The organism is Pseudomonas viridiflava, from assembly GCF_001642795.1.
GTDB classification, from domain to species: Bacteria; Pseudomonadota; Gammaproteobacteria; order Pseudomonadales; family Pseudomonadaceae; genus Aquipseudomonas; species Aquipseudomonas viridiflava.
Genome location: NZ_LKEH01000043.1, coordinates 269,608 through 367,245, shown reverse-complemented (window position 1 = coordinate 367,245; position 97,638 = coordinate 269,608). Strand labels below are relative to the sequence as shown.

General features: G+C 60.2%; 67 protein-coding genes and 3 pseudogenes (1 of these 70 only partly in view). 33 read left to right on the top strand and 37 right to left on the bottom strand.

The genetic code is table 11. The annotated features are described in order from the left end of the window. Nucleotides 1-203: 203 nt before the first annotated feature. Nucleotides 204-1,820, bottom strand: a complete 1,617-nt coding sequence (locus tag AO065_RS21875) for an inorganic phosphate transporter (RefSeq protein ID WP_004882925.1) — start codon at nucleotides 1,818-1,820, stop codon at nucleotides 204-206. Between the two features lie 132 nt (nucleotides 1,821-1,952). Next, entirely contained in the window at nucleotides 1,953-2,972 is a 1,020-nt protein-coding gene (locus AO065_RS21870) for a transporter (RefSeq protein WP_004882924.1), read from the bottom strand. A 179-nt stretch (nucleotides 2,973-3,151) separates the two neighbouring features. Here AO065_RS21870 and AO065_RS21865 point away from each other — a divergent pair, with 179 nt between their 5' ends. Then, a complete protein-coding gene (locus tag AO065_RS21865) occupies nucleotides 3,152-4,885 on the top strand; it encodes a type III effector HrpK domain-containing protein (RefSeq protein ID WP_004882923.1) in 1,734 nt (577 codons plus the stop codon). Here the strand turns inward: AO065_RS21865 and AO065_RS21860 are convergent, their stop codons facing one another. The 3 genes from AO065_RS21860 to AO065_RS21850 all read right to left on the bottom strand — a co-directional run bounded on the left by AO065_RS21860 (nucleotide 4,886) and on the right by AO065_RS21850 (nucleotide 8,410). Beyond that, the gene (locus AO065_RS21860; protein WP_004882922.1) at nucleotides 4,886-5,707 is read right to left on the bottom strand and encodes an aldo/keto reductase; all 822 of its coding nucleotides are present in this window, start codon (nucleotides 5,705-5,707) and stop codon (nucleotides 4,886-4,888) included. Between the two features lie 80 nt (nucleotides 5,708-5,787). Then, entirely contained in the window at nucleotides 5,788-7,419 is a 1,632-nt protein-coding gene (locus AO065_RS21855; RefSeq protein WP_004882921.1) for a methyl-accepting chemotaxis protein, read from the bottom strand. Between the two features lie 382 nt (nucleotides 7,420-7,801). Continuing rightward, complete coding sequence (locus AO065_RS21850; RefSeq protein WP_004882920.1) at nucleotides 7,802-8,410, bottom strand: TetR/AcrR family transcriptional regulator; 609 nt, start codon at nucleotides 8,408-8,410, stop codon at nucleotides 7,802-7,804. 314 nt (nucleotides 8,411-8,724) lie between these two features. Between AO065_RS21850 and AO065_RS21845 the strand changes: the two genes are divergently transcribed. Beyond that, a complete protein-coding gene (locus AO065_RS21845; RefSeq protein ID WP_004882919.1) occupies nucleotides 8,725-9,093 on the top strand; it encodes an SMI1/KNR4 family protein in 369 nt (122 codons plus the stop codon). Nucleotides 9,094-9,134: 41 nt separating this feature from the next. On the opposite strand, the gene AO065_RS27125 is transcribed toward AO065_RS21845, so the two are convergent. The 5 genes and pseudogenes from AO065_RS27125 to AO065_RS21830 all read right to left on the bottom strand — a co-directional run bounded on the left by AO065_RS27125 (nucleotide 9,135) and on the right by AO065_RS21830 (nucleotide 12,369). Beyond that, a complete protein-coding gene (locus AO065_RS27125) occupies nucleotides 9,135-9,338 on the bottom strand; it encodes a hypothetical protein (protein WP_155500404.1) in 204 nt (67 codons plus the stop codon). A gap of 64 nt (nucleotides 9,339-9,402) precedes the next feature. Next, nucleotides 9,403-10,335: an NADP-dependent oxidoreductase gene (locus AO065_RS21840; RefSeq protein WP_004882918.1), complete on the bottom strand. Its 933-nt coding sequence runs from the start codon at nucleotides 10,333-10,335 to the stop codon at nucleotides 9,403-9,405. Nucleotides 10,336-10,502: 167 nt separating this feature from the next. Next, nucleotides 10,503-10,937 (bottom strand): annotated as a pseudogene (locus tag AO065_RS27940) (methyl-accepting chemotaxis protein); the annotation flags it as partial. 117 nt (nucleotides 10,938-11,054) lie between these two features. Next, a pseudogene (locus tag AO065_RS27935) lies at nucleotides 11,055-11,720 on the bottom strand (PAS domain-containing protein); the annotation flags it as partial. 211 nt (nucleotides 11,721-11,931) lie between these two features. Continuing rightward, nucleotides 11,932-12,369, bottom strand: coding sequence for a hypothetical protein (locus tag AO065_RS21830; protein ID WP_004882916.1), 438 nt, complete (start codon nucleotides 12,367-12,369; stop codon nucleotides 11,932-11,934). A gap of 223 nt (nucleotides 12,370-12,592) precedes the next feature. Here AO065_RS21830 and AO065_RS21825 point away from each other — a divergent pair, with 223 nt between their 5' ends. From AO065_RS21825 to AO065_RS21815, 3 genes are read left to right on the top strand one after another with little or no spacing between them, the layout of a single operon-like run. Further along, nucleotides 12,593-13,600 carry a helix-turn-helix transcriptional regulator gene (locus AO065_RS21825; protein WP_004882915.1) on the top strand — a complete coding sequence of 336 codons (1,008 nt, stop codon included), beginning with the start codon at nucleotides 12,593-12,595 and terminating at the stop codon, nucleotides 13,598-13,600. 59 nt (nucleotides 13,601-13,659) lie between these two features. Then, on the top strand, nucleotides 13,660-14,151 hold the full coding sequence (locus AO065_RS21820; RefSeq protein ID WP_004882914.1) for a (R)-mandelonitrile lyase: 492 nt from the start codon (nucleotides 13,660-13,662) through the stop codon (nucleotides 14,149-14,151). Beyond that, a complete protein-coding gene (locus AO065_RS21815; protein WP_004882913.1) occupies nucleotides 14,148-14,939 on the top strand; it encodes a carboxymuconolactone decarboxylase family protein in 792 nt (263 codons plus the stop codon). The genes AO065_RS21820 and AO065_RS21815 overlap by 4 nt, the downstream gene beginning before the upstream one ends. 8 nt (nucleotides 14,940-14,947) lie before the next feature. Here AO065_RS21815 and AO065_RS21810 read toward each other — a convergent pair whose 3' ends face one another. The 5 genes from AO065_RS21810 to AO065_RS21790 form a co-directional block, all read right to left on the bottom strand. Continuing rightward, on the bottom strand, nucleotides 14,948-15,862 hold the full coding sequence (locus AO065_RS21810) for a LysR family transcriptional regulator (protein ID WP_004882912.1): 915 nt from the start codon (nucleotides 15,860-15,862) through the stop codon (nucleotides 14,948-14,950). Nucleotides 15,863-15,889: 27 nt separating this feature from the next. After that, nucleotides 15,890-18,100, bottom strand: coding sequence for an aldehyde oxidoreductase molybdenum-binding subunit PaoC (gene paoC, locus AO065_RS21805; RefSeq protein ID WP_004882911.1), 2,211 nt, complete (start codon nucleotides 18,098-18,100; stop codon nucleotides 15,890-15,892). A gap of 78 nt (nucleotides 18,101-18,178) precedes the next feature. Then, a complete protein-coding gene (locus AO065_RS21800) occupies nucleotides 18,179-19,129 on the bottom strand; it encodes an FAD binding domain-containing protein (RefSeq protein ID WP_004882910.1) in 951 nt (316 codons plus the stop codon). Then, nucleotides 19,126-19,791, bottom strand: a complete 666-nt coding sequence (gene paoA / locus AO065_RS21795; protein ID WP_004882907.1) for an aldehyde dehydrogenase iron-sulfur subunit PaoA — start codon at nucleotides 19,789-19,791, stop codon at nucleotides 19,126-19,128. The genes AO065_RS21800 and paoA overlap by 4 nt, the downstream gene beginning before the upstream one ends. A 153-nt stretch (nucleotides 19,792-19,944) precedes the next feature. Next, nucleotides 19,945-20,547, bottom strand: a complete 603-nt coding sequence (locus AO065_RS21790; protein ID WP_004882905.1) for a TetR/AcrR family transcriptional regulator — start codon at nucleotides 20,545-20,547, stop codon at nucleotides 19,945-19,947. A 94-nt stretch (nucleotides 20,548-20,641) separates the two neighbouring features. On the opposite strand from AO065_RS21790, the gene AO065_RS21785 reads away from it, so the two are divergent. Next, complete coding sequence (locus tag AO065_RS21785; RefSeq protein WP_004882904.1) at nucleotides 20,642-21,394, top strand: SDR family oxidoreductase; 753 nt, start codon at nucleotides 20,642-20,644, stop codon at nucleotides 21,392-21,394. Between the two features lie 84 nt (nucleotides 21,395-21,478). On the opposite strand, the gene AO065_RS21780 is transcribed toward AO065_RS21785, so the two are convergent. After that, on the bottom strand, nucleotides 21,479-22,771 hold the full coding sequence (locus tag AO065_RS21780; RefSeq protein WP_004882903.1) for a PQQ-dependent sugar dehydrogenase: 1,293 nt from the start codon (nucleotides 22,769-22,771) through the stop codon (nucleotides 21,479-21,481). After that, nucleotides 22,768-23,196, bottom strand: coding sequence for a DUF2231 domain-containing protein (locus AO065_RS21775; RefSeq protein WP_004882902.1), 429 nt, complete (start codon nucleotides 23,194-23,196; stop codon nucleotides 22,768-22,770). Before AO065_RS21775 ends, AO065_RS21780 begins: the two co-directional genes overlap by 4 nt. A gap of 577 nt (nucleotides 23,197-23,773) precedes the next feature. On the opposite strand from AO065_RS21775, the gene AO065_RS21770 reads away from it, so the two are divergent. Continuing rightward, nucleotides 23,774-24,352, top strand: coding sequence for a CGNR zinc finger domain-containing protein (locus tag AO065_RS21770; RefSeq protein WP_004882901.1), 579 nt, complete (start codon nucleotides 23,774-23,776; stop codon nucleotides 24,350-24,352). Nucleotides 24,353-24,359: 7 nt separating this feature from the next. On the opposite strand, the gene AO065_RS21765 is transcribed toward AO065_RS21770, so the two are convergent. From AO065_RS21765 to AO065_RS21740, 7 genes are all read right to left on the bottom strand, one after another. Next, nucleotides 24,360-24,731, bottom strand: coding sequence for a hypothetical protein (locus AO065_RS21765; RefSeq protein ID WP_032651239.1), 372 nt, complete (start codon nucleotides 24,729-24,731; stop codon nucleotides 24,360-24,362). Nucleotides 24,732-24,798: 67 nt separating this feature from the next. Continuing rightward, nucleotides 24,799-25,860, bottom strand: coding sequence for an SDR family oxidoreductase (locus tag AO065_RS21760; protein ID WP_004882898.1), 1,062 nt, complete (start codon nucleotides 25,858-25,860; stop codon nucleotides 24,799-24,801). 78 nt (nucleotides 25,861-25,938) lie between these two features. Further along, on the bottom strand, nucleotides 25,939-26,088 hold the full coding sequence (locus AO065_RS26790; RefSeq protein WP_004882896.1) for a DUF2256 domain-containing protein: 150 nt from the start codon (nucleotides 26,086-26,088) through the stop codon (nucleotides 25,939-25,941). Then, nucleotides 26,085-27,623, bottom strand: a complete 1,539-nt coding sequence (locus AO065_RS21755) for a cryptochrome/photolyase family protein (protein ID WP_004882893.1) — start codon at nucleotides 27,621-27,623, stop codon at nucleotides 26,085-26,087. Before AO065_RS21755 ends, AO065_RS26790 begins: the two co-directional genes overlap by 4 nt. A gap of 37 nt (nucleotides 27,624-27,660) precedes the next feature. Continuing rightward, on the bottom strand, nucleotides 27,661-28,200 hold the full coding sequence (locus AO065_RS21750) for an NUDIX hydrolase (protein ID WP_004882892.1): 540 nt from the start codon (nucleotides 28,198-28,200) through the stop codon (nucleotides 27,661-27,663). A 32-nt stretch (nucleotides 28,201-28,232) separates the two neighbouring features. Beyond that, nucleotides 28,233-28,946: an NUDIX hydrolase gene (locus tag AO065_RS21745; RefSeq protein WP_004882891.1), complete on the bottom strand. Its 714-nt coding sequence runs from the start codon at nucleotides 28,944-28,946 to the stop codon at nucleotides 28,233-28,235. A 1-nt stretch (nucleotide 28,947) separates the two neighbouring features. Further along, nucleotides 28,948-29,493, bottom strand: coding sequence for an adenylyltransferase/cytidyltransferase family protein (locus tag AO065_RS21740; RefSeq protein WP_004882889.1), 546 nt, complete (start codon nucleotides 29,491-29,493; stop codon nucleotides 28,948-28,950). Between the two features lie 186 nt (nucleotides 29,494-29,679). Here AO065_RS21740 and AO065_RS21735 point away from each other — a divergent pair, with 186 nt between their 5' ends. From AO065_RS21735 to AO065_RS21720, 4 genes are all read left to right on the top strand, one after another. Then, complete coding sequence (locus AO065_RS21735; protein ID WP_004882888.1) at nucleotides 29,680-30,321, top strand: nicotinamidase; 642 nt, start codon at nucleotides 29,680-29,682, stop codon at nucleotides 30,319-30,321. A 16-nt stretch (nucleotides 30,322-30,337) separates the two neighbouring features. Beyond that, complete coding sequence (pncB, locus tag AO065_RS21730; protein ID WP_004882887.1) at nucleotides 30,338-31,543, top strand: nicotinate phosphoribosyltransferase; 1,206 nt, start codon at nucleotides 30,338-30,340, stop codon at nucleotides 31,541-31,543. Between the two features lie 4 nt (nucleotides 31,544-31,547). Next, nucleotides 31,548-32,384, top strand: a complete 837-nt coding sequence (nadE, locus tag AO065_RS21725; protein ID WP_004882886.1) for an ammonia-dependent NAD(+) synthetase — start codon at nucleotides 31,548-31,550, stop codon at nucleotides 32,382-32,384. Between the two features lie 256 nt (nucleotides 32,385-32,640). Further along, nucleotides 32,641-33,912 (top strand): aspartate carbamoyltransferase, encoded by a 1,272-nt coding sequence (locus tag AO065_RS21720; protein WP_032651237.1) that lies wholly within the window; start codon nucleotides 32,641-32,643, stop codon nucleotides 33,910-33,912. Between the two features lie 33 nt (nucleotides 33,913-33,945). Here AO065_RS21720 and AO065_RS21715 read toward each other — a convergent pair whose 3' ends face one another. The 3 genes from AO065_RS21715 to eprS all read right to left on the bottom strand — a co-directional run bounded on the left by AO065_RS21715 (nucleotide 33,946) and on the right by eprS (nucleotide 42,754). Continuing rightward, nucleotides 33,946-36,108, bottom strand: a complete 2,163-nt coding sequence (locus AO065_RS21715) for a TonB-dependent siderophore receptor (RefSeq protein ID WP_004882883.1) — start codon at nucleotides 36,106-36,108, stop codon at nucleotides 33,946-33,948. Nucleotides 36,109-36,545: 437 nt separating this feature from the next. Next, a complete protein-coding gene (locus AO065_RS21710) occupies nucleotides 36,546-39,659 on the bottom strand; it encodes an autotransporter domain-containing protein (protein ID WP_054540854.1) in 3,114 nt (1,037 codons plus the stop codon). 92 nt (nucleotides 39,660-39,751) lie between these two features. After that, nucleotides 39,752-42,754, bottom strand: coding sequence for an autotransporter serine peptidase EprS (gene eprS, locus AO065_RS21705; protein WP_004882872.1), 3,003 nt, complete (start codon nucleotides 42,752-42,754; stop codon nucleotides 39,752-39,754). Nucleotides 42,755-43,791: 1,037 nt separating this feature from the next. Here eprS and AO065_RS21700 point away from each other — a divergent pair. The 5 genes from AO065_RS21700 to AO065_RS21680 are packed head-to-tail and all read left to right on the top strand — an operon-like array spanning nucleotide 43,792 to nucleotide 67,932. Beyond that, nucleotides 43,792-53,502 (top strand): non-ribosomal peptide synthetase, encoded by a 9,711-nt coding sequence (locus AO065_RS21700; protein ID WP_004882871.1) that lies wholly within the window; start codon nucleotides 43,792-43,794, stop codon nucleotides 53,500-53,502. Next, entirely contained in the window at nucleotides 53,499-57,611 is a 4,113-nt protein-coding gene (locus tag AO065_RS21695) for a non-ribosomal peptide synthetase (protein WP_004882870.1), read from the top strand. Before AO065_RS21700 ends, AO065_RS21695 begins: the two co-directional genes overlap by 4 nt. Next, complete coding sequence (locus AO065_RS21690; RefSeq protein WP_004882869.1) at nucleotides 57,611-66,832, top strand: non-ribosomal peptide synthetase; 9,222 nt, start codon at nucleotides 57,611-57,613, stop codon at nucleotides 66,830-66,832. The genes AO065_RS21695 and AO065_RS21690 overlap by 1 nt, the downstream gene beginning before the upstream one ends. Beyond that, nucleotides 66,819-67,007, top strand: coding sequence for an MbtH family protein (locus AO065_RS21685; RefSeq protein WP_004882868.1), 189 nt, complete (start codon nucleotides 66,819-66,821; stop codon nucleotides 67,005-67,007). The genes AO065_RS21690 and AO065_RS21685 overlap by 14 nt, the downstream gene beginning before the upstream one ends. A 55-nt stretch (nucleotides 67,008-67,062) precedes the next feature. Beyond that, nucleotides 67,063-67,932: a TauD/TfdA dioxygenase family protein gene (locus tag AO065_RS21680; RefSeq protein ID WP_004882867.1), complete on the top strand. Its 870-nt coding sequence runs from the start codon at nucleotides 67,063-67,065 to the stop codon at nucleotides 67,930-67,932. Between the two features lie 142 nt (nucleotides 67,933-68,074). On the opposite strand, the gene AO065_RS21675 is transcribed toward AO065_RS21680, so the two are convergent. Then, nucleotides 68,075-68,617 carry a GNAT family N-acetyltransferase gene (locus AO065_RS21675; RefSeq protein WP_004882866.1) on the bottom strand — a complete coding sequence of 181 codons (543 nt, stop codon included), beginning with the start codon at nucleotides 68,615-68,617 and terminating at the stop codon, nucleotides 68,075-68,077. 216 nt (nucleotides 68,618-68,833) lie between these two features. Here AO065_RS21675 and AO065_RS21670 point away from each other — a divergent pair, with 216 nt between their 5' ends. Next, nucleotides 68,834-69,805, top strand: a complete 972-nt coding sequence (locus tag AO065_RS21670) for an alpha/beta hydrolase (protein WP_004882865.1) — start codon at nucleotides 68,834-68,836, stop codon at nucleotides 69,803-69,805. A gap of 67 nt (nucleotides 69,806-69,872) precedes the next feature. On the opposite strand, the gene AO065_RS21665 is transcribed toward AO065_RS21670, so the two are convergent. After that, on the bottom strand, nucleotides 69,873-72,872 hold the full coding sequence (locus AO065_RS21665) for a type III effector HrpK domain-containing protein (protein WP_004882864.1): 3,000 nt from the start codon (nucleotides 72,870-72,872) through the stop codon (nucleotides 69,873-69,875). 799 nt (nucleotides 72,873-73,671) lie between these two features. On the opposite strand from AO065_RS21665, the gene AO065_RS21660 reads away from it, so the two are divergent. Both AO065_RS21660 and AO065_RS21655 read left to right on the top strand, forming a co-directional pair. Then, the gene (locus tag AO065_RS21660; protein ID WP_004882863.1) at nucleotides 73,672-74,373 is read left to right on the top strand and encodes a glutathione S-transferase family protein; all 702 of its coding nucleotides are present in this window, start codon (nucleotides 73,672-73,674) and stop codon (nucleotides 74,371-74,373) included. A 250-nt stretch (nucleotides 74,374-74,623) separates the two neighbouring features. Beyond that, nucleotides 74,624-75,187, top strand: a complete 564-nt coding sequence (locus tag AO065_RS21655; RefSeq protein ID WP_004882862.1) for a TetR/AcrR family transcriptional regulator — start codon at nucleotides 74,624-74,626, stop codon at nucleotides 75,185-75,187. 322 nt (nucleotides 75,188-75,509) lie between these two features. Here the strand turns inward: AO065_RS21655 and AO065_RS21650 are convergent, their stop codons facing one another. Then, nucleotides 75,510-76,481 (bottom strand): LysR family transcriptional regulator, encoded by a 972-nt coding sequence (locus tag AO065_RS21650; protein ID WP_004882861.1) that lies wholly within the window; start codon nucleotides 76,479-76,481, stop codon nucleotides 75,510-75,512. A gap of 102 nt (nucleotides 76,482-76,583) precedes the next feature. On the opposite strand from AO065_RS21650, the gene AO065_RS21645 reads away from it, so the two are divergent. The 4 genes from AO065_RS21645 to AO065_RS21630 all read left to right on the top strand — a co-directional run bounded on the left by AO065_RS21645 (nucleotide 76,584) and on the right by AO065_RS21630 (nucleotide 80,593). Continuing rightward, nucleotides 76,584-77,687 (top strand): alkene reductase, encoded by a 1,104-nt coding sequence (locus AO065_RS21645; RefSeq protein WP_032651205.1) that lies wholly within the window; start codon nucleotides 76,584-76,586, stop codon nucleotides 77,685-77,687. Nucleotides 77,688-77,829: 142 nt separating this feature from the next. Further along, nucleotides 77,830-78,213 carry a nuclear transport factor 2 family protein gene (locus tag AO065_RS21640; RefSeq protein WP_004882859.1) on the top strand — a complete coding sequence of 128 codons (384 nt, stop codon included), beginning with the start codon at nucleotides 77,830-77,832 and terminating at the stop codon, nucleotides 78,211-78,213. Between the two features lie 205 nt (nucleotides 78,214-78,418). Beyond that, nucleotides 78,419-79,438 (top strand): alpha/beta hydrolase, encoded by a 1,020-nt coding sequence (locus AO065_RS21635; protein WP_004882858.1) that lies wholly within the window; start codon nucleotides 78,419-78,421, stop codon nucleotides 79,436-79,438. Nucleotides 79,439-79,786: 348 nt separating this feature from the next. Then, nucleotides 79,787-80,593, top strand: coding sequence for a hypothetical protein (locus AO065_RS21630; RefSeq protein WP_004882857.1), 807 nt, complete (start codon nucleotides 79,787-79,789; stop codon nucleotides 80,591-80,593). 149 nt (nucleotides 80,594-80,742) lie between these two features. Here the strand turns inward: AO065_RS21630 and AO065_RS21625 are convergent, their stop codons facing one another. Beyond that, on the bottom strand, nucleotides 80,743-81,399 hold the full coding sequence (locus AO065_RS21625; protein WP_032651210.1) for a glutathione S-transferase: 657 nt from the start codon (nucleotides 81,397-81,399) through the stop codon (nucleotides 80,743-80,745). A gap of 192 nt (nucleotides 81,400-81,591) precedes the next feature. On the opposite strand from AO065_RS21625, the gene AO065_RS21620 reads away from it, so the two are divergent. Further along, nucleotides 81,592-82,167, top strand: coding sequence for a TetR/AcrR family transcriptional regulator (locus AO065_RS21620; RefSeq protein WP_004882855.1), 576 nt, complete (start codon nucleotides 81,592-81,594; stop codon nucleotides 82,165-82,167). Here the strand turns inward: AO065_RS21620 and chrA are convergent. Further along, on the bottom strand, nucleotides 82,164-83,522 hold the full coding sequence (gene chrA, locus AO065_RS21615; RefSeq protein ID WP_004882854.1) for a chromate efflux transporter: 1,359 nt from the start codon (nucleotides 83,520-83,522) through the stop codon (nucleotides 82,164-82,166). The genes AO065_RS21620 and chrA overlap by 4 nt on opposite strands. Nucleotides 83,523-83,568: 46 nt before the next feature. Further along, the gene (locus AO065_RS21610; RefSeq protein ID WP_074454585.1) at nucleotides 83,569-84,237 is read right to left on the bottom strand and encodes a GntR family transcriptional regulator; all 669 of its coding nucleotides are present in this window, start codon (nucleotides 84,235-84,237) and stop codon (nucleotides 83,569-83,571) included. Nucleotides 84,238-84,490: 253 nt separating this feature from the next. Between AO065_RS21610 and AO065_RS21605 the strand changes: the two genes are divergently transcribed. The 9 genes and pseudogenes from AO065_RS21605 (at nucleotide 84,491) to AO065_RS21565 (ending at nucleotide 94,579) form a co-directional block, all read left to right on the top strand. Then, nucleotides 84,491-85,723, top strand: coding sequence for an NRAMP family divalent metal transporter (locus AO065_RS21605; RefSeq protein WP_004882852.1), 1,233 nt, complete (start codon nucleotides 84,491-84,493; stop codon nucleotides 85,721-85,723). Between the two features lie 18 nt (nucleotides 85,724-85,741). Then, nucleotides 85,742-86,512, top strand: coding sequence for a LamB/YcsF family protein (locus AO065_RS21600; RefSeq protein ID WP_004882851.1), 771 nt, complete (start codon nucleotides 85,742-85,744; stop codon nucleotides 86,510-86,512). Further along, nucleotides 86,509-87,303 (top strand): putative hydro-lyase, encoded by a 795-nt coding sequence (locus tag AO065_RS21595; protein WP_004882850.1) that lies wholly within the window; start codon nucleotides 86,509-86,511, stop codon nucleotides 87,301-87,303. Before AO065_RS21600 ends, AO065_RS21595 begins: the two co-directional genes overlap by 4 nt. 9 nt (nucleotides 87,304-87,312) lie before the next feature. Then, nucleotides 87,313-88,914 (top strand): 5-oxoprolinase subunit B/C family protein, encoded by a 1,602-nt coding sequence (locus tag AO065_RS21590; protein WP_004882849.1) that lies wholly within the window; start codon nucleotides 87,313-87,315, stop codon nucleotides 88,912-88,914. Beyond that, a complete protein-coding gene (locus AO065_RS21585) occupies nucleotides 88,911-90,647 on the top strand; it encodes an ATP-binding protein (protein WP_004882848.1) in 1,737 nt (578 codons plus the stop codon). The genes AO065_RS21590 and AO065_RS21585 overlap by 4 nt, the downstream gene beginning before the upstream one ends. A gap of 152 nt (nucleotides 90,648-90,799) precedes the next feature. Continuing rightward, on the top strand, nucleotides 90,800-92,041 hold the full coding sequence (locus tag AO065_RS21580; protein ID WP_032651200.1) for an OprD family porin: 1,242 nt from the start codon (nucleotides 90,800-90,802) through the stop codon (nucleotides 92,039-92,041). A 336-nt stretch (nucleotides 92,042-92,377) separates the two neighbouring features. After that, nucleotides 92,378-92,746 (top strand): antibiotic biosynthesis monooxygenase family protein, encoded by a 369-nt coding sequence (locus AO065_RS21575; RefSeq protein ID WP_004882846.1) that lies wholly within the window; start codon nucleotides 92,378-92,380, stop codon nucleotides 92,744-92,746. A gap of 81 nt (nucleotides 92,747-92,827) precedes the next feature. Beyond that, nucleotides 92,828-93,691 (top strand): annotated as a pseudogene (locus AO065_RS21570) (NADP-dependent oxidoreductase); the annotation flags it as partial. A gap of 177 nt (nucleotides 93,692-93,868) precedes the next feature. Beyond that, entirely contained in the window at nucleotides 93,869-94,579 is a 711-nt protein-coding gene (locus AO065_RS21565) for a tRNA (adenine(22)-N(1))-methyltransferase (protein ID WP_004882844.1), read from the top strand. A 115-nt stretch (nucleotides 94,580-94,694) separates the two neighbouring features. Here AO065_RS21565 and AO065_RS21560 read toward each other — a convergent pair whose 3' ends face one another. From AO065_RS21560 to AO065_RS21545, 4 genes are all read right to left on the bottom strand, one after another. Further along, on the bottom strand, nucleotides 94,695-95,210 hold the full coding sequence (locus tag AO065_RS21560) for a hypothetical protein (RefSeq protein WP_004882843.1): 516 nt from the start codon (nucleotides 95,208-95,210) through the stop codon (nucleotides 94,695-94,697). Next, a complete protein-coding gene (locus tag AO065_RS21555) occupies nucleotides 95,207-95,941 on the bottom strand; it encodes an alpha/beta hydrolase family protein (RefSeq protein WP_004882842.1) in 735 nt (244 codons plus the stop codon). Before AO065_RS21555 ends, AO065_RS21560 begins: the two co-directional genes overlap by 4 nt. A gap of 3 nt (nucleotides 95,942-95,944) precedes the next feature. After that, nucleotides 95,945-96,442 carry a PAAR domain-containing protein gene (locus AO065_RS21550; RefSeq protein ID WP_032651196.1) on the bottom strand — a complete coding sequence of 166 codons (498 nt, stop codon included), beginning with the start codon at nucleotides 96,440-96,442 and terminating at the stop codon, nucleotides 95,945-95,947. Nucleotides 96,443-96,953: 511 nt separating this feature from the next. Beyond that, nucleotides 96,954-97,638, bottom strand: partial view of an EamA family transporter gene (locus AO065_RS21545; RefSeq protein ID WP_004882840.1) — the 3' portion only. Its footprint extends 158 nt past the window's final position; only the last 685 of its 843 coding nucleotides appear in the window; its start codon lies off the right edge, out of view — the gene reads right to left on this strand; the stop codon is at nucleotides 96,954-96,956.

Genomic DNA, 97,638 nt, shown 5'->3' with positions numbered 1-97,638 from the left:
AGCGGGCTTTGCCTACTTTGGCCCCTCAAAGTAGGTCGCCGAGGGGCGAAAAGGTGACTGGAGCCATGCGCCCGGCTCACTGAATCCTCAGTCTGCGCCATTTGTGACGCGGAGCGTCACGGGATGCATGCCCACGCAGAGCAATGGGCACCATCAGTGGTGAGGCGGATTTATGTATATCAATGAGCGCGCCAGATGCTCATTCAAAATAAATGACTGAACACCCAGTACAATGACCCTGACAACAGAATCGCTGCAGGCAGTGTCAGCACCCAGGCCGTTGCCAGGTTACGCAAGGTGCGCATCTGCAATCCCGAGCCATTGGCGACCATCGAGCCCGCCACGCCGGAAGACAGTACATGGGTCGTTGAAACCGGCAGACCGTACATGTCCGCCGCACCGATGGTGAACATCGCCACCACTTCGGCCGAGGCGCCCTGGGCGTAGGTCAGGTGGGTCTTGCCGATCCGCTCGCCCACCGTCACCACGATCCGTTTCCAGCCAACCATGGTGCCCAGACCCAGCGCAATCGCGACCACGATCTTGACCCAGGTCGGAATGAAGCGCGTGGCGTCATCGATCTGTTTCTTGAAGGCTTCCAGCTTGGTCTGAGTGTCTGCGTCGAAGTTTCCGACCTTGTTCTTCTCCATCACACGGATGGTTTCCGAGGTCAGGTACATGTCGTTTCGCACGTTGGTGACCGCCTCGGCAGGTACTTTGGACAGCGAACCGTAGCTGCGCACTTCATTACCGATCTTGCCCGCCATTACCGCCAGCGCCGGGATGAGGTCAGGCGTCGCCTCCTTGCTGACCAGATAATCCGAGAGTGTCTGGCGCGAATCCGCCGGGGCAGGCAGCGGGGCGCTGCGTATCAGCGCCTGTTGCGTGACCTCGGCCACTGCCGCGAATTGCGTTGCCTGATCGGCAGGCATGGTGCGGTTCAGCGCATAGGCCATCGGCAGGGTGCCGACCAGAATCAGCATGATCAGGCCCATGCCTTTTTGCCCATCGTTGGAACCGTGGGCGAACGACACGCCGGTGCAGGTCACGATCAGCAGGCTGCGGATCCACCACGGAGGCGGGGCGTTGCCTTCCGGTGCCTTGTACAGCGCGCGGTTCTTGATGAACATGCGCATGGCCAGCAACAGCAGTGCGGCGCAGCCGAACCCCACCAGTGGCGAAAGCAGCAGTGAATAACCGATCTTGGTTGCCTGCGACCAGTCCACACCGCTGGTGCCGTCACGCCCGTGCATCAGCGCGTTGGCAATGCCGACGCCGATGATCGAGCCGATCAGCGTGTGCGAAGACGACGCGGGCAGCCCCAGCCACCAGGTGCCCAGGTTCCAGATGATCGCAGCAATCAGCAGGGCGAAGATCATCGCGAAACCGGCTGACGAGCCGGTTTGCAGAATAAGCTCTACAGGGAGCAGGGCAATGATGCCGAAGGCGACCGCGCCGCTGGACAGCATTACACCCAGAAAATTGAAGAACCCTGACCAGACCACGGCAAAGCCGGGCGGCAGTGAATGGGTGTAGATCACGGTGGCCACTGCGTTGGCCGTGTCGTGGAAGCCGTTGACGAACTCGAAGCCCAGCGCGATCAACAGTGCCACGCCCAGCAGAATGAAGGGCGTCCAGGTGGTAACCACCGTGCCCATGTCATCCACGTCCTGCTTGAGGCTGTAACCGGTGAACGCCAGCCCGGCGATGAGGATGGCGAAGAAAATCGTCATGGTCAGGCGACCGGGTTTGCGCCCGAACTGGGTTGCCGACAGGCTCGCCCCGCCAGGGGCGTCGGGGGAAAGTGCGCTGATAGCCATGTGTGCAGTACCTGATTGAAAGATTACTGCCATGGTCATTGCAAAATGTGACAGAGATGCGACACAGGTCAATTCATCGGCTATTCAGACAGGTTTCCTGATCACCGGCATCGTCATCTCACTGAAGAAGCGTCAGTAATCGCCACGCTTGCGAAAGGCCCAACGCCCCGCCACCAACGTGAAGGTCGCGACAAGAGCCACCAGAATCCAGAAGCCTTCCGGGTCAGTGGCAAGTGGTACGCCACCCACGTTCATGCCGAAGAAACCGGCGACGATGTTGATCGGCAGGGCCAGCACCGTCACGACGGTCAGGGTGAAGAGGGTGCGGCTGCTCTGCTCGTTGAGGTTGGCGGCGATCTCTTCCTGCAGCAGCTTGATGCGTTCGCCCAGTGCCGTCAGGTCGTTGATGACCAAGGACGATTCCTCGATGGACTGGCGCAGCGCCTGCACATCCTGCTCGCGCAGCCACTGTGGCGGGCGGTGCAACAGGCGCATCAGCGAGCCCGGCTCCAGCGCCAGAAGTCGTTGCAGGCGAACCAGTACCCTGCGCATGGCACCCAGCTCCGAGCGGTTGTTGCTCAGGCGCTGGGACAGCAATTGGTCTTCGATACGGTCGACATTGACGCTGGTCTTGCGCAGAAACTGGGTCAGCACTTCGCCCTGATCGCTGAGCAGGTGAGCCAGCAGCTCAAGCGGCGAGTCGAACTGCTCGCCGCGTTTGACGGACGAGCGCAGCTTGTCCACCGAACGTAATGGTTGCAGCCGGGCTGTGATCAGCAGGCGCTGGCGGGCGCAGACCCACAGCGTGGAAATGTCGGTCGAGAGCCGGTTGAAGTCGAACACCACATCGTTGACCACCGCCAGCAGCGTGGCGTCCACGTGCTCGATTCGGGTCGAGCGCGAGCCTTCGTGCAGGGCTTCGAAAAACTCTTCGGGCAGTTCCAGGTGGGTTTTCATCCAGCGTTCGCAGGCTGCATGGGAGAGATTGAGGTGCAGCCAGATGAAGTCATTGCTGCCGGTCGGATTCTGCAGGTAATCGAGCGCCGCGACCGAGCCGATTTCCTGACCGCTTTCACCGGGGCGAAAGCGGAAGCCGTACAGCAGACCGAACAGATCGGAGTCCTGATGATGGTGCGCGATGCTGTTGTTCATGGCAGTCCAGGTGCGGCCAAGCCCGGAAGGGCAGGCGAAGTGCGCATGATGACAAGCGGTTATTTCATATTTGTGACGACATGTTACTGCATCTTTCTTTTCTTGCGTCGCTGGAACCAGGCGCTTTTCGAGGCCACTCAGTGCCGATGCTGCTGTCTCTCCAACCTGCAGGTGCCCCCATGAGTGACCCGATCGCCCGCGCCCCCCGCGAAATGAGTATGCCCGATTTTCGTCCGCCAGCCGGGCCATTCAGCCCTGGCGGTGGAGTGCCAGAGGCGAACCAGAAGTCAGGATCGGCTGCATCGGGCGTCGAGTACGGCAACCCCGGCTCGCTCACTCAGTTGCTGAGCAGCAACGTCGCCCAAACCGACGGGGAGTCGTTGTTGAAACGTCTGCTGAGCGCCTTGAGCAGCCAGTTGGTAGGACAGAACACGCCGACGGTTCAGAGCGGCTACAAGGACATCGACCAGTCGGGCTTCAACTCGCCCAAGGCCCTGGGCAAGTGGGATGCATTGCTCGACGGTACGCCGCCTGCAGAAAGGGATCAGGCTGCGCGAGAGCTGAACCGGCCGATTGCCGTGGCCCGCATGATCGCCGAGGGCGGCCCTCAGGCGGACAAGGCCTGGGCATTTCTTGAGGCCAACCCCGACCTGAAAACCGCGATGGACACCGCTCAGGGCGGCAAGGCGGATGGCAAGATCACAAAAAAGGATGCCCGAACCTTTGCCCGCAACATGGAAAAACAAGTCGAGCGCGGCACTGACAGCCTGAATGATTACCGCAAGGACAATCCCGACGCCGGCCCGCAGTCCACCGAACTGGTCCGCTCCGCTGCCATGATGATGGCCTATGAACCGATCACCGCGGCCTCTGACCCGTCCAACGCTCAGGGTGCGCAATACCAGAAGAAGGTGAATGGACGGACCACGAGTGTCGGGCTGCAGGCCATGAGCGAGGAAAACCCTGGTCTTTCCGGTCTCGCCAGGAATGCCGCCACGACTTGGGCGCAGCCGGGCATGTTCGAGATGATGGATCAGGGCAATCGGCGCGGCAAAAAGCTGGCGACCCATGCGCCGGACGGGCTGATGGTCAAGAAAGACATTAGCGCCTGGATCAAGAACAAGGCGCCCACGGATGACGAAGGCTTTTCCCGGGTGATCTCGGATGCGGCAACGGTGGGTGCCGTGGCCAAGACCGACATCCGCAGCCTGGGCAAGGACGTGTTCGCCAATCCGCAGAATTACAGTGGCGAGCAAAAGTCGGCGGTTCTGGTGGAATTGCAGCAGGTGAGTGAATACGTGGTCGCCGGGCGATCGATTCGCGGCACCGAGGCCACTGAAACTGCGCTGGGCGAGAAGATCACCCAGTTGCAGAATGACCCGGATGTACAGGCGTTTCTGGCCGATAATGTCGAAAAACAGGCGCAGATGATTGTGGGCAGCGACCCGGCGCTGGCCAGCGTGGTTAACCAGACGGCAACTGCGAAATCTGCGTCCGGCGCAACCGGCATGTCCGCCGCGTTCGTGCCGGGCGGCAACAACAGAAATACCAACGACAAGAAAGAAGACGTGAAACTCGCCACCAGTGCCTTTCAGGAAGTGGCCGACATCGGCGACAAGATTGGCGTCAAGCGCGCCGGTTCACAGGCCGCAGTGGGTATTGGAGGACGGGTCGCAGCAGCGGTGGGCGGCCGGATTGTGGGCGCAATTGCCGGTCAGGCCGCCGGTGCTGCCGCCGCGTCAGCGATTGGCGCGGCGGCAGGCCCGGTGGGCTGGGTGGTCAGCGGTGCCATCGGGCTGGGGATGGGCATCTCGGAGATCGTCAGCTCGATCAAAGAGCGCAAGGAACGCAAGGCTTTCAGTCGGACCGTGAACCCGGTACTGGATCAGTTCGACATTCCCCGTCCCAAGTGATCAGACCATCGCCAGCGGCATCTTGCGGGTTGGCGTCGGCCAGGCCCGGTCGATATCGGCCAGGTCCTGCTCAGTCAACCTGATCTGCTCGGCTGCGACGTTCAAGCGAATGTGCTCGGGATTGGTCGCTTTCGGAATGGCGATCATGTTGTCCTGGCGCAGCACCCAGGCCAGCGATATCTGCGCAGGCGTGGCGCTGTGGCGACTGGCGATTTCATGCAGGGCAGGGTGGTACAGCAGATCACCCGCCTGACCGATCGGGCAGTACGCCATCAGCGGCAAGTGACGATTGGCGCTCCACAGCATCAGGTCGAACTCGATGCCACGCTGCTCCGGGTTGTACAGCACCTGATTGGTGGCGCAACGCGGGTTGTCCAGCTCGATCATGTCCGGCACATCGAAATTGGAAACACCCCAGGCACCGATCTTGCCTTCCTCGCGCAGACGTTCGAACGCTTCGACGGTCTCGGTCAGCGGGTACTGGCCCGGCCAGTGCAGCAGATAAAGATCGATGTAATCGGTATTCATCCGGCGCAGGCTGGCTTCGCAGGCCTTTGGAATTCCGGTACGGCTGGCGTTGTGTGGATAGACCTTGCTGACGACGAACACCTTGTCGCGTTGCCCGGCAATGGCTTGCCCGACGATTTCCTCGGCGCCGCCGTCGGCATACATTTCAGCGGTGTCGATCAGGGTCAGGCCCTGTTCGATGCCGCGACACAGCCCGGCAATCTCGGCCGAGCGTAAATGACCTTTTTCACCCATGTGCCAGGTGCCTTGACCCAGCACTGGCACGGTTCTGCCTGCCAATTCCAGTGTGCGCATGTGACCCCCTGCAGTTAGTGAACAGGTCTCAGGCAACGGGGTCTGCTGGAGGTTCCCACGCAGACCTTCCAACCGATCAATTACACGCGGAATTGCTTCAGCAGGTCGTTCAACTGCTCACTCAACCTTCTCAGGTGCTGGCTGGCCGTGGTGGACTGTTCGGCGGCCAGCGCGGTGCTCTGCGACAGTTGCGCAGCCTGGGTGACGTTCTGGTTGATGTCATCGACCACGTGGGATTGTTGCAGCGTGGCGCTGGCGATGGAGGCGTTCAGGCCGTTGAGGTTGCGCAACGCCTGGCTGATCGAGCTCAGGCTCTGGCCCGCCTGATTGGCCTGTTCGATGGTCAGCTGCGAGGAGCGACTGCTGTCGCCGATGACCTTGACTGCCGCGTCCGAGTGCCGCTGCAGACGTTCGATCATCGCCTGGATTTCGGCTGTGGATTTCTGGGTCCGTTGCGCCAGCAGGCGTACTTCATCCGCTACCACCGCAAACCCGCGACCCTGTTCCCCGGCACGTGCCGCTTCGATCGCCGCGTTGAGGGCCAGCAGGTTGGTCTGTTCGGCAATCGAGCTGATCACTTCCAGCACACCGCCAATCTGGGTGCTCTCGCTGGACAGCGTGTGCATGACTTCCACCGCCTGGCCGATCGTGCCCGAGAGGTGTTCGATCTGGCGCAGGCTGTTATCGATGTTGACCTGACCCTGTTGCGCCTGGGATTCGGCATTGCGCATTTCACTGGCAGCGTGTTCGGCATTCTTGGCCACGTTCTGCACGCCGTAGGTCACTTCGTTGACAGCGGTGGCCACCAGATCCATCTGCTCCGATTGCTGCTGGCTGCGGTTCTGCGCCTGTTCGGCGTTGCTGCCCAGATCGGTGGATGCCTGGCCAAGTGCCACGGCAGAGTTCTGCAACTGGCCTACCACGTTGCGCAGTTTGGCGATGAAGGCGTTGAAATGAGTACCCAGTTCAGTGATCTCGTCGCTGCCATGGGTTTCCAGGGTGCGGGTCAGATCGCTTTCGCCGCTGGCAATGTTGCCCATCGCGCTGACGGCCGCTCTGAGAGGGCGAACGATGCTGCGCACGATCAGTGTCAGCATCAGAACCATGACCACTACGATGCCTGCGATGAAGATCCCGGCGTTCCACATCTGCGCCTTGAACTCTGCGGCCACATCGTCCACGTATACGCCGGAGCCGAGGATCCAGCCCCAGGGCTGAAACAGTTGGACGTAAGAAGTCTTTTTTACCGGATCGGTGGCGCCGGGCTTGGGCCAGCGATAGTTGACCAGACCGGCGCCCTTGCTTTTGACGACGGTGACCATTTCGTTGAACACCGCGAAACCGTCCGGGTCCCGGATGGCCGATAGGTTCTGGCCTTCGAGCTTGGGATTGGTCGGGTGCATGATCATCACGGGCTGCAGGTCGTTGATCCAGAAATAGTCATTCTGGCTGTAGCGCAACCCTTTGATTTCCTTCAAGGCCTGCTGCTGGGCGGCCTCGCGAGGCATGGTGCCAGCCGCTTCCAGACCCTGATAGTAGGCAAGAATGCCACTGGCGGTCTGGACCACATGCATGGTCTTCTCGGCCTTGGCCTGATACAGATCGTCGTGAATCTGCTTGAGCAGGGTGGCTGCGAGGATAAAGAGCATCAGCACAGAAACGATAAGAATCAGCCACAACCGACGGCTGATGGAAAGACTGCGCATATTCATGATCTCGACCCCATACGTTATTTTTTCTTTTTCTTCTTTGCAGCTGACAGACCGACCGGCGCTAACGCCTGATATCAGGGCCTCTCCAGCTTCTCGGCGCATCATGACCAAACATGAGATGAGCGTCACATTTATTTGCAGGGTTACGGAACTATTTGAGCACCATAGCGAAAGGCTTACACCAACAGGCGTCATTGGCTCTATCGGATGCCCCTGAGTGAATGTAGGATCCAATTCAACAACTGCAGCGAAGGAACGGTGCAGCGATCACGGAGGATCGGCCATTGCCAGGAGGCTACTGACAGGATGTCGGGATGGACATGTGCAGGAACGACCCGCTTCGGCGGGTTTTTTGCGTTTTGGGGAAAGCGTTTTCGCAGCGCTACCTGTCTGGCTCACAGCCCTTGAGCACCAGACGCAGGATGGTCCGGGTCGCCGCCTCGTAATCGCTGTCTTCCAGCACGGCCTTGCCGGTCACGGTTGCGATCTGCCAGTCGAAATCGGCGTACGTCTGGGTCGCTGCCCAGATCGTGAACATCAGATGGTGCGGGTCGAGCGGGGCAATCTGTCCGCTGTCGATCCACGCCTGAATGCATTCGATGTTGTGGCGGGCCTGTCCGTTGAGCTGTTCGATCTGCTCCGGCGTCAGGTGCGGCGCGCCGTGCATGATCTCGCTGGCAAACACCTTCGACGCAAACGGCAGGTCCCGGGAAATCTGGATCTTGGCGCGAATGTAGCGGCTAAGTACTTCGGCCGGCACACCTTCGGGATTGAAGGGCGTGGAGGCACGCAAGATCGGCTCGATGATGCTTTCCAGCACCTCGCGGTAAAGATTTTCCTTGGACTTGAAGTAGTAATAGACGTTGGGCTTGGGGACACCGGCCTTGGCGGCAATATCGCTGGTCTTGCTGGCAGCGAAGCCCTTGTCGGCAAATTCCTCGCTGGCGGCGCGCAGGATGAGTTCTTTATTGCGCTCGCGAATGCTGCTCATGAACCGGATATTCCCTTGCCTGCATGGCGGTCGCGCATGGTAGCACCGGGTTTGTGAGAGGCTCAATATTGGTGGGAGGCGCCACCACGTCTTCGACGTAGCGGCGTCGCGCAGCAAAAACCGAGCTGTGGGAGGCGGCTTGCCGGCGATTTGTCGGGAATCGGGAGCAAGGCCTGCGCATGCAGTGTGTCAGATAGAACCTTGGGGCCGCCACGCAGCCCATCGCTGCCGTCGTAACCTCCGATAGCTCCCACGCCCTCCATGCAGTTCTTGCTAAGCTGGTGGAGTGTAATTTTCAGGAAGGTACTTTCAATTTGATCACTGACCCGTTTCGTGTACCCACCGATGCTGAAATCGCCAAGGCCGAGCGCAGCTTGAATTTTCCTTTTCCTGCCGCTTACATAGATTTTCTCAAGAGCGGCAGCGACGTTGCGAATGCCAGTTTCGAACCGGCCGTTATCCTTCCCGGTTCCAGTCATGTCGACCTGTTCGAGATTGCCCACGCGGCATGGAATCAATTCAAGCTTCCGAAAAAATGGCTGCCCTTTATTGAAGACAATGGCGACTATTTCTGTGTTTCACAGAAAGGTGAAGTCAAATACTGGTCTCACAACGGGCCTACCAATGAGAAATGGCCGGATTTCTCGTCCTGGTTCGAGCAGGTCTGCGTGCGGTGTGAGTGAGCATTTGCAGCCCTATAGCGAAAGACTTACACGCGCAGACGTCATTGGCTCTTTGCACTGACCTCAAGCATAGGTAGGATCCAATTCAACAGCTGCAGCGAAGGAACGGTGCAGCGATCAGGGAGGATCGACCATTGCCAGGAGGCTACTGACAGGATGTCGGGATGGTCATGTTTCGCAAAACGACCCGCTTCGGCGGGTTTTTTGCGTTTTGAGGCATCTGTTCTGGCGACGCTGCCTGTCATGATCATCTCCCTCGAAAGACGCGTTGGGCAGCGACGAGGCGATGCTCGCCGCCGCCTCCGACCGTCAGGTGCCTTCGTGAACCCGTAACAGGACCTTGCCATGTACATGCTCATTGGCAAGGTAATCCAGCGCTTCCCTGGCGTGCTCCAACGCAAACGTCTGCGCGATCACGACCGAGACCTCGCCAGCGTCAACATAACCGGCCATCTCGGCAAGCTCCTGGCCGCGAGGATCGGCGATGAAACGTGTTCCGGTTTTACCGGCCGCCTGCGGATGATTGGCGTCGGGCATTTCCAGTGTCGAGACCAGCCGTCCGCCTTCGCCTAGTACCTGCCATGAACGCGACTGGGTCTCGCCACCGATCAGGTCTATCACCAGATCAAAATCTTTGCAGATGTCTTCGAAGCGTTCGGCCTTGTAATCAATGGCGCGATCCACCCCCAGCGACTCGAGAAACTGCAGGCCCTCGGCCGAAGCGGTTGCGTACACCTCGGCGCCTTTGACCTTGGCAAACTGAACCGCCAGATGCCCGACGCCGCCGCTGCCGCCGTGTATCAGCACCTTGTGGCCCTGTTCGATGTGCCCGTGCTCGACCAGTGCCTGCCAGGCTGTGTGGCCCGCCAAGGGCAGGCCCGCCGCGGTCTGCCAGTCCAGTGCGTCGGGAATGCGCGCCAGATGCTCGGCGGGTACGCGGGCGTATTCAGCGTAGCCACCGTCTGCCCCGATCATGCCGAATACACGGTCACCCTCATTGAGCTCCAGCACACCGTCGCCTGTCTGCACGACCACCCCGGCCACTTCACGGCCAAGGGTCAGCGGCAGGCGATCTTCTTTGACTTCGGGGTACTCACCTTCACGTATCTTGTAATCGACCGGGTTGATGCCGGCCATGATGACTTTCACCAGCACTTCGCCCGGTTGCGCCTGGGGTCTTTCCACCTCCTGCACCGACATCTCATCAGGGCCGCCAAACGCTGCAATTCTGATGGCTTTCATTATTAATCACCTCGTTGATTCAATGATCAGATGAGGGTGTAGAAAAGACACGTGCCTGGTGGTTTAGTCGGATCCGGGCATCATCGACGAACGGTGGTGAATGGCTGCGTCCCAGTGCGATGCCTCAGGCCCGGTATCGTCGATGCACGACTGCCTGACGTCTGCTCTCAGGGCGTAATGGCGCCAGCTTTGTTGGCAACTGCACTGACTGCCATCACCGCACTCTGTGTGCCTTCTCGCACGCCTGCCATTGCATCGCCTGCCGCATTGGCCAGCTGGACCCCGCGTTCTGCCGCGCCCTTGGACAGGTTGATGCTGTCCACTGCCGTGCGCGTCTCCTGAAGGATCACGGCAATCATCTTGGCGATTTCCGTGGTGGATTGGCTCGTACGACTCGCCAGTTGCCGTACTTCGTCGGCCACCACCGCAAACCCCCGTCCTTGCTCACCCGCACGCGCGGCTTCGATGGCGGCATTGAGTGCCAGCAGGTTGGTTTGGTCAGCAATGTTCTTTATCGTGTTGACGATCTTGGTGATATGTTCGGAGCGGTTTCCCAACTGGGCGACGAGTTGTGCGGAATGTTCGATGCTCTGCGAGATTTTCTGCATCTCGCTGACGGTGTCGTTGATGATCGTCGACCCCGATTCCACCAGCGTCTCGGTCCTTCTGCTGATCAGATAGGCCTGGGATGCGCCTTGGGACTCTTTCTCCGCTTTCTGCACACGGATGGTGACGTCGCTGGCGAATTTGACCACTTTGTAAAGTTCGCCGTCGGCGTTGAAGACTGGGGTGTAAGAAGCTTCCAGCCAGACGGTGTTGCCTTTTTTGTCGAGCCGCTTGTAAAGACCACTTGAAAAACGACCCGTCCGCAGTCTGTCCCAAAAATCTGTGTATTGAGGGCTGTCGACAAAGTCCCGGTCGCAGAACAGCCGATGATGCTTGCCGTTCAGGTCGCTGGCCGAATATCCCATAACTTTGAGGAAGTTTTCATTGGCTTCGAGAATGTTTCCCTGTGGATCGAATTCAATCATTGCCGTCGCCAGACTCAGCGCATTCATGATACTGCGAGCCTTCAGTGCCTGCGAAACGGTGCTGGAGATATCAATGCCGTAGAAGATGACACCGTCGATCAATCCCTTTTCGTCGCGCAGCGGCGTATAGCTGCCCTCGAACCAGACAGAAACTCCTGTTTTTGCCACTCTTCTGAATGTGCCGAAAATACACTTACCAAGTGCGAACGCCTCTCGAAATCCAGTGCAAGGTTGGTTTCGAACATGAAAGTCAGCTTCGCTCATGCTCACGACCTGTTCGACCGTGCAGGCCAGTGCACCTGCGAACTTTTCATTGGCGTGAGTGATAAAACCGTTGATGTCGATCCTTGCCATCGCCATGGTCTGGTTAATGGCCTGTGCAATGATTTCCCGGCCGGCTGCATCTTCAGGCGAGGGGGTGACCTTATTCTTGTTTTTCTTCATTAAAAACATGGTGCTCTCCGGCATAAATAGACTGAGTGATAAAACGATCGCTATTAAAAGACATGGCCACTGGTAGACCGCGTCAAGTGCATGTCCTGCAATCGTGCAACAGAAAAAAGTGTCAGGTGATAGCCGCGTTCACGAGTTCATGATCCAGCCGATTGAGCACGGCGATGCACTCCTGCAGCCTGGCTTGACGCTGTGTGTCCACCGCGATGTTTTCCGATCCCGACAGTTCGTCGAGTTGCTGTAGGGTCAATCGGATCGAGGCCCTTGCACTTTGAATCACCAGCGTCAGGTTGAGCCTCACCTTGTCTTTCAGAGCTTCCAGTGAAGTCAGGAATCGCCTCAGATCACGCCTTGCAATCAGTGCGGGCAGGTCTTGATCGTGCCTGCTCAGGGTTTCGATGGTTTGGGCTACGGACTGGCTGATCAACGAAAACCGGTTTTCCAGGGTGCGAACTGAAAAGAGGATAGCGCTGACTTCATTGATGATCTGGTCAGTAAACTGTCGGTATCGAATAGCAGCCTCATCGTCATAACAAGTGGACTTCATCATGAACGGCTCCAGTCATCAGTTAGTGGCCTTCTGATATTTACGCTATCCCGACGCCCTGTAAGACGCTATCCCTGGGAACAATTAAACCCGCGCTTTTCTTGAAAGCGTGCGCTTTTTTTGATGTCGGACTTTCGTTACAGCGGTCACATGATCGGGATGGTTTTCTGTCAGAGTTTCCGGCGTACACTGACGCGGGTCGAGAACGCAGGGGTCATGTGGGTAAGTGGATACGTATTATTTAACCGGGCTTGAAATTCGGGACGTCGAAAGAGCCTCCGAGCACTTCCAGCTTTATGACAATTTTATGTCAATCAGTCCCGGCGAACAGGGCCGCTTCGATTACTGCAAACGTGTCTGCCTGCTGGGCAACTCCTTTGTTGCCAACTCGCTGAGTCAGTCTGGCTGGGGTTACCAAACGACCAATGTCATGGATGGTTTTCTGATGACCATTCCTCACGCAGGTTCGCTCAACTGGCAGACACGGACAGGCCGTTATAAAGTTGCACCCGGCTCGATAGCGTTAGTGGATCAGCGGGAGGTGTTCCAGGCCGCGTATGCGCCTGGCGTGCGCTACACCACCCTTTATTTTGCCCATTCAGACATGCTCAAGTACCTGACGTTACTCATCGGTGCCCCTCCTAAAACACGGATCTATTTCAGTCGGGGCGCCGCCAGTGCCGCACAGATCACTATCATTCTGAGGTTGGTGGATACGCTGTTCGAGGTAATGACCCACTCGCGAACGCCATTGATCAATGTGGCAAACAGTTTGAAGGAAAGTCTGATCGGTTTCGTGTTGTCCAATTTCGACAATAATTACAGCCGGGCGATGACAGGCACGTCGGCCAACACCACACCCACGCCGCATTCGATAAAGCTGGCAATGGATTTCATGGAGCACAACACCGATCCTCATCTGACGGTCGGAGAAGTGGCGGTGCACGCCGGTCTCAGCGTGCGTTCATTACAGTCCGGGTTCAAACGCTACAGGAACACCACGCCTATCGCTTTTCTCAGGTCGGTACGGATAAACAAGGCGCGGCGTCTATTATCCGTTTCAAGTAACAATCAAAGCCCCAGACAGGTCGCCGAACTGTGCGGGTTCACCAACTATCACGTCTTCTGCAAGTACTACCTTGAAGCCTTCTTTGAGCACCCCAGCGTGACGTGCGGCAGAAACCGGCTGATTGATGAGTGCGGCTCATCGGTTCATGAGACAGGGGGCCGGTAGTCGCATGGTGGGCTGTCCACTAACGTAGGTATCGATTACCCGTTAGCAGGAGCTTACCGATGAGAACACTCGCAGCGTTATCGACCCTGGCCTCGATCCTGATGTCACCGTTGAGCGCAAACGCCGCCGATGCGTCCAGCGGGTCGGCCATGAATATTGTCCGCAACGGCGAGCAGGCGTCCGTCGCGGGCGCACCGGCAACGTTTGTCGGTGCAGCCCGTATCGATCCGTTGTTTCCCGCAAGCGCACCTTCACGCGTATCCGCCGCCTACGTGACGTTCCAGCCAGGCGCTCGATCCATGTGGCACACCCATCCGCTGGGACAGAATCTGGTCGTGACCGCGGGTACGGGCTGGATACAGCAGGAGGGTGGCGAGAAGCAGGTGATCCGGCCGGGCGATGTGATCTGGACACCGCCGGGTGTCAAGCACTGGCATGGGGCGACGTCCACCACCGGCATGACGCACATGGCCATTCAGGAAGCGCAGGACGGTAAGAACGTCGAATGGCTGGAGCCGGTCACGGATGCGCAGTACGAGGCGAAACGATGACGGTCGGCAAACTGATGCTCTCGACCTTTACCGTTCTGCTCACCGCCTGTGCCGCCACTGACAAAGGACTTTCCAACATGAATTTACCTGCAGTTCCCACGCCCGACGACGCACGCGCCGTGTCTCCGGCGCTGGCCCATAATACCGACGTATTGCTGCTGGGCGAGGTCTGGAAACGCCCTGGTCTGTCCCCGCGTGACAGAAGCCTGGTGACCGTGGCCGTGCTGATCTCGCGAGGTCAGACGGTCGAGATGGCGTACCACTTCAATAGGGCGCTGGACAATGGCGTAACGCCGTTGGAGCTTTCGGAAACCATCAATCATCTGGCGTATTACTCGGGCTGGGGTAATGCCAAGGCGACACTTCTGATCGCGAAGGATGTGTTTGCTGCTCGCAACATCGGTGCCGATCAACTGGCTCCGGTCTCGCCGACCCGGTTGCCGCTCGACGAGGCCACCGAACAGGCGCGTGTCGCGCAGGTGGACAAGAACGTCGGTTCAGTGGCCCTTGGACTTGTCGAATACACCACCAGGGCGCTGTTTCGCGACCTATGGCTGCGGCCGGGTCTGGCGCCCAGGGACCGCAGCCTGATTACCGTCAGCTCGCTGGTCGCCAACGGGCAGGTTGCACAGGTGACCTTTCACCTCAATCGCGCCATGGACAACGGCCTGAAGCAGAGCGAAGCCTCTGAAATGCTCACGCAACTGGCGTTTTATGCCGGCTGGCCGAACACGTTCTCGGCGGTGCCGGTGTTCAAGGACGTATTCAGCAAGCGTCAGGAAGGTTAGGGGCAGCGTCAGGGCAGGGCGCCCATGGGCTGCAGCTCGCGGATCAGTTCGATCAGCAGACGCAGTCCGACGGGCACCTGCCTGAAGCTGGAGTAATAAGCGTGAAAACCCGGATCCACATGCGTCCAGTCTTCCAGTACGCGCTGCAATGAACCGGCCGCGATGTAGGGCTCGACGATGGCAGCCGGCACGTACATCAGCCCCGCGCCACGGGTGACCAACGCAACGCCGATACGTGTCTCATCGATCGTGACAGTGCCCGGCACCTCAACCTCCAGTGCCTGGCCATCCTTCATGAACTGCCAGTCGTAAAGCCGGGCATTGCCCAGACGAATGCGCAGGCAGCGGTGTTGCTTCAAGTCTTCGGGATGCGTCGGTGTGCCGAAACGCTGCAGGTAATCGGGCGTGCCGACCACCGCCCAGGCAATGTCGGGCGACAACCGCTGGGCAATCATGTCTTCCGGGACGGTGCCGCCAAACCGGATGCCCGCGTCATGCCCATCGCCGATCACATCGACCATCTTGTTGGTCACGGTCAGGTCGATTTCGATGTCCGGGTAGCGTTCGATGAACACCGGCAGGACCGGCCCCAGCAGCAATTCGGCCCCATCGCTCAGGACATTCAGGCGGATACGTCCGGCAGGTTCGTCACGTAGCCGATTCAGGGCTTCCAGCGCCTGCCCGATATCATGCACCGGGGTACTGATCAGTCCCTGCAGTTCTTCGCCTGCCACCGTCAGCGTCACGCTGCGGGTGGTGCGGTTGAGCAGACGCACACCCAGTCGTGCCTCAAGCCCCTTCATTGCATGACTGAGGGCCGAGGCACTGATGCCGACTTCAAGGCCCGCCCGGCTGAAGCTCTGATGTCGCGCAATGGCGAGGAAATAGACGATGTCTGCCAGATTTGCGCGGCTCAGTTGCATTCAGCACTCCATGGGCGAGGTAAGGGATCAGACGATTTCGGGCAAATGATCGATGAGTTTGTCCAGGGTGATCGGGTAGTCCCGAACCCTCACGCCGGTCGCGTTGTAGATGGCATTGGCAATCGCTGCGGCAGCGCCGGAAATGCCCAGCTCGCCCACACCCTTGGCTTTCAGCGGCGTTGCGTACACGTCGACTTCATCGAGAAAGATCACCTCCTGATGCGGGATATCGGCATGCACCGGTACTTCGTAGCCCGCCAGGTCGTGGTTGACGAAGAATCCCAGTCGGTGGTCCACAACCATATCTTCCATCAATGCAGCACCTGCGCCCATGGTCATCCCGCCGATGATCTGGCTGCGGGCCGTCTTGGGGTTCAGAATTCTGCCCGCTGCACACACCGCCAGCTGGCGGCGAATCCGTACCTCGCCTGTCGCCGCGTTGACGCCGACTTCGACGAAGTGCGCGCCGAAGGTCTGCTGAGCGTAGTCCTTGGCCAAGGTGCCGTATTCCATGAAGTCCTCGGCTTGAATTTCGCCCTGCGCCGCAGCCTGAGCCAGAGGCAGGCGCGTGTCGCCTTCGCGCACTTCACCCTCGGCAAATTCGGCTTTCTGCGGATCGAGTCCCAGTGTGCGGGCCACAGCTTCGCGAAGCTTGACGCAGGCGGCATAGACGCCCGCCGTCGATGAGGCAGCGCCCCATTGGCCGCCCGAGCCGGACGATTCCGGAAACCGTGAATCGCCCAGCTGCACGACCACGCGGTCCAGGTCCACGCCCATCATCTCCGCTGCCGTCTGGGCGATGATGGTGTAGGTGCCTGTTCCGATGTCGGTCATGTCGGTCTCGACCTTCACGATACCCTGACGATCGAGCCGGACGCGGGCGGCTGATTTGGTGGTCGGCGCGCCCCTGATCGCCGACGCCACGCCGATGCCGATCAGCCAGCCGTCGTGCACTTCCTTGCCCGGCACAGGGTTGCGCTTGTTCCAGCCGAAGTGCTCGGCACCGGTGTTCAGGCACTCGACAAGCTGGCGTTTGGAGAAGGGCCGCGTGGGCTGTTCGGGATCGACCTGAGTGTCGTTCATGACCCGAAACTTCACCGGATCGATGCCGAGCTTATCCGCCAGCTCGTCCATGGCGATTTCCAGCGCCATCATCCCCGGCGCTTCGCCCGGCGCACGCATGGCGCTGCCTTCAGCCAGATCCAGCACGGACAGATTCAGGCGAGTCATCCGGTTGGCGCCCGCATACAGCCCGCGGGTCGATGCGGTAGCCGCTTCGGGCCTGCCGCCTGGCAGGTTGCCGGACCAGCTTTCATGGCCTATTGCAGTGAGGGTGCCGTCCTTGTCCGCCCCGATGCGGATTCGCTGAATGGTCGCCGGTCGGTGGGTCAGGTTGTTGAACATCAGCGGGCGGGGCAGGGTGACCTTGACAGGGCGTCTGGCCTCGCGTGCGGCCAGCGACGCCAGCACCGCGTCACACAGAATGGTGCCCTTGCCACCAAAACCGCCGCCGATGTAGGGCGAAATCATGTGGATGTCTTCCTTGCGAATACCCAGCGTTTTCGCCAGGTCCCGCACACCCCAGTTCATTTGCTGGATGGAGGTCCAGAGCGTCAGTTTGCTGCCGTTCCATTGGGCGATGGTGGCGTGGGGCTCCATCATGGCGTGGGCATGGTCGGGCGTGGAATAACGCTCATCGACCGTAAATGCGGCTGCGCTGAATGCCGCCTCGAAATCGCCGATGCGGGTCTGTGCTGGCGGCCCGAAACCAGAGGGCGGTGGCGGCTTGGCTGAGTCCAGCGTCGCCGCCAATTCGAACGAGCCGGGTTCGCGAACGTAGTACACCCGAAGCAGTGCGGACGCGGCACGCGCCTGCTCAAAGGTCTCTGCGACCACGACGGCAACGGCCTGATGGTAGTGATCCACCTGAGGGCCAGCCAGTGCGCGGTCGACGTAAAACTCACCCCGGTCGAGCTTGCCGGCGTTTTCGTGAGTGACGATGGCGATCACGCCGGATGCCTTGCGCGCCTCGCTCGAATCAATCGAGGAAATCCGCCCTTTGCCGATGGCTGCTCCGACCACGTAGCCGTAAGCCGGATTGCTCACGGCCGCATTCTGCTCGTAAGCGTAGGTCGCGGTTCCGGTGGTCTTCAGCTTGCCGTCGATGCGGTCCGCAGGCTTGCCGATGACCTTGAGCTGATCGATGGGATTGGTGCTGGCAGGCGTATCGAATTTCATGGTCAGGTTTCCTGATCAAACGGACTGACGTCCAGCCGCTTATGCGGGCTGACGCTGCTGGCTTAAGAACGGGTTGGCTTACGCAGAAGCTTGCGTCAGTGCCAGGCCGATCGTGCGTTCCGCGAGTTTCACCTTGAAGGCGTTTTGCGGCGTCGGCTGTGCGTTGGCCAGCAACCGGGCTGACACGGCGCGTGCGCCCTGCGGCAGGAGTACATCGGCCTCTTCACTGCGCCAAGGCGTGTAGGCCACGCCACCCAGCGCGATCTGACCGGTCTTGTCCGGCTGGACAATCGCCGCCACCGAGATCAGGGCAAACGCGTAGGACGCCCTGTCACGTACCTTGTAGTAAATGTGCCTGCCACCCACCGGTTTTGGCAGCGTGACGGCGGTGATCAGCTCTCCCGGCATCAGTGTGTTTTCCAGATGAGGCGTGTCGCCCGGTGCCTTGTACAGTGCCTCGACCGGAAAGCGGCGAACCTGGCCGTCAGCGCCGAGGGTTTCCACGTGGGCACCCAGTACACGCATGCCCACCGCCATGTCGCTCGGATGGCTGGCGATGCAGGACGTGCTGACGCCAATGATTGCCTGCTGGCGACTGACCCCGCCCAGTGCCGCACAACCGGCACCGGGGCGACGTTTGTTGCAAGGCTGGTTCGTGTCGTAAAAGTAGGCGCAGCGTGTGCGTTGCAGCAGGTTGCCTGCAGTGGTCGCCTTGTTGCGCAATTGCCCGGAAGCGCCTGCCAGCAGTGATCGTGAGAGCACGCCATAGTCACGGCGGACCTCGGGCGCTGCGGCCAGATCCGTATTGCGCACCAGCGCGCCGATCCTCAGTCCGCCGTCAGCGGTTTTGGTGATAGTGTCAAAGCCCAACCCATTGACGTCGATCAGGTGCTGCGGTGTTTCGATCTCCAGTTTCATCAAGTCCAGCAGGTTGGTGCCGCCTGCGATGAATTTCGCGCCGGGCTGTCTGGCCGCCGCTGCGACCGCCTGTTCCGCCGAGGTCACGCGCTCGTAGGTGAATGACTTCATGCCGACGCTCCCGCGACTTCCTCAATCGCCTCAATGATGTTGGAGTAGGCGCCGCAACGGCAGATATTGCCGCTCATGCGCTCGCGCATCTCCGCAGTGGAAGCGATCAGCGGGGCGCTCAGGTCCTGGGTGACATGGCTCGGGATGCCAGCCTTGATTTCATCGAGCATGGCGACAGCGGAACAGATCTGGCCGGGCGTGCAATAGCCGCACTGGTAGCCGTCATGCTTCACGAACGCCGATTGCATCGGATGCAGACGTTCAGGGGTGCCAAGGCCTTCGATGGTGGTAATGGTGTCGCCTTCATGCATGACGGCCAGCGTCAGGCAGGCGTTGATCCTGCGCCCCTCGACGATCACCGTGCAGGCCCCGCATTGACCATGGTCACAGCCTTTCTTCGTGCCGGTCAGGTGCAGGCGCTCGCGCAAAACATCCAGAAGCGTGGCGCGATTGTCGACGTCCAGGCAGTAGCGTCTGCCGTTGAGCGTGAACGCTACGTGGCTGCTGGCGGGCGCGTCTGCTGACCTTGCAGAGGTGTCTTGAGCCGCTTGCGCGAACTCGGTCGATGCCAACGCTGCTGTCACGGCCGATCCTGCCGTACCGATCAGAACCTGTCGCCGCGACAGTCTGAGCCCGTCGCCGGATGGAGTTCGAGGATTCATCAACATCTCCTTTTTGCGCGTGTATTGGCTGCAGCCACCTTCTTGGTTGGGTTGGAAAAGCCGCCCATGCTGTGAACATGAGGCTATGGGATAGAGCGGCGGTTGATAATGCCCATATCCAGAATGCACTTGTGAACAGTGCTCATGAATGCCTCAGGCGTCTTTCTCGCCGAGGCTGCGGGGGCTTCCCGCGCACAGTCCGATCATCACGAAGTCCATCAGGCGGGCGAGACGCGGGCGCCAGTCGCACTGCGAGTCTCGCTGTGAGTCGATCTGCCAGATGCCGGCAATCGCCAGGAAGAAGTCATCGGTCGTGATTCCGGCGCGAATCGTACCGGCCGCTTCGTTGGCTTTCAGCAGAAGCTCGGCGGCGTTCTGCACCGGCGCGTACCCCGACTTGCCTGGAAACTCCCGCGTGGCGGCAGCCTGGCGGATGGCGGTCGCAAGCCCTGCCTTGGTCATCGCGTATTCGGCAAGGCTGTTCATCCAGTCGCTCAGGGCCTGCTCGGGTGGTCGGTCGGTCAGATACTGTTCCGCCAGCGCTGCCACTTGCTGCATCTCGAACTGATAGACCTCGAACACCAGGTCCTCGCGGCTTGCGAAGTGCCGATAGAACGTGCCTTGGCCGACGCCTGCCTTTTTCGCGATCACGCTCAGTGCAACCGCAGGGTCGAGCGTCAGTTCGGCCACGGCGACCTTCAATATGCGTTCCCGGTTTTTTCTGGCGTCGGAACGCATTGACGTGTCGTCACTCATGGACAATCCCTTTCTTCGTATTGCAAAGCGGACAACTGTCCGGTAGTTTGCTAAAGCGGACATTTGTCCGCTTATGGCGATGACGGAGTTTACTATGAACGGTACAGGTAACACGATTCTGGTCACAGGCAGTACGTCAGGCATCGGCCTGGGTCTGGCGCTTCGGCTGCACAAGGCGGGCAACAAGGTCATCGTTGCCGGGCGACGCAAAGAGATTCTCGACGACATTACCTCGCAACATCCCGGCATCGATTCGGTGGTACTGGACGTGAGCAGTCCCGAGTCGATTCAACAGGCAACCGATGCGCTTGCAAGCAGCCATCCGGACCTCAACGTGCTGATCAACAGCGCAGGCATCATGCACTGGGAAGACCTGACCGACCCTGCGTACCTCGGCACGGCCGAAGACATCGTGACCACCAACCTGCTCGGCACGATTCGCATGGTGTATGCACTGACGCCCCGGCTGCTCAAGCAACCTCACGCCACCATCATCAACGTCAGCTCGGCATTAGCCTTCGTACCGCTGCCAGCAACCGCGACCTACAGTGCAACCAAGGCGGCCGTTCACTCGTTCACGCAGAGCCTGCGTGTGCAACTGGCGGACTCTTCTGTTGAGGTCATTGAGCTGGCGCCACCGGGCGTGCGCACGTCGCTGCTCGGTCAGGAAAATGACGAACGTGCCATGCCGCTGGAAGAGTTTCTGGATGAGATATTCGGTCTGCTCGAGATCAAGCCGACGCCATCCGAGCTGGTTGTCGAGCGAGCCAAGGGGCTGCGGTTTGCCGAGGCGAACGGGTCGTTCGATGAGGTGTTGACGATGCTTGCGGGCATCAAGCCGCATTGATCTTAGTGACAGGCGAGGGGAGGTTCTTGTGAACGGTGACAGTCTTCGAGCCGCTTGAACTCAAGCGGCCCGAAGCGTTGAGGGTTACTGGTTACGCGTCACTCGCCACACGGTGTTGGCCAGGTCGTCCGCAATGATCAGCGCACCTTTCGGGTCGACCGTCACACCGACCGGGCGGCCTCGGGTCTTGCCATCGTCGCCACGGAAACCCGTTGCGAAGTCCAGCGGTTCGCCCGAAGGCTTGCCATTGCTGAACGGTACGAAAATCACTTTGTAGCCGACCGGATTGTCGCGGTTCCAGCTGCCGTGTTCGCCAACAAAAACGCCATTGGCAAACTTGTCGCCCATTTCCGGGATGGAGAAATCCACGCCCAGTGCGGCTACGTGCGAGCCAAGGCTATAGTCCGGTTTGATCGCGGCGGCGACTTTCTCCGGATTTTGCGGCTGGGCGCGGGTATCGACATTCTGGCCCCAGTAGCTGTAAGGCCAGCCATAGAAACCGCCTTCTTTCACCGAACTCAGATAGTCCGGCACCAGATCCGGACCCAGTTCGTCACGCTCGTTGACCACGGCCCACAACTGCCCGGTTTCAGGCTGGATGGTCAGCGCTGTCGGGTTGCGAATGCCGGTGGCGTAAGGCTTGTGCGCGCCAGTCGCGGCATCGATCTGCCACACCATCGCACGATCAATCTCGACCTCCATGCCGCGCTCGGTGACATTGCTGTTGGAGCCGATGCCGACGTACAGGAAGCGGCCATCCGGGCTGACGGTCAGCGCCTTGGTCCAGTGATGGTTGATGGCCGAAGGCAGGTCGGTGACTTTGGTCGGCGCGCCGCTGGCCTGGGTCTGTCCTTCCTGATAATCGAAACGCACCAGTGCGTCCTGATTGGCCACGTACAACTTGCCATCGGCAAACGCGAGGCCGTAAGGCGCGTTGAGGTTTTCGGCGAACACGGTCTTGGTTTCGTAAGTACCGTCGCCGTCAGCGTCACGCAGCAATGTCAGGCGGTTGCCGCCTTTGACCTTGGTGTTGCCCTCGGCCTTGATCACGCTGGCGATGACATCCTTCGGCTTGAGCTTGGCAGCGCTGCCACCGCGGCCTTCGGCCACGATAATGTCACCGTTGGGCAGGACCAGCGTCTGGCGTGGAATGCGCAAGTCGGTCGCAATCGCGGTGATCTTGAATCCTTCAGGTACGGTCGGCTTCTGGTCGCCCCAGGCCACGGGCTCGGCAATCTTCATGCTCGGCAGCAGGCCGCGTTGCGGTTCCGGCAGTTTAGGGTCCGGGCCGCGCGCCTGAGTGCTGTCCGGCTCACCGCCACAGGCGCTCAGAAGCAGCGCCATGCTCAAGGCTGTCAGTGCGATTTGAGGTCTCATTGCTCATCTCCCGAACGCAGGTTGGTCAGTCCGATCCACGCGGCCACGACAGCCAGCAGGGTCACGATGACTGAAAGCACCAGGCCCGACGGCATGACGGCCCAGGCGTCCTTGGCGTGCTCGAACGCGTTGACCAGCCCCAGCACCCAAGTGATCAGCAACAGCAGGAAATACAGCACCGGACGCCCGGCCTTGTGCTCTGCACGGACCAGATTCACCAGCGCGAACAACAGCGCAAAACCACAGAACACCAGCGCCCCGGCGATCAGCCAGGCGGCGAAATTGGCCCACTGGATCTGGAAGGTCTGGTAGTAGGCAATGTCACTCAACAACGCCCCGAGAAACAACGGCACGGTCCCGGCCAGCAGGATCGCGTGAAGCGGGCCTGGTGTCCTTCGGTAAGCGGGATGGGCGGTAATGGTCATAGCGGCTCCTTATCGTTCAGCGATGCCCGGCCAGGTCACGGCACGAATTTACCGGCCGCCGGGGTCGCGTTGACTGCGCATAGGAAAGGATCGTGCCGCCAAAGCGATAGTTCAGTGAGTTTTCATGTCGAAATGTGTTGAAGGATCAATGGCACCGGAAATGGGTGGCAGCCTCGTGGTAGAGCGGTTGGTTGATATTGAAGGATGAAGCGATATCCGTTACGCCGCTTTCCAGCAGCGAACACCCGCCTGTTGGAGGCGGCTTGCCGGCGATCTGCCGGGAGCCGGCAGCAAAACCTGCACGCGCGGTGTGTCAGATGCAATCTGGGGCCGCCGCGCAGCCCATCGCTGCCGTCGTAACCTGCGAGAACTCCCACGCCCTTTGGGCAGAAGCAGACGGGCGTGCATTTTCAGTAAATGACAAAGAGTTTGATTGGACACAGCTTGTGCCTGTTGGCCATGCGGCATTTTTTGAAGTGTTGGAACGGCCACCCAAGACAGGATGAACTGTGCTTTGGTAACTATTCAAATAGAATTTATAGGTTACAATAGCCGCCAGAATTTCAGGAGTACTGTAATGACCACCTCCAGCTCGACCGCCCAGCTTCCGGCCCCTTTGATACTCGCCGACCACCCTGCGCTGGACCTGCTCAACACCCGAATGATGGTTGATGGGCAGCGCCGCGATCTGCTGACCAGTCACGCGTCGGCGACTCAATGGCTTGAACAGGTTGGTCTGGGAAGTGATGCGTTTGATGAGCGCTTGCTCGACGAGCTGCGAGAACTGCGCGAGAGCATCGAGCAGCTTGTTCAGGCGCGTCTGGAGAACAGCGTTGCGGATCCGTCACGGTTGAATGCCTTTCTGCTCAGGGCTGTTCCGCAGTTGGTGTGGGAGCCGTCAAAGGCGCCTGAGCTGGACCGTTTCTCTCAGCCGAATGCCACGGATCGTGTTGTAGCCGAGATCGCTTTCGGGGCCGCGCAATTGCTGGCTGAAGGGGACTCATCGCTGCTGCGCAAGTGTGAAAGTCATGAGTGTTCGCTCATGTTTTACGACCGCACCAAATCGCACAAACGGCGCTGGTGCAGCATGGCGCTGTGCGGCAATCGTCACAAGGTGGCCGAGTTTCGCAAGCGCAAGCAGGAAGCGAAAGGTTAGGTTGCGTTCAAGGTTTGCAGAGGTTGCCCGCTATCGTATCCAGCTCGCGGTCATAGCTGGCGCGCTCTCCGGCACTGAGAAACCCTTGGGTCTTCACGAAACCTGCGCTGTCGGAGCGGATTTTCTCGATGCGGTTGTACAACTGGTCAGCCTGCTTTTGCGGCAGATGTCCCGCTCTGTACAGGCTACCGATGTCAGCCTGCAAAACGCTGGATCGAGTGGAGATGTGCGCTTCGTTTCTGTCGGTGATCGAGCCGCCGGTCCTGCCTTCAAGTGCACGCTGCTCGACAAGGTTGCAGCCTGACAAGATCGGTGCGGGTTGAGCCGCAACGGCGCTCAGGCTCAGGGTCGCAAAGGCTGCGGCTACAAGCATTCTCATGAGGGTTACCTGTCAATGCGTGGGACCGGCCGGGTCATCCCGGCCGGCTCCGATTATGCGCGATGATTCAAGGAATCAAACGCTCGCGACGCAGTTTTTCAAACACTTCGAAAAACGCATCATCGCTTGCCTTGAACGCTGTGAAGCCCAGTTTGCGGCTTTTCGACATGTCGGTGACGACTTCAATCGGACGACCCAGGTCGGCATCGGTGTGCCACGGTGAGATCAGGCGATTGATATCGCCTTCCTTGAGCTGGTGTTTGGTGACGATGTCGGTCCATGCCTTCTGGTCACTAGCCATCTGCTCTTCCAGCGGCGCGGGCTGCGCAGGGAAGTCAGCTGCCTGCAGGCCGAAGTAATCGGCGATCTGGCCCCACATCCAGCTCCAGCGGAACACGTCACCGTTGGTGATGTTGAACGCCTGATTGGCTGCTTCAGGCGTTGTCGCTGCCCACAACTGTTGCTGAGCGAGCTGGCGGGCGTCGGTCATGTCGGTCAGGCTGTCCCACTGAACGCGCGAGCCTGGGAACACGAACGGACGGCCTGTGGCCTTGCAGATGGTCGCGTAGACGGCGAGGGTGGTCGCCATGTTCATCGCGTTGCCGACTGCCACACCGGTCACGGTATGCGGACGATGCACGCTCCAGGTGAAGCCGTCTTTTTCGGCAGCGGCGTAGACCTCATCTTCCTGCGCGTAATAGAAGTTCTCGATATCGAGGCGCGGCTGGGTTTCCCTGAACGGTGTCTGGGGCAGCGTGCCTTTGCCATAGGCTTCGAACGGGCCGAGGTAGTGTTTGAGGCCGGTCACCAGCGCCACGTGCTGCACGCTTTTGGCCGGGCGGACTGCGTCCAGCACGTTACGCACCATGGCTGCGTTGACGCGGATGTTCTCGGCTTCGGTGGCCTGACGCGACCAGGTGGTGATGAATACGTGAGTCGGCTTGAGGTCTTTCAGTGCTGCGTTCAGCGACGCCGGATCCTGAAGGTCGGCAGCCACCGGAATCACGCCGGGCACGGAAGAAGGGCTACGGGAGAGGGCGGCAACCTGCCAATTGTTTTCCAGCAACAATTGCGTGATTGCGCTGCCGACAATGCCACTTGCGCCAACAACCAGAGCGGTCTGGGTCATGGGGTTTCTCCTGTGAATGAATGATCAGTCATGGAGGTTCTGAACCACTTTGTACCAGACGGTTCAATTTGATCTTCGTCAGTTGGTCGAGGCAGGTTTCGCTTTGTGCCGTCGACAGCGCTCTGAGCAGTAGCGCACCTCATCCCAACAGCGCGCCCATTTTTTCCGCCAGGTGAACGGTAGCCCGCACACGACGCAAGTCTTGACTGGAAGCTCGCTCTTTTTCAAATCGACTCCCCGGCATCCAGTCTGGCGAGCAGCGTCTGGCCTCGATCCCAAAGGGCGTCCAGCTTGGCGTCGTTCATGCGGTCGAGGTTTTTGTACACCATGCCGAGGCGTTGATTGCTGCGCAGCAGGTCGCCGTGGCGCATCAGGAAATGCCAGTACAGCGCGTTGAACGGGCAGGCGTCTTCGGTGGTGCTTTCGCTAACCTTGTAGTGGCAGTCGCGGCAGTAATTGGACATGCGCTTGATGTACTGGCCGCTGGCGCAGTAAGGCTTGGAGCCCAGATACCCGCCGTCGGCGTGCATGACCATGCCCAGCGTGTTGGGCAGCTCGACCCAGTCGAAGGCGTCCATGTAGATCGCCAGATACCATTCGCAGATTTCAGTCGGTGCGATGCCAGCGAGCAGGGCGAAGTTGCCGGTCACCATAAGGCGTTGAATGTGGTGCGCGTAGGCGTATTCCAGGCTTTGGCCGATGGCTTGGCGCATGCAGTTCATCTTCGTGTCACCGGTCCAGTAAAACTCTGGAAGCGGCCGGGTGTTGCCGAACCGGTTGCCGGTGGCGTATTCAGGCATTCTCAGCCAGTACACGCCGCGCACGTATTCGCGCCAGCCGATCAACTGGCGGATGAAGCCCTCGGCGGCATTCAGGGCAATCTGCCCCGACCAGTAAGCGGCTTCCACATCGCTGCACACCTGACGCAGATCCAGTAGACCGATGTTCAGTGCGGCGCTGATGCGGGCGTGGAACAGGAACGGCTCGTTGCTGGCCATTGCATCTTGATAGTCACCGAAGGCGGCCAGACCGAAATCCAGAAAGTACGCCCAGAGCGCCTGGGCATCGGCGTGGGTGACCGGGTAATCGAACGTGTCCACAGCGCCGTAGTGGCTGGCGAAGCGCTCTTTCACCAGCGTCATGACCTGCCGGGTGATGGCGTCTGGCGCGAAGCGTGCGGGGTAGGGCGCGGTGACGCCTTTGGGCAGCGCCTTGCGGTTTTCGGCATCGAAGTTCCAGGCGCCGCCCACTGGCGTACCGTCGCCATTGAGCAGCAGCCCGCTCTTGCGGCGCATTTCGCGGTAGAAGAATTCCATGCGCAGCTGCTTCTTGCCCTGCGCCCAGTTCGAGAATTCGGTGCGCGAACACAGGAAGCGGCCATCGACATGCCACTGGATCGGCAGGTCCGTGTCCCTGATCGACTGCTCCAGACGCCAGTCGCCGCATTCGGTGATGTGCACTTCGTCAGCCTGCAACAGCGACTGCCAGCGGCGCAGCTCGCCGGGCACCGAGCCTGTGTTGTCCGGATCATCAAGGGCGACGTACTCCACCTGAAAGCCGCGTTCGTGCAGCGCTTCTGCGAAGTGGCGCATGGCGCTGAAGATCAGGATGATCTTTTGCGGGTGATGCGGCACATGGGTGGCTTCTTCCATCACTTCGACCAGCAGAACCGTGTCGCATTCTGCGTTCAGATCCTGCAGCGACGCCAGGTCGAAAGACAACTGATCGCCGAGGACAAGGCGCAGACGTTGAGGTGCTTTCATTCGGGCAGGATCCGGAAATGCAGCGAAAGGGTGATCATCAGGTATCGGCGTGGCAGCTCAGCAGGGTCAAGGCTGACAGCGTGTGGCCATCGGTGATTTCGCCTCTGAGGATCAGGTGCTGAACGTCTTTAAGGCTCTTGATCATGATGTTATCCACCTCGCCGTCGGTTTCTCCGCTGACGTCGCCCGACACCTCGACGATGCACACGGAAACGGCGCTGGCCAGCAGTGAAGTGTTGCTGTGCAGCTTGCCGACCTCGGTGGTTTTCAGGGCCTCCATGCCGGTTTCCTCAAGCAGCTCGCGTACGGCAGCTTCCACAGCGGTTTCTCCATCGTCGATCTTGCCGCGCGGGAACTCGATGGACATCTGGCCGATGGCGCGACGCATCAGCGACGCGAGCACCACACGGCCGTCCGGCAGAACGGGCACAACCACTACGCCGTTGATGGGATTGGGCTCTTTGATGATCTTGTAGCCCTGGCCTTCGGGCCGGGTTCCGTCATTGACGTCGATAACGTCGAAGAACCGGGTGCTCAACAGGGTGGTGACAACGGGTTCTTTCGTGGGTGCGCTCATGTGCATGTCCTTGGCTGGCTCATCATGTCTTTTCAGGCAAACGAACGATCGAAGTAGAAAATCCTGCCAGGCTTGAGGTTCTCGACTGTAGCCTGGGCCTTGATGCCTTCGCCGGACTTCTTGCGTCCGGTTTCCTTTATGTAGCCTTCTTCCGTCAGCTTGATCAGCCGCTGGCGCATGCTCGACTTGAGGACCGGTCGACCCAGCGCCACAGAGTAAATGGCTGTCGCTTCAGGCGCGCTGAATTCACTCCCCAGAAACAGCAGGGGCAGGCTGGAGTAGAGCGACTTCGAATACAAACGTTCAGCGGTCTGATCAATGAGGTCGTTGTGGTCGAAGGGCAGCAGGCTTTCGCGGCTCAACAGCGCCTGAAGCGGCACGAATTTCTGTCGCTCGTTCAGGTTGGCATCCTGATCCAGAATGGCGAGGTAGAAGGTCGAAGACGACCAGCATCTGGGATCACGAAATGCATTGCCCACGGTGCCGACCTGCTCGATATAGCCAAGCCTGACGCCGATCTTTTCCGACTCGATCAGGCGCTTGACCCCGGCGTCCATAGACACATCGCGCACTTCGCCATTGAGTACCAGGCCTGGCAGCGCCCAGCTTTCCGCGAAAGGTTCGCTGGGGCGTTTGTGCAGCAAAACTTCGAGCGCCAGGGTCTTGCGGCAGTAGCGCAGGACGACGAGGTCGATGGTGTGCAGATAGTCCATTTTCGGCGGGGTGTCGTGTTCGGTCTGGCTCATGTCAAACGGCACCTGATGCGTAAATATCGTAGTTTACCGGATCAAGGCCCGGCGCAATCCAGTGAGTCGGAAGCGGGGAACCTTCCAGCAGTTGCTTGCGTAAGGCAGTGCTGCGTACGCCAATCTGTTCGGGGGCGATGATCACCGAGAAGGTTTCAAGCAGCTCGGGTCCCAGGTAAAAGCCGGGCAGGGCGTCAGCCACGTCCTGACCGACCACCAGTGCGATGCTTTTCGGCGCGCAGCCGGTAGTGTTCGCAAGCCAGGTCAGCAGGTTGAAACTGTAGACAGGTCCCGGGCTCTGGCTGAAGAGTTCGCGTTCGATATCGCTGACCGACAGCTCACCGCCGCATTGATTGCGGACGTTGTCTGTGATCAGGCGCAGCCACTGAAGACGAAGGTCGTAATCCACCATGACCTTGCCATAAGGGTGCTTATAAGACGGCACCACCATCGTGAGCCTTGCCTGTCGGGAGGCGTGAATCATGACATTGGCATGGCCGGCGTGGGGTGGATTGAATGCTCCACCATAGACTGCGATCTCGAACATGGCGTTCTCCTTTTAATCAAAAAGTACACTAGGTGTACTAAATGATCAATCGACTTTTTGCATGGCGTGGACACGATCATCCTTCATGAGAAGATTTGTGAGGCTAATTTGAAAACAGGTTTAAATTAGTGTTGACCATAAAGTACATCAGGTGTACTTTGTGGTCATGCAAACGAGGAACACATCATGAATGCCAACAAGATCAAGACTGCTTCGTTCGATGTCGATGCCCAAAAAAGCTTCACGCCGTTGTGCCCTGACGAGCTGCCCGTCAGCGGGGGTGATCAGATTGGTGAGGCGCTCAACTTCATGGCGACCCTTGCCCGCCTGCGTCTGGGCAGCAAGGATGCCCACGCGGTGAATGCGCCCTGGATCGTTGAAACCCATGAAGGCATGCTCCAGCCAACCGGACTGAAGCACGCCGACCTGACCTGGGTGAGCCACTGCATACCGGGCACCGAAGGCTTCAAGTTGCTGGATGTGTTGCCTCAACCGCTCGAATACGATTACTTCGTCTGGAAGGGCGTAGAGCCGGATCTGCATCCTTACGGAGCGGTTTGGCATGATCTGGATGAAAAACTGTCTACAGGCGTTATCGAGTACCTGAAAGCCAACGGCATCGAGCGCGTGATCGTCGGCGGCCTAGCGCTGGACTTCTGCGTCAAGACCACCGCCCTGCAGTTGGCCAGAGCCGGATTTGTCGTGGTGCTTTATGTGCCTGCCTGCCGGGGCATCAGCGAAGAGGGTTCGCTGGCGGCGCTGGCCGAGATGGCGCAAGCCGGCATTCTGATTGCCAATAATCCGCAAGAATTGACCGAACTGGCCTGAGGCCTGGGAGACAGACATGGAAAGTGTTTACGACTTCAGCAAACCGATTGTTCGTTCGCCGACTGACGACGACATGTACAAGCTGTCGATGGGGCAGGCGATCTATCACGCCTATCCCAGCGCCGATACCGAATGGGCGCTGCGGGTTCGCTCTCAGGACGATCTGACGCCGTACATCAACGAAATCCGCGAAGCAGTCGATCAGCTTCAGGAGCTGGAAAGCAGTCAGGACATGCTGCGTCATCTGCGTGGCATTCCTTACATCAGCACCGACTATATCGACTACCTGGAAGACTTCCGGCTCAAGCCGCGCTTCGTGAAAGTCGGAGAGAAAGACGGCCAGCTGGAAATCCGTGCACGCGGTCCGTGGGTTGGCGTCTCGCCGTTCGAGGTCAAGATTCTTGCCATCGTCAGCGAGATCCGTAACCGCCACGTCTACCCGGATCTGTCTCTGGAGCAGGTGCGTGAAAGTCTTTACAAGAAATTCGACTGGTTGAAAGCCAACGCCACGACAGAAGAACTGGCGGCGTTCAAGGTCGCTGACTTCGGTACGCGTCGCAGGATTTCCTACCTGGCGCAGGAAGAAGTCGTGCGCACCATGATGCGCGACTTTCCCGGTGAGTTCGTCGGCACCAGCAACATTCAACTGGCCCGCGAATTCAATATCCGCGCCGTGGGCACGCAGGCTCACGAATGGTTTCAGGCGCACCAGCAACTGGGGCCGCGTCTGGTCGACAGCCAGAAAGCCGCGCTGGATGGCTGGATCAAGGAGTACCGTGGTGATCCGGGGTTGACGCTGGCCGACTGCATCAATCAGGACGCCTTCCTGCGCGATTTCGATTCGTACTACGCCAAGCTATTCGATGGCTGCCGTCACGACTCGGGTGATCCGCTGGTGTGGGGCGACCGCATGATCGCGCACTACGAATCACTGCGCATCGACCCGCAGACCAAGACGCTGATCTTCAGCGACGGCCTGAATCTGGGCGACAAGGCGCTGCGGATCCTGCGTCACTTCCGGGGACGCATCAACGTTTCGTTCGGCATCGGCACCGACCTCACCAACGGCGTCGAAGGCGTGAAGCCGCTGAGCATCGTGATGAAAATGGTCAACTGTCAGGGTCAACCGGTGGCGAAGATTTCCGATGCGCCGGGCAAGAGCCAGTGCGAATCGCCGGAGTTTCTGTCGTACCTCAAGCAGGTTTTTCAGGTCAAGGAGTGAAATCATGAATACGCAAAGCCGTCTGCAAACCGAGATCCAGTCAGCCCTTCGCATTGACCGAGGCATCAACGACGTTGACAGCGTGAACGCCGAAATCGCCCGACGCATCGGCTTTATCAAAGGCGTGCTGCTCGAGTCCGGTGCGAAAGCACTGGTGCTGGGCATCAGTGGCGGGGTGGATTCCTCGACCACCGGACGCCTTTGCCAGCTCGCCGTCAACGAACTGAAAGCAGCTGGGCACGCAGTAAAGTTCGTCGCCGTGCGGCTGCCTTACAAGACTCAGGCCGATGAACACGATGCTCAGGCGGCATTGAGCTTTATCCAGCCAGACCTGATCACCAGCGTGAACATCGCTGGTGCGGTCGACAGCGTGATGGGCGAAATCTCCATAGAAGGTCTGGAGCCGAGCCCGGAGCTCACCGACTTCGCCAAGGGCAACGTCAAGGCCCGCACCCGGATGCTGGCGCAGTATGCGATTGCCAACTTCGTCGGCGGTCTGGTGGTCGGCACCGACCACGCCGCTGAAGCCGTGATGGGGTTCTTCACCAAGTTCGGCGACGGCGCCTGCGACCTGGCACCCCTGAGTGGCCTCACCAAGGGACAGGTCCGTCTGATCGCAGGCGCTCTGGGTGCTCCGGCCCACCTTGTGAGCAAAGCCCCGACAGCCGACCTTGAAGATCTGGCCCCGGGCAAGCTGGACGAAGTGGCCTACGGCTGCACCTACGACGACATCGACAACTACCTGCTGGGCAAGGACGTGTCGGCGTCGGCTGCGGCGATCATCGAAGCGGCTTACCGCAAGACCGCCCACAAGCGTGAGTTGCCGATCTCTCCTGTCTGAGGTCTTGCGCTGATCACCGATCCATCTGCGTCGCCAGTTCCACCTGGGACGCAGAGCGTCCCGGGCTGCGCGCCCACGCGGAGCATCGGCACGATCAGTTTGAGGTGATCGTTCCTCACGCTCCGCGTGGGAATGCCTCTTGGGACGCTCCGCGTCCGGCGTACTCAACGATGCCGACTAATTAGGTACGTACGCTTGATTTGTGTTGGTAAGAAGTTGAGCATACGCAGTGTGTATACCTGACTCGGTCTTCCTCATGTCCCAACAAGTCTTCCTCCGCGACGCCATGCGCCGTCTCAATTTCACCCGCGACGGGCTCGCCCAGCGTCTTGGTGTCTCACGCCGTGCGCTGGACAGTTGGCTGCTGCCTGACGATTCCGCTGAAATGCGCAAGATGCCGGACATCGCGCAACGCTTCGTTCTGGAGATTCTGAAGGGCAGTGCAGTTGCCTCGCAGCATGCAGACTCACGGCCGCAGGGCAACGAGGAAGTTGCCCGGCATCTGCTCTCGGTCGAGACCTACACCCGAGAGTCGGTGGAAGAACTTTTGCGTATCGCCGACATGATGCAACCGGTGGCCCGCCGCCAGAAAACCACTCGCGTGCTCGAAGGGGCCGTGCTGGCGAATCTGTTTTTCGAGGCCAGCACTCGCACGCGACTGAGCTTCGCCTCGGCCTTCGCCAGGTTGGGCGGGTCTGTGTGCGATACCACCGGATTCACCTTTTCATCGATGGCCAAAGGCGAGTCTGTCGCCGACACCAGCCGCGTCATCAGCGGCTACGCCGACATCATCGTCGTGCGCCATCCCGAACTGGGCGCGGTCGCCGAGTTCGCCGAAGCCACTCACGTTCCGGTGGTCAACGCGGGCGATGGTCCGGGCGAACATCCGAGTCAGGCACTGCTGGACCTCTACACCATCCAGCGCGAATTTTCGCGGCTCGACAAACTGGTCGATGGCGCACATATCGCCTTCGTCGGTGACCTGAAATACGGGCGAACCGTGCACTCGTTGAGCAAGCTGCTGGCGCTCTATCGCAACCTGACCTTCACGCTGGTTTCGCCCACTGCGCTGGCGCTTCCCGAACATCTGGTGCAGTACCTGGCGGACAAGGGGCATCGCGTCGAGCAGACCCAAGACCTGGCCAACGGCTTGAAAGGCGCCGACGTGGTTTACGCGACGCGCATTCAGAAAGAGCGTTTCGCCGAACAGGAAACGCTGGAAGGTTACAGCGCTGACTTTCAGGTCAATCAGGCGCTGGTCAACGCGGTGTGCGGTGCCAATACCCTGATCATGCACCCGCTGCCGAGGGACTCCCGCCCCGATGCCAATGATCTGAGCACCGACCTGAATCTCGACTCACGGCTGGCCATCTTCAAACAGACCGACAACGGCATTGCCGTGCGCATGGCGATCTTTGCGTCGCTGCTGGGGGTTGAAGATCAGGTCCAGCGGTCACTGCGTGATGTGGGGTGGCGTGTCCCGATCTATCTGGGGCCGGATGAGGTGGTGCCTTATCGCGAGCAGTGATGGGCCATCCATGGCCGCCCGGAACAGGGTGAATCAGAACGTGTATTTGGCCGTCAACGTGAAGTTGCGCGGATCGCCATAGGTGTCGGTTGAACCCCACACCGAACTGGTACCAATCGCCGCGTAGTAGACCCGGTCGAACACGTTGTTGGCGTTCAGTTGCAGGTCCAGATGCTTGTTGACCTGATAACCGGCCATCAGGTCGGCGACGGCGTAGCTGCCCTGTTCCAGACGATAGCTGCCGTCGGTGAGGGCGATGTCGTTGTACATGCGGCTCTGCCAGTAGACGTTGCCACCCACGCGCAGTCTCTCCAGCGGGCCTTGAAAGCGGTACATCGTCGACACCTTGAACAGGTGTTCAGGCGTGTCGGTGTCGAAGCGCTGGTTCTTGTTCGCCGGGTCGGCATCCTTCACGTAATGGGCGCGGGTAAAGGTGTAGCCAGCGCCCACCTGCCAGTTCTCGGTCAGTGCGCCCTGCAGCTCCATGTCGATACCCTGACTGCGCACCAGGCCTGACGCGTCGTAGCAGGTGAGCACCGGGCAGCCTGCCTGAGTCGAGGTCTGGGTTCCGAGATTGGTCTGGTCGGTGCGGAATACCGCCAGGCTGGCGTTGAGGGCGCCGTTGAAGTACTCGCCCTTGATGCCGACTTCATAGTTCTCGCCGACGACGGGCTTGAGCTGCGCGCCGGACAAGTCCTGGTAACTCTGTGGCTGGAAGATGTCGGTGTAGCTGGCATACACCGAGTAGGTGTCGTCCAGTTTGTAGATCAGGCCGCCATACCGCGTCACGTTTTTTGTGACCTTGTAGTCGCCATCGCCGGTGCGATCATCGTAGTCGTACCAATCGAGGCGTCCGCCGAGAATCATCGTCAATGGATCGGCCAGACTCAGACGTGTGGTGAGGTAGACGCCTTCCTGCGTGGCGACGCTGTGCAGGTTGCCGTCACGTACGAAGTTCGGCTTCGGCGCGGCAATCGGCAGGCCAGTGTCGTAGGGGCTGTATTCCTTGCTGTCCTTGTCATAGACGCGCCGACTGGCGCCAACGACCAGTTCGTGGGTGCGGCCCAGAGCCTGGAAAGGGCCGCTGGCGAAGGCATCGAAAGCGGTCTGTTTTTCCTCGGGGCGCGACTGATAGGCTGTGGTCTCCAGCGGGCCGTTGTAGCGCGACAGGTAGGTACCCGAGAACAGGGCGTCCAGCGAAGAAGCGGTGCCGGCCAGGTGCAGTTTCCAGTCGTTGTCGAAACGGTGTTCCAGTTCGGCAAAGACCGTATCGATCTGCAGTTTCTTCTTTTCCCAGTCGGAGCCGGGGTAGGTGGAGCGGGGCAGGTCCAGGTGGTGACCATCGGTGCCCAGCGGCAGGCCGCCCCAAAAGAAGTTGGTTTCGTCTTCCTGACGCGAATAGCCCAGCGTGGCGGTTGTGGCGTCGCTCAGATCAGCTTCGACCACGCCGTAAAACAGGCCGTGATCACTCTCTTCCTTGTCGCGAAAACTGTTGGCGTCCTGATAGGAACCAACCACGCGGCCGCGCAGGGTGCCGCTGTCGTTCAGCTTGCTCGATGCATCGAACTCGCCGCGATAGTTGTCCCAGGTCCCGGCACTGCCGGTGAGCGTGACTTGTGGCTCTGCCGTCGGACGCTTGCGCACCATATTGATGGCTGCCGACGGATTGCCAGCGCCGGTGATCAGACCGGTGGCGCCGCGAATCACTTCGACGCGGTCGAACATCGCCAGATTCGGCTGCACGCCTGCCGTGAAGCCTGAGTAAGAGGCGGGGATGCCGTCGTACATGATGTTGTCGATGTCGAAGCCGCGGGACGTGTAGGTCTGTCGGCCCGGTCCGCTGGCCTGGCTGAGGAACAGACCGGGCGTATTCCTGACCACGTCGTTGACGCTGGTCATGGCCTGGTCGTCCATGCGCTGGCGGGTGATGACCGTCACTGCTTGTGGCGTTTCGCGCATGCTCAGGGGCAGTTTGGTGGCCGTCTGCATGACACCGGTGGTGTAGGAGCCGGAGCCTTCGGTGGTCGTGCCCAGACGGTCATCGCTGATTTCGGTAGCCCCCAGTTCCAGCGTGCCGGTCGCTTGCGCAGGTTGAGTTTCTGCGGCGAAAACCACCTGAGAGGTCGCTATCCCGATGCCGATGGCCAACAGGCATGGCGTGAAACGAAAACGGCTTTGCAGTTGCTGGCCCGACATGACCTGACACTCCCTGAACGCCTTCCGTGGCCGCATGATAATGTTGATAAGAACGATTCGCGTTAGTGTGACAGATTGTTTCTGTGGGAAAAAGCCTACGTGGACAAATACTTAACAAAATTTTCACATTTCCTGGTCGGGCGAATAATCAAGGCTGATGGGCGTTTCGAGGAAAAAGGAGGGGGTAACGAGCAGCGGGTGGGATTCAGACTGTGTGATACATAAGCTGAGTTATCGCGGGTCGGGGAGGCCCCATCACGTATTCGACGCAGCACAGTCGCGCAGCAAAAACCGGACCGTGGGAGGCGGCTTGCCGGCGATGAACGATGACGCGATTTTTCTGACAAACCGCGTCGACTGCATCGCCGGCAAGCCGCCTCCCACGGAGGTAGCGTTGTTTCACAACCTCACGATGTGCCTCATGAGCCAGGCATCAATCAGAACTGCCAGTCCAGCGACAAGCCCACGCCATGAGTCTTGTCACGCGAACCCAGCAGGCCGTTGTAGTCCAGGTTGACCCGCGCATCCTTGCCCAGTGCGAGACTTGCGCGGGCACCGACGACCGCAGCGTCACGGTCCATCGAAACGCTTTGCACCGCGAAGGTGTTCACGCCACTGGCGAACGACAGATGTTGATCGGACGAGGTGTCGTTCAGGTTGTGCTGCCAGCCCAGTGTTGCCGAGACGTCCAGCTTCTGCGTGTCGTTGAGGTTGAAGCGGTTGCCTGCGCGCACACCCAGCGTGGACAGCACGGTGTCGCGCGTATCGTCACCGCCCTTGAGTGCGGTGGCACCGCCTTTCTCGGTGAAGCTGTCGCTGTCCAGGTGCACATAAGCCAGGTTGGCGAACGGCTCCAGGGCCAGCGGTTGCAGGTTCAGACGATACGCCGCTTCGGTGAAGACCTGAGTGGACTGCGCATCACGCTTGACCTTCTGACGGTCCGAGAAAGGACCGAATTGCAGATCACGCTTCACGTCGATCCGGTGCCAGCTGTGGGACGCGCCCGCTGTCAGACGCATTGCACCCTGTTCGTGCCCGATATACGCACCCAGATGGTAGCTGTCAGCCGATGCCCGGGAATGGGTGTCATCGCCCAGGCTCAACGACGTATCGCTGTAACCGGCCATTGCGCCCAGTCGCGTGTGCTCGCTGATAAGACCGTCGACGCCCGCGAGCAAGCCGCCCAGTGATGACGTCGGGCTGGCACCGTCGCTGCTGCCGCTGTTCTTGCCCCAGGCGCCCAGTGCCTTGACCCAGACATTGTTGTCATCGCTGCCCGGTGCAGGCTGGTCGTACAGGCCCGCGACCCGCAGACGATCACCCACGGCATCACGCAACTGACGACTGTCATTGATCAGTTGGGTCGCGATGGCCGGATGCACTTCACCCGACAGTTGCGTGAAAGCGCGACGCGCTGTGCTTGTGTCAGGGCTCAACGCCACGCTCTCGTACACCGCGTTTCCGGCGCCCAATTGCTCGATGGCCGAGGCAACGCTGCGCTGATTGGACGTCTGTGCCACGCTGGCGAAGCTGTTTCCGTTACGCTCGACGGCCAGGGTGATACCCGTGCCGGTATAGGCCAGGTTTCCGCTCAGAAACGCAGTGTTGGTCAGGACCGAACCAAACTGACCCTGAACACCGCCAGCAGCCTGCAGCACATCGAACGGCCGGTTGAGGATGCTGTTGGTCTGGCTGCTGCTCAACAGTGACGGGTCGGTCTCCAGTGCCAATGCCATGGTTGCACCGGTGACCGTAGCCTGACCGCCGACCACGAGTCGGTCGCTGCCAGCCGGGGACAGTTCCACCGAGTAGGTGGAGCCCGGTGCCAGCAGCAGATTGCCCGCGACTTGTAGCGTGCCGATCGAGTTGCCCGGCGCGACCGTACCGCCACGATTTGCGGTCAGTGCGCCGACGCTGCCATTGCCGCCCAGTACGCCGCTGTCATTGACGGTCACCGCCGATGCCAGCGAGCCGTTGATGGCCAGGCGACCCTGATTGACCAGCGTTGGCCCGCTGTAGGTGTTGGCGCCGGTCAGCATCAGCGTGCCGATACCTTGTTTGGTCAGGCCGCCATGCCCGGAAATATTGTTGCTCCAGACATCCAGCCCGCATTGCGGTCCGCTGCAGGTGCGCTGGGTGGGTTTGCCTGCATCGACCACGGCGCCGATGCCGGGAAGATCGACGACGAACTGACTGTCGCCGTAAGCGCCGTCGATACGGAATTCGGCTGGAATATCCGCCTCGGTCACCAGCATGCTCGGGCCGTTGACTGCCTTGCCCAGGTTGATCATGCCCCAACCGTACAGCGCGTCGATGCCCGGCGCGCCGAGGTCGGTGGCGGTGGTTTTCAGTACGTCGGCCACCTGTGCGCCGGTCATGTAAGGGAAGCGCTCCATCAGTACGGCGATGCTGCCCGCCACGTGCGGGGCCGCCATGGAGGTGCCATTCTTGTTGGCCCAATCGGTGGTCAGGTTTTCAAGGCTGTTGCCGTTGATCACCGAACTGAAAATGCGCGTGCCCGGTGCCGAGACGCAGAAGCTGGCGGTGTAGCCGCAGCGTGACGAGAAGGTGCTGAGCGTATAGGGCGTACTCACCGCAGCGGCGGCGTTCGGATTCACCTGCAGCGCTGCGACCGTCAACCAGTTCGGCGCGATCTCCGGCACAAAGTAGCCAAGCCCGGCCATGGCGTCGGGGTTGTTCAGGTTGTAATCGTTGCCCGCTGCGAAGATCGTCACCACGCCGCTGCGTGCTGCATCGATTGCGCCCTGATAGGCGCCGCCCGGACGCGTGCCGAGGATCTGACGGATCTGGTCGAACTGCAGTTGTGCGTCCTGCACAGTGAAATGTGGAAACGCGGGATCCTTTCCACCCTGGTCGAAGCGGTCAGTAATGCCGATGCCCCAGCTGTTGTTGATCACACGAGCGCCGCTGGCGACCAGAGCATTCCAGCCGGCCTGGTAGACCGCGCCGTCGTTGCCGAGCACGATGCCGTCTTCGGGACCCGGGTCGCCATTGTCGGCGCTGATGATCTGTGCGTTGAAGGCTACGCCATGCATGGGCCCGCCATCGCGGCTGCCGCCCGCAATTCCGCCGACGTGCGTACCGTGGTTACCCAGTTTGCCTCCGGAGTCCAGGGTCGGTGCGCCGTCGTAGCGAAACGCATCGCCAGCCTTCACCGGAATATACGGGTCGGTGTATTCGCGGATGCCGCTGGTGACCAGATTGATGACCTTGCCGGTGCCTGAGAACTCCGGGTGAGCGGCGTACACCGGCTGGTCGAAAATGCCCAGCTTGATGTCCTTGCCGGTGTAGCCCGCCGCATAGGCCTGATCGGCATTGATAGCGCCCAGTCCCCAGTCTGCGTTGAATTCGGCACTGCGCCAGCTGGCGGCATTGCCGGATTGTCCGGCCTCCACGTAAGGCGCAGCCTGCGCAACGCTCATGGTCGCGAGGTAGACCGCCAGTGCGCCGCAGGAGGCACGGTTGATCGCTCTGATGGACTGACGAAGGGAAGTGACAGAGGCCTGTCGGGTGATAAACGCATCGTTCATGAAACTACCGTCCTTAGTTGACGCACACAAAACCCCGCACGCATGCAGGTGCATGCGCGTTGTTCTTTTTTAAAGCGAGAGGCGTTAGGTAATCAGAACTGCCAGTTGAGGCTCAGCCCGACACCGTGGTTTTTTTCGCGACTGGCCAGTTGGCCGCTGTAATCCAGACTCACCCGGGCGTCCTTGCTCAACGCCAGACTGGCGTGGGCGCCGACCAGTGCCGCATCGCGCACCAGCGGTGAGCTTTCGATACCGAAGCTTGGGCCTCCGGAAGCGAACGCCAGGTGTTGCTGCGAGTCGGTGTCGCTCAGGTTGTGCTGCCAGCCGAGGCTGCCCGACAGCTCGAGTTTCTGCTGGTCAGTGAGGGAGATGGTTTTCAAAGCGCGTGCGCCGAGCTTGCTCAGTACGGCATCGCGTTTATCGCGGCCTGCCGACAAGGCGGCTGCGTCGCCTTTTTCGGTGAAGCCGTCAGTGGCCAGATGCACGTAGGTAAGGTTGGCGAAGGGTTCAATCGTCACTGGCTGCAAGCGGACGCGATACGCAGCTTCCGTGAACACCTGCGCAGTCTCTGCATCGTGTTTTGTCTTCTCACGGCCACTTGCGCCGCCGACCTGAACATCACGCTTGGCATCGATACGGTGCCAGCTGTAAGCGCTGCCCAGTGTCAGACGCAGCGCGCCGATTTCATGGCCGACATAAGCGCCCAGATGGTAGCTGTCGACCGAGGCACGTGAATGTGTGCCCGAACCCATGTTCAGCGAGCTGTCGCTGTAGCCTGCGACCAGACCCAGGCGGGTGTCGTCGGCCACGTTGCCATCGACACCGGCCAGCAGACCGCCAATAGACGTCGTATAGCCAGCGGTGTCATCGCGTGAATCGGTCTTGCCCCATGCGCCCAGCGCCTTGAGCCATACATTGTCCTGCGCCGGGGTGTTGCCGTCAGTGCCGAACACGCTGGCGTTCAGACGCTCGCCAACCGCATCACGCACCTGGCGACTGTCGTTGATCAGCACCGTGGCGATCGCCGGGTAAATCTCGCCGGACAACTGCTGGAAGCTGTTGCGTGCCGACGCGGCAGTGGGGGAGAGCAGCAGGTTCTCGTAAACGGCGTTTCCGGCGCCCAGTTGCTCGGCAGTCGTGGCAACTGCGGCCTGATTGGGCGTCTGCGCGACGCTGTCGAACGCGGCGGTGCGTTCGATATTCAGAGCGATGCCGGTGGCGGCATAATCGAGTCGGCCACCCAGAAACGCATAGCTGGACGACACACTGCCAAACTGGCCGCTGACGCCGTTGGCAGCCTGCAACACATTGAACTGACGACCTTCCAGCGTTTGGCCGGAGGTGGCGCTCAGAGCGATGGGCGTTTCATCCAGCGCCAGCGTCATGTTGGCGCCTGACACATTCGCACTGCCGGTGGCAACGATACGGTCGCTGGCTGTCGGCGAAAGCTCGACCGCGTAAGTCGATCCCGGCTCGAAAACCGCGTCGCCGTTGACCTGCAAGGTGCCCATGGAATTGCCCGGCGCAACGCTGCCGCCGCTGCGAGCCGTCAGCCCGCCGATCTGACCGTTACCTCCCAATGTGCCGCCAGCATTGACCTGCACGGCAGAGGTCAGCGAGCCGTTGACTGACAGCACTCCGCCATTGACCAGCGTGTCACCCCGATACGTGTTGGCACCGTCGAGAATCAGCCGGCCTGCGCCGGACTTGATCAGGCTGCCCTGGTACTGGCGCTGTGCAGCGGCGGCCGCCCGTGCGGTGCCGACGGCATAATCGGTCTGGTCCTGCTGACTGGCGGTTCTGGCCACGCCGTTCTGCCAGCCTTTACTGACCAGCGTCTGTTGCCATGTGGCTTGCTCGGTACGGTCTTCGGCCTGACGCTGGATCAGCGCCTGATCGGAAATGTCGTTGCTCCAGGTATCGGTCTGGCCTGCGCCCAGCGTCGCATCGAAGGTGCCGAGCAACTGACCCGGCCCGCGCATGGCCCGCTCCAGATTGGCCACGCCCCAGCCCACGTTGCCATTGGGTGCCTGGGTGACCGAACCGTCCAGTTGGGTCGCCGTGGTCAACAGCACCTGCAGCGCCTGCTCGTTGTTCATGTAGGGGAAGCGTTCCATCACCAGCGCGAGCGCACCTGTGGCGTGCGGCGCAGACATCGACGTACCGGACTTGATCCCATAACCACCGCCCGGCACGGTGCCGTTGATCAGGCGTCCGGGTGTGGTGATGCACCAGTATTTGGAGATGCCGCACTGGTTGTAACGTTGACCGTTGGTGTCGTCCAGGCCCGACACGGCGAGCCAGTGACCTTCCAGATCAGGTTGAAAATACGGTAGCGAGGCCCGCACGCTGGCATTGGCATAACCGCTGTTGCCTGCGCTGAACACATTGATCACGCCCTTGCGCGAGACGTTGGCTGCTTCGTCGAGCCAGGTGCCGCGGTTGTAGTGCTGGGCATAGGCGGCGCGCATGCCATCGTAGGTGGCGTAGGTCACGTCAGAGGGCTGGCTGCCCCAGCTGTTGTTGATGGCGCGCACACCGGCATCGGCCAGCGCGCCATACACCGCTCTGAAATATAGCGGGTCCGGGCTCGGGCCGAACAGAAAACTGTCGTTCTTGTTGGTGTTGCCGACGTAGACCTGCGCGTTGTATGCCACGCCATGCACACCGATGCCATCGCGGGCTGCGCCCATGGTGCCGGTTACGTGAGTACCGTGTGTGTCGTTGTTCGGGTTGATGGCACCGGTAACGCTGAACGGCGACCCATCGACATAGGTGCCGCTGGCGGTCACTGCGTGAAAACGCGACGGACTGGCTTCGGGGTGGGAAGGGTCGAAACCGGAGTCCAGCGCACCGATTTTCACGCCTGCGCCAGTGATGCCTGCCGCGTACGCTTGTTCGGCCTGAATACGGCCAAGTCCCCAGTCGCTCTGGAACTCGGCAGACCGCCAACTGGCAGCATCGCCCAACCTGCCTTGTTCGACGTAGTCGGCGTAGGCAGAACAGCCAAACGTGAAGGAAAGTGCGCAAAGAGCGCCTGTTGCAGCAGGTTTAATAGAATAACGGACAGCACTGACGGCTTTCGACTTTTGCATCCATGCACACCTTAAACTGATTAGCTCCCTATCGAGCGCCGTAAGAACATAGTCCGCACTTACTCGCTTGGCAACAGAATTGTTTCAGAATGGATACAAGTTTTTTTATATATGAATAACGCATCAGGGATTATTTTTTATCGTGATAGGCCCTTGAATTATTGAACGAATTTCCACGTCTCGGATCAGGTGGAGAGGTTGGAGTGATGGCGTTTTAGTTGCACTTGCTTCCCGTAACTCGTTCGCTGCATGTTTGCAAATTGAACGGGCGTTAATGCGGGTCTCAGGCGTCTTGTCCTTTTGTTGGACAATATTGATGCGATGGTCTATGCGCTTTGCATCGCCTGAAGTTAAAACGAAGAATGATGAGGTGAGCCGCTCCAACGCACTTGACGGTGGTGTTGTGAAAGTGGGTGAATCACGTAAGTCCGGGGCGTTTTGCCATCATTTTTCTGAACCGCTTAGTTCACTTAATCGCCACGCTTATGTCTGTTACCCATCTAACGGGTAATGTTGTGAAGACTTTCGAATTTGTCACTTTTTGTTTGCTTTCGCGTTTAAATCCATGGTTATTATCGCCAGCGCTCCGGGTCACGAACCCGGGCCAAGGATTGCCATGACTACAAGCCGGGCAATCTCAGCCGATCGGGACAACCCAGGCGCTGACACCCCTGCGCAGGCCATTCCCCGTCGTTGACCCTCAAACGAAAGATGAGGTTTCAAGTGGTCACGCGGTATGCATTCTCCAGCTTCAGGGCTTTCGCGACCAACCTCGCCACAGACCCTTCCCGTACCTCAGCTGCCCGCGAGCCACGCTTTCACGCGTCTCCTGCAGGTCTGCCCTCATTCGCTGTTCAATCTGTGTCCGCGCACGACAGCACATTGATCCCGCGGGCACGCGCTGCACCTTCCCCCTGATCGCTCGATCTGAATAGCTGAACCCATTCCGGCCTGCCCGTCGGGATCTGGCACCTGCCTGAGTGATCGGTGCACGGCTGCCTTCACATAAAAAATGTAGTCATGGACGGTGATTTCCGATGCTCGACAGATCTTCCTCGCGTGGGAAAAACCCTGCGCAGTTCGCTGCGTTGTCCGTACCAAACAGTTCCGGCGAGGAACAGTTGACGGATGCACAGCAGCCGCTGGAGTTGCCGATGGATCGTCCTCGCCCGCGCTTGCAGGATTTGCGCTACGACGTGCATGCGTTGGAGCTGGACGAGGCGCTGGCTCAGCGAGCTGCAGGGCCCGGTTCCGCTCACGGCGGCAGCCTGTTCACGGTGGTACTGGCTGCGTGGGCAGCAGTGCTGTGGCGGTTGTCTGGTCAGCATGAAATCACGCTCGGTACCCGCACGCCGGGCTGTGACGCTACGCGGCTGTTGAGGGTGTCGCTTAGCCCTGACATGACCTTCAATCAGCTGCTCGATCACGTGCATGGCGAGCTCAATGCGGCGTTAGACCCTCAGCCTGTGCGCGCCGGAGATCCAGCCGTTCAGGTGCTGTGTGTCAGTGATCATCACCAGGGCTTGCCTGCCGGTTTCGACCTTGCCTTGGGCCTTGTCGGAACGGGCAGTCGCATCGACGGGCAACTGCACTACGCAACGGCGCTTTTTGACGCGTCGACGGTCCAGCGTTTTGTCGGCTACCTGCGCCGCACATTGCAGCAGGTTGTCGAGCAGCCTGACCAACCCGTCCTGTCGATCGACATGATGGGCGACATTGAACGTCAGCAACTGGTCCATGACTGGAACTCGGCGCAGCAGCTGTTCGACGAGAATGGTTATGTGCATGAATTGTTCGAAACACAGGTGCGTCTTCAACCTGACGCCGTTGCGGTGCGGTTCGGACAGCTGGCGCTGAGTTACGAACAGCTGAACCTTCAGGCCAACCGTCTGGCGCATTACTTGCGAAGCCTCGGTGTCGGCCCGGACGTGCGGGTCGGTATCTGCGTGGAGCGTTCACCGGACATGCTGGTCGGTGTGCTGGCGGTGCTCAAGGCAGGCGGCGCCTACGTACCGCTCGATCCCGGTTATCCGCAGGCCCGGCTGGCCCACATGCTGGCTGACAGCGCGCCGTGTGTGGTGCTCACACAGAGGTCGGCAGAGGCGGCCTTGCAGCGGGCGCTGGAAGGTTGCGCGGTGCAGCCAGCGTTGCTGGATATGGCTGAAACCGCGCCATGGGCCGCGCAGCCTGTAGACAACCCTGATCCTCGTGCGGTCGGCCTCACCGCTCGCCATCTGGCGTATGTGATCTACACCTCCGGGTCCACCGGCACGCCCAAGGGCGTCATGGTCGAGCATCAAGGTCTGCGTGCAGTGAGCGCTGCGTGGGACCACCTGTATGACCTGCGCGCGCCGCTCAATCATCTGCAAATGGCGGGTTTTTCCTTCGACGTTTTCAGCGCCGACCTGATCCGGTCGCTGGGCTTCGGCGGCACCCTGGTGCTGTGCCCGCGCGAAACCCTGATGGACCCGCCCGCGCTCTATCGCCTGCTCAGTGAGGCCCGTATCGGTTTCGCTGATTTCGTACCGGCCGTGCTCAACCCGCTGCTGGCCTGGATCGAAAACAATGGTCATGACCTGTCGTTCATGCGCACGGTGGTCTGCGGCTCGGATATCTGGACGGCTCACAGCGCCCGGCAATTGCGCAGGCTGTGTGGCGATCAGGTGCAGATCTTTCAGGCCTATGGCGTCACTGAAGCCAGCATCGACAGCAGTTGCTTCGAGGTCGACGCCCTCAGCTCGCTCGAAGGCGTGCTGCCCATCGGACGAGCACTGGCCAACACCCGGATTTATCTGCTGGACACGCTCGGGGCACCGGTGCCAACCGGTGTCACCGGCGAATTGCACATTGGTGGCGCAGGCGTTGCGAGAGGTTATCTGAACCTGCCGCAACTGACCGCCGAGCGCTTCATCGACAGCCCGTTCGTGGCGGGCGAGCGTCTGTATCGCAGTGGCGACCTGGCCCGTTATCGCGCCGATGGAAACATCGAGTTCATTGGCCGCAACGACACTCAGACCAAACTGCGTGGCTTGCGCCTGGAGTTGGGTGAAATCGAAGCGCGGCTGGCACAGGTGCCGGGGATACGAGACAGTCTGGTGCTTGTGCGCGAGGACGAACGGGGCATCAAGGCGCTGGTGGCCTGGTTTTGCGCCGACGACGGCACGGTCCTGACGCCGCGCACGCTCCGTGAACAGTTGCAGACCCATCTGCCCGATTACATGGTGCCCGCCGCGTTCGTACGCCTGGCTGCCTTGCCGCTGACCCCCAACGGGAAAATCGACCGTCCCGCGTTGCCCGCGCCGGACGCAGACGCCTTTGATCAACGTGACTTTCAGCCTGCCCAAGGGCCGCTGGAAACCGCGCTCGCAGTCATCTGGAGCGACGTGCTGGCGGTTGAGCGCGTCGGCCGTGACGATCACTTCTTCGCCCTCGGCGGTCACTCGTTGCTGGTCATGCGGGTGCTGGCTCAGGTCCGGCAGCAACTGGGGCTGGAGGCGTCACCCGCTGCGCTGTTTGCGGCACCGGTGCTGCATCAGTTTGCCGAACGCCTGGACGACCTGCAGAGCGCGGCGCGTCCGGCGATAACGGTCGTCGCTCGAAGCGACACGCAAACGTTGTCGTCCGCCCAGCAGCGTCTGTGGTTTCTGGCACAGATGGAAGGCGGCAACGCGGCCTATCACATGCCGCTGAACCTGCGTCTGCGTGGCACCTTGCACGTCGCGGCGCTGGAACGCAGCTTCAATCGACTGGTGGCGCGCCATGAAGCGTTGCGCACCACGTTCGTGGCGGTTGAAGGCGAAGGGCGGCAGCGAGTCGAGGCGCCGGACTCAGGCATGCCGCTGCCGTTGATCGATCTGCGCAGTCACGCTGACGCCGAGGCGCGGCTTGTCCAATTGATGGACGAGGAGGGTGCCAAGCCGTTCGACCTGACGCGTGGGCCGTTGATGCGCGTCAGCCTGATCAGGCTGGCAGACGACGATCACGCCCTGTTGCTGACCCAGCACCACATCGTCTCGGATGGCTGGTCGGTGGGCGTGCTCACCCGCGACCTCGCGCTGCTTTACGAAGCGGCTTTGCAGGATCGCGACGCAGATTTACCACTGCTGCCTGTGCAATACGTCGATTACGCCGCATGGCAAAGGCAGTGGCTGGCCAGTGACACCATGGAAGCGCAGCGGCGCTACTGGCGCGAAACGCTCACCGGCGCCCCCGTACTGCTGGAACTGCCGACCGATCACAAACGCCCTGCGGTCCAGGATTATCGTGGCGGGTTCGTACCGCTGACCTTCGACCGAGCGCTGACGGACCGGCTCAAGGCGCTGGGCATGCAGCAGGGCACCACGTTGTTCATGACATTGCTGGCGGCCTGGTCGCTTGTGCTGATGCGCCTGTCCGGGCAGCGCGATGTGGTGATCGGGGTGCCCTCGGCGAACCGCAGTCAGCAGGAACTGGATGGCCTGATCGGCTTCTTCGTCAACACCCTCGCGCTGCGCATGACTCAGCCGGAAAACGCTCCAGCGGCGCAATCGGTGGCGGGCTGGCTGCAACAGGCACGTCGCGTCGCCCTGGATGCGCAGGAACATCAGGAGCTGCCGTTCGATCATGTGGTGGAACTGCTCAACCCTCCGCGCAGCCTGGCGCACAGTCCGCTGTTTCAGGTGCTGTTCGCCTGGGAGCAGGATCAGGATTCGGACCTGATCCTGCCAGGTCTGGACATCAGCCCGATCCACGCTCATCAACAGGTGGCCAAGTTCGACCTGCAACTGGCGCTCAGCGAACAGGATGGACAGATCGTCGGCGGCCTCGAGTATGCGTCGGGGTTGTTCGAGCCCGAGACGGTGGCGCAGTTCGGGGAATACCTGCGCCGCGTGCTGACGCAGATGGCCGATGACAGCGAGCAGTCGTTGTCGACCCTCGATCTGCTCGGCCCACAACAGCGGCGGCAGATGATCGATGACTGGAACCGTACCGAACGTGACTTCCCGGCCGCCGACTGTGTGCAGCGCTTCGAAGTGATGGCCCGGCGTACACCCGACGCCGAGGCGCTGCGTGCCGAGGGTCAGACGCTGACCTACGCCGAATTGAATCGCGCCGCCAACCGCCTGGCCCATTACCTGATCGAAAAGGGCGTGGGTCCTGAACAGCGCGTCGGTTTGTGTCTGGAGCGTTCGCCACAGATGGTCATCGGCCTGCTGGCGATTCTCAAGACAGGCGCCGCTTACGTGCCGTTCGACCCGGCCTATCCGCCTGAGCGTCTGGCCTTCATGTTCAGCGACGCCAGCCCGAGCCTGCTGCTCACGCAGTCTTCGCTTGTCGACGCGTTGCCACTGCCCGACAGCCATCTGCCGGTCTGCTGCCTCGACGTCGACACGCAAGACTGGGCGCAGCGTTCGGACACGGATCCGCAGGTTAGCGTCAGCCCGGACAATCTGGCGTACGTGCTCTACACATCAGGTTCCACCGGGCGGCCCAAGGGCGTGGCGCATAACCGACGCGCGCTGGACAACCTGATTGCCTGGCAGCTCGACGACGCACACACGCCGCGCCGGGTACTGCAATTCGCCTCGCTGAATTTCGACGTCTCGTTTCAGGAAATCTGCAGCACGCTGTGCCAGGGTGGCAGCCTGTTGTTGATGAGCGAAGCCAGCCGCAAGGACCTGGCGTCGCTGCGCTCGACTCTGATTGCAGAGGGCGTGCAACGGGCGTTCCTGCCGTTCGCCGTGTTGCAGCAACTGGCGGGCCTGACCGAGGCCGATGCGCCGATGCCGGAGGGCGGTTGCGAAATCATCACCGCAGGCGAGGCGTTGCAAGTCAACGATGAACTGCGCGCCTTTGTTCGTGGGCTCGGCGGTACACGGCTGCACAACCAGTACGGCCCGACCGAGACCCATGTGGTCAGCCAGTTCAGCCTGGTGTGCAGCGATGCCGCACACTGGCCGGACGCGCCGCCCATCGGGCGTCCCATCGCCAACACTCGGCTCTACGTGCTGGACCGCGACCTGAATCCGCAGCCGGTCGGCGTGGCGGGAGAGTTGTACATCGCCGGTGCCTGTCTGGCGCGTGGTTACCTGAACCGGCCGGACCTGACCGCCGAACGTTTTCTACCCGATCCTTTCAGCCCGCAACCCGGTGCGCGCATGTACCGCAGTGGTGATCTGGCGCGCTTCCAGACTGACGGCAACGTGCAGTATCTGGGACGCATCGATCAGCAGGTGAAGCTGCGCGGGTTCCGCATCGAGTTGGGCGAGATCGACAGCCTGCTGCACCAGCAACCCGGTGTGCAGGAAGCGGCCGTGCTGTTGCGCGAAGATGTCCCGGACGACAAGCGTCTGGTGGCTTATGTGGTCGGCAGCGCTGCCCCTGAAGCCCTGCGCAGCGCGCTGCAGCGTCACTTGCCGGAACACATGATTCCGACGGCCTGGGTCTCGCTGGCGCAACTGCCGCTGACCCGCAATGGCAAGCTGGACCGCCAGGCCTTGCCTGCGCCCGAGCGTCAGTCCGCAGCCTGCTACGAGGCACCGCGCAACGAGATCGAGCAACAGATGGCGCTGATCTGGGCCGAAGTGCTCAAGTGCGAGCGTGTAGGCATTCACGACAACTTCTTTGAGCTGGGCGGGCATTCGCTGCTGGCCACCCGGATGATCTACGCGATCAATCAGCGGATGGGCGCGCAGTTGTCCCTGAGCAGTCTGTTCAAGACCCCGGTTCTGATGGATCTGGCCGCGCAGGTACAGATAACCCGCGAAGATGACTGCCAGCCACCAGCGGCCCCGCTGCGCATCGAACCGGATCGTGCTGCGCGTTATGAGCCTTTTCCACTCACCGATATTCAGCAGGCGTACTGGTTTGGCCGCGAAGCCTCGGTCAGCCTCGGCGGCGTCAGCGCCCACGGTTATGAAGAGCTGCGCATTCCAGACCTCGACGCAGCGCGCTTCGAGCAGGCGCTCAATCGCATGATCCAGCGTCACGACATGCTGCGCGTGGTGTTTCTCAGCGACGGTACGCAGCAGGTGCTGGAAACTGTACCGACCTATCACATGCCGCGCAGTGACTTGCGTGCACTGTCCGCAGACGCTGCGCTACAGACCTTGCAAGCGACCCGCGAGCGCCAGTCGCATCAGGTACTGGACGCCAGTCGCTGGCCGTTGTTCGAATTCAGTCTGTCGCTGCTCGATGACGGCATCAGCCATCTGCACATCAGCCTCGACGCCCTGATCGTCGATGCCGCGAGCACGCAGATTCTGGCGCGTGAGTTGATGGCGTTCTATGCCGATCCGAATCAGGTTCTGCCGGAGCCGGGCCTGACGTTCCGCGATTACGTCCTGGCTGAGCACGCTCTGCGCAACGAAAGCCGCTACGCGCAGGCGCTCGATTACTGGCGTGAACGGGTGGCTACGCTGGCACCTGCGCCGGACCTGCCGCTGGTGTGTCAGCCGGACAGCATTGCCCGGCCGCACTTCACCCGTCGTGACCGCGAGCTGTCGGCTGGGCAGTGGTCGCAACTCAAGGCCGTTGCCAAACAGTTTGCCGTGACCCCGTCGGTAATGCTCCTGACCGCGTTCAGCGAAGTGCTTGCGCTGTGGAGCCGCCAACCGCGCTTCACCCTGAGCCTGCCGTTGTTCAACCGCATGCCGCTGCACCCGGACGTGGATGCGATCATCGGTGACTTCACCTCGCTGGTGTTGCTGGAAGTCAGTATCGACGGCAACGCGAGTTTTACCGACAAGGCCCGCTCGGTGCAGGCGCGATTGTGGCAGGACATCGATCATTCGGCGGTCAGTGGCGTGCGCGTGTTGCGTGAGCTGTCCCAGGCCCGTGGCGTGCAGCAGACCGCGATGCCCATTGTGTTCAACAGCACGCTCTCGGAAGCTGCGCCGGAACTGGCCGAGTTCAACCTGGCCGATGCGTTGAACGCCCGGCACATGCACAGCATTACCCAGACCCCACAGGTGTGGCTCGACCATACGTTGCTGGAGCTGGAAGGGCGTTTGTTGTTCAACTGGGACAGCATCGACGAGCTGTTTCCCGACGGCCTGATCGAGCAGATGTTCGTGGCCTACAACGCATTGCTGGATGCGCTGCTCGAACCTTCTGCATGGAACGCCAGCACACCGCAACTGCTGCCGTTGGCTCGCCTGCCCGCGCCAGTCGACCTCCCGGTCGAATCGCCTCTGATGCACGAACTGTTCGACCGGCAGGCGCTGGCGACACCCGATGCGCTGGCGGTGATCGGGGTGCAGCGTCAGTTGAGCTACCGGCAATTGCGTGCAGAAGCCCAGGCGCTGGGCGCGCGGTTGCAAGGTCTGGGCGTGGTGCCCAATCAACTGGTCGCCGTGGTCATGGAGCGCGGCTGGGAACAAGTGGTGGCAACGCTGGCGATTCACTATGCAGGCGGTGCCTACCTGCCCATCGACCCGACGCTGCCCGCCGAACGTCTTCGACACATTCTGGAGCGTGCCGAGGCGAGTCTCGCCTTGACCCAGCCTGCGTTGGTGACACGCATCGAATGGCCGTCGCAGATCAAGGTGCTGGCCGTGACCGATGCGGTTCCGGCAGAACAGACCCCGTTGCAGCCAGTCAATCGCGCAGCCACCGATCTGGCCTACGTGATCTACACCTCGGGTTCCACCGGCATGCCCAAGGGTGTCGTCATCGACCACCGCGGCGCGGTCAATACATTGCTCGACATCAACCGTCGCTATGCCGTCGGCCCGGCGGATCGGGTGCTGGCGATCTCGTCGCTGAGCTTCGATCTGTCGGTGTATGACTTCTTCGGCACGCTGGCCGCTGGTGCAGCGGTGGTGCTGCTCGATCCGCAACAGGCGCTCGATCCGGCGCACTGGATGACGCTGATTCGTGAGCATCGCATCAGCCTGTGGAACTCGGTGCCCGCGTTGTTCGGCATGCTGCTGGAATACGTGGAGAGCGAGCGCGGTGAACTGCCGGCGAGCCTGCGTGTGGCGATGCTGTCCGGCGACTGGATTCCCCTGACGCTGCCCGAACGCGCCTGGGCGCTGCAGCCGGATTTGAGTCTGAACAGCCTGGGCGGTGCAACCGAGGCCTCCATCTGGTCGATTCACTATCCGGTGCAACAGGTCGATCCGCAGTGGCGCAGCATCCCCTATGGCAAGGCGCTGGATCATCAACGCTTTTACGTGCTCGACGAGGCGTTGCAGCTTCGGCCGACCTGGGTCACCGGGCAGCTGTATATCGGCGGCATCGGTCTGGCCAAAGGCTACTGGCGTGATGAGGTGTTGAGCGCCGGCAGCTTCTTCGCCCATCCATTGACCGGCGAGCGCCTGTACCGGACCGGTGATCTTGGACGTCTGCTGCCCGACGGCAACATCGAGTTTCTGGGCCGTGAAGACACTCAGGTCAAGGTTCAGGGCTATCGCATCGAGCTGGGCGAAATCGAAGCCGTGCTCAATCGACACCCCGGCGTACAGAGCGCCGTGGTGCGGATTCTCGGTGACACGCTGGGCGAAAAACGCCTTGCCGGTTATGTGCTCAAGGACGATCCGGCATTGCAGGTCGGCGACTTCACCCAGTACCTGGCCGACAAGTTGCCAGCCTACATGGTGCCGTCGTCGTTCACCTTCGTGCAGGAATGGCCGCTGTCTTCCAATGGCAAGGTCGATAAAAAGCGCCTGCCTGAACCCGAGGAAGCACCACTGTCAGGTCCGGTTCTAGAGGTTGAGGGTGCGCAGGAAGAACGTCTGGTCGCCATCGTGCAGGACGTGCTCAAACGCTCGGCGATCAGCGCCGATGCCAACCTGCTGAGCCTGGGCGCGACCTCCATCGACATCGTCCGAATCAGCAACGCGCTGTCCGGCGAACTGCACTTCCGTCCCAATGTCGCGCAATTGCTCGCGCAGCCCACGCTGCTGAATCTACTCGCCCTGTATCGGCAGAGCGGGGCGCATAGCACTGCGGCGAGCCACGCTGGGGAGCGAGTGGCCCAGCCTGAGCAAACAGTCGAGAAGGTCATCGAAGACCCCGATCAACGAGCGCGTTTCAAGGCCGACCAGCGCGGCCGTCGCGCCTTCGACCGGGATCTGCCGGAAGTGCGGCTGCAACGGCCCGACGACAGCTTCTACACGCAGCGTTTCAGTGATTACCGCTCGGTGCGTCAGTACGCGGCGCAGCCGGTCGAGGCCTCGGCCTTCGCCGAGTTGCTGGCCAGCCTGGCGCAGGGGCAACTGGACGCTCAGGTCAAATACCAGTTCCCCTCCGCAGGCGGTCTGTACCCGATTCAGGCCTACCTCTACATCAAACCGCAGCGGGTCAACGGCGTCCCCGGTGGCGCGTATTACTACGACCCTGTGCAGCATCGCTTGCTGGCGCTGGGCAGCGGTGTGCTGGACCCGGACACCTACGACTACTTCGTGAACCGGCCGGTGTATGAAAACGCCGCGTTCTCGCTGTTCTTCATCGCCGACATGGCCGCCATCGAGCCCTTGTACGGCGAGCGCAGCCGTGACTTCTGCCACATCGAAACCGGTGCGATGGCGCAGTTGCTGACCATGACGGCAGCCGACTACGGCCTCGGGCTGTGTGGCATGGGGTCGCTTGAGGAACACCAATTGCCTGCGTTGTTCGATCTGGGCGCGAGCCATCGGCTGATCTATTCGATGGTCGGCGGCGTGCGGGCTGTGGGTGAGCAGCGCAGGGATCACATCGAGGCTTTTGTGTCCGATCCACACGCTGAACTGCCCGACGACTACGACATGGAAGAGGTTGAAATATGAACGCCCGTCAATTGCTGGAACTGTTCGACCGCCATGCCGTTGCGCTCGAAGTGGATGGCGACAAACTGCGCTGCAAGGCGCCGCGTGGTTTTCTCACGGACGAAATGCTCCAGGCACTCAAGCTTCACAAGCTGGAGCTGATCGCCCGGCTGAACGGGGCCGATCCGGCCGCGATTCCACGACGCAGCGATGGACAGGCCGACGTGCCCCTGTCGTTCTCCCAACGCCAGCTGTGGTTCCTCGACCAGCTTGAACCAGGCAGTGCGTTCTATAACGTGCCGACGGCCGTGACCCTTAAAGGGCCGCTTGATGTGGCGGTGCTGGAAAGGGCGCTGAACGGGCTCGTAGCACGTCATGAAATACTGCGCACCACATTTCGCAGCATTGACGGCGAGCCGCGTCAGGTGGTGCACGCGGCCATGCCGCTGATGCTGTCCGTGACCGATCTGCGGAGTGCCGCAGAGGCCGAACGCGAGACGATCATCAGGGCAGCCGTCGAACGCGACGCCAAATCGCCGTTTGATCTTGCTCACGGCCCGTTGTTTCGCGCTTCGCTGCTGCGCCTGGCGGACGACGAATACCTGTGGTTGTACTGCGTGCATCACATCATTGCCGATGGCTGGTCCATGGGTGTCGTGTTGCATGAAGTCGCCGCGCTGTACGGCAACTTTCTGCGAGGACAGCCCTCAAGCCTGCCACCGCTTGCGGTGCAATACGCCGATTACGCCTGCTGGCAACAGCACCGTCTTGGCGGCGGGGCGCTGGAACAACAGCTCGATTTCTGGCGGCGGACCTTGAACGACGCTCCGCCATTGCTGACCCTGCCCACCGACCGGCCACGGCCCAGAGTGCAGCGCTATGCCGGGGCGACCTTCAGTTCGTCGCTGGACGCTACGACCTTGCGCGCACTCACTTCGCTGGGCCGGGAGACCCGTGGCACGTTGTTCAATGTGCTCACGGCGGCGTTGTCGGTGCTGCTGTGGCGCTACAGCGGTCAGCAGGATCTGTGCATCGGCACGCCGTTCGCCAACCGGACCCGTCCCGAGGTCGAGCCGCTGATCGGGCATTTCGTCAATACGTTGGTGATCCGCCAGCGCCTGGACCCGCAGCAGACCTTTGCCGAATTGCTACGTGAGGTGCGCACGACGCTGCTGGACGTGCACACCCATCAGGACGTGCCGTTCGACCGGGTCGTCGAAGCGGTCAACCCGCAGCGCGATACGGCTTACTCGCCGCTGTTCCAGGTCATGCTGGTGCTGCAGAACACCCCCGGCGCTGCCGTGCAGTTGCCGGGCGTCGAGATGGCGCCGTACATCACCGGCAGCGCAACGGCCAAATTCGATCTGGCTTTCGAGTGGGTCGAGCGCGACGGCAGGCTGAACCTGCTGGTCGAATACAACACCGACCTGTTCGACGTCACCACCATCGAGCGCCTCAGTGCTCATTACCGGCATCTGCTGGAGCAGATCGCGCAGGATGCCAAGCAGCCGATTGCAGCCCTGCAATTGCTCACTGAAACAGAGCGCGAGCAGATGCTGATCGAATGGAACCGCTCGGCTCCGCTGGGGCAGGTTGCCGAGTGCGTACACAGCCTGGTCGAGGCTCAGGCCGCTGCGCATCCCGACGCCTGTGCCGTGGTTTTCGAAGATCAGTCGCTGAGTTACGCCGAGCTCAATACCCGGGCCAACCGGCTGGCGCACTACCTGCGTGAGCAGGGCGTCGGTCCTGACGTTCGCGTAGCGGTGTGCATCGAGCGTTCGCTGGAACTGCCGGTGGCCCTGCTGGCCGTGCTCAAGGCGGGCGGCGCCTACGTGCCGCTGGACCCCGATTACCCGGTCGGTCGCCTCGGTCACATGCTCAGCGACTGCCGTCCGGCCGTGCTGCTGACCCTGGGCAACGCCCGTGCGATTCTGCGGCAGGCGCAGCAGGATGCCGGTTGGGAAGCGCCGGTGTTCGACGTTCAGGCCGACGCCGGGCTCTGGGCCGGTTGCGCCACACAGAACATTGATCCGCGCAGTATCGGGCTGACCGCTGATCATCTCGCCTACGTGATCTACACCTCGGGCACCACCGGGCTGCCCAAGGGCGTCATGGTGGCGCATCGCGGCCTGAGCAATCTGCTGCTGTGGTGCCTGCAGGTCTGCGGCGAATCCGGCGCGATGCTGCACAAGATTCCGTTCGGCTTCGACGCCTCGGCCTGGGAAACCTTCTGGCCGCTGGCCACGGGCGGGCGATTGGTCATTGCGCGTCCCGGCGGGCATTTCGAACCGGGCTATCTGGCGCAGGTCGTCCGTGAACAGAGGGTCACGGCCATGGTGTTCGTGCCCGCCATGCTGCAGCTGTTTCTGGACGTCGATGAAGTGACCGTGTGCGACTCGCTGACGGACGTGTTCAGCGGTGGCGGCGAACTGTCACCTGCGCTGGCCCGACGTTTTCAGGAGCGCTTGCCCAATGCCCGCCTGCACAACGTGTATGGCCCCACCGAAACCACAGTCATCAACAGCATCTGGACCCTGGAGCCCGGCGCCGAAGTGCCAGCCCGTCAGTTACCGATTGGGCGGCCCATCGCCAATAACCGCCTGCACGTGCTGGATGAGCGCGATGCGCCGGTGCCGGTCGGTGTCACCGGCCAGTTGCACATTGGCGGCGTGGGCGTTGCGCGGGGCTATCTCGGGCTGGATACGCTGACGGCCGAGCGCTTCATCGACAGCCCGTTCGTGGCCGGGGATCGGTTGTACCGCAGCGGCGATCTGGCGCGCTATCGGGCGGACGGTCAGGTGGAGTTTCTCGGTCGCAACGATTTTCAGGTCAAGCTGCGCGGTGTGCGCCTTGAGCTGAGCGAGATCGAAGCACGACTGGACATGTTCCCGACCCTGCGTGCCTGCGTGGTGCTGATGGTCGGTGATACGGCACAGAATCAACGGCTGGTCGCGTGCTATGTGGCTGACGAACCGCTGGACGAAGCCACACTGCACGCGCATCTGGCGGTGACCCTGTCCAGTGCGGTGCTGCCCAGCGCCTACCTTTGGCTGGAAAAACTGCCGTTGACCGCCAACGGCAAGGTGGACCGCGACGCGCTGGCAGCCCTGGCCGATCAGGATCTGGCCGCGCGTCAGGTCAACCTCGGCAGCCCTCGGGACCACATCGAGCTGGCGCTCTATCAGATCTGGAAGAGCCTGTTGCTGGCGCCGCAGATCGGCATTCGCGACAACTTTTTCAACGTCGGCGGCACCTCGATTGCGGCCATCAAGATGGCGTATCAGATCGGTCAGACCTTTGCCGTCGACGTGCCGGTGCGGGTGATCATGGCTCACCCGACCATCGAAGCTCTGGGCGGCTGGCTGCGCACTGGCGCCGACCTTGCCACTGCGCAAGGCAATCTGATCGAGTTTCGCCGGGGCGAGGGGCGACGCAATGTCGTGTGCATCCACCCGGCGGGCGGAACGGCGTTCTGTTACCTGTCGCTGGCCAAGGTTCTGCCGGAGCATGTCGGTGTCTATGGTGTGCAGTCGCCGGGCCTGAATCCCGGAGAAAGCACCGAGCCGACTGTCGAAGCCATGGCCGAGGCCTACCTGCGCCTGATCGAACCAATGACCGACCGGCCGCTGATTCTCACCGGCCTGTCGTTCGGTGGGCTGGTGGCCTATGAAATGGCCCGGCGCCTGACCGCAGCGGGGCATCGTCAGGTGAGCGTGGTGCTGCTCGACACCCAGGGTTCGGACGATCCGGGTTTCCGGCAGCAGATCGGCACCGTGGACATGGCCGAGTTTCGCGACAAGCTGGTGCGCTTCAACGGCATGTATCCGGGCATCGAAGACGCGCAGGTCGAGCGCTATTTCCATCTTTACAACCATAACCGGCTCGCCATGGCGGCTTACGACTGTGCGCCGCACGCCGGCCGGATCGTGTTGATTCAGGCTCGCGAAGGCTTCAGTCGTCGGCAACTGCATGAACTGCGCGGCTTCTGGCGTCGCCGTGCAGGCGATGGCTATCTGGCCAGGCTGGTACATGGCGGGCACTGGGACATGCTGGAAAGCGCTGAAGTGCATCGCGTCTCTGAGGTTCTGGAGCGCGAGCTGCAACGTTTCGATACGCAGGAGGCGAATTGATGGACAGTCACAAGAGCGGTGCGCAAACCCAGGCGACCTTGCTGGGTCGTTTTGCCGGGCAGGTCCGCCGCCAGCCGCAGGCACTGGCGGTGATCGACCAGCAGACTCATCTGAGCTACGCACAACTGGCCAGCGCCAGTGAACGTGTCGCTTGCGGGCTCAAGGCTCGCGGCGTAAAACCCGGCCAATCCCTCGCGCTGTGCATGCCGCGCAGCTGGCAGTGGCTGGCAGCGATGCTGGGTGCCCTGAAGGTTGGCGCCGTGGTGGTACCACTGGACGCGGCCAGCCCGCTGGCGCGTCGGGAACTGATGCTGGCTGATGCCGGGTGCGTCGGTCTGGTGACCCTGACGAATGATCTGAACTGGACGCCGTCGGTCTGGCAGCTCGGCGTCGATGTGCTGCTGGATCATCCCGATCATCCCGTCCAGCCGCTCGCCGAATATTTCGCCGAGGTGATGTTCCTGTTCTACACCTCCGGCACCACGGGCGTGCCGAAAGCGGTCGAGGTCGGCGAGCGTGGTCTGCTGCGGCTTGCCGAGCCTGAGGGTTATATCGAGATTCGTGCGACTGACCGGTTCGCCTGCCTGTCCAATCCGGCATTCGATGCATGCAGTTTCGAGGTCTGGGCACCGCTGCTCAATGGCGGCTGCTGCGTGATCATCGCTGACGACGACCTGCACGATGCGCGACGCCTCGCCGAGGTGCTCGAAACGCAGCGGGTCGATAACCTGTTCATGACGGTTTCGCTGTTCAATACCTTGAGCGCCGACTTCCCGAGCTGCTTCGCCAGCCTGCGTCAGGTGCTGATCGGTGGCGAACAGGTCAGCGCTGCTGCTGTGCGCGCCTGGTACCACGCCAATCCCGACAGTCAGTGCCGGATCTTCAACGCGTACGGTCCGACCGAATGCACCACGTTCGCGCTGACGTACCCGATTGCCCGGAGTTTTCAGGGCGATTCAGTGCCGATCGGCCGACCGTTGCCAGACACCGGACTGTGCGTTCTGGACGCCCAACAATGCGCGGTCGAGCAGGGCGAAGCAGGCGAGCTGTACCTGAGCGGCAGCGGCGTCGCGCGCGGCTACCGCAATCGCCCGCACGATACGGTGCACAGTTTCGTGCAGTTGCGTGACCCCGAAGGTGCAGAGCGGCGCTATTACCGAACCGGCGATCAGGTGCGGCTCAACAGCGACGGCTTGATCGAGTACCTGGGCCGCATGGATCGTCAGGTCAAGGTTCGCGGCTTTCGCATCGAGCCGGGCGAGGTCGAGCAGCGTCTGCTGGAGCATTCAGGCGTTGCCCAGGCCTACGTCTGCACGCGCCGACACGCCGCTGAAGACCACCAGTTGCTGGCGTTCATTGTGCCGCGACACCCGTTGGACTATCGCGAGTTCGACACGCATCTGCGTACGCAACTCGCACCGTGGATGCGCCCGCATCAGCTGTTCGTGGTTCAGCGTTTGCCGCTGACCGCCAATGGCAAGATCGACCGCGATGCACTGCTGGCCCAGCCATTGGCACCCTGGCGCGCGGCTGTCGAACAGCCGGGTCACGAAGCGCCTGTTGCGCAAGCGCAGTCAGCGGTGCTGGATTGGCTGCTGAGTCAGGCCCGCATGCTGTTGTCGCAACCTGCGCTGTGCGCTCAGGATGATTGGCTGGGCAGTGGTGGCGATTCGCTGAAAGCCATGCGCCTGCGTTCGATGATTCGCACCCGTTGGCAGCGGGATATCACTATGAGCGCGCTGCTCAGCGAGCCTTTCTCAGCGCTCGCCGAACGCTTGAATGCCGAGCAGAACATCGCCTCCGGTTATCCCGTCGCACCCGTCATCAGCAACGACCGACGTCAGCCTGCAACCGCCGAGCAGAGCCGTCTGTGGCTGATTCAGCAACGAATGCCGGACTCGACCGCCTACAACGTGCCGATCATCCTTCACCTGAAAAGCGGGATTCAAATTCAGGCGCTGGCCGATACCGTGGATCGCCTCGTGGCCCGGCATTCGGCGTTGCGCATGGCGTTCGAGTCCGGTCCTGACGGGTTGTATCAGGTGGTGGCCGAGCACGGCACACCATGCAAAGTCTTTGCGCTCGGGCATTTCACGCAGGACACCTGGCGCAGCTTTGCGACGCTGGTCTTCGACACGCCGTTCGATCTGTCGATGCCGACCCTGTTTCGGACCTGGCTGCTGCCGTTTGCCGATGGCAGCTGTCGGCTGTTGATGAACCTGCATCACATCATCACCGATGGCTGGTCAATGAACCTGCTGTTCGATGATCTGACGCAACTGTACGAAGATGCGGCGCAGGGCAGAGCCACCGCCGATGCAGTGCCGAGCCTGACCACCCTGGAATTCGCTCAATGGCAGCGTCAGTGGCGCGTGGCCCCGCAATACCGTGATCAGCGTCGAGCGTTGGCCGAGCTGCACCGTCTTCAGGACACGCCTTCATCGGCGCTACCGCCGGTGCGTGCTGTCAGTCCGCAGGCCCGTCTGTATCGGCAGCCGCTGGGCGAGTTGCGCAGCGCCGCACTGGATCGTTTCTGCAGCCGCCAGCGCTTTACCCGGTTCGACGTGCTGTTCAGTGTCTACGCTTGGAGCCTGTATGCCCTGACCGGTTGCGAGCGGCCAAGGATCGCCAGTCCGGTATTGAACCGGCCACTGGCGGAGTTCGAGCACGCGCCGGGCATGTTCGCCAACACCGTGCTGATTCCCGCTGCGTTCAATCATGAGGTGACGTTGAGCGAGCAACTGCGCATTCAGACTGACCTCGTGCGCGAGGTGCTGGCATTGCAGGATGTGGCTCTGGCGGATCTGGTTGAAGACCTGCGGCTGTCATCCGGTTCGGCCCTGTTCGATTTCATGTTCGTGCTGGAAAACACCGACTACGCCAGCCTCAACGACGGGCCGCTGCAGGCCACGCTGGAATTCAACGAAACGTTGCAGGCCAAGTGTCCGCTGACGTTGCTGCTGGTGCAGGGCGGATCGCAGCTTGAATGCTGGTGGGAATACCAGAGCAGTCACTTCGATGCGGCACAGATCGACGCCATCAACATGCTGTTCCAGCGTGGTCTGGACGCTCTGCTGGAGCGCCCGACCGCGACGCTGCATGACGTACTTTTACCGCATCGTCTCGGCCTGCCTCCGGCCAGTGTCGGCGACCGCACCGAACCGCCATTCACGACTCTGGCCGACTGGTTCGAACATCAGGCGCTGTGCACACCGCGGTCCATCGCGCTGGTCGCTGACCAGCGCCATGTGAGTTACGCCGAGCTGAATACATTGGCCGATACCCTGGCCGCGCTTCTGGTCGAGCAATACCCTGCAAACGATCAAACCAAAGAGCCACTGCAAGTGGTGCTGTATCTGGACGCCTCGGTCGAGCACATCGTCGCCTTGCTGGCTCTGGCCAAACTCAACCTGACCGCCGTACCACTCGACCCCGGCTATCCGTTGGCCGTTCAGCGTCAGGTGTTGCAACAGGCACAACCGCACTGCCTGCTGTTCAGCGCCGAGACCGAAGCGGCACTGAATGAACTGGCTGTCGAGCGCTTCGTCTGCCATCGCGTTGACCTTGATGCTGCGCCGCGATCCTTGCAGCGCCCGCGACACAACGGCGAACGCCCGCTGTACACCCTGTTTACCTCGGGCTCCACCGGCACGCCAAAAGGTGTGCAGGTGCCGGACCTGACACTCTGCAACCTGCTGCAATGGCAGCGCACCCAGGGTCAGCTCCCAGCACGATCCGTTACCCTGCAATTTTCCATGCTGTCCTTCGACGTCTCGTTTCAGGAGATTTTCAGCACCCTGTGCGGTGGCGGAACCTATCACCTGATCAAACCGCGCTGGCGTCAGGATGCGCAGGCATTGCTGGATTATTTGCTTGAAGCCCGTATCGAGCGATTGTTCCTGCCCTGTGTGGCCTTGCAGCATCTGGCGCAAACCGCGGTCGGCCAGAAGGTGTACCCGCAGGCCTTGCGCGAGGTGATCACGGCGGGCGAGCAACTGCTCTGCACCGATGCACTGCGCGACTGGTTTGACGGCATGCCCCAGGCGCGCCTGTTCAATCATTACGGCCCGACCGAAACCCATGTGGTCAGCGCCTGGCGCCTGCCCGAGTCCGTTCGCGACTGGCCGTTGCGAGCACCCATCGGGCGAGCGGTGAGCAACGCGCTGTTGCTGCTGGTGGATGACTTCGACCGTCCCGTTCCTGCTGGCAATCGGGGTTATCTGCTGGTGGCCGGGCCGATGATTTCCCGCTGCTACCTCGCAGATCCTGTGCTGAATGCCACGCGTTTTGTCGAGCTGCCACGGCCCGATGGCAGCACGGCGTTGTTCTATCGCACGGGCGATCTGGCCTGCGCCGATGCCGAGGGGCGTTTGCACTATCTGGGGCGTGACGATCAACAGGTCAAAATCAGCGGTCAGCGTCTGGAACTGGGGCAGATTGAAGCGGCGCTGATGCAGCACCCTTTGGTGATCAATGCAGTCGTGATCCTTCAGGACGAGCCGCAGCGCCTCACGGCCTGTCTGCACCTGGACGGCACGCCGCCCGATCTTCAGGCGCTGGATCGTCAGGTGGCACTGCACCTGCCCGCCCATGTGCGCATCAATGAATACCGCCAGCTCGACGTCTGGCCGCGCACGCCCAGTGGCAAGATCGATCGCAAGGCGTTGACCGGGCTGGGCGTGGTGCTGGAACGCTCGTTTACTGCGGCACCTGCTTCGCAGCTCAGCCCGCTGGAACAGCAGTTGACCGAGCTGTTCGTGGCGGTGATTGGGCGTCCCATCGAGCCGGATCAGACGTTTTTCGAGGCCGGTGCGACCAGTCTCGGCCTGATGCGGCTGCATGCGCGCTATGCCCAGGCATTGCCGCAGGCCGTTTCGATGTCCGACCTGTTCGAACACGTCACCGTGCGGCGTCTGGCGCACCATCTGGGCAGTTCGTCATCAGCGCCGGTCACGCGCGAGCAGGGCGTCGATGCTGTCGATACCCGTGAACAACCCATGGCAATCATCGGCATGACCGTCAACGTGGCCGGTGCGCAGAACCTGGCCGAATTCTGGACGATGATTCAGGGCAATCAGGTGGGCATCGAACAGTTTGCCGCCGTCGAGGGGCAGGTGGGCGCTCGCAGTCAGCTGGCGGGTCTGCTGGATTTCGACCCTGAGTATTTCGGCATCAGCCGTCAGGAAGCCCGTCTGATGGACCCGCAGCAGCGGCACTTGCTGATGGCCTGTGTGCAGGCGTTACAGCACGCGGGGATGGTCCCGAAAGCCGACGGTCCGCGCATCGGGCTGATCGCCAGTTGCGGCGAGACCACGTACTTCCAGCAGATGCTGCGCGAGAGCGCTGACGGCGATCTGCCGGACGGCTTTCAGATGGCGTTGCATCACGACAAGGATTTTCTGGCCACCAAGGTCGCTTATCACCTGGATCTTACCGGTCCGGCCATGAGTGTTCAGGCCGCGTGCGGCAGTTCGCTGATCGCGGTCCATCTGGCCGGTGCCATGCTGCGTCAGGGCGACAGCGACGTGATGCTGGCCGCTGGCGTGCTGGTCGATCCGACGCTGACCGAAGGCTATCGCCACCGTTCCCAGCACATCTTTTCCCGCGATGGCCTGTGTCGGCCGTTCAGCGAGGACGCCAGCGGCACCATCGGCGCCAGTGGTTATGGCGTCGTGGTGCTCAAACCGCTGGCACGCGCCAGGGCTGATGGCGACCGGATCTACGCAGTGGTCGAGGCCACGGCGCTGAACAACGACGGTCGCAGCAAGATGAGCTACACCGCGCCTTCTGTGGCGGGGCAGACGGCGGTCATCCGCGATGCCATGCGCAAGGCAGGCGTGGGCGGAACCGACATGGGCTACATCGAAGCCCACGGCACCGGCACTTTGCTGGGTGATCCGGTGGAAGTCGCGGCGTTGAGCAAGGCATTTGGCCCTGCACCGGCTGCCAGTTGTGCGCTGGCCTCGGTGAAAAGCCAGATCGGTCACCTGGGCGCAGCGGCAGGCGTGGTCGGGCTGATCCGTGCAGCGCTTGCGGTCTTTCACGGCGTGATCCCGCCCAACCTCGGCTTCTCTCGGATCAACCCGCAGATCGACCTGGAACACTCGCCGTTCTATATCCCCACCACGTCCCTGCCATGGCCGGAAGGGCGCCGACGGCTGGCCGGGGTCAGCAGTTTCGGCATTGGCGGCACCAACGCTCACGTCATTATCGGCGCCGCGCCACAGGCCGAAATCGTCCCGCAGGACGACGTGCCGTGTCTGCTGCTGTCGGCGCACAGTCGTTCGGCGCTGGAACGGGACATGGCGGTCATCGAAACCTGGCTCAACACCTTTCCCGAACAGCGGACCGCCGTGCTGCGGCATGTGCAAACCGGGCGCCGCGCCTTGCGCTGGCGCTTCGCGATGATCTGCCCACCGAATGAAACGGTGTGCCTGCAGCCTTCGTTGATCAGGGAAGTCGTGCCATCGGAGGCCCACGTGACGGCCAGCGAGCTGTCGCCGCACGCCTTGCTCGACGCCTGGTATAGCGGGGCGACGATTGACTGGCCGACACGTTCAGCGCCACCGCCGTGGGACCTGCCGCCGTCGGCCTTCGATCTGCAGACCTATCGGTTTCAGGCATCGTCTGCTCTTGAAAAAGTTACTGAACGACAGCCCGTGGCCGACTGGTTTTATCAACGGCAATGGCAGCGGGTGCGGCGCTTGAGTTCACGCCCGCTGGCTCAACCTCGGGAATTGCTGGTGGTGTGCAGCCACGAGGCCCTCGACGACACACTGCGCAGTTGCCTTAAAAACGTCTATCGGCGAGTGGTCGAAGTCACGGCGGGGAATGGCTTTCAGCGACTTGCCACTGACCGTTTTGTGCTGGATCCGCTGGACACCCCGGCGCTCACGCGCCTGCTCGACATTCTGGCCGCAGCGGACGGGGATCAGTCGGCACCGCTTGAGCTGGACTGGCTGCACGCCTTGCCGTTGTCGGTCACCGGCAGGGTCAATGAGCAAAGCCTCGCTGCCGCGCAATGGGCGTGTCTGGACACCGTCAGTGCGCTGTTGCAGGGCTGGGGCCAGACGTCTCGTACTCCTGCGCTGAGGTTGTGGCTGGTGTCATGGCAAGCCTGCCCGGTGTACGGCGAGGTAAAGCGTCCCGAGCTTGCAGCCCTGGCCGGGATCACCGAAGTGGTGCCACAGGAATACCCGGTGCGTTGCCACTGGCTGGACCTGAACAGCGCGCAACTGGCCGCTCGACCTGAAGCACTGGCCGCGCTGCTGGCGGACCCTGTGGTGGCGCCGAGACGCATGGCCATCCGCGACCATTACCTGTGGCAACCGCATCTGCAGGCCAGCCCGGTTATGGCGTCAACCGTCGATCCCTGCCTGCTGCCGCAGGATGGCGTGTTTCTGGTGATCGGTGGCAGCGGTGGCATCGGCCGTACGTTGTGCGAGCACCTGTTACGAAACAATGGCCAGCGGCGGGTAGTGCTGCTGTCGCGTCACGGAGAGTGCCCTGACGCATTGCAGGCTTACCGCTCGCGTATCGATCCGGTTCAGGCCGATATCGCCAACCGGACGGTCTGGCCCCAGGTGCTGGAGCAACTCGAACGGCGTTACGGCCACTTTGACGGGGTGATTCACGCAGCAGGCGTCGGTGCTGGCAGCCTGATTCGTCATCGCGACGCCAGAACGCTGTCTGAAGCCATGGCCGCCAAGACCCTCGGCATGCTGGCGGTCGAAGAGCTGATCCAGCAGATGACGCCGAAATTCGTGCTGTATTGCTCCTCGATGGCTGCGCTGTTCGGCGGTGCCGGTCATCTGGACTACGCTGCCGCCAGCGGCACTCTGGACGGCTTCACCCATTACCATCCGAACGCCGCCAGCGATTGTGTAAGGCTCGGCATCAACTGGGACATCTGGCGTGACATCGGCATGGCCACGGGCGCTGGAGCAGGGGATGCCGTGCATCAACGGCACCTGGCGGTGGGCATGTCGGCGCAGGAGGGCTGTCAGGTTTTCGATGTGGCGCTCAGCGCTCAACTGCCGCAACTGCTGATCTCGACGACGTCCATCGAGAAGGCGCGACAGTTCTATCCGGTTCGACATGGCGCGGGATCGGTAGCGGCGCAACCTGTTGCTCAGGTATCTGCTTCGACGGCGCCGGGTAAAGAAGAGCAGGGCGCAGACCTTCGGACTCGTCTGCATGACTGCCTGTGCAAATGGCTCGGCGTGACAGAGTTGGACGAAGACAACTCGCTCTACGAACTGGGCGCCGATTCACTGACCTTGCTGGACCTGATCGACGAGCTGCAGGCAGCGACGGGTGTGGTGGTCGAGCTGTCCCGGTTCAGTCACAAGGTCAGCCTGCGCGAGGTGCTTGCACTGGTGCAGACCGACAGCCCCGACGCCATCGAAGCCGCCGAGGATGCCGAGGATGCCTGGGCTGACGCCGTCCGCATCGATGAGTGGAACCCGGGTGCAGGCCGCGACTGGCTGTACCTGATTCACCCGGTGGGCGGGGATGTTCAGGCGTATCGGGAACTGGTCTCGGCGCTGCATCCTGATCTGGGCGTGCGGGTCATCGCCGATCCGGCGCTGCGCTTGCCCGAACTGCCAGCCATCAGTCTTGTTGAGCGTGCACAGCGGTATGTGCGGGCTGTGCAGAATGGTCACCCTGACGGCACACACTGGCGTCTGTCTGGCTGGTCGTTCGGCGCCTGGGTTGCGCAGGCGATGTGCAGCCTTGCGCAGACCTCGGGTTTGTCGCAGCCGACGCTGTACCTGATCGACCCACCCGCACCGGACGCCGGAGCCGAGCTGGCGCAGATCGACGAGCAGCACATTCGAGAGGTCTTCCAGCGCGAGTTTTCCGCGCGTCGGCCCGGCGACATGGCCTCTGAGGACACGCCGCGCTACCTGCAACGCCTGATCGTCTGCTGCCAGAACAACATGGCAAGCATGGCGGATCATCGTCCCGTGCAACTGCCTGCGACGGCGACGCGCCTGTTCATTGCCACGCAGCCCAATCCCTACGGCATGGGCAGCAAGTGGCAACCGTCAGCGCTCAAGACCGCGTGGCAGGCCCTGGTGCCGAACATGCTGAGCTGGCAGCCGCTGGACACTGACCATTACGGCATCGTCGCCAGCCCGTCGGTGCAGACCATCGCCAAGATCATCAATAACGACCTGATCGAGCACACGCACGGAGAGCGACATGAACGAACCTGACTCGCAGTTCGAAGTGGTCACCAATGATGAAGGCCAGTATTCCATCTGGCCGGCGGGCAAGCCTATGGCTGTTGGCTGGAGCAAGGCGGGCGTGTGTGGCGAGCGGCAAACCTGTCTGGACTACATCGCCGAGCACTGGACCGACATGCGCCCGCGCTCGCTGCGCGAAGGGTAACCGGTCGCATTGATCGGCCCGGCAATCGGATATGACAAGAAGAGGATGAAGGAACATGGATCAACTGGCACTCAAGGCCATCGAGCGCATCGCGGGCGCGCCACGTGCGCCGTACCACAGCATCGGTATCGACAGGCTGACGCCTGTCATTGGTGCCGAGATCAGTGGCGTGGACCTGTCACAGCCGTTGAACGACGAGCAACTCGACGAAATCCGCCGGGCGCTTCTGGAGAACCACGTGCTGGTGTTTCGTGACCAGCACCTGAGCGTGGAGCAGCACAAGGCGTTCGGTCGACTGTTCGGTGAACTGCGAGCGTTACCGGTGGACAGCATCGATGGTGATGACCCGGAACTGGTGGTGGTCCGCGCCAACGCCCAGTCACGTTTCGTCGCGGGTGAAACCTGGCACACCGACGGCACCGCAGACCTTGAGCCTTCGATGGGCTCGATGCTCTACATCAAGGAAACCCCGGCCATCGGCACGGGCGGCGACACCCTGTTTGCCAACATGCACCTGGCGATCGACATGCTGTCCCCGGCCATGCAGCAGTTCCTCGGTGGCTTGACCGCCATTCACGATGGCGAGATTCCTTGGAAGGGCTTCACACCGCCCGAAGGCCTGCCCAAAAGCGAACACCCGGTCGTGGTTCGCCACCCGGAAACCGGCAGGCCGACGCTGTTCGTCAACTCGGGTTTCACCTCGCACATCGTGCAATTGTCAGGCAGTGAAAGTCAGACGCTGCTGAACATGCTCTTCGATCTGGTGGCCCGCGAACCGATCCTCAGCTGCCGAGTCCGCTGGGCACCCAACACCCTCGTGTTCTGGGACAACCGCTCTACGCAGCACCACGCAGTCTGGGACTACTTTCCCCATTCACGCTACGGCGAGCGCGTTACGATCCTGGGAACGCGGCCGAGGGCGTGAGCGTCAACCAGTGTTGCTGCCGGTTCCCGGCAGATCGCCGGCAAGCCGCCTCCCACAGTCCGGTGTTTTTCTATCAAACACCGGACTTCTCAAGAAACGCTGAACTCTGTTTCTGCCCGGAGGGCGTGGGAGCTCTCGGAGGTTACGACGGCAGCGATGGGCTGCGCAGCGGCCCCAACTGCAACCCGTACACAAGATCATCAAACCACTGCTCACCAATCTGATACGCCTGTGGCACGCGACGCTCGAAAGTGAAGCCGCATTTCTCCTGCAGCTTGCAGGACGCGATGTTGCCATCGGTCACGGTTGCCTCCAGCGAGTCCAGCCCGATGGCGGCGGCGTAGTCGATGACGGCGCGCCAGGACTCGGTGCCGTAACCCCGGCCCTGATGCTCCGGCAACAACAGACCACCGATTTCGGCATGTCCCGGCGACAGGATACGAAAGCCGCTCACGCCCAGCTCCTGCGCGCTCTGCCTGTCGATCACCACCAGACACAGCCAGTGATCCGACTGCGGCGTCCATGCAGGCAATCGATGATCGAAGCCTCTGCGAATCATCTCTTCGCCGATGTCTCCGAACACATACTGCATGGTCTGCGGTTCACGGTGCAGCCTGAAAAACAGCGGCCAGTCCGCTTCGACCAGTGTCCGCAGGTACAGCCGTTCGGTGTTCAACTCCAGCATCCGGTGCTCCTTGCACGTTCAGAAAGGCACAGGGTTTTTTACCCGGCGCTGCCGCATTGATCAATCAATGAATACGTACATCAGCCCTTAACAATGCCCGAGGCAACATCGCATCGTCATTTCATGCAATGAACGCTGCCGCGACGCGCGACTCTATTCATGACTGCACCACATCATTCATCACGGCGACGATCGGCCTGACAGGAGCGCAAACAGTTGGATAACAGACAGTCCATGTCTTTCAGCGAGCAGGAGCGTGCCGAGGCTCGCCAGCTAAACAGGAAGCTCGCCCGCTTTCCGCGTTTCAAGATACGCAACCGCGTCATGCCCGTGCTGATTCAGTCTCTGTTGCGCGTCAGCCAGATTGGCGGCGGGGGCAAGCTCACTCGACACGGACTGCAGGCCGAAAAGAAAATCGTCAGCAGCAACGGTGTCCCCGTGTCTGTGCGCATCATCAGGCCCAAGGGCCAGCCAAAAGGCGTCGTGCTCGACTTTCATGGCGGCGGCTGGGTGATCGGCAATGCGCAGATGAACGATGACCTCAACGTCGCGATGGTCAACGAATGCGAGGTGGCCGTGGTGTCGGTCGATTACCGGCTCGCCGTGTCCACGCCCGTTGAAGGGGTGATGGAAGACTGTTTCTCGGCCGCGTGCTGGCTGCTGGGAGACAGCTGCCCTGAGTTCGCGGGCCTGCCGGTGATCGTCGTCGGTGAATCTGCCGGTGGCCACCTCGCGGCCACGACCTTGCTGAAACTGAAAGAAAAGCCCGAGCTGCTGCAACGCATCAAAGGCGCGCTGCTGTACTACGGCGTCTACGACCTCACCGGAACCCCCAGCGTGCGCAACGCCGGGCCTGAAACCCTCGTTCTCGACGGCCCAGGAATGGTCGAGGCCCTGCGCCTGCTCACGCCTGGCCTGACCGACGAACAGCGCCAGCAACCCACGCTGTCGCCCTTGTATGGCGATCTTTCCGGCATGCCGCCTGCGCTGATGTTCGTCGGCGACATCGATCCGTTGCTGGACGACACCCTGCAAATGGCCGAGCGCTGGAAAACCGTGGCGGAGGTTGAGATGCACCGGCTGCCGGACTTGCCGCACGGGTTCGTTCACTTCCCGACGGCGATGTCGGGGAGGGTGCTGGCACGCAGTCGAGAGTGGCTGAGCGGGATGATCAAGCGCGAGACCTGATCCACGCACCCGGCGAGACCGGGCACGAGGATCAGCGCAGATCACGGGGCTTGCACCCCGTGTTGCCTCAGGACGCGACGGTGGAGTCTTCACCGCCCGGCCAGTCCTTGATCGGAATGTCGTCGATGGTGCCATCCTTCACACCGTCGATGGCATAGCGTCTGATGCTGTCGCCCAGCACCTGCGCGAAGTCATCGGCCTTGGCCTGTTGCTGTCCTTCCCTGACCAGCCCCGGAATGATCGCCCCCAGAACCGCCACGCCGCCAGCCAGGAAACCCAGCGTACCCGCTGCGGCAGCCAGCGCCGGGATGAAGCGGGGCAGGTTAGCGCCCAGCAGGCCCAGTGTGCCCTCAAGGGCCGAGGCTGAACCGGAAAGCACGCCCAGAGACCCGGCAGTCACGCCAAAGCCGCCAGTCAGGTTGTCGCCTCGGCGGATCGCGTTCACGCCATCGAAAATCCCGTAGGCACCCGCCGCGATATTGGCCAGACCGCCCAGGCCTTTGGCTGCTTCTTCATACTGCTTGGAGACAGCGATCGCGTTCTTGCTGTCCTTGATGTTGTCCTTGAGCTTATCGAGCTGTTCCTGAGAAAGGTTGTCAGGGTTACCCGTCAGGGTCTTTTCCCTTTGCTTGATCGCTTCGTTCATCGAGACCTGATAAGCCTTCGTACCGCCCTCGGTGAACAGCGTGGCGGCCTGCACCGAGCCGGTGGTGATGTCGACGATGTTGCGATCCGTGAGCTTACCCGAGCCCTGTGCGCCCCGTGCGATGGTCATGCCCGCCATGAACAGACCGCTGACCCCGTGAAGCACGCCGCTGCCATAGGCACCTTTGGCGTCGCCGCCGGTGTCGAACTTGGTCAGCATGTCCATCTTGTCCAGTGCCTTGGTGCCCTGGCGGAACATGTCCCAGTTACCCCTGAAGCCCGACAGCACCTGATCGGTCGTCGCGACAGTGCCATCCTTGTTCAGCAGCAATTCCGGGGATTCCTGGCGCATCTGGTCGATCAGCTTGCGGACCTTGTCCTCGTCAAGGTCCTTGCCGCCGTCCTTGCCGAAGGCTTTTTGCATGTCTTCGAAGGTGGCGTCCTTGAAGAGGTTTTCCTGGGATATCGTCGAGAAATTGTCGTTGAGCTGCTTGTCGAACTCACCGGTAAAGGTCGGGTCCAGCGTGGCGTTGTAGAGCGCGACTTCCATGCTGAACGCACTGGCAGCCGCTTCCGGTGCGTTGGTCTTGAGCAATTCGCGCAGACGCTCGCCGGACGCCAGAGAATCCTTGTAATAGGTCTGCAGGGCTTCGCTGTGAGAAGACTTGCCCACGCCAGCCTGGATCTCGGCAGCGTTATTGATGCCCAGCATCCCTTGGAAGCTTTGAGCGGTCGCGTAGAACTGGGTCAGCGCGGCGGTCTGATCGGTCTTGCCATCCTTGGTGTTCGCCTCCCACGCCTTGTCCAGCGCCTTGCCGGACTTGATCTCATCTTCGTAGGTTTTGCTGACCGCATCCTTCAGGCCCGGACTGGCCTCGAACAGGTCCTTCATGCCCTTAGCACTGCTGTCCTGAAGAAACGCTGCGGTGTCGGGATCGTTCTGCAGAATGGCGATGTGGTCGCCGATATCCTTGAGCAGCTTTTCCGGTTCCCAGATAGCGCCCGACCCATTGGCGATTGCAACCTTGCCATAATCGTCGCCCCACATGCCGGCGTTGGCGCCGTCCACCACCAGCTTCTGGGACTTTTGCAAATCCAGCAGCACCGCGACCTTTTCCTCGGCCGTGTAGTGTTCAGGGTGCTCAAACACGTCTTTGCCCAGCTTGCTGGTGTCCACGTTGCTGGTCAGGTTCCCGGAGACCACTCTGGACAGCAGGCTGCTCAACGTCATGGCGTCCACCGGAGCGCCACTTTTCAGGAAGGCCTGAAGATCGCCGCTGCTGACCTTGCCGTCGGCCGACTTCGCCAGATTGCCGCTGGCCGTGTCGAGCAGCTTGAAGGCGCCGGGCTGCGACCAGAAGCTCAAGGCGTCCTTCTCCAGGCCGCCCAGCTGCGGGTTGCTGTCTTTGTAGTCCTTGATGTTCTGAGCGGTGAGGGTGCCGTCGGCGCCAGTCTTGCCACGGATCGAGTCGTACATCTGCTCCAGAATCGCCGTGTATTGCGCGATCTGTTTGGAGCCCTCATCGGCGTTCTTGTTGGTTTCAACGTAGGTTTTATACCCGGCGATATCCTGACTGGCCTGCGCCTTGGGCAGGGACGAGAAACCGTACTTGCCGAAGTCCTGCAGACGTCCGGCTTCGGTGCCGTGTTTGGCTTCGCCGCCTTTGGTGAAGCCATTGATGCGTGTGTCGGCCACATCCTTGCCGGTCAGCGGTTTGCCACCCTCGTCGTAGCCAACAACACGATCCATCACCTGACCCGCACGGAAAGCCGCGTCGGGATCGTTTTCGAAGTCGCCCACTTGTTCCTTGAGCATGTCCTTCACGCCGCTCTGGTTACCCAGGTTCTTGAGCAGCGGATTGTCGTCAATGATGTCCTGAGCCGAACGAGTATCGCCCTCCGGCCGTACCCACTGAATGCCCGCCGCTTCGGCCTGCTCCCGCGCCGCACTGCTGTCACCGGCGCTGTCCACATGCTTGAGCTCGCCCTTGAGATTCTCCCAGCCGTACTTGCCGAAATCCTGCAAACGACCGGCTTCGGTGCCGTGCTTGGCGTCACCGCCCTTGGTGAACCCATCGACCCGGCCGTTGCCGTCATTGCCATTCACAATGCGCACGCCGTCCTCGTTCAGCAACTCCACATGATCCAGCACCTGAACGGCGCGATACGCCGCGTCGCGGTCGTGCTCGAAGTCACCGACACGCTCCTTGAGCTTGTCCTTCACGCCACTCTGATTGCCCAGATTCTTCAGCAGCGGGCTGGCGTCGATAATCTCTTGGGCAGATCGCTTGTCATCGCCGGGCAGCTCCCACTCGATGCCCGCGTCTTTGGCCTTGGCGCGGTCAACCGAGTTGCTCCACTGACTCTGCGAATTGGATTCCGCCGTGCGGTTCTTGGATATGTTTTCTACGGAAACGGACATGTGCAGGCTCCTTGGTAATAAACCCCGCCAGCACAGCGCCCTGTGAAAGCGACGCCGAGCACTGACCGGCTGACTGGCAGGGTAGAAAGGGGTAAGGCTCGAACAGATCCGAGGGTAGGGAGCGCACATGAGGTGGATGTGACATGGGCTGTGAAATGTTGTGAATTTACATAAGGGTGGGAAGGGGACTGTCGACTGGTCAAGGTGGTTTGACGAGTGCTTCTGTTACCCGATGATGGGTTTTTGAAGAGGAGCATCGGTTCGGAATGTGAAGGGCGCGGTTTGAAAGACCACTTGCTTCGGGGGGGGGGGCGTGTCAGAGGGCTTGGGAAATGCACTCTGTGAAACCCCGACGCCCGACATCAAGTGCATGAAAATTGTCGGGCGAACCCTCTAACGGGTTGGTTCAACGCTGGGTCTAAGGCTTCAGGATGTAGCCTTCACCACCACTCCACTGCTGAACCTGGCTTCCGATATCGAGGAAAACTTATCGAAGATGTGCGTGCCGCCTTGCTCTTTGGGTTGGTCTGCTGGGAAGTCTCCTGTGTAGTGCCAACTGGCATCGGCGTATTTCATGGGGCTCCGTTGGGGGGGCTTAGGTTTGGTCTGGGAAGTTTAACTTGCTGGGTTTTGCCGGTGAAGCGAGCGATCCACCTCAATCGAACCAGTGCAGCGAAAGAATCTCAAAAATATACCTAACAAGTGTTAGGTAGGGGTTGACGGGCACTGAGTCGATCGCTAAAGTCTGGCTACCTAACGGTAGTTAGGTAAGCCAGCCACCCCATCTGCAGGAACGACCATGACTACTAAACTTCAGCTCTTCACTTCGCCTTCGGCCTTTCCGAATCCACAGCGTCTGCGTCTGTTCATGCACGAAAAGGGCATCGCTGACCAGTTTGCCGAGACCATCTATGACATGTCCCCTGTAGGGGAACAGCGTGGCTGGCGTCATTTGAATATGAACCCGTGGGGCGAAACACCCACCCTTCAACTGGCCGACGGTAGCTACATTTCCGAAACGGCTGCCATCGTTCGTTATCTTGACCAGGAGTATCCCGGTCGCAAGATTATGGGGGCGACCGCACTGGAACAGGGTCTGGATAACATGTGGGATAACCGGGTGTGGGTGCACATCCTGTACCGCATCGTTACAGCGTTCCACGTGTTGCACACCGGACTCGGCTTCAAGCTGGAACTGACCAAAAACGAGGCTTGGGGCGAACACTGCCGTAAGGAAGCTTTGGCTCACGCTGCACTGGTCAACCGTCATCTGTCAGACGGCCGCGAATGGCTGCTAGGCGGCGACGCCCCGACCTTCTCGGATATTACGCTGGCGACCGCGATCGCCTTCTCGAAATTCCCGGTCAATGCCACTCCACTGGACGAGCGTTTTGAGTTTCTGGATGCGTACTGGCAGCGCTGGGCAAAACGTCCAAGCTTCCAGGCTGCCTACGCTGATCGCAACAGCGGCATTCCTGAACTGGATTCGCCAGCCCAGTAATAACCTGTCAATGGAAACTCCGTACGCCGAGATCGCCATACCCTTGGCTTTCTCGGTGCCCGTGACGATCTCGGTAGTGTCGGCTGTCGGTGAAGCTTACGGAAACATGATGGAACGCCTTGTGCTCGAGCGACCCAAGTCAAGTCGGCCTCACTGTTCTCCACTTACAATCTACCTGTCTCACGGTAGGCCTTTGCTGTAAATTAACGTTCCCTATGTGAGAGATCGTCCCAGGACGAAAGGCACCAGAATGAGCGTCAACTCCAAAGAAGCCATTTTGTTGGCGGCCAAGAGAATTGCCCAATCGCAGGGCTACAATGGTTTGAACTTCCGCGACCTTGCGCAAGATGTTGGTATCAAAGCGGCGAGTATTTACTACCATTTTCCAAGCAAAGCCGATCTGGGTATTGCCGTTGCCAAACGATATTGGGAGGACGGTGCGCTTGCGCTCGAGACGATCGAATCTGAAAGCCCGTCTCCAATTGACGCTTTGCGTCGCTTTCCGGAAATCTTCAGAAGATCGCTTGAGTCCGACAATCGTCTCTGCCTGGGCAGTTTCATGGGCGCTGAAACCGATACCTTGCCCATTGAGATGACAAAAGAAATTCAGACTTTTGCTGAGGTCAATATTGCATGGCTACGCAAGCTTCTATTGGCTGCGAAGGTGTGCGAATCAAGTGAGAGTGAATTTAGAGCACGTGCAATTTTCACAGCTATTGTCGGTGCCCAGCTCTTTGCCAGAAGTCGCTCGGATATCTCGCTTTTCGATGCCTTGGTCGATTCATACCGCGCATTCGGGCCTCTGCCAGCGTAGCAACTGACAGCAACTCGCTCATGCCTTCAATCCCCTTTGGCACATACGGTGGAAGCTGGATCAGAGGCGCCGTTTATGACGGCTCGGGCGTCAACATCACTGAGGCCTCGTCCCAGCAGCCTACTCACTGCGGTTGCCTGGAATGACACGAATCCGCGAGCGTCATTCCATCGGAACAGTTTGAAAAGCATTGTCAGCATTCAGACGGCTGACCGAACATGAGCGGTTCTGAGTGCTAGCCATCGGCAAAAGTGAACGTAGTAATCATTCATAGCGTTGAAAACTCGATATTTCTGAACAAGCCGCACCTGGGAAAGTTAAATCAAAATCTCCCAACCTCGTTAGCACTACGCATGAAATCAACAAACGCACGCAGCTTGCCTGGCATGTGTTTACGATGCGGGTAATAAAGGTGAAACGCATCGTCCATACCGCTGTGCTGCTTCAATACCTGACGAAGCGTACCGTTTTCCAACTCTGGCCTTGCGAAGTCCTCGAAAACGAAACCAATGCCCTGGCCTTGTATCGCGGCATCAAGGACGGATCTCATTTCGTCAAAGATAAAACGCCCTTGAACATCGACTTGAACCATTTGCCCGCCATCTTCGAACTTCCATTCAAAGAATCGTCCACCCACTGAATACCGCTGGCGAATGCAGTTGTGCTTCAGCAGTTGCTCCAGTGTCTGGGGCTCAGCCAAGGTGCTGAAGTAATCCGGCGCTGCCACCACAATTCTTTTTTGTGTCGCTCCCAACTGTACCGCGACCATGTCGTTCTGCACTCTTTTTCCCATGCGCATGCCGATATCGAAACCGGCATTGACGATATCGCCAAGTTGGTTATCCAGCGATACCTCGACGTTGATCAGTGGGTATTTCTCCATGAAGGCGGTCAGATGCGGTTCGATCAGGATGCGGTATGCAACGTACGACGAGTTGAGGCGCACTGTGCCAGAGGGTTGATCCGTCACGAGCGAGACTTGTGACAAGGAGTCTCTGATCAAGGCAAGCGCAGGTGCCAATGCCGCGTTCAATGACGCGCCGGCCTCGGTCAGGCTCACACTGCGTGTTGTGCGATTGAACAGTCGCACATTGAGTTGCGCTTCCACGCTTTTGATCGTGCGTGATACCGCTGTGGGCGTAACACCGATTTCTGCGGCGGCGCGAGCGAAGTTCAAATGTCTGGCGGCCGCCTCGAACGTTAAAAGACCGGGTAAATGCACCGGCGGTAGAGGCAGTGAATCGTCAACGCCCTCAGCACGCGTCGGGCTCTGCATTATGACTTTTTTGCTCATACTGTATCCATGCTTATGGCTATTTACGTCATTATCATTAACCACCATAGTTGATGCAGCAAGGATTTTTATCCGGCAAAACAGTTATCACTAGGAATCACAATGACACCCAACAGCCCATCAACGGACCTTTTCACGCCAATGGCCTTAGGCGCCTTATCACTGGCCAACCGCATTGTCATGGCCCCGCTAACGCGCAGCCGCATGGGGCCAGAAGGCGTACCCAACGAAATGCATGCTCGCTACTACGCACAACGTGCCAGCGCTGGTTTGATCATCAGTGAAGCGACCAATATTTCCCCGCAAGCGCGGGGGTATGCGTTGACGCCAGGCATCTGGACTGAAGAGCACGTAGCAGGCTGGAAGCTGGTAACAGATGCGGTGCATGCCGCTGGTGGACTTATTGTTTGCCAACTGTGGCATGTGGGGCGCTTCTCGCATGTGGACCTGCAACCCGACGGCACGGCACCGGTAGCGCCATCGGCGATTAAAGCCGAAGGCCAGACCTTTACTGAAGAGGGGATGATGGACGTCTCCATGCCGCGAGCGCTGGAAACATCCGAGATCCCAGGCATTATCGAGCAATACCGACACGCCGCCGCATGCGCAAAACGTGCAGGCTTTGATGGTGTGGAAGTGCACTCTGCCAATAGCTATTTACTCGATCAGTTCCTGCGCGACTCTACCAATCAGCGAACCGACCAATATGGTGGTTCGATTGAGAATCGCACGCGACTCACGCTGGAAGTCACTGCTGCAGTCGTCGAGATCTGGGGGCATGAACGGGTTGGCATTCGTCTATCGCCCGTGACGCCAGATGCAGGCAACACGCCCTTGGACAGCCAGGTAATGCACACCTATGGCTATCTGATCGAGCAACTGAATCGCTTCCAGCTCGCCTATATGCATTTTGTCGAGGGCGCTACCGCTACGTCACGCACTGTTCCCGAAAACGTTGATCTCGATGCGTTACGTGCACGCTTCAAAGGACCCTACATCGGTAATAACAATTACGACATCGAACTCGCCGTTACCCGCCGTGCTGAAGGCAAGGTCGACGCAGTGGCTTTCGGTCGCCCGTTTATTGCCAATCCGGATTTGGTGCGCCGATTGAAGGAAGGTGCAGAACTCACTGTTGCGCCCCGCGAAACTTATTACGGTAACGGCGCAAAAGGCTACACCGACTGGCCGACGCTCGCGGGATAAGCCAACTGGGCAACACTTCAAAAGCCAGACCTTGGCCCCAGCGCTTGGCGCCGCTATGGGGGGCGCAGGGGGTGATCTCAATACCCGCCAAAAGTAACCGGTCTTTTTAACACGACTCGAATTAACTACCAGGAGTACAAACATGAACAAGCCTACTTATGTGCAGGAATATCAGGCCATCACTGAGGTACTGAACAAATACAACGAAGGCTGCAAACAGGCCAAAAGCAGCATCATGAAGCCCGCTTTCAGCGAGCAGGCAACGATGTTCAGCGTCGATGGTGACGGCAAGCTGGCCGGCGGCCCGATTCAGACATTGTTCGATGGCATTGACAGCGCGTTCCGCCCGTCTCCTGAAGCTCAAGGTGCAATCGTCAATATCGACATCGTAGGCACCGCTGCCAGCGCACGCATCGACACCAATGACGTATCGGGCTTCTGCTTTACGGATTTCTTTAACCTGCTGAAGGTCGACGGCGAGTGGACGGTGGTCAGCAAGATCTTCCACACCCATGTCGCGCCTTGAATATCTGACTTCCTTGGCCACGCGGCAGATGAGGCTTCAACCCTATCTGTCGTGTTTTTCTTTGCAGCCGAGCGGGGCTGCAACTATGCGTCCGGCACAGCGCCCGAAATCCGCTGACTTCGTTCGCCTGACCGCAGGCGCAACAACGTAATTTAACAGGCCGCTATTTAATGACGCACACACTCAGGCGTTAAAAGGAAACATCATGAAGCCTCTAACCTCCGCTTTCGCCCTTTCGGTCGTTGCTCTGGCGCCTGGTAGCGCCTCTACAGCCGAACGGGCTGGCGTAGAACACAACGTGGCAAAATTCCTGCAATCCCTTGAGGGCGGACAGACGCTCGACAGCATGTCGTCGACCGATGCCCGAGCCGCGCTGGCGGGTGCCCAGGCCGCCTCCAACGTGGCCTTGCCGGAAGCGGAGGTCAGCGAGAAGACGATTCGTGTCAATGACAGCGACCTGCAACTGACCATCGTGCGCCCGGTCGGCAGCCAACAGAAGATCCTGCCCGCATTCATGTACTTCCACGGCGGCGGCTGGGTGCTGGGCGACTTCCCAACGCACGAACGGCTGGTGCGTGACTTGGTTGCGGGCTCTGGCGCGGTGGCGGTATTCGTTAACTACAGCCTGTCGCCTGAGGCGGGATACGGCGTTGCCATCGAGCAAGCCTATGCCGCAACCAAATGGGTGGCCGAGCATGGCCAGGAGATCAATGTCGACGGCAACCGTCTGGCCGTAGCGGGTAACAGCGCAGGTGGCAACCTGGCCGCAGCTGTAGCCCTGATGGCGAACGATAAAGGTTCACCTGCACTGCGGTCGCAGTTATTGCTGTGCCCGGTTACGGATGCAAACTTCGACACGCCGTCGTACAAGGAATTTGCCAATGGCTACTTCCTGACCAAAGACCTCATGGCGTGGTTCTGGGACAACTACACAACCGACGCCGACGCACGCAAGCAGATTTACGCATCGCCGTTGCAGGCGACGCTAGAGCAATTGAAAGGCCTGCCGCCGACGCTAATCCAGACGGCTGAATTCGATGTCCTGCGCGATGAAGCCGAATCTTACGGCCACAAGCTCAACGCTGCGGGTGTGCAAGTGACGTCGGTACGCTACAACGGCATGATTCACGACTTTGGGCTATCGAACGCGTTCAACCATCTACCGGCAGCGCAAAGTGCGATCGCGCAAGCCTCGCAAGAACTCAAGGCGAACCTAAGCGAGTGATTGCAAAACCGATGAAAGCGCGTGGTGGCAACGCGGCGTCATTCATGACAAAAGACTCAACATTCGTTTTATCGCGAGGCTACAGCTGCACACCTATCTGGTGATGTCCCTGCCTTTTTTGCAACTGAACATTAATAAGCGCATTCAATCCTTAGTTAGAAGAAGCTAGTCGATATTCATGGAAAGATCGCTTTCAGTCTGCCCAGCTATAGCCGATGAGCTGCAAACATCTCGAGACTACAGCCCTCGCACCTACGGTGTTCCGGTTTACGTCGTTTGCCTGAGCCTTAAATTTCAGAAGTTTCCGATATATAATGCGCGCTACTCGATAATGAGTTCAGGATAAATATGTTAAGCGAGGAAGTTGTGCAAATTCTTACCGTTTCAGATTTCGAAAAAATGGCCGTCAGGTATTCAGCGTTATTCCACTTCCGCTCACTCAAGGACGGTCCGAAAAATATCGCGTACTGGATATCGGTCGTTTTCTTTGTCCTCACGCTGCTTTTTATGTTCAGCAGCATCGGTGTTTCGATATCAGGAGGTGAGCCAAGTACACGTCTGGCTATGATCGCTGTTCTTTTTGAGCTTCTCGGATTGGTCGTCTGGGTGGTTTTTTATGAGCCTGTGTACAGGTCTGACAAGCTTAAAAGGTCGGGAATTCCCGACTCGCTTTGCCAAAAACAGGACAGGGAGACTGTCAAAAGTATCTGGCTTAAAAAGAACCTGTTTGTCTCGCCTGACAAGTATCTTGACGTGACGAAAACCTTCTACGAGGTCCAGGGAATGCTGGTTGAGTCCAGAAAGAACAGGCAGCTGGGTGATCGGTTCCTGATGGGATTCTTCAGCCTTAAGCCGCTTCAGAGCGTGCTTTCCATTCCTGTTATTTTGGCTTTGCTGAATTTTGTTTTGAGAGTTCCAGGCGTCGAGTTCATGACGGCGAACATTGATTTTTCAGAGCTTGCAGGCAATGCTGCAAAATATTCCCTCACCCTTTTCCTTATCGCAATTACCCTGGTTTTTTCTATTGGAATGTTGTTGACGATGGTTGTCGGTATATCGGAGTTAATCGGTGAGAGGTATCGAGGTAAATGTGCTGACCTGACCAAAAAAAGGTTTGTCAGGGCTTTGCTCGAGCGGGCGGACTTGGCAGGTTAGGTGCTACGCCGGGGGCCGATTGAATTCGACCCAAACCCAAGTGCCGCCCACTTTTATGGGCGGCACGTGGCGTGGCACTCACCGATTGAGGTGTCCGCATACAGTCAATCACTGCCTTGCGTCCACCCGCCGTCTCATTAGTAACCTACTCAGCCCTTCGGCCTGCCACTCTCAACCATCTCTTTCCACGTCTTCACACTCGGCCGTTCCTGCATGCGCACATGCCATTCGCGCAGTGCGGTGCATTCTTCAGGTACCGCGAGTTTCACCAGCGAAGAAAAGATCATCCCGCCCAGCACGGCGATGTCGGCCATCGAAAACTTTTCGCCTGCAACAAAAGGCTGGTGCTTGAGCAGTTCATCGAAATAACGCATGCCTCTTACAGCCTTGTCGCGCATGCGGTTGCCCCATTCGGCGTTCTGGTACAGCTCGACGTCTGGACCCAGTCCCGGGGTGGCATGGTGGAAGTAGGTGCTGACGGCGTCGAGAAATTCGATTTCCGCGCGTTTGGTCATCATGTGGATGAGGCCTTTTTCGACAGGCGTTTCGCCGGTCAGGTCGGGGCTGCCCACCAGGGAGTCAAGGTATTGAGTGATGGCGGTGCATTCGGCGATGAGGGTGCCGTCGTTCAATTCCAGTACGGGGAGGGTGCCTGAGTAGTTGACGGCGAGAAATTCCGGTTTCTTGTGTTCGCCTGTCCACAGGTTGACGGACACGAACTCGATTTTCGAGAGCAGGCCTTTTTCGGCCAGTGCGATGCGTACACGCGCCGGGTAAGGGCCGTCGTACCAGTCGTGGATTTTCATCATTGGGATGTTTGCATGGGTAGAAGGTGCAGTTGCATGTGTCATGGTCAGTTACCTGCCTGTCAGTTGGTAGGTAAAGGTTGCGCGCTCGATTCGAGCCTGTCAACCCCTGCCTACCAGTTGGCAGGTAAAGATTTTTGCGAGTAGAATCGCTGGCAATGATGAGATGACTGCACAAGCGAGGAGCCACACGTGAGCGAGAATGCTCGAGAAGCCATATTGGCCGCTGCGAAAGGCGCGGCTCAGGTACACGGCTACAGCGGAATCAATTTCCGCAGCATCGCCGACACCGTGGGGATCAAGAACGCCAGCATTTACTACCACTTCCCCAGCAAGGCGGATCTAGGGGCAGCGGTTGCCAGACGCTACTGGCAGGATACGGCTGCCGTGCTTGAGGCGATTCGTGACGAGAACACCGATCCGACACGCTGCCTGCAGCTGTATCCGTCGATCTTTCGCATTTCGCTGGAGAACGGCAACCGGCTGTGTCTTTCCAGTTTCATGGCGGCCGAATACGAAGACCTGCCTGAGGAAGTGAAGAGCGAGGTCAAGGCGTTTGCAGATGCCAACGTGGCATGGCTTGCTCAGGTGCTGGCTGATGCGGGACTGGGAAGCGCAGAAAAATGCGAACGCCGTGCGCGTGCCATTTTCACTGCTGTGGCCGGGGCGCAGTTGATCGCCCGAACTCGCCAGGACATCAGACAGTTCGACGACCTGATTCTCGATTATCAGGAAGCCGGGCTGATCTCAATACCACCCGTTAGCTAGCGCAACAGGTGTACCGCCACCCCTGTAAGCGCACACGTGATCAGCACTTGTATGACGCCTCGTTTGAAGCGAAACAGGGCGATGGCAGCGGCAGTGGCAATCAGCGCTGAGGGCCAGTCGATCCGGCCTTCGAAGCCTTGGGGCCACAGCACGTGGTAGCTGAAGAAACAGGCGAGGTTGAGGATGACCCCGACCACCGCGGCGGTGATGGCAGTAAGCGGGGCGGTCAGCCTGAGCTCATTGTGGGTCGATTCCACCAGCGGACCACCCGCCAGAATGAACAGGAACGAAGGCACGAAGGTGAACCAGGTCACCAGCGCGGCGGCGACCGCACCTGCCAGAAATACCTGATCTGGCCCGAAGACCTGCATCACGTAGGCACCGACAAACCCGACGAAGGCCACCACCATGATCAACGGTCCCGGCGTGGTTTCACCCAGTGCCAGCCCGTCGATCATCTGGGTCGGGGTCAGCCATCCGTAATGGCCGACTGCGCCCTGATAGACATAGGGAAGCACCGCGTAGGCACCGCCGAAGGTCAGCAAGGCCGCCTTGGTGAAGAACCAGCTCATTTGCGTCAGGGTGCCGGTCCAGCCGAAAAGGCCGGTCAGTATTGCCATGGGCAGCGTCCACAGCACCAGACCGATCACGATCAGTTTTATCAGCTTCGAGGCACTGAATCGGGCGTGCTCGGGCGTTGGTGTGTCGTCATCGATCAACGCCGGACCAAAGGACCTGTCCGCTGCCTTGTGCCCTGCAGCGCGGAAATACTCTGGCGCTAGGCGACCTCCTGCGTAGCCGATGACGGCAGCGGCGAGCACGATCAAGGGGAAGGGCGCATTGAGGGCGAAGATGGCAGTGAACGAAGCGGCTGCTATCGCCCATAGCGCATTGTTCTTTAATGCTCTTGAACCGATCCGATGAGCCGCCTGCACCACGATAGCGGTCACGGCGGGTTTGATGCCGTAGAAAAGTCCTGCCACCACAGGAACATCACCCAGCGCGATGTACACCCACGACAGCGCGATCAGGATGAATAGCGAGGGCAGCACGAACAGGGCGCCGGCGATGACACCGCCCCAGGTCCGGTGCATCAACCAGCCGATGTAGGTCGCCAGCTGCTGCGCTTCGGGGCCAGGGAGCAACATGCAGTAGTTGAGCGCATGCAGAAACCGGCGCTCGGATATCCAGCGTCTGCGTTCCACCAGCTCCTGATGCATGATCGAAATTTGCCCGGCCGGACCGCCAAAGCTGATGAAGCCCAGCTTGAGCCAGAACCGGAACGCTTCGCGAAAGCTGACGGGTTCCGGGGGGGGAATGTCTTGTTCAACACGTGACGGGCCGACTGTGTTCACCGGCGAATTCCTCAGGACGTTTCAGGTCGCGCCAATGGTAACGGGCTTACCGTTTCAGGCTGCGCTCATACGCAGCCAGTACCGTCCGCTCCGATTGCACCAGATACGACTCAAGCATCTTGGTGGCCTTTTCCGGCTCTCCCGCTTCAACGCACTCAAGAATCCCGGCATTCATATCGATGTACGGCACGTGCAGGAATTCCGGCGCGTTGAGCAACCCGAAGGCCAGCCGCAGCTCCGCCGAAATCTGTCCGTAAAACACCACCAGCCGCGGGCTGTCGGCCAGTTCGACAATGCCCTGGTGGAACATCATGTTGGCGGTGCCCACGGCCACCCAGTCCTTGGCTTCACGCGCTCGCACACTGGCGTCGACCGCTTCACGCATGCGCAGCGCTCCGGGGTGCTGCGGATAGCCTTGGGCGATGGCATTGCATTCGATGAAGCGGCGCACGCGGTAGATGTCGATGATTGAAGCCATGTCCGGCTCGGCAACCGTCACGCCGCGATTGGGTTCGTGCTTGAGCAGGCCTTCGCGCGTCAGCACCCTGAACGCCTCTCTCAGCGTATTGCGCGAGATGTCCAGATTCTCGGCCAGTGCCGCTTCGGACAGGCGCTGACCTGGAACCAGCTCGCCTTCGACCAGCATCCTGCGAATTTCTTGAGTGATGGATTCTCCCAGCGTACGGGCGGGAGAAGGGGGTACTGCGTCGTTCATAAGGGGTCCAGGGTGGGAAAAGCCGCGACGATATTCCCTGAGAGCTTAGTGCGTGGCAAGAAAGAAGCGCGCTGTGTGCTTCATTAGGTAGCGCCTCTGGTTCCTGAAGTAACAAGTTGGTGCAATTGAGTGATCAATAGAGATATGATTGTTCAACAATAAGTCCGCTTGGCACCTACATTTCAGACTGATTGGTTGAGTCTTGGCATGCTCATTGCTCTGCTCAGGTATCACTCACCGTAGGAATGTTGCCGTGACACAGACCACTCAAGAGTTTACGAAAGCCCGGCGCGCTTCGTTGATCGCCGCAATATTCATGATGGCGACGTCCGCCATCGGTCCAGGCTTCCTCACTCAGACGGCGACCTTCACCGCCACGCTGGGTGCTGCGTTTGCGTTCGGCATTCTGGCGTCGATCCTGATCGACTTCGTCGTGCAGCTGAACGTGTGGCGTATCGTGTCGCTGACCAAAATGCGCGCGGCCGATCTGGCCAATGCTGCCATTCCGGGCAGTGGTTACTTGCTGACGGTGTTGGTGCTGTGTGGTGGCCTGGTGTTTATGCTGGGTAACATTGCCGGTGCAGGTCTGGGCTTGAATGCGCTGACCGGCCTTGATCCCAAGTGGGGAGGCGCCTTGAGTGCGCTGCTCGCCATTGCAATCTTCTCGTCTCATCGCGCAGGCGTGGCGATGGACCGCATCATGATGGGGCTGGGCATCCTGAAAATATGCCTGATCGTGTTCGCCTGCTTCGCGACCCATCCTCCGCTGGGCGAAGCCCTGCGTCAGTCGGTGTGGCCTGACTTCATCGACTTTGCATCGATTACGACCATTGTGGGCGGCACGGTAGGCGGTTACATCACCTATGCAGGCGCTCACCGTCTGCTTGATCGCGGCACCGTTGGCGTAGAGAACATTCAGGCCGTATCCCGCGCAGCACTGACCGGTATTCTGGTCACTGGCATCGCTCGCTACATATTGTTTCTCGCTATTCTGGGTGTGGTGGCAAGCGGCGTGGTTATCGACGTGTCTGGCAAGGGCGCAAACCCTGCCGGTCAAGCCTTCCAGGCGGCAGCAGGTGACGTCGGCATGATGATGTTCGGTCTGGTGCTATGGGCGGCGGGTATCAGCAGTGTGATCGGCGCGTCTTATACGTCGATGTCCTTCATAACGGTGTTCTCCAAGAAGATCACTGAGCGCGCTCGTCACCTTGCCACCGTGGCTTTCATCGTCATCTGCATGGCGGTGTACCTGATGATCGGCAAGCCGCCAGCGGCACTGCTGGTGTTCGCAGGTGGTTTCAACGGCCTTATCCTGCCACTGGGCCTGAGTATTTTCATGTACGTGGGCTGGGCCCGGTCTGACCTGATGGATGGCTACCACTATCCACGCTGGTTGCTGGTGCTGGGTATTCTGACCTGCCTGCTGTCGTGGTTCATGGCTTACAAATCGGCAGGCGCCATCTTTGCCTTCATCGGCGCGGCCTGAACCAAAGGAGATTTTCTGATGCGTGCAATTGACCTTAACAGCGACCTGGGAGAAAGCTTCGGCGCCTGGAGCATGGGCGACGATGCGGCGATTCTCGAAGTGGTCAGCAGCGCCAACGTGGCGTGCGGCTTTCATGCCGGCGATCCGGCCGGAATACTGCGCACGCTGGAAGCCGCCGCAGCGCGGGACGTGGCCGTCGGTGCCCACGTGGCCTACCCGGACCTCGTGGGCTTCGGTCGGCGCAACATGGATGTGCCGGCCGATCAGCTCACCGCCGATGTCATCTATCAGATCGGCGCGCTTCAGGGTCTGGCCCGTAGCGCCGGGACGACAGTGACCTACGTCAAGCCTCACGGTGCGCTCTACAACACCATTGCAGGCGACCCGGTTCAGGCGGCTGCGGTGATTCAGGCGATTTTGCGTATCGACCCGCAGCTCAAGCTGGTCTGCCTCGCCAATTCGAAGCTGCTCGGCTGGGCGCGTGACGCGGGTCTGTCCTGTGTGTCCGAAGCCTTTGCGGACCGAGCCTACACCGCTCAAGGCACGCTGGTGTCCCGCTCGCATCCCGGCGCCGTGTTGCACGATGTCGAGCTGATCACCGAGCGCATGTTGCGTCTGGTGCGCGATGGCGTCATCGAGGCCGAGGACGGCAGCCTGATCGAGCTTGAAGCCGATTCGATCTGCGTGCACGGCGACAGCCCAGGCGCGGTCAACATCGCCCACGCCCTCAAACAACGTCTGCTTGAAGCAGGGGTCAACATCCGTGCATTTACCCGAGGTCAACCATGAACTCCTTGAACGACGCCCGTCAGTCAGCCATTGCCGCACGTGCCCGGTATCGCGAAGGCATGGTGTCTCCCACGGCGGGCCATGCACCGGGTCTGACCCAGGCGAACATGATCTGTCTGCCGCGTGAGTGGGCCTACGATTTTCTGCTGTTCGCCCAGCGCAATCCTCAGGCCTGTCCGATTCTGGACGTCACCGAGGCGGGCAGCTACAGCACCGTGCTGGCCGAGGGCGCTGACCTGCGCACGGACATTCCGCTGTATCGCGTCTGGCGCGACGGCAAGCTGGCCGACGAAGTGACCGATGTGCGTGACCTATGGGCCGAACATACGGATCTGGTGACTTTTCTGATCGGGTGCAGCTTCACCTTCGAGACTCCGTTGCTGGAAGCCGGTATCGATGTGCGGCACATCAGCGAGGGCTGCAACGTGCCGATGTACCGCAGCAACCGCATCTGCCGTCCGGCCGGGCGCCTGAAAGGCGAGACGGTGGTGTCGATGCGACCCATCCCGGCCGATCGGGTGGCCGATGCCGTGAAGATCACCGCACGCTATCCCAATGTGCATGGCGCTCCGGTTCATATAGGCGAGCCTGGCTTGCTCGGTATCGCGGATATTTCGCGTCCTGACTTCGGCGATGCCGTTACCATCAAGCCTGGCGAAGTGCCGGTGTTCTGGGCCTGCGGTGTGACACCGCAGGCAGTGGTCATGGCGTCCGGGGTACCTTTTGCGATTTCCCACGCGCCGGGCTACATGTTCATCACCGATGTGCCCGACAGCCGCTACCACGTATAGGAGAGGATCATGCGTTTCTACCCGGTCAGCCAGGACGCGCTCCTGGTTGAATTGGCGAACCTGGACGAGACTCTTGCCCTGTTCGACTCTTTGCAGCAACAGCCTATTCACGGCGTGGAGGAACTCGTTCCAGCGGCCCGAACGGTGCTGGTGCATTTCCGTCCTGGCGCGGTCAGCCGCGAAGCACTTGCTGCGCAGATCGCCACGCGCGACGTGCACGGCAAGGCTCGCGCAGCGGGCAAGCTGATCGAAATTCCCGTGCATTACAACGGCGAAGACCTGGATGACGTCGCCCGCGAACTGGGCATCAGCCGAGAAGAAGTGATCCGCAGGCACACCGGCAGCGATTACAACGTGGCGTTCTGCGGCTTTGCGCCGGGCTTTGCGTACCTGAGTGGCGGCCCTGAATTCGTGGTGCCGCGCCGCAGCACGCCGCGCACCCGTATTCCTGCCGGTGCCGTGGCGCTGGCGGGCGGTTTCAGCGGCGTCTATCCGCAGGCCAGTCCTGGCGGCTGGCAGATTATTGGCCTCACCGACGCTCGTATGTGGGATCTGGAACGCGACGAACCGGCGTTGCTGCAACCGGGTTATCGGGTGCGCTTTGTGGACGCTGGTCCTGTCAGCGACACGGTTTCGGTGGCCACACCTGCGCGTCGCCAGGCGTCTCATGCCACTGAACATTATCTGGAAGTGCTGTCGCCGGGTTTGCAGACCCTGTTTCAGGACCTTGGACGTCCCGGTCGCGCAGGGCAGGGGGTTTCGGCTTCCGGTGCCATGGACCGGGGCGCGTTGCGCGCCGCCAACCGTGCGGTGGGTAACGACCCGGCGAGCGCCTGCCTTGAGGTGCTCATGGGCGGTCTGACCTTCACCTGTCACGGCCAGACGGTAGCAGCCGTCACTGGCGCAACGGCTGCTGTGGAAGTCCTTACTGCTGACGGCCAGCGGCTGCGTCCGGCGCTTTACACGCCGTTCGCCTTGCAGGAGGGCGATCAGGTGAGCATCGACTCGCCGTCTGCCGGTCTGCGCAATTACGTAGCGATTCGCGGCGGCTTCACGCAGGAACCGGTGCTGGGCAGCCTGTCAACCGACACGCTGGCTCAGGTCGGACCTGCGCCGCTGGCAACGGGCGATCGTCTGGGCTTTCACCACACACCGGGCGGCGCGTCGGTGTCGCTCAGCGAACAACAACCGTTCGAGATGCCTCGTTCTGATCAAGTCATCGTGCTGGACGTTGTCATGGGTCCGCGCAGTGACTGGTTCACCGCAGACGCTCAGGCTGTTCTGGCCGGGCAGAGCTGGCAGGTCACGCCGCAATCGAACCGCATCGGCGTGCGGCTGGCAGGCGATCAGGCACTGGAGCGTTCGGTTCACGGCGAACTGCCCAGCGAGGGCACGGCTGTCGGCGCGATTCAGGTGCCGCCCAATGGCCAGCCGGTGCTGTTTCTGGCGGACCACCCGTTGACCGGCGGCTATCCGGTCATTGCTGTCGTGGCGCCGCATCATCTGGACCTGGCCGGTCAGATTCCGATCAATTCCCGCATTCGCTTCAATCCGCTGGGCGCGTTCGAGCCCGTGTGCCCAGCTCTTTCAGACGAGACCAATAACCAATGAAAAAGGTTCTGATTGCCAACCGTGGCGAAATTGCCATCCGTATCGCCCGCGCCTGCCGTGACTATGGCGTGGCCTCGGTGGCGGTGTATGCCGACGCCGACATCGATGCGCTGCACGTACGCCAGGCCGACGAGGCTTATGGGCTGAATGGCGAGCGGCCTGCCGACACCTACCTGAACATTGAAAAACTGCTCGCGGTGGCGGCTCGCGCCGGTGCCGACGCTGTTCACCCAGGCTACGGCTTTTTGTCCGAGCGAGCCGATTTCGCCCGCGCCGTGATCGATGCAGGCCTGACCTGGATCGGCCCGGATCCGAGCACCATCGATGCGCTGGGCGACAAGGTCCAGGCCAGACGCATTGCCCAGAAAGTCGGCGCGCCCTTGGTGGCCGGTACGGAAGGCCCGGTCAACGATGCCAGCGAAGTGGTCGCCTTTGCCGAACAGTTCGGCCTGCCGATTGCGATCAAGGCAGCCTTTGGCGGCGGTGGTCGCGGTCTGAAGGTGGCGTGGAAACTGGATGAAGTCAGTGAACTGTATGAGTCTGCCGTGCGTGAAGCGGTGGTGGCGTTCGGGCGCGGTGAATGCTTCGTCGAGCGCTTTCTGGACAAACCTCGGCACATCGAAGCGCAGATCATCGCTGATCGCCACGGCCGGGTTGTGGTCGCTGGCACCCGCGACTGCTCGTTGCAGCGCCGCAACCAGAAGCTGATTGAAGAAGCACCTGCGCCGTATCTGGATGACGCCCTGCGTCAGCGCATTCATGACTCGGCCCGCGACATCTGCGCCGAGGCGGGCTATGTCGGTGCGGGCACCGTGGAGTTTCTGCTCAGCGCCGATGGCACGCTGTCGTTCCTTGAGGTCAACACCCGCTTGCAGGTCGAGCACCCGGTTACCGAAGAGACCAGCGGCATTGACCTGGTGATCGAGCAACTGCGCGTGGCAGACGGTTTGCCGTTGTCGTTCGAAGGCACACCGGTTCCGCGTGGCCACAGCTTCGAATTTCGTATCAACGCCGAAGACGCAGGCAACGGCTTTCTGCCGACGCCGGGCTCCATCGATCTGTTTCAGCCGCCGTCCGGTCCGGGCGTGCGTCTGGAAAGCGGCGTCGAGCAGGGCTCTCGCGTGTCGCCGAACTTCGATTCGATGATTGCGAAACTGATCGTCACTGGCGCTACCCGCGAACAGGCAATCCGTCGTGCCCGCCGTGCGCTGGCCGAGTTTCGTGTCGAGGGCGTGGCGACCGTGCTGCCGTTCCATCGCGCGGTTATGGACCATGATGATTTCACTGCTGCCGACACGTTCGACGTGCACACCCGCTGGATCGAAACCGACTTTGCCGAGCAGATCACCCTGGCTCCGCGCAGTGTTGAGTCGGCTGACCCAGGCGTGTTGCGCACCTTCGTCGAGATCGATGGCAAACGCCATGAACTGGGCCTTCCTGCCGCGCTGCTGCGTGGCGTTAGCGTGGGCGCAAGTGATGCGGTAATCGCACCGGCATCGGCCGAAGCGGTTGATCCGCACGCTGTCTTGACACCGGTCGCAGGCAATCTGCACAGCTGGGTGGTCAGTGACGGGGAAGCGGTTGAGGCCGGTCAGGTCATTGCCGTGGTGGAGGCGATGAAAATGGAAACATCGGTTCTGGCGCCTTGTGCAGGTCAACTGCAGATTACCGAACAGCCCGGAAGTTATCTGAACGCAAAGTTCCAGATCGGGCGTATCAACACAGATAACTGATCAGCAACACCTTCTTTCTGCACTAACACACAGTCGGGTCAATGGCCCGGCTGCTGCGTCGTGCTGCCAGAAATTCGCTCCACGCACCACCGCACTGCTTATAAAAATAAAACCAATCGATTCAATCTGCCCTTATCCGGAGCATGACGGGAATGTCGATCAATAAGGCTTTTTGCTTAATCAGTACTTGTGCACTTACGTATTCATCGTTGGCCTCGGCGGACTTCATTGCCGATAGCAAAGCCAGCGTGGAATTGCGCAACTTCTATTTCAACCGGGACTTTCGTAACGGACCGCCGACCGCTCAGCGGGACGCGGCGAAAGAGTGGGCGCAAGGGGCGCTGTTCAGGGTCGAGTCGGGTTACACCGCTGGCACAGTGGGGTTCGGTCTCGATGCCCTTGGCATGCTGGGCCTGAAGCTGGACGGTGGGGACGGCTCGGGCGGCACGGGGCTGCTTCCTGCTGACCTCAGCTCCAGAAACGGCCGTGGCTCGCAGGATGAATATTCGAAACTTGAGCTGACGGCCAAGGCGAAAGTCTCCGAGACGGTGCTGAAGGTCGGCTCTCTGGCGTTTCGCAGCCCGGTGGTGTCGAGCAATGATACCCGCCTGTTACCCGCTACTTTCGAAGGCGCAATGCTGACGTCCAAGGATATCAGCAACCTCAGCCTGCAGGGCGGCAAGCTTGAGCAGATCAAGTTCAACAGCTCTTCCAACTATCAGGACTTCACCGGCAACCGCATTGGCGGTACCAGTGATGATTTCACCTTTGGAGGCGGCACTTACAGTTTCAGCAAGACGCTGAGCACCAGTCTGTATTACGGCAATCTGGAAAATGTGTATCGGCAATACTACGGGGGTATTGTCTACGAGATTCCGCTTGCAGACCGACAGTCGTTGAAGTTCGACCTGCGTTATTCGAAAAGTACCGAGGACGGCAACTTCCGCAACCTCGACAACCGTGCCGCCAACGGGCAGGTGTCCTACACGCTGGGCAGCAGCGTATTCATGGCCGCGTATCAACGCATGAGCGGCGACGATCCGTTTCCTTACATCGCCAACTCCGATCCGTATCTGGTGAACTTCGTCCAGATCAACGACTTCGCCAACACCCAGGAAAAATCCTGGCAGTTGCGCTACGACTACAACTTTGTTGCGCTGGGCATTCCTGGGCTGACCTTCATGTCCCGCTATGTCAGCGGCGACAACGCACTGGTCGCAGGCCGAAACACGGGCAAGGAATGGGAGCGTAATACCGATCTGGCGTACGTTATCCAGAGTGGCTCGTTGAAGAACGTGAGCCTCAGGCTCAGGAACGCCACGGTTCGGTCCAACTTTGGCAACGATCTGGATGAAACGCGTTTCATCGTGAGCTACACCCTGCCGTTGTGGTGACAGGTTTTCGGGAAGCTCACCTCATGTAACAAACATCAGGCTGTGGGAGGCGGCTGCCGGCGATGGCGTCCGATCAGTCATGGACAGGTCGCTTTATAAAACGAATCGCCGGCAAGCCGCCTCCCACGGTCCGGTGTTTGCCGCGCGACAGCGCTACGTCGAAGATGTGGCGGCGCCTCCCACACGGTGAACAACCCGGCACCCTGGTGACAGAAACTGTCCGTCTGCCCATTTACCATGGCGCGGACAAGGCAAAATCCTGGACGAACGATTGGCGCAGCGGAGACTGTTTCTTGCCTTGGCAAATGAACCAGTAGCTGATCGAGGAAACCCATCATGTCCAGTGTCGAGCCGCTTGATCCGTCGTTTCCGTTGAGCCAACAGATGGGAATCGATGCCGCACCCATCGTATTGGTCAATGTCTGCACCCTGTCACCTGAAGATGAAGCAGCCTTTCTGGTCGCATGGGCAGCAGACGCCGCATTCATGAAACGCCAGCCCGGTTTTATCTCGACGCAGCTTCATCGCGCGCTGGGCGACAGCCCGACTTACCTCAATTACGCGATTTTCGAATCCGCACACGCCTGGCGCACCGCGTTCAAGCACCCGGAGTTCCGTGAGATCTCCAAGGCTCACCCACCGTCGGCCGTGTTTCGTCCGCATCTGTTTCAAAAAGTCGCTGTAGCCAATTTGTGCACAGCCTAGCGATTGCAATCTGTTGCCGTTGAATGACAGCCCGGACAGATCACTGTCCCGGCGGTTTTTTACGCTGTAAGAGGAATGCATATGAAAGCTGTTCAGTTCAATGAATACGGTGGCACCGAGGTATTGAAGATCGTCGACATAGAGCCACCTCGCCCAGGCGTAGGTGAAGTGCGAATCAAGGTGTTAGCCGTCGGGGTCAATCCCATTGATTGGAAGATACGGGCGGGCTATATGCATGACTTCATGCCCGTGACCTTTCCCGCCGGTGTCGGCTCGGAAGCTGCAGGCGTGATTGACGAGGTAGGTGAGGGCGTTTCAGGATTTGCGGTCGGCGATACCGTCTTTGGTTACGGACGGAATACGTTGGCGGAGCAGGCCGTGTTGAGAAGCTGGGCGCATGTGCCGCGCAGCATGCCAATCGAGGTGGCGGGTGGTTTACCGGTCATTGTTGAAACGGCGACTCGCATTCTCGACCACGTCAACATCAAGGCCGGTGAAACACTGCTGATAACGGGCGCTGCGGGCGGGGTTGGATCGGCTGCCATTCAGATCGCACTGCATCGCGGCGCAATCGTGATTGGCACGGCGAGCGCTCCAAAGCATCCGTACATTCGCAGTCTGGGCGCTGTTCCGACGAGCTACGAACCCGGCCTTACCGAAAGGGTGCGCATGTTGGCGCCGAACGGCGTAGACGCGGCACTCGACCTGGCAGGAGCCGGCACGATAGCCGAGCTGGTGGCGATTGTCGGCGATGCTGATCGTGTTGTTTCCATTTCTGACGTCACGGCCCCACAGCATGGCGCGGCGTTCTCCGGGAAATCGCTCGATCATCCCGAGCGAGCGTTTGCCGAGGCGTCGCAACTGTACGAAGTTGGATCACTCGACCTGCGCATAGAACAGACCTTCCCGATGGAACAAATCGCCACCGCGCAACAGNGGCCTGCATACGCAGGCCGCGACAGGTGTCGTATCTTCCGAGTCGCGTCGCACGGAGCACGGATCACGAAAATTGTGATTCTCTGCTCGTCCGGACGCAGACAGTTGAAATCCACGTCATACCTCGACAGAATCGCGCCCCGATCCGGCCAGTGCGTGCGGACGTTTTGATGAAAGGGGTTGCCGTTGAACGAACAGACATTGTCCATGCGTCTGGAGCGCGTGGCGGCGCACGTGCCTGACGGGGCGCGGCTGGCCGATATCGGTTCTGATCACGGCTACCTGCCGGTGGCCCTTATGCGTCGTGGCGTAATTGACGTTGCGGTGGCGGGCGAGGTGGCGGTTACACCGTTTTGCGCGGCCCTGCGTGTGGTGCGCGAAAACGGTTTCGAACAACGGATCACTGTTCGCCTGGCCAATGGTCTGGCAGCCATCGAGCCGCACGACGGCATCACCGCGATCAGCCTGTGCGGCATGGGCGGCGAGACCATTCGCGACATCCTCGAAGCGGGCAAAGCGCGCCTGAGCGGCACCGAACGCCTCATCATGCAGCCAAACGGGGGCGAGCAACCGCTGCGCCTATGGCTGATGGAAAACGGGTACCGTATCGTCTGCGAAGAAGTGCTGCGCGAGAACCGTTTCGACTATGAAATCATCATCGCCCAGCGCACCGGCCCGGTAATCTATACCGCAGAAGAGTTGTACTTCGGCCCGCTACAACTGCAGACAAGCAGCCCGGCGTTTCTGGCCAAGTGGCAGCGCTTGCTGCAGCAACGGCAGAAAACCCTGACCAGCTTCGCCAAAGCGAAACAGGGCGTGCCTGAAGAGAAGCTGCAGGAGATCGAGCGGCAGATTCTTTGGATTGAAACGATACTGAGGGTTGTCACGACCAGATGACTTTGCTTCCTGGCCTGGGGTCGGTGGTTGATCTGCGGAGGCGAAGTGTTGGACTGGAGGCTTTCGACTCGGCAACAGGTCGTTGAAAGCGTCTATGGATCTCGGGTTTTACGCTTTACCTGCTCATTTGCTCCATCATCAGCGGGGCAGGAATGGATAGCGTGTTGGTGTAATAAGTCTTGTACCCGTAAGCGGTAATGCGCACCCTGCACGGTATCGTGTCTTGCTTCGCGATCAACGGCTTTATAGCTTCATAGTCGTTCTGATTACGCTGATCACCTTCAGGGGTAGTGTAATAAAAGACAAGATCAGAAACGAAGCCGTATGAGGTTTTCGTCCGACGTGCCGCTTCTACTCTTCCCTCTGCTTTTATATTTAATGGACGTGCCGAGGAAACATCAGTGCCGTGCTCCAGAGAACATATGAGCATAGGGGTAAGTTGGTTGGCCTTCTCATAAGTACTGAATGCGTTCAGTAGATCGATATTCGACGAGAAGTTAACTGCGTAAAGATTTTTTTGGCCGGGTCCATAAGAAGATAAAGTCAGGTTGGCGGGCGGAATATCAGCCGTCTTGGTGCAGGCAGTGCACAGCAGTGCTGCAAGAAATATGAAGTTGTGCTTTTTAGTCATTGGCCAAAAATACCGTTTATGGATTCAAGAACCAGGTCGCACGCCGATTTTTTCCCCTGAACGGGTTCGATGAACATCCTGTCTGCAGAGGCGTGATGAATATCAGCGGTTTTATTCAGCGTTGTTCCGCCGGATATAATCCAGCGCTCTCCAAATTCTGCAACGCCGTCGGAGGAGTCGGGAACACTGGCGTTTGCTAAAATATTGATCCAGGTTTCAGCAATGGGCTGGGGCTCGGATTTATAAATATCAGAGCCTAGCCACACCCAAAAACCTTCTCCTACGGGGTCGAGTGTTACCAAAAACTTTATTTTGTAACCGGCCTCCGACAATATGCGCGACACGTGCGCTCCGTTCCATCCTCCAAGACTGTGGCCAATGATGTAAATAGGGCAAGATTTGTCAGGGATTTTTTTAGTAAAATACGTTTGAATGTCCCCGGCGCCTTTTGCATCTTTGTAACTTCTGAGCCAGCTGGTGTACTTTGATGACAGCCTGCTGTTGGCGCTTATTCTCTGGTCCAGAATGTTCCTGGCTCCATCGATATTGTGGAATGCACCCTGAAAGTAATATTTTTCCTGATCTGCAGCTCCGCCGATAAAGAAAACAATCGCTTTCTTTGTCGCAATCGGAACAGTTTTTACCGTGCTGTCATTTGCGGCTGTCAAGGTGTGTGTTTTTGCCAGCGTTGCTGTTTTGCCGCTCGGAAGAGTGACTTGTTCTGCCTCCATATCTCAGTCCTCCACAAAAAGCTTTATTTGTTCAGCGCAATGGGCGCTTATCATATGCGTAAAACCCATGGAGTCGCTTGCGCCATGTTCGAACCTGCCGTCCGCGCGCTGGATGGTGTAGCCATGATTAATCATCGGTTCACCGGTAGACTCGTTGATCAGTCTGATCTTGTCATTGAAGGGCACAGGCATTGGAACTAATCCACTGAACGGCGCAGGGGTGTGTGTATCCCCAATAATGACCGTCCCCGATCCGCCTATGATGACATTGCCATGGCTACCCGTACTGCCCAGCGTAGCGGCGTTCAAGCCGTTTATGAATACGGTTGAGCTTACCGTTCCTGTAATCGGGCTTCCACACGCGGATTTATCGTTGAGGCGAGCGGCAGGAAGGCCATCGAAAAATACATTGGGGGAACCGCCCACTATCGGGTTTATGCCGTGACCAGGAAGCGGGCAGCTAGTAGGGTCTGTCGCGCGTGCTGCAGGTTTTCCACTCATAAGAAATCCGTTTCAAGGTGTCGAGAAAGTGTCTAGTTAGCTACCTTAAGTGAAAGGCTTTGGCTTCTCTATTACCGCGCTAAGCTACCTGTGGAACATTGGCTAGACAATGGATATTTCAGGTCTCTAGCGACTACGGCTCAACATATGGAACCGGGAGGCGTTCCGGGTTGAGGGGGCTCAATAAATTCAGTCATGGGCCATGCGCCCCCCACCCCGGCTGGAAAAATTTTTCGATGTTGCAGTTCTATGGATTTTGTGTGTTTACGTTAGGCTGAAGCTTAAATGGCAGTCCTGCGCTTTGCCCCAGGTTGCACATGAGCAAGCTTCTATCCGATGAGCACTAAGCTTCGACCGCGTTCGAAACGGCAAGGGCGTACAGGAAAGTCTTGGTTTTTGCATTGTCGCTTGAGTGACACCCGTTTTTTTGCGGTATTGGCCGCGACGTAGTTTTGGTCGATCAGGAAGGTTGTAATAATTAAGTATGAGTATCTTTTGGAATCTCACAGCGCTAGAGCCCAAGACAAATAGCCCCAGCCGCCACCAGCGCGCAAACGGCCCAGCGCTTCGTACTCATTTCTTCGCCCAGAAACATCTTCCCGATCAGCGCCGCGAACACCACGCTGGTCTCGCGCAAGGCCGACACGCCGCCCATGGCGCCTGACTGCATGGCCCAGATCACGATGCCGTAGGCGGCGATGGACACCAGTCCACCGAGCGCCGAAGAGCTGACAGCGGCGGGGTGCTTTTTCAAGGACGCGGTCAGTTCGTTGACCCCACGGCTCGCCACGAACAGCAACGGCATCGCCCAGAACGACAGGAACATCCAGGCGGTGTAGGCCAGCGTCTGCCCCTGCGATTGCCGCACGCCGATGCCGTCGATCACGGTGTAGAGCGCGATCAGCACGCCGGTGGCAAGTGCTGCGAGAAGGCCGGAGCGGGAGACATGGCGGTCCAGGAAGGCGAGCGTGAGAATGCCGCCCGATATCATGACGATCCCGACAACGTGCACAGCGCTGAGGGTCTCGTTGGCGAACAACGCTGCGCCGAGGGTGACGAGCAGGGGGGAGGAACCCCGTGCGATCGGGTAGGCCACCGCCAGATCGCTGTTGCGATACGAGCGCACCAGGCTGATGTTGTAGACGATGTGCACCAGCCCGGAGGCCAGCAGATAGGGCCATGCTCCAGCGGCTGGC

Excerpts from the sequence above, each read along its gene's own strand:
- AO065_RS21830 (WP_004882916.1), bottom strand. The coding sequence starts at position 12,369 with ATGATGAAGTCCACTTGTTATGACGATGAGGCTGCTATTCGATACCGA.
- AO065_RS21665 (WP_004882864.1), bottom strand. The coding sequence starts at position 72,872 with ATGTCCGTTTCCGTAGAAAACATATCCAAGAACCGCACGGCGGAATCC.
- AO065_RS21585 (WP_004882848.1), top strand. The coding sequence starts at position 88,911 with ATGAAAAAGGTTCTGATTGCCAACCGTGGCGAAATTGCCATCCGTATC.
- AO065_RS21815 (WP_004882913.1), top strand. The coding sequence starts at position 14,148 with ATGACGGTCGGCAAACTGATGCTCTCGACCTTTACCGTTCTGCTCACC.
- AO065_RS21680 (WP_004882867.1), top strand. The coding sequence starts at position 67,063 with ATGGATCAACTGGCACTCAAGGCCATCGAGCGCATCGCGGGCGCGCCA.
- AO065_RS21610 (WP_074454585.1), bottom strand. The coding sequence starts at position 84,237 with ATGAACGACGCAGTACCCCCTTCTCCCGCCCGTACGCTGGGAGAATCC.
- AO065_RS21590 (WP_004882849.1), top strand. The coding sequence starts at position 87,313 with ATGCGTTTCTACCCGGTCAGCCAGGACGCGCTCCTGGTTGAATTGGCG.
- AO065_RS21800 (WP_004882910.1), bottom strand. The coding sequence starts at position 19,129 with ATGAAGTCATTCACCTACGAGCGCGTGACCTCGGCGGAACAGGCGGTC.
- AO065_RS21745 (WP_004882891.1), bottom strand. The coding sequence starts at position 28,946 with ATGAGCCAGACCGAACACGACACCCCGCCGAAAATGGACTATCTGCAC.
- AO065_RS21630 (WP_004882857.1), top strand. The coding sequence starts at position 79,787 with ATGTTAAGCGAGGAAGTTGTGCAAATTCTTACCGTTTCAGATTTCGAA.
- AO065_RS21710 (WP_054540854.1), bottom strand. The coding sequence starts at position 39,659 with ATGAACGATGCGTTTATCACCCGACAGGCCTCTGTCACTTCCCTTCGT.
- nadE (WP_004882886.1), top strand. The coding sequence starts at position 31,548 with ATGAATACGCAAAGCCGTCTGCAAACCGAGATCCAGTCAGCCCTTCGC.
- AO065_RS21700 (WP_004882871.1), top strand. The coding sequence starts at position 43,792 with ATGCTCGACAGATCTTCCTCGCGTGGGAAAAACCCTGCGCAGTTCGCT.
- AO065_RS21690 (WP_004882869.1), top strand. The coding sequence starts at position 57,611 with ATGGACAGTCACAAGAGCGGTGCGCAAACCCAGGCGACCTTGCTGGGT.
- AO065_RS21695 (WP_004882870.1), top strand. The coding sequence starts at position 53,499 with ATGAACGCCCGTCAATTGCTGGAACTGTTCGACCGCCATGCCGTTGCG.
- AO065_RS21560 (WP_004882843.1), bottom strand. The coding sequence starts at position 95,210 with ATGACTAAAAAGCACAACTTCATATTTCTTGCAGCACTGCTGTGCACT.
- AO065_RS21735 (WP_004882888.1), top strand. The coding sequence starts at position 29,680 with ATGAATGCCAACAAGATCAAGACTGCTTCGTTCGATGTCGATGCCCAA.
- eprS (WP_004882872.1), bottom strand. The coding sequence starts at position 42,754 with ATGCAAAAGTCGAAAGCCGTCAGTGCTGTCCGTTATTCTATTAAACCT.
- AO065_RS21855 (WP_004882921.1), bottom strand. The coding sequence starts at position 7,419 with ATGAATATGCGCAGTCTTTCCATCAGCCGTCGGTTGTGGCTGATTCTT.
- AO065_RS21860 (WP_004882922.1), bottom strand. The coding sequence starts at position 5,707 with ATGCGCACACTGGAATTGGCAGGCAGAACCGTGCCAGTGCTGGGTCAA.
- AO065_RS21780 (WP_004882903.1), bottom strand. The coding sequence starts at position 22,771 with ATGAGACCTCAAATCGCACTGACAGCCTTGAGCATGGCGCTGCTTCTG.
- AO065_RS21595 (WP_004882850.1), top strand. The coding sequence starts at position 86,509 with ATGAACTCCTTGAACGACGCCCGTCAGTCAGCCATTGCCGCACGTGCC.
- AO065_RS21635 (WP_004882858.1), top strand. The coding sequence starts at position 78,419 with ATGAAGCCTCTAACCTCCGCTTTCGCCCTTTCGGTCGTTGCTCTGGCG.
- AO065_RS21810 (WP_004882912.1), bottom strand. The coding sequence starts at position 15,862 with ATGCAACTGAGCCGCGCAAATCTGGCAGACATCGTCTATTTCCTCGCC.
- paoC (WP_004882911.1), bottom strand. The coding sequence starts at position 18,100 with ATGAAATTCGATACGCCTGCCAGCACCAATCCCATCGATCAGCTCAAG.
- AO065_RS27125 (WP_155500404.1), bottom strand. The coding sequence starts at position 9,338 with ATGACAGGCAGCGTCGCCAGAACAGATGCCTCAAAACGCAAAAAACCC.
- AO065_RS21655 (WP_004882862.1), top strand. The coding sequence starts at position 74,624 with ATGAGCGTCAACTCCAAAGAAGCCATTTTGTTGGCGGCCAAGAGAATT.
- AO065_RS21650 (WP_004882861.1), bottom strand. The coding sequence starts at position 76,481 with ATGAGCAAAAAAGTCATAATGCAGAGCCCGACGCGTGCTGAGGGCGTT.
- AO065_RS21600 (WP_004882851.1), top strand. The coding sequence starts at position 85,742 with ATGCGTGCAATTGACCTTAACAGCGACCTGGGAGAAAGCTTCGGCGCC.
- AO065_RS21720 (WP_032651237.1), top strand. The coding sequence starts at position 32,641 with ATGTCCCAACAAGTCTTCCTCCGCGACGCCATGCGCCGTCTCAATTTC.
- AO065_RS21740 (WP_004882889.1), bottom strand. The coding sequence starts at position 29,493 with ATGTTCGAGATCGCAGTCTATGGTGGAGCATTCAATCCACCCCACGCC.
- pncB (WP_004882887.1), top strand. The coding sequence starts at position 30,338 with ATGGAAAGTGTTTACGACTTCAGCAAACCGATTGTTCGTTCGCCGACT.
- AO065_RS21870 (WP_004882924.1), bottom strand. The coding sequence starts at position 2,972 with ATGAACAACAGCATCGCGCACCATCATCAGGACTCCGATCTGTTCGGT.
- AO065_RS21770 (WP_004882901.1), top strand. The coding sequence starts at position 23,774 with ATGACCACCTCCAGCTCGACCGCCCAGCTTCCGGCCCCTTTGATACTC.
- paoA (WP_004882907.1), bottom strand. The coding sequence starts at position 19,791 with ATGAATCCTCGAACTCCATCCGGCGACGGGCTCAGACTGTCGCGGCGA.
- AO065_RS21760 (WP_004882898.1), bottom strand. The coding sequence starts at position 25,860 with ATGACCCAGACCGCTCTGGTTGTTGGCGCAAGTGGCATTGTCGGCAGC.
- AO065_RS21685 (WP_004882868.1), top strand. The coding sequence starts at position 66,819 with ATGAACGAACCTGACTCGCAGTTCGAAGTGGTCACCAATGATGAAGGC.
- AO065_RS21550 (WP_032651196.1), bottom strand. The coding sequence starts at position 96,442 with ATGAGTGGAAAACCTGCAGCACGCGCGACAGACCCTACTAGCTGCCCG.
- AO065_RS21660 (WP_004882863.1), top strand. The coding sequence starts at position 73,672 with ATGACTACTAAACTTCAGCTCTTCACTTCGCCTTCGGCCTTTCCGAAT.
- AO065_RS21820 (WP_004882914.1), top strand. The coding sequence starts at position 13,660 with ATGAGAACACTCGCAGCGTTATCGACCCTGGCCTCGATCCTGATGTCA.
- AO065_RS21765 (WP_032651239.1), bottom strand. The coding sequence starts at position 24,731 with ATGAGAATGCTTGTAGCCGCAGCCTTTGCGACCCTGAGCCTGAGCGCC.
- AO065_RS21555 (WP_004882842.1), bottom strand. The coding sequence starts at position 95,941 with ATGGAGGCAGAACAAGTCACTCTTCCGAGCGGCAAAACAGCAACGCTG.
- AO065_RS21640 (WP_004882859.1), top strand. The coding sequence starts at position 77,830 with ATGAACAAGCCTACTTATGTGCAGGAATATCAGGCCATCACTGAGGTA.
- AO065_RS21750 (WP_004882892.1), bottom strand. The coding sequence starts at position 28,200 with ATGAGCGCACCCACGAAAGAACCCGTTGTCACCACCCTGTTGAGCACC.
- AO065_RS21775 (WP_004882902.1), bottom strand. The coding sequence starts at position 23,196 with ATGACCATTACCGCCCATCCCGCTTACCGAAGGACACCAGGCCCGCTT.
- AO065_RS21840 (WP_004882918.1), bottom strand. The coding sequence starts at position 10,335 with ATGAAAGCCATCAGAATTGCAGCGTTTGGCGGCCCTGATGAGATGTCG.
- AO065_RS21875 (WP_004882925.1), bottom strand. The coding sequence starts at position 1,820 with ATGGCTATCAGCGCACTTTCCCCCGACGCCCCTGGCGGGGCGAGCCTG.
- AO065_RS21675 (WP_004882866.1), bottom strand. The coding sequence starts at position 68,617 with ATGCTGGAGTTGAACACCGAACGGCTGTACCTGCGGACACTGGTCGAA.
- AO065_RS21790 (WP_004882905.1), bottom strand. The coding sequence starts at position 20,547 with ATGAGTGACGACACGTCAATGCGTTCCGACGCCAGAAAAAACCGGGAA.
- AO065_RS21575 (WP_004882846.1), top strand. The coding sequence starts at position 92,378 with ATGTCCAGTGTCGAGCCGCTTGATCCGTCGTTTCCGTTGAGCCAACAG.
- AO065_RS21850 (WP_004882920.1), bottom strand. The coding sequence starts at position 8,410 with ATGAGCAGCATTCGCGAGCGCAATAAAGAACTCATCCTGCGCGCCGCC.
- AO065_RS21755 (WP_004882893.1), bottom strand. The coding sequence starts at position 27,623 with ATGAAAGCACCTCAACGTCTGCGCCTTGTCCTCGGCGATCAGTTGTCT.
- AO065_RS21625 (WP_032651210.1), bottom strand. The coding sequence starts at position 81,399 with ATGAAAATCCACGACTGGTACGACGGCCCTTACCCGGCGCGTGTACGC.
- AO065_RS21785 (WP_004882904.1), top strand. The coding sequence starts at position 20,642 with ATGAACGGTACAGGTAACACGATTCTGGTCACAGGCAGTACGTCAGGC.
- AO065_RS21865 (WP_004882923.1), top strand. The coding sequence starts at position 3,152 with ATGAGTGACCCGATCGCCCGCGCCCCCCGCGAAATGAGTATGCCCGAT.
- AO065_RS21645 (WP_032651205.1), top strand. The coding sequence starts at position 76,584 with ATGACACCCAACAGCCCATCAACGGACCTTTTCACGCCAATGGCCTTA.
- AO065_RS21580 (WP_032651200.1), top strand. The coding sequence starts at position 90,800 with ATGTCGATCAATAAGGCTTTTTGCTTAATCAGTACTTGTGCACTTACG.
- AO065_RS21715 (WP_004882883.1), bottom strand. The coding sequence starts at position 36,108 with ATGTCGGGCCAGCAACTGCAAAGCCGTTTTCGTTTCACGCCATGCCTG.